Origin of the sequence: Mycobacterium aquaticum, assembly GCF_002086485.1 — a bacterium.
GTDB classification, from domain to species: domain Bacteria; phylum Actinomycetota; class Actinomycetes; order Mycobacteriales; family Mycobacteriaceae; genus Mycobacterium; species Mycobacterium aquaticum.
This window is the reverse complement of sequence record NZ_MVHF01000017.1, coordinates 1-115343: the sequence shown is the minus strand read 5'-3', so window position 1 is coordinate 115343 and position 115343 is coordinate 1. Positions and strand designations below refer to the sequence as shown.

The window sequence follows — 115343 nt, the reverse complement described above, 5'->3', positions numbered from 1 at the left end:
CCGGTGGCGGTGGACATGCGGGTGTCGATCGGCAGCACGTCGTGGTTGACGACGCGCTCGGGAGCGTCGGCTTTGATGTGCTCGGCGCGCACGAGATGAGGTGCGTGGTGGAGCAGCAGCGAGGTTTCGATCACGGCGGCATGCTCGAGCGCCAGGCCCGGGAAGCCGTCGGGCCAGATGGCCTGCTGGCGGTCCGGTGTGAAATCGGGGTTGGCGTCCTCCATCACGAGGATCTTCAGTTCGGGGTGCTTCTCGGAGATCAGGAACGCGGGCTCGTAGATGAATCCGCTGTTCTCGTAATGCCAGTTGTACAGCACGATGTTGCGGAATCCGGCGCGTTTGAGCTCACTGAGGATGTCCTCGAGCAGGGCGATGTAGGTGGTGGCCCGCAGTGAGAGGGTGCCCGGAATGTGCTGCCCGCCACCGCTTCCCGGCCTGCTGCGGTAGCCGAACGGGACGAACTGCCCGACGACCAGGTCGGTACGGCGGCTGGCTTCCTCCAACAGCTTCTCGGGGATGAGCCAGTCGGTGCAGACGGGCAGGTGGTGACCGTGCTGCTCGGTCGAACCGATCGGGATGGCGACCGGGATGTCGGCCCGTGCCGCCTCGGCGATCTCCGGCCAGGTCATCTCCCGGTACAGTCGCGGCTTTTGTTCAGTCATGTCGTAACTCCTTGCTGGTCAATGAGAGACGCCGATGTTGCCGGCGGGTATGCAGGTGGACCGGCCACCGTCGACCACGAGATGCGTGCCCACGGCATAGCTGGCCCGGTCGGACAGCAGGAACACCACGGCCTCGGCGATCTCCTGCGGCTCGCCGAAACGTCCGGCGGCGACGCTGGCCGAGATCTCGGCGATCTCGGCCTCGGGATCGGCGCTGTCCTCGAATTCCACCATGAGCAGCGGTGTGCGGGTGGTGCCCGGGCACACCGAGTTGACCCGGATACCCCAGGTGACCAATTCCGCTGCGGCACTGCGGGTCATCGCGACGATGGCACCCTTGGTGGCGGTGTAGGCGACGAAGCCCGGTTGGCCCATGAGGGCGAGCTCGGAGCCGGTGTTGACGATCGAGCCGCGGCGGCGGGGCTGCATGACGCGGGCCGCCTCGCGCAGCACGTAAAACGATCCGGCCAGGTTGATCGACACCAGATCGTCGAAGTCTTTGTCGGTGGTTTCGACAAGCGGTGCGACGCGGGAGATTCCGGCGTTGTTGAGCACGGCGTCGATGGGGCCGAGCTCCGCTTCGGCTCGCTCGAACGCTGCCCGCACCGCGGCGGAGTCCCTGACGTCGACACTGATCGGCAGGGCGCGCCTGCCGTGCTCGCTCACCAGCCGCACGGCCTCGGACAGGTCGTCCTCGGGTCGGGCCAGCACGGCCACGTCGGCACCTTCGCGGGCCAGCGTCGCGGCGGTGGCCAGCCCGATTCCCGAGGAGGCCCCGGTCACCAGTGCAGTACGGTTCGTCATCTCACCCATGTGCGGCAATCCCTTCAGAGGTTCTCGGTGGCCCGGATCCACTCGATCTGCTTCTCCAGACCCTTCTCCAGCGCCCACTGCGGCACGTAGCCGAGGTCGCGTTCGGAGCGGCTGAGGTCGAACCGGGCTTGGCGGTCCCAGTCGGGTAGGTAGCCGGGGCCGATGTCGAACTTGGCTTCCGGCAACATTTTCGTGAGCAGTTCGGCGGTCTCGAACACGGTCATCCGGTCCCCACCTGATACGAAATACGCCTGCTGGGTGAGGTTTTCGGTGGTGGAGGCGAGCCGGGCGGCGGTCGCGACGTCGTCGACGTAGACGAACTGGAACCCGTGGTCACCGCCGGATTCCAGGCGGAAGGGCTCGCCACGCAGGCCGGCGCGGATCATGTCGCCGAGCAGGCTGGGCATCCACAGCCCGGGGCCGTACACCTCGGTGATGCGCAGTGACACGATCTCCATGCCGTAGAGCGAGTTGTACGCGCTGCCGAGCAATTCGCCCGCGACCTTGGTCACGCCGTAGACGGTGGTGGGGGCCGGCTTGACGTCCTCGGTGACGGGCCCCGGCTCGGTTATGTTGCCGAGTGCGCATTCCGACGAGAAGAACACGATGCGACGCACGTCGGTCATGCGGGCCGCTTCGTAAACCGCAAGCGTCCCATCGGCATTGGCGGCGAACGTGGTGACCGGCAATTCGATCGACAGCGCCGGATGGCTCTGCCCGGCCGTGTGAATGATTCGGTCGACGCCATAGGTGGTCAGCGTGTCGGTCAGGCGGGGAATGTCGAACAGTTCGCCGAGGACCGCGACGACTCCGTCGCGAGGGTCGACGGAGTAGTCGCGGTTGTACATGATGACGCGCTCGCCGTCGGCAAGCAGTTGGTCCACCAGGTGGCGACCGACGAAACCGCGGCCGCCGGTGACGAGTGTGGTCATGAATGCTCCTCGCTGTTGTGTGGACCAGAATGCCCTGCGGGTCGGTCGGCGACAACGGACGTAACGTCATACGTTCAGCCGGGCTTGTGGGTCATACTGTCGTATGACCTTGACCGTCGGTGATGTGCTTGCCCACCCGTCGCTGCGGTCGGCGAAACCGGCGGTGCTCAGCGGCCGGGACAACCTCGACCACACCGTCCGGTGGGTGCACTCGACCGATCTGTACGACATCGCGGATCTGCTGCGCGGCGACGAGGTGCTGCTGACCAACGGTGTCGGTCTCGTCGGCGTCGATGAGAGCGGCCGCAGGCTGTACATCCGGCGGCTGGCCGAGCGGGGAGTGGCCGGCTTGTTCTTCGAGGTCGGCAGGACGTTCGCGCAAGTGCCGCCGGAAATGGTCGACGAGGCGCAGCCGCTCGGATTCCTGGTGGTCGAGTTGGCTCCGACGTTGCGGTTCACCGAGGTCGCCGAGGCGGTGAACAGTGAGCTCATCGATCGGTCGGTGTCGCGATTGCGCTACGCCGACGAGACCTCCCGGGCCTTGTCCGAAGCGTTGGCTCGCGGCGCGACCCTGCACGAACTGATCGACCAGGTTGCCGGCATGCTCGGGACGTCGGCGCGGCTCAGTGATTACGCGGGGCGGGTGATGGTCACCGCCGGTGCCGTCGACGGTGACGACGCGACGCGCGCTGAGGTGCCCGTCATGGTCGACGGTACGGCGTGGGGGCGGTTGTCGGTGGACCCGTCCGGTGCACCCGAATTGCTGTGTGCCGCAGTGCTCGAGCGCGCACCCACCGTGCTGGGGCTGTGTCTGATGCGGGAACAGACCGGTATAGCGGGCACCCTGCGGGCCCAACAACTGGTGCTCGATCAACTGGTGGCCAATCAGGCGGGTGACCACGGCGCGCTCGAAACCCGCCTGCGGGCCGCGGGTATCGCAACGTCGGGGCAGCGCTATGCATGTGTGGCCGTCGACCCGCAGCGCGTCGACTCCGTCGCGATGGTCGCCGACGCCCTGATGCATCACGTGGGACACGGCATCTTCGGACTCGTCGACGGCTTGTTGTGTGGCGTGCTCGCGGTTGCGGCAACCGAGCCGCGTGCCGACGTCGCCACGGCGGTGCAGGGTGCGGCCCGTGCTCTGCGGTTGTCGCGAAACCGGCTGTGCATCACCGTGAGTCGCATGGTCGACGACATCGACACACTGCCGCGGGCGATGACAGAGGCGCGCGAGACCCTGCGGCTCGGGCAGGATCTGGACGTGGCGGGCCCGGCGATCGGGGTGCGGGCGTTGGCACTCGAACGGCTGCTGGCCGGCCACGGCGACGGCGATGCTCTGCGCGCGTTCGTCGATGACCAGATCGGCGCGCTGGAGCGCAGCGATGCGGCCAAGGGCGGGCAGTTGATGCGGACGCTCGAAGTGCTGATCGAGTGCGGAGGAGCCAAGGCCGAGGCGGCCAAACTGCTGCACATCCGCAGGCAGTCGCTGTACTACCGGCTGGACCAGATAGCCCGTCTGCTCGACGTGAACCTCGATCGACCCGGCCAGTTGACGACACTCGCGGTCGCCGTGGCGGCCCGCCGGATGCGCACCGTGGTGCGATAGCCCTTGGCGAGCAGACACCCGGGTACGCCAAGCGCGGCGTGTCGCGAACTTTTACGTCTGCTCGGCGGGGAGTTCGGGCGGATCTGGCAGGACGTTGACAGACTTTGTGCGCATGCACAAGGCAGGTTTACCGTTTTGTGCGGATCACTTCTCGCGCCGCCAGTGTGACGCACGCATCATTAGTCGCACAGCAGCCATCTGACCTGGAGTGCGACTGGTGAATACCCGAGAAATCGACGAGCAACCTGATGTCCTCATCATCGGCGCGGGTGCGTCCGGCGGGGTGGCGGCCCTGGAACTGGCCCGCCACGGCCTCAAGGTCGTCTGCCTTGAGCAGGGCGATTGGAACCTGCCCGACGACTTCACCGCCGGCAAGCCCGAATGGGAACTGACCCGGCTCAAGCAGTGGAACGCCAGCCCCAACGTGCGGCAGAACCCGGCCGACTATCCCATCGACAGCACTGAGAGCCCGGTCGAGCCGTTGATGTTCAGCGGCGTCGGTGGCAGCACCATCATGTTCTCCGGCCATTGGGTGCGCCCCATGCCGTCGGACTTCCGGGTCAAGACCCTCGACGGGGTGGCCGAGGACTGGCCGTTCACCTATGAGGACCTGCGGCCGTTCCTGGACGAGGTCACCCACCACATCGGGGCATCCGGCCTCGAAGGCGATCCGGCCTACCCCGACGCGCACACGTTCCCGCTGCCGCCGCTGCCCATCGGCAAGTACGGCCTCATCGCGGCCAAGGGCATGGACAAGCTGGGCTGGCACTGGTGGCCCGCGCCCAACGCCATCGCCTCGCGCAAGTACAAGAACCAGGAAGCCTGCATGCGCTACGGCGCCTGCGAATCCGGCTGCCCCGTCGGCGCCAAGGCCAGCACCGACATCACCCACTGGCGCGACGCGATCAAACTCGGCGTGCAACTGGTCACCGGGGCCCGGGTCAGTCGGATCACCGTCAACGACCGCGGGCTGGCGACCGGCGCCGAGTACATCGACCGCGACGGCACGCTTCATCATCAGGCAGCACGCGTTACGGTGTTGGCGGCCAACGGAATCGGCACGCCGCGGCTGCTGCTGAACTCGGCGCCTGACGGCCTCGCCAACTCCTCGGGCCTGGTCGGCAAGCGACTGATGACCCACCCGTACGCCTCGGTCTACGGCGCTTACGACGAGGACATGGAGACCTGGCTCGGCCCGGCCGGGCAGGCACTGCAATCCCTGCAGTTCTACGAGACCGATACCGACCGCGGATTCGTCCGGGGCGCGAAGTGGAACCTCATGCCGACGGGTGGCCCACTGGCACAGACCCTCTGGGAGCCGGGCGACGATTGGCGCGACAGCTTCGGCGCCAGCTTCCATCCGCGCCTGCAGCGCACCTTCGGCCGCTACACCGAATGGGGCATCACCACCGAGGACCTTCCGGACGAATCCAACACCGTGACACTGGATCCCGACGTCACCGACTCCGACGGGATTCCCGCCGCCAAGATCCACTACACGATCGGCGAGAACTGCCGGCGGATGTTGGACTTCAACGTCGCACGGGCCGTCGAGGCCCACGAGGCCGCCGGAGCAATTGAGGTACACCCGATTCCGGTGGTCCGGCACAGCGCCTGGCATCTGCTCGGCACCACCAAGATGGGGACCGACCCGGCCAACTCCGTGGTCGACGAATGGTGCCGCACCCACGACGTCCCCAACCTGTTCATCGTCGACGGCAGCACCATGGTCACCTCGACCGGCATGAATCCCACCGCCACCATCATGGCCGTCGCGTTGCGATCCATGCGACACCTGGCCGAAACCCGCTCAAGCATCCCCACTCCGTTCTGAGGTTCCTCATGCTCACTCCCGAACAGCGTCAGGTGTTCGCCACTCTGGCCGAAACCCTCATCCCGGCAAGCGACACCATGCCGTCGGCCACCACCGCAGAGGTGTCCGGCGCCCTGCTCGACCAGGTTCTGGGTTACCGGCCCGACCTCGTCGACGCGCTCACCGCGGCGCTGGATTCCAGTGCGGGCAAGGACCCCGAAGCCGCGTTGGACAGCCTCGCCACCGAGCAGCCGGGCCAGTTCGAGGCGCTCACAGTACTGGCCGCGGGGGCTTACTTCCTCAGCCCCGCAGTGAAAGCCGCCATGCCCTATGACCCGGCACCGCGCCCCGCGCGCGACGACATGGACAGCTACGTCGACATGCTTGAGCACGTCGTCGACCGCGGCTTCGTCATCCGCTGATCCGCCATCACCCGAAAGAACCCATCATGAGTGAAACCCGCAGTAAATCAGCGGAATCCATCTCCTCCATCGAGGAGAACACCATTCAGCAGGTGCCGCTGGATCAGCGGCACGGCCGCAACCGAGACATGTTCACCATCTGGTTCGGCACCAACATCATGATCCTGGCGATCGTCACCGGTGCGCTGGCGACGACGGTGTTCGGCCAGCCGGCATGGTCGGCCGTGTTGGCCATCGTCCTCGGCAACCTGTTCGGTGCGATTTTCATGGCGCTGCACTCGGCCCAGGGCCCCACGCTGGGCGTGCCCCAGATGGTGCAGACCAAAGGCCAATTCGGTTCGCTGGGTGCGGTACTCATCGTCGCCGTCGTGGTGTGTATGTACACCGGGTTCTTCATCTCGATCCTGGTGTTCGGCGGTGAGTCACTGGCTTCGGTCCTCCCGTTCCTCGGCGTCAAGGGCGGCATCCTCATCCTGGCGTGCGTCAGCATCGCGGCGACGATCTGGGGTTACACGCTGATCCACGCCTACGCGCGGATCATGACGTGGGCGTCGGGTATAACGCTGGTGCTTGCCTTCGTCTGGGCGTTCGGTGTGCACCCGATGCCTGCCGACTTCTTCCACAGCACCGGCGCCACCGTGGCAGGGTTCCTCGGTACCTTCGCCGCCGCGGCGGTGTGGCAGATCGCCTATGCCCCTTACGTTTCCGACTACTCGCGATACCTGCCGAAGGCCACCGGCGCCAAACCGGCCTTCTGGATGAGCTACTGGGGCACCACCACGGGATCGATCCTGCCGATGCTGCTGGGCGCGGGCGTCGGTCTGCTGGCCCTCGACGACGATCCGGCCATCGCGCTGACGAAGGCCACCGCCGGTATCAGTGTGCTGGTGGTCGCGGTGTTCAGTGTCGGGGTGGCGGCGACCAACGCGATGAACCTCTACTGCGGAACCTTGTGCACCATCACCATCCTGCAGACCTTCTTCCCGAAGTTCACCGCACGGGCCCGCGAGCGCGCCATCATCGCCGCCTGCATCTGCGCCTTCGCGGTGTTCGTCGCCCTTGCGGCCGGTGACGACTTCGTCGCCAAGTACAACAACCTGCTGATCCTGCTGCTGGGCGCGTTGGTCCCGTGGACCGCGGTCAACCTCGTCGACTTCTACCTGGTGCGCCACGGCGACTACGTCGTCGAGGACTTCTTCAAGGCCGACGGTGGCCGCTATGGCCGGGTCAACTGGCCTGCGGTCATCTGTTACCTGATCGGTGTCGCGGTGCAGCTGCCGTTCATGATCATCGGCACCGCCTACACCGGCCCCATGGCCAAACTTCTTGGCAATACCGATATCTCGTTCATCGTCGGCCTGGTTGTGGTCTCGCCGCTGTACTATTTCACGATGACCTCGCTGGCGCGTCGGCAGAAGAGCGTTCCCTCCGTCGTCAGAACCCACGCCGAGTAGAACCGAGCTACCACCGTGACGAGCGCCGAGCCCGACATCCACCAGTTCGAAGAAGTTCTGCAGCCGATCCCCGAATCAGTTCGCACCAAACGAGTTTCGGGCCAGTTCTGGATCTGGGCCGGCGCCAACATCGCACCGATCAACTGGGTGCTCGGTGCGCTCGGCATCGAGTTGGGGCTCGGCCTGAGGGATACGCTGATCGTCCTGATCGCCGGAAACATCGTCGGCATGGGGTTGTTCGGCATCTTCGTGGTGATGGGCCAGCAGACCGGGGTCACCGCCATGGTGCTCTCCCGGGCCGCCTTCGGACGCCGCGGCGCCTACGTGCCCGCCGCGATCCAGGCGGCCCTGGCCGTCGGCTGGTGCGCTGTGAACACCTGGATAATCCTCGACCTCGTGATGGCGCTGCTGGGCAAGTTGGGCCTGGTCGATCCGGATGCGCCCAACATTGTGCCGAAAATCCTTGTGGCCGCGACCATCATGGGAATCCAGGTGACGATTGCCTGGTTCGGGTACCGGACCATCGCCGCGTTCGAACGCTGGACTGTCCCGCCCACCCTGGCCGTGCTTGTCCTCATGACGCTCGTCGCGTGGTTCCACCTGGACATCGACTGGTCCTACGCCGGGCCCGCCGGTCACGTGCTGCAGGGCGGCGAACGCATCGTTGCCATGTCGACGGTGATGACTGTGATCGGAATCGGATGGGGCATAACGTGGTTCACCTACGCCTGTGACTACTCGAGGTTCGTCAGCACCACGGTGCCCCGACGCAGGCTGTACCTGGCCAGTGCTCTCGGCCAGATCATCCCGGTGGTCTGGCTCGGTGCCCTGGGAGCCAGCTTGGCGACGACCAACGGATCGGTCGATCCCGGCCGGTTGATCGTGGACAACTACGGCGCGCTTGCCCTGCCGGTGCTGTTGTTGGTGATTCACGGTCCGATCGCGACGAACATCCTCAACATCTACACGTTCTCGGTGGCCGCCCAAGCCCTCGACATCAAGGTGCACCGGCGCAAGCTGAATGTGCTTGTCGGCGTCCTGGCGCTGGCCGCCATCGTCTTCTTCATCTACCAGTCCAGCCTGGCCACGGTGCTCGACACCTGGCTCGCGGCCATCGTGGCCTGGGTCGCAAGCTGGGCCGGCATCATGCTGGTGCATTACTACGTGGTCGAGAACGGCCGCGTCGACGCGCAGCGGCTTTTCGACCCGGTCGGAACTCGGCGGCTGCCGGATGTGAACTGGGCGACCATGTTCAGCTTCGCAGCGGGAATCGTCGCCACCTGGATGTTCATGTACGGGGCGACGGGTGCCATGCAGGGTTTCGGGTCCCGCGCCCTCGGCGGACTCGATCTGTCCTGGCTCGCCGGTGGTCTGGTGGCCGCGGCGCTGTATGCGGTGCTCGGCCCGCGGGTGCACCGGCCGGAGAGTCGTGCCGAGGTTGTCGCCAAACCCGTTCCGTGACCCGATCCAGCGATACGGTTGACCGGTGAGCATCACGGTGCGCGAGCTGCTGGACATGCCGCACCTGCAGCTGCGACTGCACTCCGGCAAGGCCGGATTGGACCGCCAGGTGTCCTGGACACACACGTCGGACCTGCCCGAGCCGTGGCAGTGGGTCAGCGCCGGGGAGCTCTTGATGACCAACGGCATGTCGTTCCCGGCGGGGGCGGCCGAGCAGGAGCATCTGCTCGACGAGCTGCAGCGGGTCGGCGCCAGCGGTTTGGCCATCGGGGAAGAGATGTACTGCCCCCGGCTGACCCAGCGCTTCACGCGCGCCAGCGAACGCCTCGGCCTGCCGGTGCTGTGGATCCGCTATCCCATGCCGTTCGTGGCGATTTCGCGGGCCATCGCCGAGGCCACGCTGCTCGAACAGTCGCAGCGGCTCATGCGCACGGCCCGCATCTACGATGCGCTGCGCCGCACCACGGCAGGAGATGTGGCACGGTCCCGCATTGCCGACGCCCTCACCAAGGAATTGCGGTGTTCGGTGTTCGTCTGCGACCGCGTCACCGGCGACGCGTATCACCCCGACGGCCCGCATCCCGGCGATGAGGTCAAGGAGACCGTGCGCGCGGCATCGCAGGGCACGCTCGCGGCCGGGGCGCGGTCCATCCTGACGCCCAGCGGTGTCGAGGTTCTGGTCGGTGAGGTACCGACGCACGAGCACGCGGTGCTGGCCGTCATCCGGGAAGGCGGAGTGGCCCTCGACGGCGTGCTGATCCAGCACGCGGCGACGGTCGTCGCGCTCGAACTCTCTCAGACCCACCTGGCGCTGGAACACACCCGCCGCTCGGGCGCCGAACTCACCGCGCAGCTCATCGACGGCCGTATCGATCAGCGGGTCGGGCGCAGGCAACTGCAGTCAGCGGGTCTGGATCCGGCGACATCGATGTTCGTCTCGGTCACCTGTGCCGACGACCGGAGGCTGCGCGATTTGCATGTGGCCTTGTGGCGGCGGCGGATTCCGCATGTGACGGCATTCCGGTCCGGCGTCGCACACGCTGTGGTGCCGGGTACCGACGCGGCGGTCGACGGCATCGCCGCCTCGCTCGGGCAGACCGCCAGGATCGGGGCCAGCCGCGTGATGAAGACCGTGGGCCGCTCGGCGGAAGCCGCCCGCGAAGCCACCTGGGCGCTGGGCACCGCGCAACGGACCGGCGATGCCATCGTGCGGTACGGCACCGCCACGTCGTGGGTCGGGATGGGCGGTGTCGAGGACGCCCAGGCCATGGTCGAACGGTGGCTGGGCCCGCTCATCGAGCACGATACCCAGCACCGCACCGGATTGGTCGAGACATTGGAAGCCTTTCTCACCAACCAGCGGTCGTGGCAGCGCACCGCCGCCGCCATGAACGTGCACCGCCAGACCGTGCTCTACCGCGTGCACAAGGTCGAAGAGCTCACCGGCGCACGGCTTTCCGACACGGCCGACATCGCGCAGCTGTGGCTGGCGTTGCGGTCCAGGGATCTGCTCGACGGGCGCTGACCGCCAGTTACGCCGCCGGTTTCGGCAGGAACCGGTTGTCGAGGAACTGTGCGTAATCGGGCAAGGCGGCCGTGGCGTCGATCGACTTCTGGGTCTTGGCCCACTCGCCGAGTTCGGTGAGCTTGGCAGCGAGATCCGGATTGAGCTGCAGCGTGAAGTCGAACTCTTTGAGCACCGGGCGCAGTAGGCCCGCGTCGAGCTGTGTGGCCTTGGCCACGGCGTCGATCGCGGCGTTGTCCTGGTGCGACAGTGCGGATCCGGCGTCGGACAGTGCGGCGAAGAAGCTCGTGAGCGCCGGGCCTTTGTCGGCGATCGCATGCTGGGTGGCGAGGAACAGGCTGTGCTGGTGATACGTGCCGCCGTTGAGCTCGACTGCATCGGTGGCCAGCGCCTGGATGGTCTGCGCCTGGTACGGCTGGAAGATCGACACCGCGTCGACGTTGCGCTGGGTGGCCGCGGTGACGACGGCCGACGGCGCCACCTGGACCAGCTGAGCGCTGATATTGTTGTGCGCCAGTGCATTCGATATGTAGTAGGCGGCGCTGGTACCCAGCGGCGTGCCGATCGACTTGCCTGCCAGATCGGCGATGGTGGTGATGCCCGCGCTACGCCGGGCCACGATGCGCGAACCTTCCCACCTCGAGCCGTCGCCGACGACCCTCAGGGTCGGTGTGCGGGTGAGCGCGGCCGACGTGGGAACGTCTGCGGCAGTGGTGATGTCGACCTGGCCCGCCGCGGCGGCCTGCAGGGCCTCGACGCCGGAGGAGAAGTTCACCACCTTGACCTTGACGCCATGCTTGTCGAACAAGCCGGTCGAAGCCGCCACCGGGACCTGTGCCCAGGACGGGTCGACGACGAAGCCGACGGTCAGCTCATCGGCGTTCGCACTGCCCGAGCTGGTGCAGGCGGTGACCGACACGGCCAGCGCTGAGGCGGTCAGGGCAGCGGCGAACATCCGCCGGAGAATCGATTTCACGTTCGGGCATCCTCGAGTTGATGGTGCAGGGTTTTACGAATCTCGCTGTAGCCGGGCTGATCTGCCAGTGCATCGGCGGGCCGGGGCCGGCTCAGCGGATTGACGATGTGGTCGGCGATCCGGCCGTCGCGCAACACGCTGACGGTGTCGCCGAGCCGGATGGCTTCGTCGATGTCGTGCGTGACGAAGACGATGGTGCGGTTCAGGCGGGTCCACAGGTCGATCAGCAGATCCTGCATCCGCAGCCGGGTGAGCGCGTCGAGCGCCGCGAACGGCTCGTCCATGAGCATCACCGACGGTTCGCCTGCCAGTACCCGGGCGATGCTGACGCGTTGCCGCATGCCGCCGGACAGTTCGGTGGGGCGTTGGCGTGCCACGTCCTCGCGCAGACCGACGAGGTCGAGCAGGATGCTGATCTGTTCCTGCCGTTGACCTTTGGCGAGATTCCTGGCTGCCAGGGCGAAGTCGATGTTGTCGGCGACCGTCATCCACGGGAACAGCACGTCGCGCTGGAATGCCACGCCACGGCGGGGCTGCGGTTCGGTGACGGGCGCGCCGTTGTCGGTGACCGTGCCCGAGGTCGGGGTGATGAGGCCGGCCAGGCAATGCAGCAGGGTGGATTTGCCGCTGCCCGAGGCGCCGACGAGTACCGCGAACGACCCGTCGGGAACCGTCAGCGAGATGTTCTTCAGGGCCGGTTCGCGTTGGCCGGGGAACTGGACGACAAGGTCGTGTGTCTGGATGGCCACGTCAGTGTTCCTCCTGCGCCCAGCGGGTGAACGGGGTGGTGACCGCGTTGACGACCAGGTCGCACAGGGCACCGAGGATGCCAAGGATGATCAGGCAGAAGATGAGCCGGTCGGCCTGGGAGAACAACTGAGCTTGATAGATCCGGTACCCGATACCCGCTGTGGTGCCGGTCATCTCGGCCACCACGATCAACACGAACGCCATCGCGGCACCCACCCGCAGACCCGCGGCGATGTCCGGTGCGGCCTCGGGCAACACGACCCTGCGCAGGGTCTGCCACCGGCCCGCCCCCAGGCAGCGGGCGGCCTTCAGATAATCGGCAGGCGTGCTCGCGAGCCCCGAATGGCTGTTGATCCACACCGGGACGAACACGCCCAGCGCGATGACCAGGGTCTTGCTGTTCTCGCCCAATCCGAACCAGAGAATGGCCAGTGGCACCAGGCCTATCGTCGGGATCGGCGCGAACACCCGCAGCACGGGTTGCAGGAGGTTGCGTCCGGCCGCGGTGGTCGCCGTGAGCACCGCGACGACGACGCCGATGGCCGCGCCGATCGCGAAACCCAGTGCGGCCCTGCCCAAGCTGGCACTGATGTCGGCCATCAGCAGCCCGTCGGCCCAGAGGGCGTGGCCCGCGGAGAGGATCTGCGGGACGCTCGGGAAGAGCTGACGGGGGAATCGGCCGGTCGCTACCACCAGTGACCACACGGTCGATGCGAGCACCAGGCCCGCGACGGTCCAGCCGAGCGCGGAGAACCTGGCCAACACCGAGCGCAGCCGGGCCGGCGCCGCTCGTTTCGCCGTGCCTACCGCCGGTGTCCGGACTGCCACTCCTGCGGTCATGAGTGCCCACCGGGAAGCGGAGTCCACTCGAACGGTACGGCCTGGGCGCGATAGACCAGGGCGGTCAGGGTGAGCCGATCGACTCCCGGGACCCGGGGCTGTTTGACCTCGGGTTCACCGGCGACGCCATACCCCTCGTAGGGGCTGTGGTACTCCCATGCGACGTCGCCGTCGGCCGTCACCTGGAACAGCCGCCCGTGCATGCCCTCGGTGATCAGGGTGTTGCCGTTGGGCAGGCGCTGGGCGTTGCTCACGAAGGAACTGAAGAACGTCCACGACGGGCGACCCGAATCTTCTGCGGTGTACTGCCATACGATTTCCTGTGTGACCGGGTCGATTTCGAGAACCCGCGAGCCGGCGTAGATACCAAGCGGTGCGGGTGGGTAACCCGCCCCGCCCTGGTTGTCGAACACCAGGATGTTGCCCGCGCCCGGCAGACCCGCGGCGATCATGTGCGGATTGTGTTGTCCGGAGGTCTGATCCAGCGGGCGCGGGACTTTATGGGCGTTGATCCGCTGGTGCTGGGCTCCGGCTTGCGCGGCGTAGTACGGTCCGAGTCGCCAGGCGACGGCTCCGGACGACTTGTCGATGAGTGCGATGATGTTGGCCTTGCGGAAGCTCACCAGGATGTTGTCGGGGTTGAACACGGTGTCGGGCTGCACGTCGTACCAGCGGTTGGGGCCAAGGGATTTGGCACTGTTCATCTCCAGGTAGCCCCACGGGTCCTCGGGGTCGCGGGCCACCGTCTCACGCAGCGCGGCCCAACCGGTCTCGGAAAAGCCGAACTCGTCGAGATGGTCGCCGGCCAGCCAGCTCCAGACGATCTCCCCGTCCGGCGCCACCTCATAGAGGCCCTGGTCGCCGACGACGCGGTCACCCAGGGCTGGTACCACGCGTGGTGCCGTGACCAGGATCAGCCGGTTGCCGCTGGGCAGCAGCTCCCAGTCGTGGTTCTGCCTGGCCGCTCCACCTGGCGCCTGCAGACCCCATTCCCAAACCCGGTCACCGTTCCAATCGAGTTGCCCCACAGTTCCGTTGGCGTAAATGCCACCGCGCGCATCGCCGCTGTCGGACAGCTGCACCCCGACGTCGCCGATGCGGCCACCGTTGAGCGCGGGATCCAGGATGCGGGGCGGCACGCCCGCGTAGGGCCACTCGTGCACGACCGTGCCGTCGAGGGCAATGAGGCGCGTGACCGAATCTGCGCCCGTGAACAGCACGTAGCTGTCGTAGGCGAGTTCGGGGTCGAAATGTGTGACGCCGGACTGTCGTACGAATGCCATGTCAGCTACTCCACCAATGTCGTGTTACGTCCACGGGTCCTCCCCGTAACAGTTCTAATCGATTAGCGTAGTAAGCGAAGATGCTGGCGTAACCGTCATAATCGGCGTGATCGAAAGTCTGGCGAAGCGTCGTCAGGGGACGGGGAATCCAAGGGTGAGCGGAAAACGTCCGACCCTGGCAGACGTGGCAAGCCGGGCCGGTACATCGACGGCAGTGGTGAGCTACGTGCTCAACAACGGGCCGCGTCCGGTGTCAGAGTCGTTGCGGGCCAAGGTTATCGACGCCATCGACGAGCTGGACTACCGGCCCGATCGACGCGCCAGGGCGCTGCGGCGGCCGCGACGGTGGCGTCAGATCGGCCTGCTGGTCCCCGACCTCGGGTTGCCGCTGTTCGGTGAGTTCGTCGGGCGTATCGAGGTCGAAGCCAGGGCCCGCGACCACCTGACCATGATCGGCAACACCGGCTACGACCCGGAACGTGAGCTGGAATTCGCTACCGCGTTCACCGAGGTGGGCGTCGACGGTCTGGTGGTGATCGGCGCCGCCAACGCGCCCGAAACGGCCAAGCTGTGCCGCCAGGAACGCATCCCCGTGGTGTGGCTGCACAATGTGCGTGGCGACGTCGCCGACGACATCGTCGCCGTGGACCACGCGCAGGCGGGCGCGCTGGCCGCCCGGCACCTGCTCGACGAACATGCGTGTCACGACACGGTATTCGTGGGTGGTTTCACCGAATCAGATGTGCGGCACGGCGACCGGGAAACCGTCGAGCAGCGGTTCGAGGGTGTCGCGTCCGTCGTCGGCGCGGGACTCCGTCACATCCGGACCGATCTCACGCCCGCGGGTGCCTACGCCGCGGTCGGTGAGTTCCTGCGTACGCAGCGCTCGCCCCGGGCATTCGTGGTCGGCACGTTCGGCCAGGCGGCTGCCACCATCCGGGCCATCGCCGATGCGGGCCTGCAGATCCCGGAGCGCATACGCGTCATCGGATTCGACGGCGGTGCAACGGATTACGGTCAGTTGCGGCTCACCGCGGTGCAACAACCGGTCGACGAGTTGGCGCGCCGAGCATTGGGGCAGCTGCTGGGGGAGGGCGGCGTCGGCGCGGAGCTCAGGGCGTCGCTGCGGATCGGGGAGACGTGCGGCTGCTCGGCCCCGTGATCCGGCTCAGCCGAACGCGGCGACCGCGGCCTCGGCACACGCGACGTCGTCGGCCGCGCTGGCGCCGCTGACCCCGACACCGCCGACGATCACACCGCCGGCCCGAAGCGGGATGCCGCCACCGAAGATCACGAATCGCCCGCCGCCGTTGGCCTGCAGTCCGAAAAGCTCACCGCCAGGCGCGGCCAAAACACCCAGCTCCGCGGTCGCAGTGCTGTTGGCCACGGCGGTGTAGGCCTTGTCGACGGCGAGGACGGGGCCGGCGATCTCGGCCCCGTCCATCCGCCCGAACGCCACCAGGTGTCCACCCGAATCGACCACGGCGGCAGATACGGTCACCGCCCGCCGCTGTGCTTCGGCATGAGCGGCCGCCACCAGGCGCTGCGCTGTGGTCAGGTCGACACTCGAAGACGTCATGCGCGCCAACCTACTGCGGATCAGTGCGCCAGCGTCGACGCGGTCTCGGCCAGGGTTCTGCCCTTGGTTTCCGGGGCAAGCCACTGGGACAGCGCGGCTCCCACCAGCGCGACGCCGGCCGCGACCAGCATGCTGACGGACATCCCGAGGTGCGCGATCGACCAGGGCAGCAGGAACGTGCCCATACCCGCGCCGATCCGGCTGAACGCGGCGGCGAAGCCGGTGCCGATGCCACGGACTTCGGTCGGGAACACCTCGCCGGGGTAGACCTGGGTCAGCGTCGTGTAGCCGGCGTTGAAGAACGAGAACGCCAGGAACATGGTCAGCACCGCGATGGACGGTGCCCCGGTCCACAACCCGATCACGGCCAGCAGCACGACGCACACCCATTGCGTGGGGACAGACAGCACGCGTCGGCCGAGCTTGTCGAGCAGCAGCGCGGTGCCGAGGACGCCGAGGCATGCCAGCGCCGACAGGCCGACACCGCTGGCCAGGCCCTCACCCATGCCGTACTGCTTGAGCACCTTGTCGGCGAAGGTCGCGATGGCGAAGTACGGGGTCACAGCGCAGAACCAGAAGCCGGCCGTGAACAGGGTGGCGCGCCAGTTGTGCTTGTTGAACAGCATGCTGAACGTGCCGCTGACGACGGGTTTCTTGTCGCAGCCCTCGCTCTCGCGGGTCACGGCGGCGGCTTCGAGCACGTCCATGTACTTGTTGGCGATGGACAGCGCTTCGTCGCGTCTGCCCTTCTGGATCAGCCAGCGTGGCGATTCGGGGAGGCCCAACCGGGCCAGGAACAACCCCGCGGCGATCACGGTGCTGGAGCCGATGATGATGCGCCAGTTCAGCCCTGCGTCCATCAGTGCGTGCGCCACGATGAACGCGACCATGAAGCCGACGTACCAGGCCACCAGGGCGGCGCCGAGCAGGCGGCCGCGCAGCCGGGCCGGCGAGAACTCGGTCATCAGCGGCATGCCGATCGAATACTCGCCGCCGATCGCGATGCCCATCAGGAAACGGATGATGAGCAGCTGGATTGCCGAGGTGATGAAGAACTGGCCCAGAGCCACGAAGAACTGCAGGAATGACGCGAGCACGAACAGGCCCATGTCGATGAGGAACATGGGTTTGCGGCCGTATTTGTCGGTCAGCCAGCCGCCCACGGGGGCGCCGACGAAGATGCCGAACAGCGTGCCTGCCGCGATCAGGCCGATCATGAGGTCGTTGACCTGCAGGTCGTCCTGGATCAGGCCGGTGACGGGACCGATGATCCCCAGGATGTAGCCGTCGAGAAACATCCCGCCGACCAGAACTGCGGTGAGCCGGAACAGGAATCGGCGCCGGAATGCCGGGGTACTTACGGGTAACCCAGCGGCGTCCTTACCCGCGGTGCTCTGTGGCGAAGACATGGCTGTACTCCTCGTGTGGGTGGGCTGTGGAGGGTTTGCGGTGGCTGTTCAGATGGCCAGGCAGAGGCGGTAGGCATCGAGGATCGCGGCGTGGATGTTGCGGCTCGCGACGGCATCGCCGACCCGATAAAGGGCGTAGCGACCGTCGGGATTCGCCGTCGCAGGCTGCGGCGAGCGGGCCAGCAGTTCGCGGATCGCGATCTGGCCGAGGTTGACCGAACCGGGCAGCAGCGCCTCGTAGAGGTCGTTGTCCGGTTCGGTGCCGTGTTCGACCACGACCGCGTCGACAATGCGCTCGGTGGCGGCCTTGGCGCCTTCGACCTGCAGCCGGGCCAGCAGGCGACCGTCGTGCTTCTCGATCGACACCAGCCGGTGCAGCACCCCGGTGCTCACCTCATGGTCGGCGAACAGCGCGAAGTACTGGCCCGCCGGGGATGCGCCGACATCGACGGCGACGCTGCGCTCGGGGGTCGCGTATTCGACGGTGCCTGCCGTGCGGATCAGTGCCTCGACCGCATCCATGGCCTGGTGGCCGCCAAGGTCGTCGTAGACCAGCACGTCGCCACCCACCTTGCGGGCACCCGAGATGATGTCCCAGGTGTCGACGGCCAGCTCACCGCCGGGAATGCCGAGGTCGGGGTTGGGCAGGCCGCCGGTGGCCAGGATGACCACGTCCACCGACTCGGTGAAGGAGTCGAGTTCCGATGGGTCGACGTAGTGGTTGCGCTTGAGCTCGACGCCGAGCCGCTTGCACTCGTCGTACCGCCAATCGACGATGCCGATCAGATCGCGCCTGCGCTCGGAGACCGCGGCCAGCGCCACCTGCCCGCCGAAGCGGTCACCCGCCTCGTACAGGGTGACGGAATGGCCGCGCTCGGCGAGCACACGCGCCGCCTCAAGTCCGGCGGGTCCGCCGCCGATCACCACGCAGCGCTTGTGCTGCTCGGCCGGGGCCGGGGTGACGCGCTGCGGCAGTTGGGTTTCCCGGCCGGTGGCGGGGTTGTGGATGCACATCGCCGAGCCGTGGGTGTAGATGCCGTCGATGCACACGCTCGCGCCGACGCACGGCCGGATCCGGTCGGCGTGGCCCTCCTGCGTCTTGTTCGGCAGGTCCGGGTCGGCCATCAGCGCGCGGACCATGCCGACCATGTCGAGCAGTCCCTCGCTGATCGCATAGCGGGCCGTGGCCACGTCCGCGATGCGCGACGAGTGCATGACCGGGACCGACAGCTGCTTTTTGATCCAGCCGGCGAACTCCAGGTGCGGATTGGCCGGGGTGAACATAGGCGGGATGACCTTGGCCAGTTCCCAGTCGGTGTCGGCGTTGCCGCGGTTGACGCTGAAGAAGTCGATCCCGGCGTCCTGCATCGCGGCCGCGATCTGCAGCGCGTCGGCAGGGACCATGCCGGAGTTGTCCGGCAGCATCTCGTCGAAAGACATGCGCACGCCGACGATGAAGTCGTCGCCGACGGCTTCGCGCACGGCGTTGATGACCTGCAACGGGAACCGCATCCGGTTCTCCAGCGAGCCGCCGTACTCGTCGGTGCGGTGGTTGTGCCGGGGGGACAGGAAGCTGTCGAGCAGGTGACCGGTGTAGGCGGAGATCTCCACGCCGTCCAGGCCGCCGGCCTTGCACCGGGCCGCGGTGTCGGCGAAGTCGCGGGCGATGCGCTCCAGATCGCGGACATCGGCGACTCGGGAGAACGATCGGTGTGCCGGCTCGCGGGTGCCCGACGCCGAGAGCGCCGGAATCCAGTCGTGCGTGTAGTTGTCGGTGCGGTGGCCCATGTGCGTCAGCTGGGTCATCACCGCGGCGCCCTGCTCGTGTACATCGTCGGCGAGCGCGCGCAGCAGCGGCTCGGCCTCGTCGCGCCAGAGCTGCAGATTGCCGAACGGCGGCATGGAGTCCGGGCTGACCAGTGCGCTGCCGCCGATCATCGTCAGCGCCACGCCGCCGCGGGCCTTCTCCCGGTGGTACATGCGGTAGCGGTCTTTCGGAAGACCGTCCTCGCTGTAGGCCGGTTCGTGTGACGTGCTGACGATCCGGTTGCGCAGCACCAGATTCTTCAGCTTGAACGGCGTGAACAGCGGGTCACTCATGTTTTCGAACTCCCTTCGCCGCGGTACTCGCGGAACCACTGGAAGTACGATGCGTGATGCAAATCACCACGGACTAGTCTGTGTGATGGATCCGATCCGGAGTGATTCACAGGAAAGTTATGGTTGCGGCATGGCGGACAACGCGCATCGCCTTCCCCTCGAGGACCGGGCGGAGCTGCTGCGGATCACCCGATCGCGCCAGGTTTCCCATGGTCAGGGGGTACGGGCCCGGGTGGTGCTCGACTGCGCGGACATGGGCGTGGCCGAGGCGGCGCGGCGCGCATCGGTGAGCACCACGTCGGTGAGTCGGTGGTGGCGCACCTACCGGCACGGCGGAGTCGATGCGCTGCTGGCCGTGACCCCGCCGCAGGGCCGTCCGACGGTCACCGACGACATGCTGCGTGCCGTACTCGGTTGCTCGCTCACCGCGCCGCCGGATGGTCGCGACCGCTGGACCACCCGCGCCGTGGCCGAGGCCACCGGGGTCAGCCAGGCGACGGTGAGCCGGATCCGCCGCCAGCACTTCCCGCCCGTGACCGGCCTGGATGTCGGCGAGAAGACGCTGGTCCTGAGCTACGTCGACGTCGGCCCACTCGGCTGCACGCTCGGATTCGAACGCGAGGGTGCCGAGTCGACGGTCGCTGAACCATCGGCGATTCTGACCGACGCCGTCGAGACGGTGTTGTGTGCGGCGCTGCTTCGTCGCCCGCCCGCCGACGACGCGACCGCGTCCGACGGTGAGGCGTTCGCCCTGCTCCGGCGCGCCGAACGTGAGTGGTTGCCCGAGGCGCCGGTGACCCTCGTGGTGGACCAGCCACTGGATTCGGCTGCCCGGCGCTGGCTCACCCGGCATCCGACGGTGACGGTACTGAGCCGGCCCGGTCCGGAGTGGCCGGCGCAGCTGCACCACCTCGCCGCGCGTATCGCGCCCACCCAGCTGCGAGAGTTGCGGGCGCTGCAGGCCCGCATCCGCGATGCCGCGACGACGGCGAGGGGCGAGGAGCCGTGGACGTTCACCTGGAGCCGCGGGTTGCCCCGCGCCACGCCGCCGCCCGAACCGGTGCCCGCCGCGCCTGCCTCGGTCCAAGACATCTCCGACACCGTGGCCGCGCTGTGCTCGGCAATCGCCGAGGGCGGTCTAAGCCCCGGCGAGGCCATCTCGGTGCGCCTGATCTCGGGCCTCTCGGGGTTGTCCCGCCCGCGGACCACCGAGGTGCTGAACTATCTGGCCGAACAGGCGATCCTCGACCGTCGCGCAGGCCACCTGCGCCTGCCGACCCCCACACCGCGCGACGTGATCGAGACCTACACGGCGCGCGGTCTGCTGGGCACGGCGCTGGTGCGAACCATGGCCGCGCAACGGATCTCGCCACCGGCGTACGTGGACACCACGTTGGCCCGGATCGCGGTATGCGCCGAGCACCGGCTCGATGCCGAGACGTACGCCCTGGACATGGATCTGCAGGACCAGCTGGCGCTGGCCGCCGGGATGCCGCGAATCAGCTGGATGTTCGTGCAGCTCACCGCGCAGGTGCGGCTGTTCATCGCGATCCTGGGCCTGGACTACCGGTATCCGACCGCCGAGATCATCGCCGACGACCAGCGAATCATCGACGAGCTCCGCAGCCAGGACCCGGCGCGGGCAGTGGAGGCCTGGCGGACCAAGGTGGACAACTGCGTGCGGTACATGCTCGGCCAACTCTCCGTGGAGGATCGCCGCGCGTGACCTGCGCGCGCCGCGCGTGTACCCGAACGCTGTCGCCGATCACGAGCACCCGCGAAGAATCTGCCCCGCAGGGCAAAGGGTGTGCCCGCGAGACCGCCCTGTCCGAAGGGTTTTCGCGGGTACGCTGTGGCTGCCAACCAAGGGCAAATGCCCTCTCCGTCGAGGCGATTGACGGCCCCCGCTGTCGGATCGCTGCGAGGTCTAAGGAGCGCCAACCGTGGGATTCATTCAGGCTTTCGCAGGCGCGTTCGGCGGGACGCTCGCTGACCAGTGGAAAGACTTCATCGTTCCGCCACAGGTCGCCCCGACGGCAGCGATCTTCCCCGGCGTTCCGGTCGGGCAGAACGCCGGCCGCGGCTCCAACACCCGGGGGTCGCAGAACATCATCAGCAACGGATCGAAGATCGTCGTCCCCGAGGGCACCGGCCTTTTGACGTTCCAGGACGGCAAGATCACCGGTTTCATCGCGCAGCCCGGTGGCTACGAGTGGCGTTCCGACGACATCAACTCGCAGTCCATCTTCGCCGGCAACGGCATCGTGAGCCCGCTCGTCACGCAATCGTTCGAGCGCTTCAAGTTCGGCGGCCGGCCGGGCAGCCAGCAGCTCGTGTTCTATGTGAACCTCCGTGAGCTGCCCAACAACCGCTTCGGCACGCAGTCGGAGATCTATTGGGACGACGCGTATCTCGGCGCTCAGGTGGGTGCCATCACCCGCGGCACGTACACCATGCGGATCATCGACCCGGTCCTGTTCGCCACCCAGTTCGTGCCGTTGACGTATCTGCAGGCCAACGGCCAGGTGTTCGATTTCACCGATTTCGACAATGACGCGGCCACCCAGCTCTTCAACGAGGTGGTGTCATCGCTCGCGCCTGCGTTCTCGCACTATACGAACGACCCCAGCAAGGGCAATCGGATGGCGCGCATCCAGGGTGACTCGATCGGTTTCGCGCAGTCGCTCTCGGCTGCCGTCGACAGTGCCTACCGGTGGACCAGCGGGCGCGGCATCACGATCGTCAACGTCGCGATCGCGTCGATCGAGTACGACGAAGACACCCGCCGGCTGCTGTCCGACGTCAAGAAGGCCGACGCCCTGAGCGGTTCGCGCGGCAACTCGTTCCTGCAGCAGTCGGTCGCCCGCGGTATGCAGGCCGCAGGCGAAAACGGTGGTGGCGCAGCCGGAATCGCGATGATGGGCATGGGGATGAACGCCGCGGGCGGCGCCATGGGCGGCCTGCAACAGCCGCCGGGGCCTGCGCCGTATCAGCAGGTGCCCCCGCCGCAGCAGGGCTACGGCCAGCAGGGATACCAGCAGCAGGGCTATCCGCAGCAGGGCCAGCAGGGCTACCAACAGCAGGGGCCGCCTCCGCAGAACCCACCGCAGCAGCAGGCTCCGGCAGGCGAGGATCCGGTCGCGAAGCTTGCCCAGTACAAGAGCATGCTCGATCAGGGCCTCATCACGCAGGCCGATTACGACGCCGCCAAGGCCAGAGCGCTCGGACTGTAAGGCCATGTCCGACCCTTACGACCGCCGGTCCGGCGGGTATCCGCCAGACAACGGCGGCCAGCCCCCGCCTCCGCAGAATCAATGGCCGCAGCAAGCTCCGCCGTCGCAGCCATACGGATACGCGCAGCCCGGCGGGGTTATCCCGCGTGACCGGGCCGTCGAGGTGACCCCGCCCGGCGAATTCGCCAATGCCACATGGGATGACGTGAACCGGGCGCGCGAGGCCGAGCGCAACGCGGGCTACGGCCCAGGGGAAGCGCCTGTGGTGACCTACGACCAGCACGACGGCCCACAGGTCATCCAGACCGCGACGGACCGAGCGGACGGCCTCAACAAGTGCCCGCGCTGCGGGGCCACCGACATCGGCTTCGACATCAAGGGCAGCCAACTGGTGTGCCGATTCTGCCGATTCGCGTGGAGCGAGAAGAACGCTGCGGAGCTGTTCAACCTCAACTCGCCGATCCGGGAACTGCGCGGCCGCCAGGTCGGCTCGGCGTCCGGCAACATCATCCCGGGTGTCGATCAGGTTGTCAGCTTCAAATGCAGTGCGTGCGGCGCCGAGGTGTCGATCGACACGGCCCACGCCGTGCAGGCGCGCTGTCACTGGTGCCGCAACAAGCTCTCGGTCAACGAGCAGATCCAAAACGGCGCGGTCCCCGACGTCGTGCTGCCGTTCTCGCTGCCCAAAGCCGAGGCCGTCGCCCGCATCTCCGAATTCGTCTCGGCCCGAAAGTTTTTCGCGAACCGGCGGTTCACCGCGGAGTTCGCCCCCGAGAACGTCATGGGTGTCTACCTGCCCTACCTGATCATCGACTTCAACAGCTCGGTCGAGTTCGTGGGCTTCGGCGAGCACACCACCCGCAGCTACACCGTGCGGATTGACGACGACCGGTCCGAGACCCGATACGACTTCGACGCGTATCGCGTGGCCCGCAAGTTCGATCTCTACGTCGACGACCTCACGATCGAATCGGCCGCGGACAAGCGCGACTTCCACACCGATCGCAACACCAACAACATCATCAACTCGATCATGCCGTTCGACACCAAGAACGCCGTGCGCTACGACCCCAACTACCTCTCCGGATTCACCTCGCAGCGGCGGGATCTCGACATCGATGCCATGTTCGCACCAGCACGCCTGCAGGCCCAGGACATCGGTAGGTACCGCGCGGCCGAGACTCTGGACTTCTACGACCGCGGCGTGCGGTGGGACCAGCAGCGCATCGATGTCCACGGCGAGCGGTGGGTGTCGGCGTACCTGCCGGTGTGGCTCTACAGCTACTACGAGCGCAAGAGCAGCGGGAAAGAGCTGTTGCACTACATCGCGGTGAACGGCCGCACCGGCGAGACGATGGGCTCGGTGCCCATCAACACCACGCGCCTGTGGGTCGCCTCCGGCGTCGCCGAATTGTTCGGGCTCGCAGGGACATTCCTCTCGGCCCTGGTGTTCTGGCGGTAGGGGGCGCAGGTGGACATCTCAATGTTGTCGATGGCGCTCGACATCGTCGCGTCGAGCCATCATCACTCGTCGTCCTCGTCGTCGGGTGGCAGTGAGTGGATTCCCTTCCTCTTCCTGCTCACCGGACCGGCGTTCTTCATGTACCAGTACTCGCGCTACCGGAACAAGAACAAGAGGCACCACCACGAGCGGGAGACGCTCTCGGAGATCGCCAACATGCAGTCGATGGACCAGTTTGCGCAGAGCGTGACCAACTCGCGCGACTCCCGCATGTCGGGCGCCAACGAGCGGGAAGTCCTCGGCTAGCAGCCTGCCGTGCCGCGGTAGCGAGCCTCTGAGCAGCAAGTTCGGCATTCTCCGAAAAAATTCTCGCGGTGGGGAACAAATCCGGGAAAACCCCCGTTGACCTCATCGACAACAAGTTGAGTGAGTCAGACTCAAGTTTGGGTTGACAACCGATGGTCGGCCAGAGCAAGCTTGAGCGCAGTCCGCTCAGACCCCTATATGTCTAACAGGAGGCAACACTATGGCTCGTGCGGTCGGTATCGACCTCGGGACCACCAACTCCGTCGTCGCGGTTCTGGAAGGTGGCGACCCCGTCGTCGTCGCCAACTCCGAGGGCTCCCGTACCACCCCGTCGGTCGTCGCGTTCGCGCGCAACGGCGAGGTGTTGGTCGGCCAGCCCGCCAAGAACCAGGCGGTGACCAACGTCGACCGGACCATCCGTTCGGTCAAGCGCCACATGGGCAGCGACTGGTCCGTGGAGATCGACGGCAAGAAATACACCGCGCAGGAGATCAGCGCGCGTGTGCTCATGAAGCTCAAGCGGGACGCCGAGGCCTACCTCGGTGAAGACATCACCGACGCGGTGATCACCGTGCCCGCGTACTTCAACGACGCCCAGCGTCAGGCCACCAAGGAAGCCGGTCAGATCGCAGGCATGAATGTTCTGCGCATCGTCAACGAGCCGACCGCGGCCGCCCTGGCCTACGGCCTGGACAAGGGCGAGAAGGAACAGACCATCCTGGTCTTCGACCTCGGTGGCGGCACCTTCGACGTCTCGCTGCTGGAAATCGGCGACGGCGTCGTCGAGGTCCGTGCCACCTCCGGTGACAATCACCTCGGTGGTGACGACTGGGACGACCGCATCGTGGAATGGCTGGTCGACAAGTTCAAGGGCACGTCGGGCATCGACCTGACCAAGGACAAGATGGCCATGCAGCGGCTGCGTGAGGCCGCCGAGAAGGCCAAGATCGAACTCTCGAGCTCGCAGAGCACCTCGATCAACCTGCCCTACATCACCGTGGACGCGGACAAGAACCCGCTGTTCCTCGACGAGCAGCTGACCCGTGCCGAGTTCCAGCGCATCACCCAGGATCTGCTGGACCGCACCCGCAAGCCGTTCCAGCAGGTGATCAAGGACGCAGGCATCGCCGTTGGCGACATCGACCACGTCGTGCTGGTGGGTGGTTCCACCCGTATGCCCGCAGTTACCGACCTGGTCAAGGAGATGACCGGCGGCAAGGAGCCCAACAAGGGCGTGAACCCCGACGAGGTCGTCGCCGTGGGTGCCGCGCTGCAGGCCGGCGTGCTCAAGGGCGAGGTGAAAGACGTTCTGCTGCTTGACGTCACCCCGCTGTCCCTCGGTATCGAGACCAAGGGTGGCGTGATGACCAAGCTCATCGAGCGCAACACCACCATCCCCACCAAGCGGTCGGAGACCTTCACCACCGCCGACGACAACCAGCCGTCGGTGCAGATCCAGGTCTTCCAGGGTGAGCGCGAAATCGCTGCGCACAACAAGCTGCTCGGCTCCTTCGAGCTGACCGGCATCCCGCCGGCCCCGCGTGGCGTGCCGCAGATCGAGGTCACCTTCGACATCGACGCCAACGGCATCGTGCACGTGACCGCCAAGGACAAGGGCACCGGCAAGGAAAACACGATCAAGATCCAGGAAGGCTCTGGCCTGTCCAAGGAAGAGATCGACCGGATGATCAAGGACGCCGAGGCGCACGCCGAGGAGGACCGCAAGCGTCGCGAAGAGGCCGACGTCCGCAACCAGGCCGAGTCGCTGGTCTACCAGACGGAGAAGTTCGTGAAGGAGCAGCGTGAGGCCGAGGGCGGTTCGAAGGTGCCCGAGGAGACGCTGAGCAAGGTCGACGCCGCCATCGCCGACGCCAAGAAGGCGCTGGAAGGCACCGACATCTCCGCGATCAAGTCCGCGATGGAGAAGCTGGGCGAGGAGAGCCAGGGGCTGGGTCAGGCCATCTACGAGGCCACTCAGGCCGAGCAGGCCGCAGGCGCCAGTGCCGGAGGCTCGACGAGTTCCGATGACGACGTGGTTGACGCCGAGGTCGTCGACGATGACAGGGAGACCAAGTGAGCGAGAACGATTCGCACGAGCCGGTGACCGTCACCGACAAACGGCGCATCGATCCGACCACCGGTGAAGTACGTGAGCCGGCGCCGACCCCGGAAGGGGCGGCGCCGGCCGCGGCCGCAGCACCGGCGCCGGCCGGCGATAGCGACGAGGTCGCCGAGCTCAAGAGCACGCTGCAACGTGTGAAGGCCGAGTACGACAACTACCGCAAGCGCGCCCTGCGAGATCAGCAGCTCATCGCTGAGCGGAGCAAAGCCGGTGTCGTCACCCAGCTGCTGGGTGTGCTCGACGACCTCGACCGCGCCCGCAACCACGGCGACCTGGAATCCGGTCCGCTGAAGTCCGTCGCCGACAAGCTCGTCGGCGCCCTTGAAGGACTTGGGCTTTCCGCGTTCGGCCAGGAGGGCGACGAGTTCGACCCGTCGTTGCACGAGGCCGTGCAGCACGAGGGCGACGGCACGCATCCGGTGGTCGGCACAGTGATGCGCCGCGGCTACAAGGTCGGTGACCAGGTGGTGCGGCACGCGCTGGTCGGTGTCGTCGACACCGTGCCAGACGCCGCGTCCGGGGCCGGCACCGCCGATAACCCGGACGCCGCCGGTCCGCAGGCCGCAGAATCAGACAAATAAGACCAACTAGAGAGACGAGGTAAGGAGGTGGCGCAGTATGGCCCAGCGCGAATGGGTCGAGAAGGACTTCTATAAGGAGCTTGGCGTCTCCTCTGACGCCAGCGCCGACGAGATCAAGAAGGCCTACCGGAAACTGGCCTCCGAACTGCATCCCGACCGGAATCCCGATGCGGGAGCCGCGGAGCGGTTCAAGGCGGTATCCGAAGCCAACAGCGTCCTGTCGGACCCCGCGAAGCGCAAGGAGTATGACGAAACCCGGCGGCTGTTCGCCGGGGGCGGCTTCGGCCGCCGGTTCAACGACGGCGGCGGTGGCGGCTTCAGCGGCGGATTCGGTTCCGACGGAGCCGAATTCAACCTCGGCGACCTGTTCGACGCGGCCGGTCAGAGCGGTGGCGCGAACATCGGTGACCTCTTCGGCGGGCTGTTCGGGCGCGGTGCGCAACCGCGCCCGAGCCGTCCACGGCGGGGCAACGACCTGGAGACCGAGACCGAACTGTCGTTCCTGGAGGCCACCAAAGGCGTGGCCATGCCACTGCGGCTGACCAGCCCGGCACCCTGCACCAACTGCCACGGCAGCGGTGCGCGACCGGGCACCAGCCCGAAGGTGTGCCCGAACTGCAACGGTTCTGGTGTGGTCAACCGCAACCAGGGGGCGTTCGGGTTTTCCGAGCCGTGCACCGAATGCCGGGGCAGCGGCTCGATCATCGAGCACCCGTGTGACGAGTGCAAGGGCACCGGCGTCACCACCCGCACCCGCACCATCAACGTCCGGATCCCTCCGGGCGTCGAGGACGGGCAGCGGATCCGGCTTGCCGGGCAGGGTGAAGCCGGGTTGCGGGGCGCACCGTCCGGTGACCTCTACGTCACCGTGCATGTGCGCCCGGACAAGGTGTTCGGCCGTGACGGCGACGACCTGACCGTCGCGGTCCCGGTGAGTTTCCACGAATTGGCGCTCGGCACAACACTTTCCGTGCCGACGCTGGACGGCAAGGTCGGCGTCCGCGTGCCAAAGGGCACGTCCGACGGCCGGATCCTGCGGGTCCGTGGACGCGGAGTGCCCAAGCGCTCCGGTGGTCATGGCGACCTGCTGGTCACCGTGAAGGTCGCGGTACCGCCGCACCTCGAAGGTGAAGCGGCCGAGGCGCTGGAGGCATACGCGAAAGCCGAGCGGGCCAGCGGATTTGATCCGCGGGCCGGATGGGCAGGGAACGTATGAGTAAGCGTAAAGAGGAAGCACGCACGTTTCTGATCTCGGTGGCAGCCGAGCTGGCCGGTATGCACGCGCAGACCCTGCGCACGTACGACCGGCTCGGCCTGGTCACCCCGCAACGCACTTCCGGTGGGGGACGGCGGTATTCGGAGCGTGATGTCGATCTGCTGCGCGAGGTGCAGCGCCTGTCGCAGGACGAAGGCGTCAACCTCGCCGGCATCAAGCGCATCATCGAGCTGACCAATCAGGTCGATGCCCTGCGCGCCCGGGTCTCTGAGCTGACCCAGCAGGTTGAACAGCTCAGCGCAGGCTCCCGCCACGATGTCGGGATGACCTCCAAGGCCGTGGTGGTCTGGCAGCCCCGACGGGGTGCCCGCTAGCGATCAGGGTGCAGCGCCGACGGCTTTCGCGCCGTTGCGCGCCGCCAGGCCAACCGCCAGCCGGTACACCAGTGTCGAAGGTGGCATGTGGAAGCCTGTGCTGCTGTGCGGATAATACCGTGCTGTACAAGGTGATTCGACCTCAAGCCAGCCCGTGTGCAGGCGCTGGTGGTCTCCGTGGCGGCCATGGCCGTGATGGGTGAACTGGTGAGCGGTCAGTCCGGCCCGCCGCTCTCCGGCGGGCAAGATCGGTGCTGCCGTGCTGAGCCGCAGACAGTCGTCGCCTCGCTCGAGCGATACCGGCACCACCACCGGATAGCCATCGGCGCCGACCCACCCGAGCAACAAATGTGACAGCCGCCGCGAAATGCGCGCTGCGCGAGCACAATTGGTCCGCGCAGTGGTGCCGCCGGCTGGGGGTGACTGCGAGGCGGGCACTCCCGGCAACCGTGCGCCGTAGATCTGCGGCGAACCCGTCGCGTCAAGTGCGGGCCAGACGACGACGCGGGTGACGCTGATCGTGATCGGTACCCGGGCGTAGTAGTCGCGCAACCACCATCCCCAGAGTCCGCCGGCAGGTGCACCGTCCTTCTCGTCCCATCGGGTGCCGATGGTCGACGGAAAGTCCCGGATGGGTGCGGACACCGTGGCGTCGCCATGTACGAGTACGTACTGCGATCCGTCGGCCGAGCTGTGACGGCGGCTGTGAAATGCAACCGCCACGTGCGGGTTCCGCCGCATTCGCTCGGTCTTCTTCGCGGCTCCGAGCGAGCTGTTGACCGCGATCGTACCGGCGTGCGGACGGTGGACGGCGAAGTTCGTCATCGGCGAGATCACCACGCCCCCTGCGGGTGTCACTGTCGCGACACCGACGACCTGGTCGCCGTCGAGAATCTTGTCGATGGCTGTCGGCCACTGGACCACCATTCATATCACCTCAATTGACAAGACAGTGTGTCTCGACAAATCATTGTCGAGACACACTGTCTTGTCAAAGGGTAGATTCGCTCCGTGACCGATTCACGCTCACGGGCGCACACCGGTAGGAAGAGGAACGCGGAGGCACGGCAGGCCATCATCGACGCCGCCATCGCCGCACTCGAGGAGTCGGGTGAGGTGACCGTGCAGGGCACCGCGGCCGCAGCCGGCGTCGGCCGTCAGACGATCTACCGCTGGTGGAACGGAAAAGGACCGCTGATCGCCGAGGCCCTGGCCGAGCGGGCCGCTACGACGGTGCCCGTACCCGACACCGGAAACTTCCGCGACGATCTGGTCGAGCTATTGATCGCATCGTTCGCCGACGCGACCGCGAATCAGCGAATTCTCCGTCAGTTCATGGCACTTGCCCAACAGGATGCGGATATCGCGGCAATCGCCCCGGATTACGCGGTCATGCGCCAGGAGCCGCTGCGCAGCCTCTTCGAACGCGGCCGCGACCGCGGCGACATCTGCGTCGACGCCGATATCAACGTGCTGACCGATCTCGCCTACGGCTTTCTGTGGTACCGCTTGCTTCTCGGACATGCAGCCCTCGACGACTACGCGGCCCGGCAGCTCGCAGCCACCTTGCTCGACGGAAGCGGCCCGGCTAGCTGACCTTGATCGCGAAGGTGCTGGTCTCCGGTTGTCCCGGAACCGCCATCGGGTAGTTGCCGCGGCGCAGCGAGTCGGTTGGTGCCGCCATCGGTTCGATGCCGATCACGTCATCGTTGGCCGGGGCGAACAACTGCGCGGCCGGGTAGCCGCGGGCGAACGTCACCTCGACGCGACGGTCGCCGCCCGAGATGGCGAACACCGAACCTTCGGGAACCTGGTCGAAGCCGTGGTCCAGTTCGGTGGTCTTGAGCGGCTCGGTGCCGCCCGGCCACTCCTCGGTTTCTCCGGTCGGGATGCCCCAGTTGTCCACTGGCAGATGACGCATCGTCGGCGTCTGCAGCTGCCATTCCTCCCGCGGTACATCCGGGATCTTGAGATACGGGTGGTAGCCGTAACACAACGGCACCGACGCCGCTGTCGACGGCATCACCGTGGTGGCCACGGTGAGCGTGCGGTCCGCGAGCGTCACCGTCATGGTCAGGATGTGCGGGAACGGGAACGTCGTCAGCAGGCGCGGCTTGCCACCCCAGTCGAGGATCGCGACCAGCTTGTTGTCGGTCTGTTCGATCACCAGCCAGCCGGGATTGGCGGCGAGCACGCCGTGGATGGGCACGCCGTGCTGGTCGCTACGCACCCCCGCCACCCCGGGCGTCAGCGTCACGACCGCACCATTGATGGCATATTTACTGGCGCTCAACCGATTTGCCCACGGGTACAGGATCGGGATGCCCATCGTCTTGCCGGTGGTGATGTAGGCCTCCAGGCCGCGCCGCTGGCCGAGGAACTCCACACCGTCATCGGCCAGCGACGTGCACACCATGCCCGCGACCGGTACGTACGTCGCGGTCAGCGATGACGACGGATCACGCAGGATGACAGGTTGGTAGTCGGCCATGGCGCCAGTCTGTCATGTGCCGGTTGCGGTCACACCAATACGGTCAGTCTGTGAGTGGGTCGTGCTGGATGTGTTCAGGCGGTGCACCTCTGGCGATCAGAGCGGCTTTCGTCGCCTCCACCATGCCGGGACTGCCGCAGATCAGGATCTGGCGGTCGCCCCAGTTGCCGTAGCGGGTCACCACGTCGGGAAGCCGACCGGTCTGGCGGACATGTAGGCCGCGGGGCGGCTGCGGATCGGGATAGTCGGTGGCCCATGGCGGGTCGGTGCTGTACTCGGAGACCGGGGTCACCGAAAGCCACGGATTCGACGAGGCGATCTGCCACAGCGCTTTCAGGTCGTAGAGATCGCACGGATAGCGCCCACCGAAGAACAGGTGCACCCGGGGATTCACCCCGTGCTGGGTCATGTCCATGATCAGCGTGCGCAGCGGTGCCAGGCCGGTGCTACCTGCGACCATCAGTACGTCTTCGCCGTCGCGGTCGACCTGCATGGCGCCGTGCGGGCTGGATATCCGCCACCGGTCGCCGACGCGCGTCTCGGCGACGATCGCGGTGCTGACCATGCCGCCGGTGACCGAGCGGACGTGGAATTCGACGGCGCCCGACCGGTCTGCCGGGATGGCCGGACTGAGGTACCGCCACCGCCGCGGCCATTGCGGCACCTGCACCGTCACGTACTGGCCGGGGTGATAGAACAGCGGCTGATCGAGTTGCAGCCGAATCACCGAGACGTCGCGGGTGACGCGGAGGTGCTCGATGACGGTGCCGTCGCAGTAGGCCGGGGTCTGCTCGGCGTCGGCGGCCCCACGCATCACCCCCACGAACAACCCGACCGCCTCATGCGCGGCGTCGGCGATCCGGTCGGTGTACCCGGCGCCGAGATGCGTGCGCATGGTGGCCAGTAGCGCTTCTCGCATCGAGTCGTAATGCTGTTGCGTCACACCGTATTTGCGGTGGTCTCGGCCCAGCTGGGCCAGGAACGCCACCGGCTCTTCCGCGCGTTGGTCGATCAGTTCGCCGAACAGCCAGGTCATCGCCCGGGCGAACACCGTGCGCTGCTGGGTCATGTCGGGCGGAAACAGATCGCGCGCGGTCAGATCGGTGGCGAACCAGTGGGTGTAGAAGTCGCGGATCAGCGCGTCGGACCCGTGCTCAGGGTCGACCGCATCGCGGAGGAGCTGCAGCGCGTCACGGTCATCGAGGCCCACGCGGTCGCATTCTAAACGTGCCGCCCAGCGGGCTGCCGCAAAGCGGCCGTCACCACCAGGGCCGCACCGACGAGCACCCAACAACTCAGCACCAAGATCGCGGTGCTCGCACCCGCGCCGTCGAAAAACGCGGTGGACCGCAACAGCGTGGCGTTGGCGCCCTGGGGGAGCAGTTGCCCCGCGAAACCCCAGCCGCTGGGCAGCATCTCGGGCGCCGAGGTGAGCCCCGACAGCGGGTTGCCGATCAGGAGCGCCAGCGCTGCGCCCAGTCCCAACCCGACCTTGCCGAACAGCGAGCCCAGGCCCAGCGTGAATAGCCCGGCCGCGCCGATGCCGAGGCTCAGGCCCGCGGCCACGCCCCACAGGTTCGTCTCGATCGAGCCGAAGACGTAGTACAGCAGCGCGGCGATGGTGATACCGGCTACTCCGGAGAACACGACGGTCGCGACGAGTCGGGTCCACACCTCACGCTTGAGCGCGAGCACCAGGGCGATCGCCGGCAGCATGCCCGCCAGGGTGATGGGGAGTGCGGATGCGGCCAGGCCTGCGCCGCGGGGGTCCTTGGCCGGTGGCGGGGCCACGTCCTCGGTACGCAGTGCGACGCCCGAGTGCTGCGCGATGCCGGTGCCGACCTGGCTGAGCAGCTGCGCAACGGTGGGGCTGGCCCCAGTGGCGATCAGCATCAGCGGCCCATGTGGGCCGAAGGCTATGCCGCCGTACACGTTTCGATTGCGGATGGCGTCCCGAAGCTCGGCTTCGCCCGGGTAGTAGGTGACCGCGAAGGCGTTCGGGGCCTGCTGCTCGAGGCGCTCGGCGACCTGGCTGCTCGCCGCCTGTGGCCCTGCGGCGCCGATGGGGACGTTGTGAGGTTTGGACCGTGCCGCGGGCAGGGCGAACGCGATGGCGACGAGTGCGATCGCGGCGGTCAACAGGGCGATGATGCCGGCGGCGCGCAGCGCGGCGGGCGCACGGTGCTCGGGGGCTGCGTGGTGTGCGGGGGCGGGATAAGCGGTTGTTGTCACGGGATCAGCCTTTTCATCCAATGTTGAATTAATGAGCTGCGCCGAGCGTAACGCCGCATTGGCAACATTTCAACAGGCATTGAAATGATAGTGTTCGCGTATGGCTTCACCTGCGCAAACCCGGCGCCGCGGCCGCAGGCAGGGCGATCCGGTCTCTCGGGATGCGGTGCTGGCGGCCGCGAAAGCCCGATTCGCCGCCGACGGATATGAGAAGACCACGCTGCGGGCCATCGCCCGCGATGCCCACGTCGACCCGTCGATGGTGCTCTACCTGTTCGGCTCCAAGGCCGACCTGTTCCGCGAATCCCTGCAGCTGATCATCGACCCGGCCAACCTGGTGGCGGCCCTGGAAGGGCCCGGCGACGATGTGGGCACCCGGATGGTGCGCGCCTACCTCGACATCTGGACCGGACCGGACACCGCGGCGAGCATGCGGGTCATGCTGCAGTCCGCGACATCGAATTCCGATGCGCACGAAGCGTTTCGAGGCTTCATGCAGAACTACGTGCTGACCGCGGTGTCAGGGGTGTTCGGCGGCGGCGAACAGGCGCGGCTGCGGGCCATGCTGGCCGCGTCGAGCCTCGTGGGCGTTGCGTTGCTGCGGTACGTGATGGAGATTCCGCCACTGGCGACGGTGTCCGAGGACGAGTTGGTGCGTTTGGTGGCGCCGACGGTGACGCGCTATCTCACCGCCGACGCCGACGAACTCGGGCTGCCCGCCGCGGGCTGACCTCACTCCCGTCGATACTGCGCTATGAAGTCGGCTTCGGCCTCCTTGGCCTGCTCGATGTTCGGCAGGTGCATGCCGAACTCCACGAAATTGCGCGCCGACGAGTGGTCCATGCCCTGCTTGACCAGGGTGCTGTACACGAAGTAGTTCAGGCCCGCCTGTGCCTTCTTGATGGCGACGGCAGCGGTCCGCTGGATCTCGTGGCCCAGTTCGGACTCGGTCAGCTTGCTCGCCTGCGGGGAGAGCTGAATCTGCTGCAACTGACCACTGATCGCGGCGGTGACGCTGACCGTGCCGGGGGGATTGGTGACGACGAACAGCGGGAACAGCGTTTCCTGTTCTTCGTCGCCGGGCAGCTCGGCGTCATGGAACGCGGTGAGGTCACTGTCGGTGTCGTCCTCGGTGGCCGGTGCGTCCACGTACAGGACGTCGAAGTCGTCGTCCTCGCCGCTGGCGTCGCGCTGAGCGCCGGAATCGTGCGATGCGTCGAACGAGTCCAGGCCCGATTCGTCGTCGGCCGCTGAGTCGGGGGTGGAGAAGTCGAACGCACCCAGCCCGTCGTCGTGCGAGCCGCCCCACTCGTCGGTGTCGTCGTCGAACCGGTCGTGGTCAGCCATTGCTCAACCCCCTGAAGGCGCGGATGGGACTGTGCGGCGCGCGGCGTCGCAGCATCACGTGTACATCGTGGTGTCGAGTTCGGAGGCCTGCGCGGAATCGGTCTGGTCGTATTGCGAGGCGGCCGTGTCGAGCATCTCCGACAGGGTCGACGAGACCTTGGCAGCGGCGGTGCACGCGGCCCCTCGCGCGCCGTCGGCCGCCATCACCGCCATGTTCGTCGCGGAGCAGACGATGCCGTGCGAGCTCCACATGTTCATGGCGGTGCCCTGCGTGGCGGCGGCGGCTTCGGTGATGGCGCTCGCGGCTTCGCTTTGCTGGCTTGCCAATTCGCGCAGGTGGGCCGTGGTGACGTTCAAATTTCCCATGGGAATCTCCCTTTGATCGGAGCTCGGTTAGACCTGCTGGGTGGGCGGACGGGAGACGACGGGTGCAGCGTTGGGGTGATCAGGATCCAGTGTCACGTTGACCGGCCCGTGCGCCTGCTCGCGGTCCATGTCGAACTCGAAGTGAATCGGGGCCCGCTCGCCGGGAGCACCCGGTCCCGCCTGGGCGCCGGCCAGTTGGGCGTCCTCGGGCGTGGCGTCGCCCTCGGCCTTGTCGCCGTCTTCGTCCTTGGCGTCTTTGTCCGGGTCCTTGCCGTCTTTGTCCTTGGCCCTGTCTTTTTCGTCGGCGCCGGGCTCTTGGGCCTTCTGGTTCTGGGCGTTCTGCGCGGCCTGCGCACCCTGCTGGGCAGCCTGGCCGATCAACGAACCGAGCGCGCTGCCGAGGCCGCTGAGCAGGCCACTCGGCGAGCCGCCGCCGGACGCACCGCCGCCAGGCAGGCCACCCGGTACTCCGCCGGACGATCCGGTGGACATGCCGGCCGGCGTCGCGGCCCCGGACCCCTGGCTGACCGGGGCACCGCCACCGCTCCCGCCGCCGCTGCCGGTGCCTGCGCCCGGGTTTCCCCCGCCGCCACCTCCGCCGGTCCCGCCGCCGCTGCCGGTCCCGCCGCCGCTGCCGCTGCCCGCGCCATAACCGCCGCCCGGATACATGCTCTCGCCGCTGCCCGGTGTCGCGTTGTCACCGAGCGGGGTCTGGTTGAGCCACGGGGGTGTCTGGGACTCGGGCTTGCCGTTGGGGTCCTTTTGATGCGGTCGGCGGTTACCGCGGGTCGACGGCGAGAACGACGGCGAGCCATCGAGTTTGGCGTTGGACGCAACGTCGCGGTAGGAATTGGCGGCCTGCTGGATGGCCTGCGCGTTCTGCATCGAGTTGCTCACCATGTTGGCCATCGCCGGTGTCGCGATGGCCATGCCGCCGGCCACCGCGGCGATCTGAATGGCGACCGAAATCGCCTCGCCGCCAAGTGGATCGGCCATCGCGATGGAGGCAGGCAGAATGGCGAGCTGGAGAATGGTTGCGGCACTGTTGAGTTGCTGCACCGTGACACCCAGCTGCTCGGCTTCCTGGGCCAGGACCTGTGCGACGTTGCTGTCCGTCTCGGCCAGGGTCTGCATCCGGCCCTGTTGCTTGACGTTCTGCTTGGAGTAGGCGCTCGCGCCGCCACCCTCCCAGCTGTCGTCGGGCGCTGCCGAATCGAGGGACTGACCGACGTTGTCGAACTGGTCGGCGCCGTCGGCGAAGCCATCGCCCGTGTCGGGGCTGCCGTTGCCGCACATCTCGCTCATGCCGTTGATGACTTGCAGGCCCGCGTCGATGATCGGCGTCTCCGGTGCCTTGGAGAAGAACTGCCTGCCGATGTCGATGAGGTTGCCGAGGCCGCCGGCCAGCCCGCCGAACGTGCCGCTGAACATGTCCTTTACGTCGCTGACGACGTCGGAGACGGTGTCGGTGATGTCCTTGACGTCCGAGACGATGTCTTTGATGTCGGAGACGATGTCCTTGGCGTCGTTGAACGCGTCTTTGATCTTGCCGAAGATGCCGCCGCCGTGGCCGCCCTCGTTGCTGGGGTGGTGGCCGCCGGGATTGTGGGGATGGTGTCCACCGGGGTTCGGGTGGTGGCCGCCGGGATTGTGGGGATGGTGCCCGCCGGGGTTGGGGTGATGTTCGCCTGGATTCGGCTGGTGCCCACCGGGATTGCGCGGATGGTGCCCGCCGGGATTGGGGTGGTGCCCACCCGGATTCGGGTGATTTCCCGGCCTGTGTGGAATCCTCGGCGCCATGTGGCAACGCCCCCTCTCGTCGAAAACGAGGCTAACAGCGCATCGGTGGGCACAAACGCACCAATTCGCCGCGACGGGAGAGGCCTACGGTGAACGCTACCAGTGAATTTCCAGGTAATTCACAGGAACCCATACCGTTCGACCGGCCTGCTAGAGCGCGTGAATCCCCTTGTACAGCACCAGAAGTCCGATCACCACGAGGATTCCCGCCACGAGCACCGCATGTTGACGCTCCATCCAATCCTTGACGCGGGCCAGTAGTGGGTCCAGGCGCTCGCCCGATACCGCGTAGCCCAGGATCGGCAGTGCCACTGTCGAACTGGCGATCACCACGTAATAGATGACGGCCGGCCACGCCCGGTGCTGCCCCAGCCCGGCGCTACCGATCGCCAAACCCGCTGCGGCACAGATGAAGAGCACCTTGGGATTGACCGCCGTCAGCGCCGCGGCCGTGACTGCCGCACGAGGCGGGCTCAACTTGCTCATGCTGCTCAGCCAGGCCGGCGTGTGTTCGGACTTGGCCCGGGTGAGCCAGCGGTAGACGCCGAAAACGACGAGGGCGACGCCGATCACGATGCGGAGCCACGACGCCCATCTCGGCGCCTTGTCGAGTCCGCCGAGCAGGTTGGACACCTCGACGAACACCGCCGTCAGGACGAAGAGCCCGACGAGCCAGCCGGCGAGGAACGCCAGTCCGGTCGGCCGGGGCCGTGGGGTGTGTAGCACCAGCACCGCGGGAATGATCGACAGCGGTGACAACGCCACCACCAGTGCCAGCGGGATGAGTTCGGTGAGCACCGACCCCCAGCTTTCGGACATGGCGCACTCTTTCGGTGTTCGCAGGATTCGTCGGGGACGCTAGCCACGATGTGGCGGCGGGTTTTCAGTGTCGGTCAGGTGCCTTCGAATTGGTTTCGCCCCAGGGTGTCGACGAACGTCGGGCCGCGGGCGTCGAGTTCACGTCGGTATTCGTCGGCCCAGCCGCCGAACGGGTGGTGCGCCAGATATTCGTTGCGGAACCGGTCATCCTCGGACACCTCGGTCACGCAGAACGCGGGGATCGCGAGGTCGACAACCGGGCCGCCGCGTTCCACCTCGGACAGCACGAGCGGGGTGTTGGCACCGAGAAACCGGTCGATGATCCAGCCGTCTTCGCCCAGCCATGCCGAATACCGGACCTTGGCCACCACATGCTCGGCCCGCCGCACGATCTGTCCCGCGACCATCGGATCGAGTTCGCGTTCGGCCTCATAGCGGGTACCGCCCACGGCGGGGCCTTTGGCGGTCATGGTCCCTATCGACTCCTCGCCGAGTGCCTCGACGAGCTCGCCGGGCGTGGTTTGCAGGTCGGTGGGCGCGGGGCCCTGCACCCGGACCCGGACCGCGTATCCGTCGGCCGAAAACAAGTAGGCCTGCACGATCAGGGCAGGTGTGGGATCCGACGCCGCCACGGCGGGCAATTCGCGGACGAAGAACTTCCGCTCGTATTCGAAGTCACCGAAGCCGGATTCGGACATGCGTAGACGGTAGCCCGGTACTGCCGGAACGGCGTGGACCTTGGTCGATTACCGGCGTCGGTCACTGCGGGCGCGTCGATCGGAAATTGACCGAAAAATTTTCAGACTTGAGCGGAACAGACTCAACCTTGACTACGTTGTACATCGCGACAAGCATTTTCTGTATCCGAAAAGGGAGGTGTCGTGGACTCGTTCAACCCGACGACCAAGACTCAGGCGGCGCTGACCTCAGCGCTGCAGGCGGCCAGCTCTGCCGGCAACCCGGAGATCCGGCCCGCCCACCTATTGATGGCACTGCTCACTCAGAATGATGGCATTGCCGCACCCCTGCTGGAGGCCGTCGGTGTCGATCCCGCGACGATCCGGGCCGGAGCGCAACGGCTGCTCGACCAGCTGCCCAGCGCCAGCGGCGCCAGCTCGCAACCGCAGCTCAGCCGGGAATCGCTGGCTGCGATCACCACAGCCCAACAGCTCGCGACGGAGATGGACGACGAATACGTCTCCACCGAACACCTGATGGTCGGCCTGGCCACCGGTGACTCCGAGGTCGCCAAGCTGCTGAGCAACAACGGCGCGTCGCCGCAAGCCCTGCGGGAGGCGTTCACCAAGGTCCGCGGCAGCGCCCGCGTCACCAGCCCCGATCCCGAAGGCAGCTACCAGGCGCTGGAGAAGTACTCCACCGACCTGACCGCCCGCGCCCGGGAAGGCAAGCTCGATCCGGTCATCGGACGCGACAACGAGATTCGTCGCGTCGTTCAGGTGTTGAGCCGGCGTACCAAGAACAACCCCGTGCTCATCGGCGAACCCGGCGTCGGCAAGACCGCGATCGTCGAGGGTCTCGCCCAGCGCATCGTCGAAGGCGATGTGCCGGAAAGCCTGCGGGACAAGACCGTCATCGCGCTCGATCTCGGATCCATGGTGGCCGGTGCCAAGTACCGCGGTGAGTTCGAGGAACGCCTCAAGGCCGTCCTCGACGACATCAAGAACTCGGCGGGCCAGGTCATCACGTTCATCGACGAGCTGCACACCATCGTCGGCGCCGGTGCCACCGGCGAATCCGCGATGGACGCAGGCAACATGATCAAGCCCATGCTGGCCCGCGGTGAGCTGCGGCTGGTCGGTGCCACCACGCTCGAGGAGTACCGCAAGTACATCGAGAAGGACGCCGCCCTGGAGCGTCGCTTCCAGCAGGTGCTGGTCGGTGAACCGTCCGTCGAGGACACCGTCGGCATCCTGCGTGGCCTCAAGGACCGCTACGAGGTGCACCACGGCGTGCGCATCACCGACTCCGCGCTGGTCGCCGCGGCGACCCTGTCGGACCGCTACATCACCAGCCGGTTCCTGCCGGACAAGGCCATCGACCTGGTCGACGAGGCCGCGTCGCGGCTGCGCATGGAGATCGACTCCCGGCCTGTCGAGATCGACGAGGTCGAGCGGCTGGTCCGTCGTCTCGAGATCGAGGAGATGGCGCTGTCGAAAGAAGAGGACGAGGCCTCCAAGGAGCGGCTGGAGAAGCTGCGCGGCGAGCTGGCCGACTACAAGGAGAAGCTCGCCGAGCTCACCACCCGGTGGCAGAACGAGAAGGGCGCCATCGACGTGGTCCGCGAGCTCAAGGAGCAGCTGGACACGTTGCGCGGCGCGGCCGATCGCGCCGAGCGTGACGGCGACCTGGCCAAGGCCGCCGAGCTGCGGTACGGACGGATCCCCGAGGTCGAGAAGAAGCTCGACGCGGCGCTGCCCGTGGCCGAAGCCCGCGAGAACGTGATGCTCAAGGAAGAGGTCGGCCCCGACGACATCGCCGAGGTGGTCGAGGCCTGGACCGGTATCCCGGCAGGCCGGATGCTCGAAGGCGAGACCGCCAAGCTGCTGCGCATGGAGCAGGAGCTGGGCAAGCGCGTCATCGGACAGGCCGAGGCGGTCGTCGCGGTGTCGGACGCGGTGCGCCGCAGCCGGGCCGGCGTGGCCGATCCCAACCGGCCGACGGGCTCGTTCATGTTCCTGGGCCCGACCGGTGTCGGCAAGACCGAGCTGGCCAAGGCGCTGGCAGAATTTCTGTTCGACGACGAGCGGGCGATGGTCCGCATCGACATGAGCGAGTACGGCGAGAAGCACTCGGTGGCTCGGTTGGTCGGTGCGCCTCCCGGATACGTCGGCTACGACCAGGGTGGTCAGCTGACCGAGGCGGTGCGGCGGCGTCCGTACACCGTGGTGCTGTTCGACGAGATCGAGAAGGCCCACCCGGATGTGTTCGACGTGCTGCTGCAGGTGCTCGACGAGGGCAGGTTGACCGACGGTCAGGGCCGTACGGTCGACTTCCGCAACACCATCCTCATCCTGACCTCCAACCTGGGCGCCGGTGGCACCCCGGAGCAGGTCATGGCAGCGGTGCGGGCGGCGTTCAAGCCGGAGTTCATCAACCGGCTCGACGACGTGCTGATCTTCGACGCACTCAAGCCCGACGAGTTGGTCTCCATCGTCGACATCCAGCTCCAGCAGCTCGACAAGCGGCTGGCGCAGCGCAGGCTGTCGCTCGACGTGTCGCTGGACGCCAAGAAGTGGCTGGGTGACCGTGGTTTCGACCCGCTCTACGGCGCGCGGCCGCTGCGCAGGCTGGTGCAGCAGGCCATCGGCGATCAGCTCGCCAAGAAACTGCTGGCCGGTGAGGTGCACGACGGCGATGTGGTGCCCGTGAACGTCAGCGAGGACGGCGAGAGCCTGGTCCTGGGCTGAGTTCACTGCCGAGCAGACGCAGACTCGCACTTTTCATCAAGGAAATGTGCGAGTTTGCGTCTGCTGGCGGGAAGAGAAACCGCACGTAACCGGGTTGTGACCTTAGTTAGTTCGAGCAACCGGCCTACCAACAAGTAGGCTAGGTCCGATGGTCCCGCTCTGGTTCACGCTGTCCGCACTCTGTTTCGTGGGTGCGGCAGTGCTGCTGTACGTCGACATCGACCGTCGACGTGGGTTGGGGCGACGCCGCAAGTCGTGGGCGAAGTCGCATGGCTTCGACTACGAGCATGAGTCCGACGAGATCCTCAAGCGCTGGAAGCGCGGGGTGATGTCGACTGTCGGCGACGTCACGGCCAAGAATGTCGTGCTCGGCCAGATTCGTGGCGAGGCGGTATTCATTTTCGACATCGACGAAGTCGCCACGGTGATCGCGTTGCACCGCAAGGTCGGCACCAACGTCGTCGTCGACCTCCGACTCAAAGGCATCAAGGAGCCCCGGGAGAGCGACATCTGGCTGCTCGGCGCGATCGGACCGCGGATGGTGTACTCCACCAACCTCGACGCCGCCCGTCGCGCGTGTGACCGCCGGATGGTGACGTTCGCCCACACCGCTCCGGACTGCGCCGAGATCATGTGGAACGAGCAGCACTGGACGCTGGTGAGCATGCCCGTCACCAGCACCCGGGCCCAATGGGACGAGGGGCTGCGCACCGTGCGGCAGTTCAACGACTTGCTGCGGGTGCTGCCGCCGGTTCCGCAGAACGGCGCATCGGCACCGGCCAGCCAGGCCGCGCTGGTGCGTCGCGCCGGGTCGCCGAGTCGTCCGCTGCAGCCCACCTCGGCCGGTCGGCGCGAACTGCCGCCGGGCCGGGCCGACGCGCCTCCCGGCCGCGGTGACGTGAGCCGCTACACGCAGCCCCGTCAGGAACCCGCCCGCTCGGACACGATCCGCAGGCCCGCGCCCCCGCAGGCGCGCAATGGGCGCCACGCACCGCACTACCAGCGCTAGAAACTCAAAAAAGATCACCCCGTGAGCCCAGGCCCACGGGGTGATCTTTTTCGTGTACTACTTCTTCTTGACGTCGAACCGGTCGTTGTCGGTCACCTTGACCCACGCCGCGACGAAGTCGTCGACGAACCGTTGCGCACCGTCGGCCTGGGCGTACACCTCTGAGATCGCGCGCAGCACCGAATGCGAGCCGAAGACCAGGTCGTTGGCCGTCGCGGTCCACTTGAGGTCACCCGACGCCCGGTCGCGTCCCTCGTAGACGTTCTCCTGCGACTCCGCAGGCTTCCACTCGGTGCGACCGTCCAGCAGGTTGACGAAGAAGTCGTTGCTCAAGGTGCCGGGGCGATCGGTGAACACGCCGTGCTTGCTGCCGCCATGGTTGGCGCCCAAGGCCCGCAACCCGCCGATGAGCACTGTGAGCTCAGGCCCGGTGACTCCCAGCAGGGCGGCCCGCTCCAGCAGCAGCTGCTCCAGCGGCGTCTTCTCGCCGGCACGGACGTAGTTGCGGAAACCGTCGGCCCGCGGCTCCAGCACCGCGAACGACTCCACGTCCGTGTTCTCCTGGGTGGCGTCGGTGCGGCCCGGGGTGAACGGCACCGTCACCGAGACACCGCCGTCCTTGGCGGCCTTCTCGATCGCGGCGTTGCCGGCGAGCACGATGACGTCGGCCAGCGATACCTGCTTCGAACCTGCCGCGTTGAAGTCGGTCTGAATTTTCTCCAGCACCGGCAGCACCTTGTCGAGCTCGGACGGCTCGTTGACCTCCCAGCTGCGCTGCGGCTGCAGCCGCAGCCGGGCGCCGTTGGCGCCACCGCGCTTGTCGGTGCGGCGGAAGCTCGACGCGGACGCCCATGCGGTCTTGACCAGCTGCGGGATCGAGAGCCCGGAATCGAGGATCTTGGCTTTCAGCGTCGCCGCGTCGGCGTCGTCGATCAGCTCTCCCTCGACCGGCGGCACCGGGTCCTGCCACAGCTGCGGCTCGGCGACCCACGGCCCGAGATAGCGCGAGATCGGGCCCAGGTCACGGTGCAGCAGCTTGTACCAGGCCTTGGCGAACGCCTCGTTGAGTTCCTCGGGATGGTCCAGCCAGCGCCGGGTGATCTCGCCGAACTCCGGGTCCACCCGCAGCGCCACGTCGGTGACGAGCATCGTCGGTTTGCGGTTCGGCGCGCCGGGGAACGGCGGCGGGATGATGGCCTCTGCATCCTTGGCCTCGAACTGCCATGCCCCGGCGGGGCTCTTGGTCAGCTCCCACTCGTAGCCGTACAGGATCTCCAGGAAGGAGTTGCTCCACTTGGTCGGCGTGGGGGTCCACACCACTTCGAGGCCGGAGGTGATGGTGTCGCCGGCGTTCCCGGAGCCGAACGGGCACTTCCAGCCCAGACCCTGCTGTTCGATCGGGGCGGCCTCGGGCTCCGGGCCGACCAGGTCGGCGTCGCCCGCACCGTGGGTCTTGCCCAGCGTGTGACCGCCGACGATCAGCGCCGCGGTCTCCTCGACGTTCATCGCCATGCGGCCGAACGTCTCCTTGATGTCGACGGCTGCCTTCAGCGGATCTGGATTGCCTTCTGGGCCTTCGGGATTCACATAGATCAGACCCATGGTGGTGGCGCCGTATGGCTGCGCCAGCTCGCGCTCGCCGGAGTAACGCTTGTCGGTGCCCAGCCAGGTGTCCTCCTCGCCGAACAGCACCTCTTCGGGCTCCCACACGTCCTCGCGACCGAAGCCGAAACCGAACGTCTTGAATCCGGCCGATTCGAGGGCGACGTCGCCGGCGAAGATGATCAGATCCGCCCAGGAGATCTTGTTGCCGTACTTTTGCTTCACCGGCCACAGCAACCGCCGCGCCTTGTCGAGGTTGGCGTTGTCGGGCCAGCTGTTGAGCGGGGCGAACCGCTGCAGGCCCTGCCCGCCGCCGCCGCGTCCGTCGAAGATGCGGTAGGTGCCCGCGGCGTGCCAGCTCATCCGGATGAACAGGCCGGCGTAGCTGCCGTAGTCGGCCGGCCACCAGTCCTGCGAGGTGGTGATCACGTCGAGGACGTCGGCCTTGAGGGCATCGACGTCGAGTTTGGCGAATTCCGTTGCGTAGTCGAAGCTTTCACCTAGCGGGTTGGATGCCGGGGCATGCGGATGCAGCCGCGACACGTCGATCTGCTCCGGCCACCAGTCCTGGTTGGTCAGCGGCGCGTGCGACTGGGGCTTGGGCGAGGCGATGGCCGGGTTCTCGCTCTCGCTGCGGCTTGCGGTGTCGGCGTCGGGGTGGGGTGGGCGGCTGTGGGACGTATCGGATGACACAACATTTCCTTCCGGGTTTTCGATAGGGCTGTGATCAGGGGTGTGATCGGGAAGCCGAGGCGGAGCAGTCGGGACACAGGCCCCAATAGATGACCTCGGCCTCATCGACCACGAAACCGTCGATGGCCTCGTCGAGGTCGGACGGTGTCAGGCAGGGCGCAGCGCCGACCGCGCAGTCGATGTCGGCGATGGTGCCGCAGCTGCGGCACACGACGTGGTGGTGGTTGTCGCCGACGCGGGTCTCGTAGCGGGCCACCGAACCGAGAGGCTGGATCCGGCGCAGCAGCCCGACCGAGGTGAGGGCGTTGAGTACGTCGTAGACGGTCTGGCGGGAGACCTCGGGGAGCACCGTGCGCACCGCGCCGAAGATCGTCTCGGTGTCGGCGTGCGGATGGGTGCGCACTTCCTCCAGGACGGCGATACGCGGCCGGGTGACGCGCAGCCGGGCGGCACGGAGTTGGTCCGCATATTCCGCCGTCGACGTCACGGCCTCACTATTGCCCGTTATCTGGAATGGATAAACGTTTAGTTGCGGTCGTGCGTTTAAAAGCCCGAATGCGCCGTTCAGTAGTGTGGCGGGCATGTCCCGTCCCGTCGCGCTGATCACCGGACCGACGTCGGGGCTCGGAGCGGGATTCGCCCGCCGATATGCCCGTGACGGGTACGACCTGGTGCTCGTCGCCCGCGACACCGCCCGCCTGGAACAACTGGCCGCCGAACTGCACGACGAGGCGGGTGTCGAGGTCGAGGTGCTGCCTGCCGACCTGGCGGTGGCCGCCGACCGGGCCAGGGTCGCCGACCGGCTGCGGTCCGGCGTGCAGGTTCTGGTCAACAACGCCGCGTTCGGTACCTCCGGGGAGTTCTGGACCGCTGACTTCGCCCGGCTGCAGGCCCAATTGGATGTCAATGTCACCGCCGTGATGGAGCTGACGCACGCGGCGCTGCCGACGATGGTCGAGGCCGGCACCGGCACCGTGATCAACGTGGCCAGTGTCGCGGGCCTGATCCCGGGCCGGGGGTCGACGTATTCGGCGTCCAAGGCGTGGGTGGTCTCGTTCAGCGAAGGATTGGCAAACGGCCTGGCCGGCACCGGGGTGGGGGTGCACGCGCTGTGCCCGGGTTTCGTCCGCACCGAGTTCCATGCGCGGGCAGGTATCGATATGGCGGATACGCCGTCGTACATGTGGCTCGAGGTCGACGACGTGGTGCGCGAATGCCTGGCCGAGGTGGCCAAGGGCAGGGTTGTCATCGTGCCGGGGCTGCAGTACAAGCTGCTCACCACCGGCAGCCGGCTGGTGCCGCGCGATTTTGTGCGTGCCATGACAAGGGTGGTAGGCAAGGGCCGTGGCAGAACCTGAGACACGGTGCGGGCACTGATCGCGGCGGTGACGGCGGTACTCCTCGTCGTCGCCACGGCCTGCTCATCTGACGGTGCGCCGCACCGCACGTACGAGGCACTCACGGCGTCGTTCGGTGCTTCACTGGCCGTGCTGGGCTGGAACTTCAAGTTGGACAACCTGCGGTTCGACAACCAGCACGTCCTCGTCGACGTCGACGCCTCGGCCGCAGGCGACCAGCGCGCCAAGCCAGAGGATCTCCGGTTCGGCCTCTACGGCGCACTCGCGCACCCACTCGAAGTCAACGGATTGGCAGGCTGTGCCGGGGTGAACAGCCTGGGCATCCGGCCGCTGGCCGCCTCCGGTCCCGACAAACTCAGTGGCACAGTGTGTTTCGGGCCGTTGCGGGACCAGAGTCAGGTCCGCGGGGTGTACGTGTATTCGCCGCGCGAGCGCATCCCGAAGACCACGGTGGCCTACCCGGCTGCCTTCCCGGTCGGGATGCTGCCCACCGACGCAGGCGATACCGGTATCGCGATCAAGACGACGAGCGTCGACGCGTTCACTGCCGACGGTGCTCAACTGGCCCCGACCGCGATGGGCGCACCCGACGCTTTCAAGGGCAACGGCTACATGCTGCTCGGTCTCGAGATCGACGGCCTGGCAAAGCGTTACCGGGACGACTCGGCGCAGCGCGGCGGGCCGCTGATGGTCGTGGCGGCCCCGACGCTGCCGCCGCCGGGGCTCAGCTACGCCTGTTCGGCGTACGGGGCTTCGGTGCTGTTGCTGCCGGACGCGTCGCGCGAAGCGGTCAACACGCGGACTTCGCTGTGCACGCAGGGCGAGATCAACGCCGCGCTTCTGTACGCCACGGTGTCGGTGATCGGCACGCACGCCGCGCTGTGGACCAAGCCATGAGTGAGCCACTGGGGCCGACGGAATGGGGACAGTCACCGGGGGTCGGGCCGTGGCTCGGGCCGCTGCCCACGGGAGATGATGCCGCGCGCTACGACCCGGAACTCCTGCGCGACGGCGACACCCGCAACGTTGTCGACGCCTACCGATATTGGACCCGCGAGGCGATCGTGGCCGATATCGACCGGCGCAGACACGCGTTGCACATCGCGATCGAGAACTTCGGCAACGATGCGAACATCGGCGCGGTGGTGCGTACCGCCAACGCGTTCGCCGTCCATACCGTCCACATTGTCGGCCGGCGGCGGTGGAACCGCCGTGGCGCCATGGTCACCGATCGCTATCAGCGGTTGCGCCACCACGACACCACCGCCGAACTGCTGGCCTACGCCGCCGAGGCAGGACTGACCGTCGTCGCCGTGGACAACGTGCCGGGCGCGACCCGGCTCGAACAGACCGAATTGCCCCGAGACTGTCTGATGGTGTTCGGCCAAGAAGGCCCCGGTATCACGCCGGAGGCGCAGGCCGGCGCGGAACTGACGGTGTCCATCGCGCAGTTCGGATCGACCCGCAGCATCAACGCCGGGGTTGCTGCCGGAATCGCGATGCACGCTTGGATCACTCGACACGCCGACATTTCGGCGGCCTGGTAGGGCAGGATCGGGGTCATGGATCAGCTATGGGCCAACCGCGCGGGCAGCGCCGAAGCTGCGATCATCCAACGACATCTGAGCAAACTCTGGTACCTGCCGGGTACTCAACTCGGTGTGGTGGCCTGGCCGTCGACGCCGAAGTACCGGCATTTCGGCACCTGGCACTACTGGTGGCAGGCCCATCTGCTCGACTGCCTCGTCGACGCGCAGGTGCGGGATCCGCAACCGGACCGCAAGCTGCGGATCGAACGGCAGATCCGGTCGCATCATCTGCGCAACACCGGGTGGACCAACGACTATTACGACGACATGGCTTGGCTCGCACTGGCTTTGGAACGTGCGGGACGGCTTGCGGGGGTCGAGAAACCCGGTGCGCTCAAGAAGCTGTGTGAGCAGTTCGTCAACGCCTGGGTGCCCGAGGACGGCGGCGGAATCCCGTGGCGCAAGCAGGACCAGTTCTTCAATGCCCCGGCCAACGGCCCGGCAGGCATCTTCCTGGCCCGCTACGACGATCGGTTGCGCCGCGCCCAGCAGATGGCCGACTGGATCGACGAAACCCTGATCGACCCGGAAACCCACCTGGTGTTCGACGGCATCAAGGCCGGTTCGATGGTGCGGGCGCAGTACACCTACTGCCAGGGTGTGGTGCTCGGCCTCGAGGTGGAGCTTGCGGTGCGCACTCAGGACCCGAGGCATTCCGAACGGGTGCGCCGACTCGTCGCGGCGGTCGCCAAAGAGATGACCGAGGACGGCGTCATCAAAGGCGCCGGTGGCGGCGACGGTGGCCTGTTCAACGGGATCCTGGCGCGGTATCTCGCGCTGGTGGCGACGACGCTGCCGGGGGATACCGCCGAGGACGCCGCTGCGCGCGACACCGCGCGGTCGCTCGTTCTGAAATCCGCGGAGTCGGCATGGGATTACCGCCAGACGGTCGACGGCCTGCCGTTGTTCGGCCCGTTCTGGAATCGCAACGCCGAGGTGCCCACGTCGGCGGGGCAGGAAGCCGAATTCGTCGAGGGCGCGGTCAACGCGTCGGCGATCCCGGAACGGGACATGTCGGTGCAGGTGTCGGGGTGGATGCTGATGGAGGCCGCCCACACCCTGGCCGACGAAACCGAGGCGTGACCACGCTCAGGCTGTCTTGATTGCGTGCACGGTTTGGGCTTGCAGCTGATCGAGGCTGCTGGTGGGCAGTGCCGGATCGCCGAGGGTGCCCTTGACCACGGCCGCGTCGGCGCTGCTGATGACGATGAGTCCGCGCACGTGGGTGATGCGTAACGCATCGGTGCCTTCAGCGCATCGGTCGTAGCCCTGGACATTTTCGACGCGCAGCCAGCGCTGGGTGATGCGGATGGTCTCTTCACCATCGGCTACTGCCGAATCGGTGTCGAGCGTTTGGTGCATGTCGTGGCCGGAGCACAATGCCGGAATGTCGGTGAGATGTGCTGTGCAGGTTGCGATTTCACGGCGCACCTCAGCCAGGGCGGCAGTGCCGGGTAGTGCCCGGGAGATCGCGACCGCAGGAGGCAGAGTCTTGTCCGTGACCGCCGGGTTGGTCGGTCGGTGCCAGCTCGCCTGCGGATCGTACAGCGGGGCGTGTTCAGCCTGAGGGCATAGCAGCCACCGGCCGTCGGATCGACTTGCCTGGGCGTCGATGCTGACGCCGACGTCCAAGGGCGGCAGCAGAGACGAGATCTGGGCCCGGCTCCAGTCAGTGAGCGAAGGCGGCAACGCCGAGCGCGGCCGGGGCCGGCCCGCGCTACGCAGGATCTCGGAGAACACGTCGTTGGGTGACGTCGCGGACAGATCGGTTGTGCGGTAGAACGCCTGCACCATGACACCGTTGGGCAACTCGGTGGCAGCCATATGGGTGACGAAAGGCCATTGGTCGACGTCGCCCGCCTGGAATTTCTGGAGTACGTCTGCCGACTCGGCGATGAGCCAGGCCTGGATTCCGTTGTCGTTCATGGTCGCAGCGATGCCCCACATGCGGCAGTGGTCGGCCCACTCGTTCATCTGGGCCGTCATGTCAGCGCCGGTGCCCGCGACCATGAATCGAACGTGAAAGTCATCCCCGTTGTTGGCCGGGAACCGATTGCCTGAAGCCGGCGCAGGCCGGTAGGCGACATCGAGCTCCGAGTCTGGCCGGGCGCCCAGATTGGGCAGGCTCCGGCACTCCGGCGGTGCGTCTTCCCGTGCCGATGACGGCGGCAGGACCGCAAAATCCGATATCGGGCCGTACACGGTGACCATGTCGAACAGATCCGGCTCGATATCGGCCAGGCGGGGAACGCAACGCGCCAACTGGTCGGGGCCGCACTCTGCGAGTTGCGTTGGCGCCGGTTTCAGCGTCACCGGGCCGTCTTGGGTCGGCGGGGTAGGTGTTGCGCATCCACCGGCTACGACGCCAGCCGTGACCGCTGCCGCAATGGTTCTGCCCAATCCGCGCATGGTGGTATTTTCCCGGCTGTCCTGCCTGGGAGGAGGCAGCGATTTTCGGTCGGGCCGGAGTGAGTGGTCGTAGCTACGACGCAGGCAGCACCTTGGCCAGACTCTCGAGCGACGGCACCCGACCGTGCTCGATGTGGGCCAGCGCGAGCGCCCCGGCCAAATCCGGATTGCCTGCGTAGATCGCGTCGCACAGTGCGCGATGCTCCGCGTATTCCACTTCGGGATCACGGTCGGCGGTCAACGCGAACACCCAGCGCATACGGCCCAGCAGCGGCGCCATCGTGGTGGCCAACAGCGAATTGCCCGTCATCGCCACGATCTCGGCGTGGATCTCGGTGTTGGTCTGGCGGATCGCGACGATGTCGCCGGAGCGGGTGACGCGCAGGGCGGCGGCGACGATCTGCCGCAACGTGTCCCCGGCGCGGCCCGAGGCGACCGCGAGAGCCGCTTGCCGTGCGGCCAGAACCTCCAGCGACAACCTCAGATCGAACAGTTCGACCACGTCGCGGACCGTCAGCTGCGTGACGACCGCACCGCGGTTCGGGCTGGTGGTGACGAAACCTTCGACCTCGAGCTGGCGCAGGGCTTCGCGTACCGGTATCCGGGACATCTGCAGGTTTTCCGAGAGGTCGCGCTCGCGCAGCCGGCTACCCGGCGGGTACCGCCCCTCGATGATGCCCTCGCGTATGGCGTGTGCCGCCACCTGGGACATGGAGGTGGTGCCCTCGCCTCCGATCGCCTGCTCTGTCGACATGCTTCGCCCTCCCCGCCGGGCGGCATGCCCATGGTCAGGAAGCCCGGCTGATCAAGGCTAGTCAGCCGGTTGTTCCGCTCACCGGAATGGGTCCCCGCCACTCGCACAGCGCGGCTGGACGCGTGCTACACCCGGGTGAACGCGGGCTGCTGCAGGCCTGCGACCGTGATGTGGCGGCCGAGCAACGCCACCTCGCGGAACTGCAGCAGGATGGCGCCGGTCGGGGCGTGAACGACCATGTTGCTCCGCAGCGGCATCTGCAACAGCGGACCTTCCGGGGTCGGGGCCCACCGGGGCAGATCGTCACTGACCAGACGGTCCAGCGGGATCCGGTGCAGTGACTGCACCTCGGCCGGATTGCGTTGCAGTCTGGGAGATCCCGTCACCACGGCCACGATCGGGGTGATCACGAAGCCGGAGTCGGTGACGAAGTCGTCGAGCGCACCGACGATGTGATCCTCGGTCAGCTGCAGACCGACTTCTTCATACAGTTCGCGCAGGGCCGCTTCGGTAGCGGTCTCGCCGGGGTCGATGCGGCCGCCGGGCAGCGCCCACTGGCCGCTGTTGAGACCGCGCGGAGCGCGTTTGATCATCAGCACATGGGCATCGCGATCGGCGTCGAGCACACTCACCGTGACGGCTGCGGTGCGGCCGCGCACGGGGGTGGTTACGCACTTCTCATCCGTCGCACGGGTGAAGGTGGCAATGTTGCGCCGGATGGTGCCCGACCATGCGGCAGCTGACAGCTCAGCCACGGACCGGTGCCGGTTCCGGTGTCAGGCCCGAGACCTCTTCCAGGGTCTTGCCTTTGGTTTCGGGGGCCATGAACAGACACACCACGAAGGCCGCGGCAGTCAGGATCGCACCGAAGAGCATGGTGGTCCCGGTGCCGAGTGACGACATGCTGATCGGTAACAGGTAGGTACCCGTCGCGGCGCCGAATCGGCTGATTCCGGTGGCGAAACCGACTGCGGTGGCCCGTAATTCGGTGGGGAACAACTCGTTGGGGTAGATCCACACCAGGATGCTGGGGCCGCCCGAGATGAATGCGTACGCGCAGAAGCATCCGACGATGAACCACAGTGGGCCACCTGCCCACAGCCACAGGCCGGCCAGCGGCAGAACCATCAGCCCGAGCGGCACCACCGCGATGGGACGCCGGCCCAAGCGCTCGACGAGGTAGAGGGCCGGGATCGACCCGGCGACGATCAGGCCGATGATGACCGTCTCGACCATCAGTCCCATGGGACCCTCACCGGAGATCTTGAAGCCCTGCAGGATTGAGGGCAGGAAGGTCAACAGCGCGTAGAGCGGGGTGACCACCGCCAGATACAGCGCCGAGCACATGATGAGCCGCCGCCCGTATTGACCTTTGAGGATCGCCGACAGGCTGACCTTCGGCTTGGTCTGGACATCGTCGCCCGGCACCTGGCTCAGGTCGAGTTTGACGCCGTAGATCCGTTCCACCACAGCTTCGGCGTCGGCGACCCGGCCGTTGTTCATCAGCCATCGCGGAGATTCCGGAATGCCCCGCCGGATGAGGATGACGATCACTCCGAGCACCGCGCTCGACGCCAGCAGCCAGCGCCAGTTCTGGTTGCCGCCGGAGACGGCCACGACGACGGCACCGACGACGTAGGCGGCGACGGCGCCCGCCGACCAGGCCACCGCGGACATGCCGACCATGGCACCGCGCTTCTTCGACGGGGTGAACTCGGTCAACAGCGAGGTCGCGATCGGATAGTCAGCGCCGATGGCAGCGCCGATGACGAACCGAAGCACGATCAATTGCCAAGGGGCGGTGACGAATACCGACAGTGCGCAGCCCGCGACGAGGACCAGCAGGTCGAGCGCGTACATCTTTTCGCGGCCGACCCGGTCGGTGATCACACCGAAGACCGTGGCGCCGAAGAAGATACCGATCAACGATGCGGCACCGATCAGTCCGGATTCGGTGGTGCTGGGATTCATGTCCTCGCCCACACCGATCAGGGCCACGCCGATTATGCTCATCACGTACCCGTCGAGGAACGGGCCGCCGCAGCAGGCGATGAGCAGTTTGGTCAGAAACCCACGGTTGGTGGGCCGGTCCAAGACGTCGAGCGGGTTCATCGGGGTTCTCCAGAAGCTGGTGCGGTGTTGTTGAGCAGGGCGTAGGCGATTTGTTCCAGCACCAGCGAGGCAGATTGGGATGCGTTGATGCTGGCGTCGAGTACCTGTTTGGTGACCGACATGGTCATCGGCTGGTACTCGGCGAGTTCGTTGGCGACGGTCAGCGCGGTCGCCAGATGCTCTCCGGCAGAAGCGATCTCGGTGATCAGACCCCACGCTTCGGCGATTGCGGTGCCGATGCGGCGCCCGCGCAGGACGAGGTCACGGGTGCGGCCGGGCCCGAGGATCCGGGTGGCGCGGGTGACACCTCCGGACGACGGCAGGATGCCGATGCCCACCTCGGGAAATCCGAATACCGCTGCGGGATCGGCGATGCGGATGTCGGCGGCCAACGCCAGTTCGAGTCCGCCGCCCAGGCAGTAGCCGGTGATGGCCGCGACGGTGGGTTGCGGCAGAGCGGCGAAGACTTCGTACACCGATCCGGATTCACGGTAGTAGTTGGCGATGGCGGCCGGAGTCATGTCCCGCAGCTCCGTGATGTCGGCACCCGCCGAAAACACCGTATCCCCACCGGTGATCACGACTGCCCGGCTGGAGGTCAGCTCAGGCGTATGCAGGGCCCGGAGCAGTTCGGCCTCCATGTAGGTGGACAGCGCATTGCGTTTGCGTTCGCGGCGCAGTGTCACGACGGCGACGTTGCCCTCGCGACGTACTTCCACGCTGCCTTTGTGCTCCGAGCTGGTGTGTGCCCCGGCCGCCATCTGGCTACTCCCCGTCCGTGGCGTAGGGGAAGGACAGCAGCTTCTCGAGACCGCGCTTCTTGGTCTCGTTCGCGATGACCAGGCGCTGGATCTCGGAGGTGCCCTCCCAGATCCGGTCGACGCGCAGTTCGCGCCACAGCCGCTCCACCGGGTAGTCGCGGATGTAGCCGCGGCCGCCGAAGATCTGCACCGCCCGGTCCGCGACGCGGTTGGACGCCTCGGAGGCAGCGAGCTTCACGGTTGCTGCCTTGGCGTGCAAGGTCTTTCGCTGCTCGGCGTCATTGGGGTCGGCCTGGTCGAACTCCCACGCCACCTGGTGGGTCAGGGCGCGGTTGGTGGCGATGTCGCAGACCGAGTCGGCGATCATGCCCTGGATCAGCTGGCGGTTGATCAGCGTGTCGCCGCCCTGGACCCGCTCGCGCGCCCAGTCCACGGCCAGCGTCAGCGCACGCTCGGCCGCCCCGATGGTGCGGGCGCCGATCATCAGGCGCTCCTCGGTGAACCAGTCGCGGGTGAGCTCAAGCCCCTCGCCGATGCCGCCGAGCACGGCCTCGGGGCCCACTTTGACGTCCTTGAAGGTGAATTCGGGATGCTCGTAGACGAAGGTGTGGGTGAAGCGCGGCACGTTGGTGATGCTTACGCCGGGGCTGGGCACGTCGATCAGGAACATGGTCGGGGCGTTGTCGGGCTGCACATAGGCCAGCACGATCAGGTAGTCGGCGACGTCACCGACGGTGACGAACCACTTCTCGCCGTTGATGATGTAGCCGCCGTTGCCATCTGGCGTCGCCGTGGTCTTGGCCGCGGAGAAGTCGGAGCCCGCGTCGGCCTCGGAGATGGCCACCGCGTCGCGGCGGTCGCCCCGCGCACCCGGGATCAGGTAGCGCTCACGCTGTTCGGGGGTGGCGTGGGCCAGCGGGTTGGCCGGGCGCCACACGGCGTCCCACAGCGCGTTGGTCAACTTGCCCAGCTCGTCCTGAACGACGACCTGTTCCAGCACGCTCAGCCCGGCCCCGCCGAATTCGACGGGGGTGTTGATGGCCTGCAGGCCGGCCTCCAGCACGGCGGCCTTGATGACGGCGTGCGACTCGGCCGAGAGGCCGTTGTTCTGCTCGCACTCGAGCTCGAACGGGATGATCTTCTCGGTCAGTGCGCGGGCGCGGTCCTTCAGCTCGGCGAGCCGTGGCGTGTATGCGAATTCCATTGGGGGAGATTTCCTTTCGTGGGTATTGAGTGATGTCGGTCAGGGGGCGAGAACGATGCGGGCGTCGAGGCCGAGCGCGCCGGCCGGGGTGCCCAGCAGCGGATTCACCTCGAGCTCGGTGATCTCGGGATGGTGGGCGGCTACCGAGGTGACCGCCGCGATGGCGGCCGCGGCGGCGCCGAGGTCGACCGGCGGACGCCCGCGGACCCCGCGCAGCAGCGCCGCGGCGCGCAGGCCGTCGAGCATGTCGCGCGCGGTCGCGTGGTCGACAGGGGCCAAGGCGAACGCGACGTCCTTGAGCACCTCGGTGAAGATGCCGCCGAGGCCGACCATGGCGACCGGGCCGAACCGGGGATCGCTCTGCACGCCGACGATCAGTTCGACGCCGTCGCGCAGATCGGCCATCGCCTCGACGCAGAACCCGGGCGGATTCAGGCGTTGCTGCATGTCCTGCACCGCCGCGCGCAGCTGATCCTCGTCCGCCAGGCCGAGTGCGACGCCGCCGGAGTCCGACTTGTGCAGCAGGCCCATGGCTTTCAGCACGACGGGGTAGCCGATGTCTTCCGCGGCCGCGGCTGCGGCGTCGGCCGATTCGATCAGCGCTGCTCCCGGGAAGCTCAGGCCCGCAGCGCGGAACAGTTCACGCGCCTCCCAGTAGCTGTCGGATGCTGCTGCGTGCTCGGCGGTTTCGGCCAACGTGGGCAGTGCCGGCGGGGTCTTGCCGTCACCGAATATGGCCAGGGTCCGGGCGGCGTCCTCGACCGCGGCGAACACCGGCAGGCCGGATTCGGCCAGCACGCGGGCGCCCTCGCTGCTGTGGTGCATGGTGTGCACCACGACGGGCTTGCCGTGCTCCCTGGCGATACGGGCCATCTCGTGCGCGGTCTCGATCTCGCGGGCGGCCAGCGCGTCGCCGTAACCGCCGTAGCCACCGAAGTACCCGGTGATCAGCACGGCGTCGAGGTGCTCGTTGGACAGCGTGGTCTCCAGCACCCTGGCGAACGATGTGATGTCCTGCTCGCCGGCCCCGGCCAGGTCGACCGGGTTGGTCACCGCGGCCGACGGAGGCAGCAGGGCACGCAACGCGTCGCTCACCGAGGCGTCGAACTCCGGCACGCTCAGGCCGGCCGCCTCGACGATGTCCGATCCGACGCCGGCGTGACCACCACCGTCGGCGACCACGCCGACGCGCCTGACCCCGGTGGAGCCGAAGCTCAGCAGTGCCGCTGCGGCGTCGGCGAGTTCGCGCGGCGAGTGCACCCGGCGGATTCCGGCGGCGCGGCACGCGGCCGCGATCACGGCACTGTCGGAAGTCAGTGCGCCGGTGTGGGATTGGGCGCCGCGGATCGATGCCTCGCTGCCTCCGACGGTCAGCAGCAGCACCGGCTTGCCCGCGGCAGCGGCCTCGGCGGCGGCTGCCACGAACGCTCGGCCATCGCCGAAATCCTCGCAGTACACCGTGATCACGTCGGTGCCCTGATGTCGCGTGCAGGAGCGGATGACGTCGGCGACGCCCAGGTCGGCCTGGTTGCCCAGGGAGACGAATCGGGAGAACCCGTGGCCCCGCGCGGCCAGGAAGCCCGACAGCTCAAGGGCCATGTTGCCGCTCTGGGACAGCAGCGCGACGCGGCCCGTCGGCATCGGATTCGACGCGAGGTAGAGCTCGGTGGTGGAATCCAGCACCCCCAGGCAGTTCGGGCCGAGCAGCAGCGCTCCCGCGTCGCGCACCCGCTTGACGATGCGTTCCTGCAGGGCCCGGCCCTCGGCGCCGAGCTCGGCGAATCCCGCGGTGACACCGACGATGGCCTTCGCGCCTGCGGCGAGGGCGTCCTTGACGGCCTCCTCGAATCCCGCGGCGGGTACTGCGACGGCCACCAGGTCGACCGGCTCGGCCACATCGGTGAGCGCTTTCACGGTCTGCCGGCCCAGCACTGGTTCACCGCGCCGGTTCACCAGGTGCAGGGTGCGGGTGCCAGGCATGCGGAGGGCCTGCACGCTCAGCCAGTTGCCGTACTTGGTCTCGTCGTTGCTGGCACCGATGATCGCGACAGAGCGCGGGTCGAACAGGGCGGTGAGGTCACGGGGCGCGCAAGCGGTCATGCGTTGTCCTCCAATTGCGGTGCGGGATGAGAGTTGCCCCAGGCGTCGGCACCGCCGTCGATGACGACGGTGGTGCCGGTGATGTAGCCGGCGGCCGGTGAAGCGAGGAAGGCGATCGTGGGCGCAACGTCCTGGGCGGTGCCGAGGCGTCCGAGCGGGACAGCGGCCGCCCATTGGGCTCGGGCGTCTTCGGTGTAGTTGGCGTCCATGCCCTCGGTGGCGATGGTTCCCGGGGCGATGCAGATGCTGCGGATCCGATACTTGCTCCACTCCAGCGACAGCCCGCTGGCCAGGTTCTCCAGGGCCGCGCGGGCGCTGGTGGCGTGGACGAACGAGGCGATGCCGCGCCGCGGCGAGAACGCCATGAAGAAGATCACGCCGCTGCGCTGCGGGATCATGGCGCGTGTCGCCACCTCGCGGGTGACCGCCCAGGTGCCGTCGACGGCCAGTCGGTGTACGGCCCGCCAGCCCTTGAGGCTGATGTCCTCGGCGGGTGCGGAGAACTGTCCGCCGGCGTTGTTGACGAGGACGTCGATGCGGCCGAACCGGTCGAGCGTTCGGGTGACCATCTCTGCGACCTGTTCCTCCTCCCGGATGTCCGTCGGCACCGCCAGCGCGCGTGCGCCGAGTGCCTCGATCTCGGCGACGGTGTCCTTGAGCCGTTCGGCCCGGCGCCCGCTGATGACGACGTCGGCGCCACAGCGCGCGAACTCCAGCGCGGTCGCGCGGCCGATGCCGGTGCCGCCACCGGTGATCAGTACGACCTTGTCGCGGTGCAGCGTCGGGCTCAGGGCGTTCGAAGCTGGACTCGACGGTTCTCCCACGATCACTCCTCGCGTCTGACTGATGCATCAGTTATAGCGTGACCACGCGCACGTAAGTCAACTGTATGTGACATACATCACAGCCGATTGCTCAGGCATTTACCCAGGTGAGGTGCGCTTTTCTGCAGGTGGGCGCATGCGCGGGGCGGCGGCTTCCCGCATCTGACGCACGAGTCGAATCTGACTGACGCGTCAACTCGCAGAATGTGGTTTGATTGCTGAGTCAGGTAGCTACGGGAAGAAAAGACCGACGTGACTGCTGAGAATGTCGACGATTCCAGGAAAGCCGCGATCCTCGACGCCGCGGCACAGCTCATCGCCGAGCGGGGTTATCACGCGGTCCGCATATCGGACATCGCGCAGGTCGTCGGTACCAGCACCGGCACGGTGCACTACTACTTCCCGGGCAAGAACGACGTGCTGACTGCTGCGCTCAAGCATTCGATCGACCACGCCTTCGGCAGGCAGAGCGCTGAACTGAAGGCCATCGATGACGCCCATCAGAGGTTGCTCAAGCTCATCGACATGCAGCTGCCCCGGGTGGGCGCCGTCCGTGACGAGTGGTCGGTGTGGATCCAGTTCTGGGCCGAGGCGCTGATCCGTCCCGAGCTTCGGCCCATCCACGGCGCGTACTACGAGCGCTGGCGCGAGACGATCCGGCGCATCGTCGAACGCGGTCAACGCCAGCAGGTGTTTCGCACCGACGTCGACCCCGAGACCATCGCCCACCGGCTCTCGGCGCTGACCGACGGCATGGCCATCCAGGTGCTCACCGGCACGCCGAACATGACGGTCAGCGCGATGAAAGAAGTGCTGGTCGAGTTCATTCAGGATGCGCTGATTCCACGGGCAGCGGCGGTTCGCCGGGGTGAAAGCGCCTGAGCGGGGAGCTCAACTCCACAGGGTCACATGCACTTTCGGCCGGAACCGGGCGACCCCCACGCCCGTCCCGCGGATCATCGCCTGGGTGCAGCGCGGTGTGGTGATGAATCGCACCAACTCCGAGACGGCGGGCTGACGGGCCGCGGCGGGCAGGGTGGACGCTGACCACTCGCCCGAGATCTGCAGGCCCGGGCCCTTGACGTGGACAAGCCGTCCGCTCGTCAGATCCTTCGCGACGGCAAAGCCGATCGTCGGCGTCACCCCGCCGACGCGCTGCACCTCGTCGAGGGCGGCGGCATCGCTCTGGAAGATGCGCTGGTGTGCTTCGGGAATCGCGAGATCGCGCAGCATGGAGGCGATTTCGCCGTCCACGCTGCCACCCGACGGGCCCAGTAGCCAGTGCTGCTCGCGGAGCAGGGCGGGCGTGGGGGTGCGAGTGGCCAACGGGCCGTCGGGTGAGGTGACCGTGATGATCTGGTACTTCAGGAATGGCCGGACGGCGAGCTCCTGACCGGCGCCGTCGGGGGCCGGGCCGAGCGCGATGTCGACGGCGCGCGAAGTGATCAGATGCGCGAACTGGCCGGCCGGATGCACGCTGAGTTCGACCGAAAGGTCGTCGGCGCGTAATGAGAACAGTTCGATCAGACCCGGCGCCGCGTGCTCGGCGAAGGCGCTCGACGCCGCGATGCGCAGCAGCCGCCGGCCGTGTGCGGCTTCGGTCACTTCGATCGCGGTCTGCCGTTGCAAGCCGAGGATCTCGATGGCACGGCTGGCCAGCCGCAGCCCGCCCGGGGTGAACGCCAGCCCGGCCGCGGTCCTGGTGAACAGGGGATCGTCGAGTTCCTTGCGCAGCTGGGCGACGTGCATCGACACCCCGGCATCGGACACCCCCAGCTCCTCGGCGGCCGCGCGCACCGAGCCGAGCCGGACCACCGCCGAAAATGCACGCAACTGCGCAGGTGTCACGTCTGAAGCCTAGATTGATTGTCGTGAGAGAGGTGCTGAGCACTCTGTTAGCAGTGTGGCGCGCGGGTGGCACCGCAGGGCTCGGGACGGTGGTGCGCACATTCCGGTCCGCCCCACGCCCGCCCGGTGCTTCGATGGTGGTGACCGCCGACGGCACGGTGAGCGGCTCGGTGTCGGGTGGTTGTGTGGAGAGCGCGGTCTACGAGTTGGCGTCCGAGGTGCTGGCCACGGGCATCCCTGTCCTGCAGCGCTACGGGGTCAGCGACGACGATGCCTTCGAGGTCGGGCTGACCTGCGGCGGAATCCTCGACGTCTTCGTAGAACCGGTGTCGCAGAGCACTTTTGGTCAACTCGATGCCATCGCCGCCGATATCGACGCGCACCGCCCGGTCGCCGTCGCGACGGTCATCACGCATCCCGACGTCGCATGGATCGGCAGGCGGCTGGTGGTGCGCAGCGACCCGGGGGACGGTCCGGTCGACGGCTCACTCGGGTCTTCACGGGCCGACGCCGCGGTGACCGACGATGCGCGCGGTCTCCTCGCGGCGGGGCGCAGTGAGGTGCTGACCTACGGCCCGGACGGTCAACGGCGCGGCGAGGGCATGGAGGTGTTCGTCGCGAGTCATGCGCCCCGCCCCCGCATGCTCGTGTTCGGAGCCATCGACTTCGCCGCCGCGGTCGCGCAGCAGGGCGCGTTCCTGGGCTACCGCGTCACCGTGTGCGATGCCCGCCCGATATTCGCCACCTCGGCGCGGTTCCCGACGGCCGACGAGGTCGTTGTCGATTGGCCGCACCGTTACCTGGCTGCGCAGGCCGCCGCCGGCGCCATCGACGCCCGCACGGTGATCTGTGTGCTGACCCACGATCCGAAGTTCGACGTGCCGCTGCTCGAGGTGGCGCTGCGGTTACCCGAGAACGCCCGAGCCGCCTACATCGGTGCGATGGGATCGCGGCGCACCCACGAGGATCGGCTGGATCGGCTGCGCGAGGCGGGGCTGACCGACGCCGAGCTGGCCGGCTTGTCCAGTCCGATCGGTTTGGACCTCGGCGGGCGGACGCCCGAAGAGACCGCGGTATCGATCGCGGCGGAGATCGTGGCTCGGCGATGGGGCGGAGGCGGCCGCCCACTGGCCGAGACCGGCGGCCGGATCCACCATGAGCTGGGCCAACGGGAGGCGCAAACAGCGAGTTAAGTGATCGCTTAACTCGCTATTGACGCTGACGTCGGATAGGCGTGAGCTGGGTCACATGCAAGTTCCCGGCCCCTTCGAGTACGAACGCGCCACCAGCGTCGACCACGCCGTCGGTCTGCTGGACAGGTTGGGCGAGGACGCCAGGATCGTCGCCGGCGGGCACAGCCTGCTGCCGATGATGAAGCTGCGGATCGCCAACCCCGAATACCTCGTCGACATCAACGACCTCGCCGCCGAGCTCGGCTATATCGTCACCGACCCGACCCTCGTGCGCATCGGCGCCATGGCCCGGCACTGCCAAGTGTTGGAGTCCGATCCGCTGGCCGCCGTGTGCCCCATCTTCCGCGACGCCGAACGGGTGATCGCCGACCCTGTCGTGCGAAACCGGGGCACCCTCGGCGGATCGCTGTGCCAGGCCGACCCGGCCGAGGACCTGACCACCGTGTGTGCGGTCGTCGGGGCAGTGTGCCTGGTACACGGTCCGGCGGGGGATCGGGAGATCCCGGTCGACGACTTCCTCGTCGGCCCGTACGAGACCGCGCTGGCCCACAACGAGATGCTCATCGAGGTGCGCGTTCCGATACGTCATCGAACCTCCAGTGCGTACGCGAAAGTGGAACGCCGAGTAGGAGATTGGGCGGTGACGGCGGCCGGTGCGCAGGTGACTCTCGACGGGGATTCGATCGCCGCCGCGCGCGTCGGGCTCACCGCAGTCAACGCCGACGCCCAGGCGCTGCGTGCGCTCGCGGATTCCCTGGCGAGTCAACCGGCGACCGAACAGACCTTCGTCGCGGCGGGAGCGGCCGCCGCGCAGGCCTGTGAGCCGGTCAGCGACATGCGCGGCAGCGCCGCCTACAAGCGCCACCTCGCATCCGAGCTGACCATCCGCACGCTGCGTACTTCGGTCGAGCGTGTGCGTAACGCCCCTGCACCGGAAGGGAATTAGCTCATGCAGGTCAACATGACAGTCAACGGCGAGGCCGTGAGCGCCGAGATCGAACCGCGGATGCTCCTGGTGCACTTCCTGCGTGACGAGCTGGGACTGACCGGAACCCATTGGGGCTGCGACACATCCAACTGCGGCACGTGTGTGGTGGATGTCGACGGGCAACCGGTCAAGTCGTGCACGATGCTGGCTGCGATGGCCTCCGGTCACGCGGTACGCACAGTCGAGGGTATGGAGGTCGACGGACGGCTGGACCCGGTGCAGGAGGGATTCATGCAGTGTCACGGCCTGCAGTGCGGGTTCTGTACCCCAGGCATGATGATCACCGCGCGAGCCCTGCTGGACCGTAACCCGGACCCGACCGAAGACGAGATCCGCGAAGCCATTTCGGGCCAGATCTGTCGATGCACCGGTTACACCACGATCGTGCGCTCCGTGCAGTGGGCGGCGCGGCATGCCCGGGAGGAGGCGAAGGCATGACCACCTTGGAAAACCCGGTCGACCGGCCCGAGGACACCGCAGTCAACGACGAGAAGCCGTGCGGCCACGGCAGGATGCTGCGCAAGGAGGATCCCAGGTTCATCCGGGGCCGCGGCACCTACGTCGACGACGTCAAGCTGCCCGGCATGCTGCACCTGGCCATTCTCCGCTCGCCGTATGCGCACGCCCGCATCGTCAGCATCGACGTCAGTGCGGCGCAGGCACATCCGAAGGTCAAGGCCGTGGTGACCGGCGCCGACCTGGCGGGCAAGGGCCTGGCCTGGATGCCGACCTTGTCCAATGACGTACAGGCTGTGCTGGCCACCGACAAGGTGCGATTCCAGGGCCAGGAGGTGGCCTTCGTCGTCGCCGACGACCGCTACTCGGCACGAGATGCGTTGGAGCTCATCGACGTCGAGTACGACCCGTTGGACCCGGTGATCGACGCCAGGCACGCGCTGGACGCCGACGCCCCGGTGATCCGCACCGATCTCGACGGCAAGACCGACAACCACTGCTTCGACTGGGAGACCGGCGATGCCGCGGCCACCGAGGCGGTGTTCGCGACGGCCGACGTAGTGGTCAAGCAGGAGATCGTCTATCCGCGGGTCCATCCCGCACCGATGGAGACCTGCGGTGCGGTGGCGGATCTCGACCCGGTGTCCGGCAAGCTGACACTGTGGTGCACCTCGCAGGCCCCGCACGCGCACCGCACGCTCTACGCACTGGTCGCGGGCCTGCCCGAGCACAAGATCCGGGTGATCTCCCCGGACATCGGCGGTGGATTCGGCAACAAGGTGCCGATCTATCCCGGCTATGTCTGCGCGGTCGTCGGCTCGCTGCTGCTCGGTAAGCCCGTCAAGTGGATGGAGGACCGCAGCGAAAACCTCACCAGCACAGGGTTTGCCCGCGACTACATCATGGTCGGGGAGATCGCCGCGAGCCGTGACGGCAAGATCCTCGCGATCCGGTCCAATGTGCTCGCCGACCACGGCGCGTTCAACGGCACGGCGGCGCCGGTGAAATACCCCGCCGGTTTCTTCGGCGTGTTCACCGGCAGCTACGACATCGAGGCCGCCTACTGTCACATGACCGCGGTGTACACCAACAAAGCGCCCGGCGGCGTGGCGTACGCGTGCTCGTTCCGCATCACCGAGGCCGTGTACTTCGTCGAGCGCCTGGTGGATTGCCTGGCGTTCGAGCTCAAGATGGATCCCGCCGAGCTGCGGTTGCGAAACCTGTTGAAACCCGGGCAGTTCCCATACACATCGAAGACCGGCTGGGTCTACGACTCGGGCGACTACGAGAAGACCATGCGCCTGGCGATGGAGATGATCGACTACGACGGCTTGCGTGCCGAACAGCTGCAGAGGCGTGAGCGCGGTGAACTCATGGGCATCGGCATGTCGTTCTTCACCGAGGCCGTGGGCGCCGGGCCGCGCAAGGATATGGACATCCTGGGGTTGGGCATGGCCGACGGCTGCGAGTTGCGGGTGCATCCGACCGGAAAAGCCGTGGTGCGGTTGAGTGTTCAGACCCAAGGGCAGGGGCATGAGACGACGTTCGCGCAGATCGTCGCCGAGGAGCTCGGCATCCCACCCGAGGACATCGACGTCGTGCACGGTGACACTGACCAGACGCCGTTCGGCCTGGGCACCTATGGCAGCCGGTCCACGCCGGTGTCGGGTGCGGCCGCCGCGTTGGTCGCCCGCAAGGTTCGGGACAAGGCCAAGATCATCGCCTCGGGCATGCTCGAAGCCTCCGTCGCCGACCTCGAGTGGGACAAGGGCAGCTTCCACGTCAAGGGCGACCCCACCGCCTCGGTGACCATCCAGGACATCGCGATGCGCGCGCACGGTGCGGGAGATCTACCGGAGTGGATCGAAGGCGGGCTCGACGCCCAGATCTGTTATAACCCAGAGAATCTCACCTATCCCTACGGGGCGTACTTCTGCGTCGTCGACATTGATCCCGGGACCGCCGTGGTGAAGGTGCGCCGCTTCCTCGCGGTCGACGACTGCGGCACCCGGATCAATCCGATGATCATCGAAGGGCAGGTGCACGGCGGGCTCGTCGACGGCATCGGCATGGCATTGATGGAGATGATCGCGTTCGACGCCGACGGCAACTGCCTGGGCGGGTCGTTGATGGACTACCTGATTCCGACCGCGATGGAAGTGCCGCACTTCGAGACCGGCCACACGGTGACCCCCTCGCCGCATCACCCCATCGGCGCGAAGGGCATCGGTGAGTCGGCCACGGTCGGTTCGCCGCCCGCCGTGGTGAACGCCGTCGTAGATGCGCTGGCGCCGTTCGGTGTTCGGCACGCAGACATGCCGCTGACGCCGTCACGGGTGTGGGAAGCCATGCAGGGCCGGGCCAGGCCGCCAATCTAGAGGGAGTCCGGATGACGCTGACCGAACGGGTTGCGCAACTGCGACAGGCCCGGACACCGTTCGTGCACGCCACGGTGGTGCGCGCACAGCCTCCTGCGTCGGCGCATGCCGGCGACGAGGCAATCCTGCTGGCCGACGGCACCATCGAGGGGTTCGTCGGTGGTCAGTGCGCACAGAACTCCGTACGCAAGGCCGCGTTGGGGGCTCTGCAGGTCGGCCAGAGCGTGCTTCTGCGGGTGCTGCCCGACGGCGACGTCCATTTCCCGGAGGCGCCGGGCGCATGCGTCGTGGTCAACCCGTGCCTGTCCGGAGGTGCGCTGGAGATCTTCCTGGCACCCGAGGTGCCCGCACCGCTGGTACAGGTCGTCGGTGCGACACCGGTGGGCGAGCGGGTGGTGGACGTGTGCGCGGTGCTCGGCTACGACGTGCGCCGCCCGGCAGACCCCGACGACGCCGATTTCGGGGACACCACCGCGGTCGTCATCGCGAGCCTCGGTGGCCCCGAGGACGAGATCATCAGGGCCGCACTGGATGCCGGAGTGCGCCACATCGGTCTGGTGGCCAGCCGGGTGCGGGGCGCCTCGATCCTCGACGGCATGCGGCTGTCGCAGGCCGAGCGCGCCCGCGTGCACACTCCGGTCGGACTGCCCATCGGTGCGAAGACTCCTGCCGAGATCGCGGTGTCCATCATGGCCGAGGTGGTCCAGGGCATCCGGGTCGGCGGCCTCGCGGAGCGTTCTTTCGCCATCCATGCCGGGCCGTCGGATCCCACCGAACACCACTGCGGCGCGCATGGCCACTGAAGCATTCGGTGACGTCGCCGACGTGGTGCGACGCTTTGACGGCCACGACTACCTGCTCGGTGAGGGCACCGCGACGGCGATCTACCTCGCGGTGACCATGGGCCGGCCGCTGCTGTTGGAGGGCGAACCCGGCGTCGGCAAGACGACCGCCGCCAAAACCCTTGCCGCTGTGCTCGATACGCCGTTGATCCGGTTGCAGTGCTACGAAGGGCTGACGGCAGGAGAGGCCCTCTACGACTGGAACTACCAGCGCCAGCTCTTGTCGATCCGGTTGGCGGAGGCTCACGGTGGACAGGCAGTCGGCGAATCCGACCTCTACACCGAGGCGTATCTCGTCGACCGGCCGATCCTGCAGAGTGTTCGGCACCGCGGGCCGAGCCCGCCGGTGCTGCTCGTCGACGAGATCGACCGCGCCGATGACGAATTCGAGGCACTTCTGCTCGAATTTCTCGGCGAAGCCGCGGTCACCGTGCCCGAGCTCGGAACCTTCGTCGCCGAGCGGCCGCCGATCGTGGTGCTGACCTCCAACCGCAGCCGCGACCTGCACGACGCCCTGCGCCGGCGCTGCCTCTATCACTGGATCGAATACCCCGACCGGGTCACGGCTGTCGCGATCGTGCGGCGTACCGTGCCCGGTGCGACCGATGCGCTGATCGAGCGTGCTGCCCAATTCGTCGGTGCCGCACGCGATCTCGACTTGGACAAGCCGCCGGGTATCGCTGAAACCATCGATTGGGTGGCCGCGCTGGTGGCACTCGGGGTCGGGGACCTGGTCGATCCTGCCGCGCTCGGCACGCTCGGCGCCCTGGCCAAAACGCCTGATGACAGCCGAATCCTGCACGACGCGATGCTCGAACTGAGAGGGAGCGCACTATGAAGATCGCAAACGAGTTCACAGTCAGTGTCCCGATCGAGGACGCGTGGGATCTGCTCACCGATCTCGACCAGGTGGTGCCGCTGATGCCTGGCGCTCAGTTGACCGGACAGGACGGCGAAGACGTCCTGGGCAAGGTCAAGGTGAAGGTGGGCCCGGTGACCAGTGAGTTCAGCGGCAAGGTGCGCTTCGTCGAGCAGAACCGCGCGGAGCATCGGGCAGTCATCGACGCCAAGGGTAAGGAAGCGCGTGGCACCGGCAACGCCGCCGCCACGGTCACCGCGCGATTGCACGACGCGGGACGGACCACGCGGGTCACCGTCGACACCGATCTGAAGATCGTGGGAAAGCTCGCGCAGTTCGGCAGCGGCATGTTGCAGCAGGTGTCCGAGAAGCTGCTGGGCCAGTTCGTCGACTCGTTGGAAGCCAAACTCGCCGCCGACCAACCCGCCGCCGCTGCGCCCGCGGTTGCGTCCGTCGCCCCGGCGCCACCGGCAGCTGAGCCCCAGCCCATCGACCTGCTCGACCTGGCCGGTGGCAGCGTGTTGAAGAAGTACGGTCCGCGCGTCGCGGCGGCATTCCTGGTCGCTGTCGTGGTGTTCACGCTCGGGCGCATCCGGATGGCCCGCGCCCGTCGATGACGAGCCCGCACCTGCTGCGTGGGGTCGACCTCGCCGCGTTCGCGGTTGCACTGGTCGACCGGCTGCGCGGCGCCGGGGTCGCGGTGTCGGCAGTCGGATCCGCAGGCCTGGTCGAAGCGATGCACATCCTGGCTCCCCGGCACCGGTCGCTGCTGTACTGGGCAGCGCGACTGACCTTGGTCAACCGGGTCGATGATCTTGTCGCCTTCGACGTGGTATTCGATGCGGTGTTCGGTGACGCCGTGCTCGGCCTTGATCCGGTGAGCTCGAAACGCCCGCTGCCTCCGGCAGTGACTCCAGCCGGGCGGGCCACCGCCGACTCGGCGCCGGTCGATCAGTGTGACGGGCTGCCGTGGACCACGCGGCCGGTCTCCGTCAGCGTTGCGACCCATCCGCCCGCGGGCAGCGCGGTGCCGGAACTGTTACCGAGCCGGCACGTCGCTCCCGCCGATACGTCCTTCGAACAATTCGACACCGACGAGTTGCGGCGCATCGGAGCCTGGCTTGAAAGCGCGCAAACCCGCTGGCCGAGGCGGCGCACGCTGCGTCGTCAGCGCCACCCGGCCGGTCGGCAGGTCGACCTGCGCGCAACCATCGAGGCATCTCGCACGACCGGCTGGGAGCCACTGCGGGTGGCCCGCACCCGCAGCCGGGCGCGGCCGCGCCGGGTGGTCCTGGTCTGCGATGTCAGCGGTTCGATGCAGCCGTACGCAATGGTCTACCTGCACCTGATGCGGGCGACGGCGCTACGTTCCGCGGGGCTGCGTCCCGAGGTGTTCGCGTTTGCGACCACGTTGACGAGACTGACCGCGGCGCTGTCGCACCGCAGCGCCGAGACGGCGCTCGCCCGGGCCAACGACAAGGTGACCGACCGCTACGGCGGCACTCATCTGGGCCGCTCGATCGGCACCCTGCTGGCACTGCCGCACGGCAACGCCCTGCGCGGCGCGGTCGTCGTGATCGCCTCGGACGGCTGGGATGCCGACGAGCCGGACCTGCTGCGCCACGCCATGAGCCGGCTCCGGCGTCGCGCACACCTGGTGATCTGGCTCAACCCTCGCGCAGCGGCCCCCGGTTTCGCCCCGCTCGCCGGATCGATGGCCGCGGCGCTGCCGTTCTGCGACCATGTCCTGCCCGCGGACAGCCTGGTCGGGCTGCGGGAACTGTTCGACGTGCTGGGCTAAGGGGTCTCGGACGCGTCCTTCGCCGCGCGGCGACGCTTGAGCCACTCGATGAACATCGGGGCGACCGAGGCCAGCACGATGACGATGAAGATGGGTTCCAGCAGCTTCTGGATGATCGTGAACTGCCCCAGCCAGTAGCCCAGCAGGATCAGACCGACGCCCCAGACCACCGCGCCCAGGATGTTGAAGGTCGTGAACACCGAGTAGCGCATCTTCGCAGCACCCGCGGTCAGTGGGGCCAGGGTTCGCACGATCGGCACGAAGCGCGCGATCACGATGGCGAACGGCCCGCGCTGCTCGAAGAAGGCATGTGCCTCGTCGAGGTAGCGCTGTTTGAGCACCTTCGCGTCGGGCTTGAACATCGACGTGCCGATGGTGCGCCCGATGAAATAGCCGACCTGCCCGCCGAGGATCGCCGCCAGCGGGATGAACACCAGCAGCTGCCACAGCTGGAAGTTGGCCTGGGCGTCGATTCCGCGGGCCGCCGTACCCGCCGCGAGCATGCCCGCCACGAACAACAGCGAGTCGCCGGGCAGGATAGGGAACAGCACTCCGGACTCGACGAACACCACGACCAGGATGCCCACCAGCGCCCACGCGCCGAAGTATCCGATGAGGTTGAGCGGATCCATGAAACTCGGCATCAGCGCCAGATTGGTCGTAACCTCTGGGATGGCGGTGGCGATCACGAGTCCCAAGGGTACCTGCGCCCTGTCACCGGCCCGCACCTGCGAGAACTTGCGCCGCGACAATCCGCAATGGGACAGGAAAGGACGTCGTCATGCCCATCGCCACTCCCGAGGTCTACGCCGAGATGCTGGGCCGGGCCAAGGAGCATTCGTTCGCGTTCCCGGCGATCAACTGCGTCGGGTCGGAGAGCATCAATGCGGCGATCAAGGGCTTCGCCGACGCGGGCAGTGACGGCATCATCCAGTTCTCCACCGGTGGCGCGGAGTTCGGCTCGGGCCTCGGGGTCAAGGACATGGTCACCGGCGCCGTCGCGCTGGCCGAGTTCGCCCACGTGATCGCCGACAAGTACCCGATCACCGTCGCGCTGCACACCGACCACTGTCCGAAGGACAAGCTGGACACCTATGTCCGGCCGCTGCTCGCCATCTCCGCCGAGCGGGTGGCCGCCGGGCGCAATCCGCTGTTCCAGTCGCACATGTGGGACGGCTCGGCGATACCGATCGACGAGAACCTGGCCATCGCGCAAGATCTACTCAAGGCCGCGGCGGCCGCCAAGATCATCCTCGAAGTGGAGATCGGCGTGGTCGGCGGCGAGGAGGACGGCGTCGAAGCCGAGATCAACGAGAAGCTCTACACCAGCCCGGAGGACTTCGAGAAGACCATCGACGCCCTGGGCGCCGGTGAGAAGGGCCGCTACCTGCTGGCGGCGACGTTCGGCAACGTGCACGGCGTGTACAAGCCCGGCAATGTCGTGCTCAAGCCCGAGGTGCTGGCCGAGGGGCAGCGCGTCGCCGCGCAGAAGCTCGGATTGTCCGGCGACGCAAAGCCTTTCGACTTCGTCTTCCACGGCGGCTCGGGTTCGCTGAAGTCCGAGATCGAGGATTCGCTCAAGTACGGCGTGGTCAAGATGAACGTCGACACCGATACCCAGTACGCCTTCACCCGCCCGATCGCCGGGCACATGTTCACCAACTACGACGGGGTGCTGAAGGTCGACGGCGAGGTCGGCAACAAGAAGACCTACGACCCGCGCACCTACCTCAAGAAGGCCGAGGCCTCCATGACCGAGCGGGTGACCGAGGCCTGCAACGACCTGCACAGCGCGGGCCGCAGCGTGACCGCGGGGTAGTCACGGCAGGCTAGCCCGTGGGGGCCTGGCAGATCTTCCACTGATCGTCGCGGAACTGCAGGTCGAAGCTGCGAGTCGACCGCGTCTGGGGCGCGAACGCCATGAAGGTGGTGACGTTGGCCTCGGCGTGGTCGTCGTGGACCACCACCTGGTCGACGCTGGACACCACGGGGTACTGCTTGGCCGCCGCCACGCGGGCATGGGTTTCGTCCCAGGCCTGCTGGTCGTAGTTGACGTAGTTGTCGCGCGTGCTGCCGCAGGTGATGGAGCGCAGCGTGGCCAGATCGCCGCTCTGGACCGCGGCGTCGAAGTTCTCGATGGTGGCGCGCACCTTGTCTTCCTGCGACGACGCCGTCGAGTTCCGCGTGAGCAGCACGGTGCCCAGGATCGCGATGGCCACCAGCGCGGCGATCACCAGCAGGACCGCGATCACCCAGCCCCAACTGCGCCGGGACGGCGCCTCGGGAGCGGGCGGCGAAGGCGCCCCTTCCCGCGGCGGAATCATCTGGGGGGCCGCGGCCTTTGCCGTCGGCGGGGCGAACACCTCGGTTTCGGGGTCCGGCGGGGTGTCGATCTTCTGGGTCGCACCGTCAAAGCCCGACGGCGCGGTGAACCGTCGCTCGTCGTGCTGCTGCGCCGCTTCTGTCATGGCGGTCGCTGAACCGATGATCTCGGTGGTGGCCTCGGACTCGGCGTCCACCCTCATCTGCTCGGTCTGGTCGTCTGCTCGCCCCGGCCTACCGGCGTCGTCCGGCTCCGATGGATTCGACATCCCTGTTGCGGTCCTCCCGTACGTCGCTACCGGTGGAGCTTATAGGCCGGTGCACAATAGGCCCATGACGCGGATGGGTGATCTGCTAGGACCGGATCCAGTGTTGCTCCCGGGCGACCCCGAGGCCGAGGACGAACTCGCTGCGGGGGAGAAGCCCGCCGTGGTGGCCGCGGCGCATCCGTCGGCGTCGATCGCATGGGCCGTGCTGGCCGAGGCCGCGCTCGACGACGACAAGGCGGTGACCGCCTACGCGTATGCCCGCACGGGCTATCACCGTGGGTTGGACCAGCTGCGCCGCAACGGGTGGAAGGGCTTCGGCCCGGTGCCGTTCGGCCATGAACCCAACCAGGGGTTCCTGCGGTGTGTCGCGGCGCTGGCCCGCGCCGCCGACGACATCGGCGAGACCGACGAGTTCCAGCGGTGCCTGGACCTGCTCGACGACTGCGATCCGTCGGCCCGCGCCGAACTCGGACTGGGCTGACTGGCCCTAGGGCGTGTACCCCAGGGCGGCCTTGACCTCCAGATACTCGTCGAAGCCGAAGTTGCCCCACTCGCGTCCGTTGCCGCTGCGCTTGTAACCGCCGAACGGAGCCGCGATGTCGAACGCGTGGTTGATGGCGACCGAGCCGGCCCGGATCCTGCGTGCGACCGCACGCGCCTGGTCGAGGTCTGCGGCCGAAACATAGCCGGCCAGACCGTAATCCGTGTCGTTGGCGATCGCGACGGCGTGGTCCACGTCGTCGTAGCCCAGGATGCACAGCACCGGTCCGAAGATCTCCTCACGCGCGATCGTCATGTCGTTGGTGACGTTCGCGAAGACGGTGGGTTTGACGAAGTACCCCGTGTCCAAACCCTCGGGGCGGCCGACGCCGCCGACGACCAGCGTGGCGCCTTCCGCGATACCCGCGCCGATCAGCCGCTGGATCTTGTCGAACTGGGCGCGCGACGCTACGGGCCCGATGGCCGTCTTGACCTCCGGATCGCCGACGGCGACGCCTGAGCCGACTTGGCGGGCGATCTCGATGGCCTCGGCCATGCGCGAGTGCGGAACCAGCATGCGCGATGGCGCATTACAGCTCTGCCCGCTGTTGAGCATCATCGTCGTGACGCCCGCGGTGACACTCTTGGCGAAAGCCTCGTCGTCCAGCACGATGTTGGGACTCTTGCCGCCCAGCTCCTGGCTGACCCGCTTGACGGTGGGCGCGGCGGCGCGGGCGATCTCGACGCCGGCGCGGGTCGATCCGGTGAACGACACCATGTCGATGTCGGGGTGGGCGGAGATGGCGGCGCCGACACCCTGGCCGTCGCCGAACACCATGTTGAACACCCCGGCCGGAACGCCTGCGGCAGCGAGGACCTCAGTGAAGATCTGCGCGGAGTAGGGCGCCACCTCGGAAGGTTTGAGCACCATGGTGCAGCCGGTGGCCAGCGCGGGATACACCTTGACCGCGATCTGGTTCAGCGGCCAGTTCCACGGCGTGATCAGCCCGCAGACGCCGATGGGCTCCTTGATCAGCATGGTGGAGCCACGTTGCTCGTCGAACTCGAATTTCGTGAGCACGTCGATGGCGGCGGCGAGATGGCCCAGGCCCAGATTGACCTGCGGGCCCGCCGCCAGCCGCGGCGGGGCGCCCATCTCCTCGCTGACGGCGGCGGCCAGATCGCCTGCACGCGTTTGATATTCGGCCAGGATCGCCTGCAGCAGCGCGAGGCGATCTTCCTTGGTGCTCTGCGACCAGGAGGGGAATGCCCGGCGTGCGGCCGCCACCGCGCGGTCGACGTCAGCCGCCGAACCGTTGGCGATGCGGCCCGACACCTGCTCGGTGCGCGGGTCTTCGACGTCGAGGGTGGCGGGGTTTACCGGGTCGACCCACTGGCCGTCGATGTAGAACTGCTGGTATTCACGCACGTGGGCAACTGTGCCTCAGTCGGCGTCAGTGTGGCGGGGTTTCGCGCACGGTCACCACGTCGATTCGCAGGGGCAATCTCCGTCGGCGCCGGGTGCCTCCACCTGCACCGTGGCGTGTTCCAGACCGCGTGCGGTGAGCACCGCGCGGGCGCCGTCGAGCACTGTCGCCGCGTCGGCGGTGCTGGTCAGGTGCGCGGTGACCATGTCTTTGCCGGGCACGAGCGTCCACACGTGCAGGTCGTGGACGCCGGTGACGCCGGTGACCCCGCCGAGCGCGCTGCGCAGCTCCTCGACGTCGATGTGGCGGGGCGACGACTCGCTCAGGATGCGCAGGGCGGCGCGGGCCAGGGAGATCGCGCGGGGCAGCACCCACAGGGCCACCAGCACCGCGACCACCACGTCGGCGTACGGCCATCCGGTGGTGACCGTGACGATGCCGGCGATCAGCACCCCGATGCTGCCGACGGTGTCGGCCACCACCTCCATGTAGGCGCCCTTGACCGCGAGGCTGGTTTCGGAGTGCGAGCGCAGCATCAGCACCACGACGGCGTTGGCCAGCAGCCCGACGAGCGCGACGACGATCATCGGCACACCGGGGATCTGGGGTGCGTCGCCGAGCCGTTCGAACGCCTCATAGAGGATGAATCCCGCGACGCCGAGCAGCAGTACGGCGTTGGCGACGGCGGTGAACACCTCGGCGCGGTGCCAGCCGTACGTGCGGGCAGGCGATGAGCTGCCCTTGCGGGCCAAAAGCACCGCGGTCAGACCCATGAACATCGCCACCAGGTCGGTCAGCATGTGTCCGGCGTCTGCCAGCAGCGCGATGGAGTTGATGGTCAGTGCGGTGACGAGTTCGACGACGAAGAAGATCGACAGGATGGCGGCAGCCATGACCATCCGGCTGACGCGCGTGTCCATCGAATGACTGTGATCGTGGCCGGCACCCATAGACGCAATATATGCGCATAATCGCATATGTCGCAAGTGTCACGTTCGCCACGGTTCGGCGAGCGTGTCACCTTCGGCGCATTTTCGGAATTGCGCAGCGAGCAGGCCCGTTGTGCCGTTCGAGATGAGTTACGACAACGCCTTCGATGGGTCCGCGCTGGTCCGAGTGGCCGCGCGGTTGTTTGCGTGGCACTACGACCAGCAGCTGGTCGACGGTGCGACCATCGAACCGGGTAGCGCGCTGGCCATGCACGTCGCCCGGCTGACCTCCGACCGGTACCGCCACGAGCTGGCCGAGACACTGGAGCTGGTGGTGCAGCGCGCAGAGGTCGACCCGGTGTTCTACTCGTCGCGGATCCCGACGCATCTGGGCGCGGTGATGTCTGCCGTCGACCAGATCGAGGAGATCCGGTTGCGGTTGAAGGGCCCGCGGCCTGTGCGCGCACATGGTGTCGCCCGTCTGCGGATACTGCTGGCCGACGGCGTGGGTCCGTTCTACATACCGGGCCGTCGCGGTCTCGCCGACGCGTTGCGGGCCGTGCTCGCCGACCTCTAGACCGGCTACATCCAGGCTGACCAGAACCGCGTCAGCTGCCCGCCGATCTGCATCAGGAATCTCGGCACGCCGGACAGTTCGCACGCCCAGTAGACCAGCCCGAAGAACCATCGGTTCAGCGTCGGCGTGATCAGCAGGATCAACAGGATGAAGAAACTCCACTGCTTGGCCGGCTCGAGCGCGCGCTGCGTCTCGGGGCTCAGGTGCGGTTCCAGCGCGTTGTAGCCATCCAGCCCCGGGATCGGCAGCAGGTTCAGCACCAGTGCGGTGACCTGCAGAAAACCCAGGAACGCCAGCCCGGACCAGAACACGCCGTGCGCCGGGTCGTAGAAGAGCCGAGTTGCCGCGAGCAGCAGGATCGCCAGCACCAGGTTGGCCGCCGGCCCCGCCAGGCTGACGATCGTTCGCTGGCGCGCCGTCATCCATGAGGTCCGCACGTACACCGCGCCGCCGGGAAACCCGATGCCGCCGAGCGCGATGAACAACACCGGCAACCCCAGCGACAGCATGGGGTGCGAGTACTTGAGCGGGTTGAGGGTCAGGTAGCCGCGCACCGCGACGTCGTGGTCGCCGAACCGCCACGCCGTGAAGGCGTGCCCGAATTCATGCAGGCACAGCGACACCAACCAGCCCGCCACCACCAGCACGAACACACCCGCGTAGGACAGCGGCCGCACGGTGTCACCGGCCAGCCACGCGGCCACGCCGCCCGCGGCGGTGATGGCGACGACGGCCAGGAAGACCGGGCTCGGGCGCACCGATTGATGCAGTGGGCGGATGTTCACGATTCGACGCTACCGGTTGCTGCGCTGCTCAGCCGACCCTCAGCCAGCCCTCGGTGTGCCGGTAGAACGTCGAACGGCGCACCTTGCGCGGTACCGCCACGCCGTCCCGCGTGACCTGGGCGCCTGTGGTGCCCAGCTGCGCGGCCCGCCCCGTCACCCAGGTACGCGGCCGACCGCGTTCGGTGAGCACCGCCGCCCGCAGCCCCGGCATGGCGAGCGTGGGTTCCACCCGCACACCCGGGACATCGCCGTCGAACAGCAGATGATCGTCGACCACCGCCTCGCCGTGCAGCGGCCCGCCGTCGACGCCCCGCCACTGGGCAGCGGAGACGATGACCGCTCCGGTCTCGTCGCGGATCAGCGGCACGCGGCGGGCCGGGGCACGCAGAGCGCGCCGTGCGGAGAGGTAGCCGGTGGCTCGGGCAACCTCGACATCGAGCCGGTCGGCCCGCAACAACGCGGTCAGCACCGCGGCCAGATCGGCCGCCCCACCTGCGACGATGACCCGGCGCTGGGCGGCGACACCGTCGAGCTCGACGGTCGGCAGGCCGCGCAGCGGGCCCGGCACGGCGGTGCCGAAGACCGCGACACCAGGCGCAACGGGCGTCTGGTTGGGCAAAATGTGTGCTCCTCGCGTGCGCTGGGATAAGGTGACCTACCGGCTGCGCCAGTTCAAGACGCGGAGATAGGCGGGAGATTACGCCATGCCGGCAATCGTGCTCATCGGCGCCCAATGGGGCGACGAGGGCAAAGGTAAAGCCACCGATCTACTCGGTGGCCGGGTGCAATGGGTCGTTCGCTACCAGGGCGGCAACAACGCCGGACACACCGTCGTGTTGCCCACCGGGGAGAACTTCGCCCTGCACCTCATCCCCTCGGGCATCCTCACGCCCGGTGTCACCAACGTCATCGGCAACGGTGTGGTCGTTGACCCCGGTGTGCTGCTGACCGAGCTCAGCGGCCTCGAAGAGCGCGGCGTGGACACCTCGGGGCTGCTGATCTCCGCTGACGCGCATCTGCTGATGCCGTACCACGTCGCCATGGACAAGGTGGTCGAGCGGTACGCGGGCACCAAGAAGATCGGCACCACCGGCCGCGGCATCGGTCCCTGCTACCAGGACAAGATCGCCCGGATCGGCATCCGCGTCTCCGATGTGCTCGACGAGCAGTTGCTCGCCGAAAAGATCGGGGCCGCACTGGAATTCAAGAACCAGGTGCTGGTCAAGATCTACAATCGCAAGGCGTTGGAGCCGGCTGAGGTGGTGGAGAACCTGCTGACGGCGGCCGAAGGGTTCAAGCATCGCATCGCCGATACCCGGCTGTTGCTCAACAAGGCCCTGGAAAGCGGCGAGACCGTGCTGCTCGAAGGATCGCAGGGCACGCTGCTCGACGTCGACCACGGCACCTACCCGTTCGTCACCTCGTCGAACCCGACGGCGGGCGGCGCATCGGTCGGATCCGGCATCGGCCCCACCCGCATCACCACGGTGCTGGGCATCCTCAAGGCCTACACGACCCGTGTCGGTTCAGGACCGTTCCCGACCGAACTGTTCGACGAGCACGGTGCGTACCTGGCCAAGACCGGCGGCGAGGTCGGCGTGACGACGGGGCGTCCGCGGCGCTGCGGCTGGTTCGACGCCGTGATCGCGCGGTACGCCACCCGGGTCAACGGCATCACCGACTACTTCCTGACCAAGCTCGACGTGCTGTCGAGCCTGGAGACCGTGCCGGTCTGCGTCGGGTACACGGTCGACGGCAAGCGCACCGACGAGATGCCGATGACCCAGTCCGACATTCACCGCGCCGAGCCGATCTACGAGGAACTGCCCGGCTGGTGGGAGGACATCTCCGGCGCCCGCGAATTCAGTGACCTGCCCGCCAAGGCGCAGGACTACGTGCTTCGCCTCGAAGAGCTTGCCGGCGCGCATATTTCGTGCATCGGTGTGGGTCCGGGCCGGGACCAGACCATTGTGCGGCGCGACATCCTGGCTCCTTCGTGAGTGAGGAAGCGGCGGACTCCGTTTCGGTTTTCGAACAGCACGGCGGTTTCCCGGTTTTCGAGGCTGCCGATCCGGGACCCGGTTTCGGTCGGTTCGTGACAGCGATGCGCCGTGCGCAAGACCTTGCGGTGTCGGCGAACCCGGACGCTGACGTCTGGGACGCCGCCGCCGACCGCGTCGAGGAACTGGTCAAACTGCTCGCCCCGTACGAGGCGCCCGAGGGCGTCGGCCCGGCCAACCGGGTGCCGTCCCTGCCCGGTGCGGGAAGCCTGCTGATGCCGCCCTGGACCGTCGCCAAGTTCGACGCCGATGGCGTCGAATTGCAGGTGGACTTCAGCCGTTACTACGTGGGCGGCAACTACGCCGTGCACGGCGGGGTGCTGCCGCTGCTGTTCGACTCGGTGTTCGGCATGGTGATCCACGCCGCCGGGCGGCCCATCAGCCGTACCGCGTTCCTGCATGTGGATTATCGCAAGGTGACGCCCATCGACACGACGCTGACCGCGCGCGGCTGGGTCCGGGAAGCCGAGGGGCGCAAGGCCTTCGTCAATGCCGAATTGCGTGACGCGGACGGGAATCTGCTCGCCGAGGCCAACGGCCTCATGGTCAGATTGTTGGCCGGCCAGCCCTGAGCCGTGCGAACATGACGCGGTGGCTCAACAGCATCTGCGTCGGCTCTCCACGCCCCGCGCGGCGGCGCTCGCCGGCGTCCTGTTCGCCCTGCTGTGCGGGACGGCGCTGGTCCTGATCCGCACGGCGCTGCCCGAAGGCGCCGAACCGGGGTCGCAGTGGCTGGTCACCGGCAGCACCAATCTTCAAGTGGCGGCGACGATCATGCCGTTCGCAGGCATCAGCTTCCTGTGGTTCATGGGGGTGATGCGCGATGGCCTCGGGCGCTACGAGGACAAGTTCTTCTCGACCGTGTTCGTCGGCAGCGGCACGCTGTTCTTGGCCATGCTCTTCGTGGCCGCCGGGGTGGGTGCCGGCCTGGAACACAGTGGCGGCGCGATGGATCCGAGTGTGGCGACGTTCGGCCAGTTCGTTCTCCTGACGATCTCGAAGACCTACGCGCTGCGGATGGCCGCGGTCTTCATGATCTCGCTGGCCACCATCTGGCTCAAGACGGGTCTCATGCCGCACTGGCTCGTGATCACCAGCTACGTCCTGGCGGTCGGGCTGCTGGTGGCAGGCGACGTGTCGATGTGGCTGACGTTGGCATTCCCGGCGTGGGTGCTGGTGGTCAGTGTGCTGGTGCTGATCCGGGCCGGCGTGATCGACCTGCCGGGGGAGTCAGCCCACCAGACGTAACGCGCTTGCGGGGCACAGCTTGACGGCTTCGCGGGCATGGTCGAGCTCGGCGTCGGGAACCTCTTCGACCAGTGGCTGCACCACGCCGTCGTCGTCCTGGTCGAAGACCGCCCCGGCGACCATCACGCAGTTGCCCGATGCGATGCACGCGTCCCGGTCCGCTTCAATCCTCATGGCGCTCACCACGTTACCGCCAGCGATCGCAGCCCGTAGATGAAGTGGAAGGAACGGTACTGCACGTCGTCGAACGGTTCGGCGAGGGCCAGGCTGGGAAAGCGCCGCAGCAGCGCGGGGAACGCGATCCGCATCTCCATGCGGGCCAGCGGAGCGCCGAGGCAGTGGTGCACGCCGTGGCCGAAGGCCAGGTGCCCGGGTGCGCCGCGGCGGATGTCGAGGGTGTCTGGGGAGTCGATGAAATCCGGATCCCGGTTGCTCGACGGCAACGATGCGAACACCAGCTCGCCTGCCGGTATCCGCACTCCGGCGATCTCGACGGCGGTGGTGGTGATGCGGGGGATCGCGTTCTGCACGATCGACAACCAGCGCAGTAGTTCCTCGACGGCCGGGCCAACGGCCGCCGGATCGTCGCGTACCGCGGCGAGCTGGTCGGGGTGGCGCAGCAGCGCAAGTACGCCCAGTCCCAACATGTTCGACGTCGTCTCGTGGCCGGCGAGCAGCAGCAGCCCGGCGATGCCGATCAGTTCGTCATCGCTGAGCTCGTCGCCGTGTTGGCGCACCAGCATGCCGAGGATGTCCTCACCCGGATCGCGGCGCGCGCGCTCGACCAGGCGGCGCATGTAGTTGCGGCCCTGGCGCTGCAATTCGAGGCGTTCGGGGATCGGTGCGGACAGATCGAGTTGCCGGGTGGAGCGCTGCTGGAAATCGTCGCGGTCCGCGTAGGGAACGCCGAGCAGTTCGCAGATCACCAGTGACGGTATGGGCAGGGCGAACTCGGCCACCAGATCGGCCGGTGGCCCCGCGGCGGCCATGGCGTCCAGTTGCGTCTCGACGATCTCGACGACCCGTGGCTCCAGCCGGTTCATCCGGCGGATGGTGAACTCCGCGGTGAGCATGCGGCGTAGCCGTTGATGCTCCGGCGGGTCGAGACCCAGCAGGTTGCCTGCCCGGGCGCTGGCCTGCTCGTCGGCGGACATCTCCGGGGCACCCGGCAGCGCGAAGCCCGGTGGCCTGCTGTTGGAGAACCGCTCGTGATCGGCCAGCACCATCTTGACGTCCTCGTGACGAGTGACCAGGTGCACCGACATGCCGAGCGCGTTGACGACGGTGCGCACGCCGTCGGTCTCCCGGACCTCCCGCAGATACGGTGTCGGGTCGAAGGCGTTGCGCCGCATGTGCAGTGGCGGCAGGACCTCGGGCGCAGTCATGAATTCGACGGTACGCCGCCCTCACGTGCGCAGCCCGGGCCACCAGATCCGCGGGCCGATCAACGTGAACAGGGCCGGGACGATCACCGTGCGGACGACGAACGTGTCCAGCAGGATCCCGAGCCCCACGATGATGCCCAGCTGCGTCAAGACGATCAGCGGCAGGACACCGAGGACACAGAACACCGCCGCGAGCACGATGCCTGCGCTGGTGATGACGGCGCCGGTGGCCGACACCGCGCGCACGATGCCCGCTCGGGTGCCGTACTGCGGGGTTTCCTCCCGTGCCCGTGTCACCAGGAAGATCGTGTAGTCGACGCCGAGCGCCACCAGGAAGAGGAACGCGAACAGCGGGGTGCTGTTGTCCAGGGCCGGGAAGCCGAAGATGTGCACGCTGGTCCAGCCGCCGAGCCCGATGGCGGCCAACGCGCTGAGCACCGTGACGGCGACCAGCACCAGCGGCGCGAGCGCCGAGCGCAGCAGGATATAGAGCACGGCGAGCACCACGGCCAGGATCGCGGGGATCACCACGAGCCGGTCCCGGTGCGCGGCCGCGGCGGCGTCCCTGGCCTGCGCGTCCGAACCGCCCACCACCGCGGTGTCGTCCACCGCGTGCACCGAGTTGCGCAGCGCATCAACGGTTTTGAAGGCGTCGTCCGACGCGGGGGCGGCCCGCAGGACCACCGACCACTGGCTCAGCCCGCTGGGTGACTCCCCGGCCGGGCCGACGCTCACCGTACCCGGCGTTTCGATGATGGCGCGTTGTACGGCGTCGGCCTTGGTGGTCGCGGCGATGACCCGGGTCGGGTCGGTGAGGCCGCTGGGAAAGTGGGCGGCCAGTGTCTCGTACCCGGTGACCGATTCCGCCTGGACCCGGAACTGCTCGGTCTGTGACAACCCGATCGGTGTGCCCAGCAGCCCGATGCACAACACGGCCAACCCCGCGGTGGCCACCACGACGACCTGGCCGGGCCGCTTGGCCACCGCGTCGGCTATCCGGTGCCAGATACCGCTTTCGGTAACGGCTTTCGTGCCGGGCTTCGGGATGAATGGCCAGAACAGCCTGGTGCCGCACAACGCCAACAGGGGCGGCAGCACCACGAGCACGAAGATCGCGGCGACCACCAGACCCGCGGCGGCCTGGACGCCCAGGCTGCGGTTACTGGGTGCCGACGCGAGCAGCAGGGTGAGCAGCGCCAGCACCACCGTGGCGTTGCTGGCCATGATCGCGGGGCTCGCGGCCCGGGCGGCCACCCGCAGTGCCTCACGGTGGTCGGTGTGCGTGTTGAGCTCTTCGCGGTACCGCGAAATCAGCAGCAGCGCATAGTTGGTGCCTGCGCCGAACACCAGCACGCTGGTGATCCCACCAGTCGACCCGTCGGGGTGCAGGCCCAGCCCGGACGCGACGGCGGTGCCGAGCACGCCACCGACTCGGTCGGCGAATGCGATCACCAGCAGCGGGACCAGCCACAGCACCGGTGAGCGGTAGGTGACGATGAGCAGCAGCGCCACCACCGTGGCGGTCACGGCGAGCAGCGTGATATTCGCTCCGGCAAAGGAATTCGCGATGTCGGCGCCGAAGGCCGGTCCGCCGGTGACCTGTGCCTGCAGCTCCGCGGGCAAGCCCGAACCGGCCTTGTCGCGCAGCTCGCGCACGGCGTCGTTGAGAGCAAAGCCCGACAGGCCCGCGTCCAACGGGACCGTCGCCACGGCCGCTTTGCCATCGTCGGAGACAAGCACGGGCGGGCCGGGCGCATCCGTCATGCGTTGGCGCGCAACGGCTGTCGCGTCGATGTCGTCGGCGCTGAGCTCGGCTCCGTCGGTGCGCGTGACCACGAGGATCGCGGGAACCTCACCGCCGCCGGGGAATTGGGCACGCAGCGCGTCGGTCCGCGCGGATTCGGCGTTGGCGGGAACGGCGACCGGGGACTGTGACGCCGACTGGTCCCCGCTGAGCAGGCCCAGCAGCGCGCCGGAGAGCAGCACGACCAGCACCGCAAGCCAGGACAGTCGGCTAATCACGGTTCAGCGTCGCTTCTTCCAGGTCCAGCCCACGCAGTACGGTGCGGAGCACCTCGTCGTCGATGTGTCCGGCATCACGCTCGGCGATGAACGTCTTGCGTTCGGCGGCAAGCATTTCCAGTCGCAACCGGCGGAACGCCGAGGTGGGGCTCTCACCGATGTCGGCGTCGTCGCGGCCCAGCCGTTCCCAGGCGGCGTTGCGGCGCCGGGTGTTCCACGCCCGCAGGATCTCGGCGGCGCGTTCCGGCACGTCGGTGCCGGCGTGCTGCTCGGCCAGCAGTTCGTCGAGCCGGTCGGCGGCGGCCCTGGCCGCGCGGTCCTGTGCGGCCGCGGTGGCGATCGCGTCGGCTTGCTCCTCGTTGCCCTGTACCCCGAGCACTTTGATGAACCACGGCAGCGTCAGACCGTGCAGCAGTAGCGTTCCGACCACCACGACGAAGGTGAGGAACACCAGCTGTGGCCGGCCCGGGAAGGGCGCTCCTGACAACGTCGTGGCGGGCACACCGAACGCCGCGGCCAGCGAGACCACACCGCGCATGCCGGCCCAGGCCAGGATGAACACCTGTCCCGGCGTCGGCGCAGGCTCACGGGCCCGCAGCTTCTTCGACAGCAGCCGCGGCAGATAGGCGAAGCAGTACACCCAGATGATGCGTACCACGATCACCGCGGTGAGCACTGCCGCCGAGGAGATCGCCAAAGCGGCCGCCGAGATGCCGGTGAGCTCGCCGATCACCTTGGGCAGCTGCAGCCCGATCAGAAAGAACGCGAACGACTCAAGCACCAGTTGCAGCGCCTTCCACACCGCGGTGTCCTGCAGCCGGGTCGCGTAGCCGGCGTCGGTCTCACGCTGTCCCAGCAGCAGGGCCGCGACCACCACCGCGATCACGCCGGAACCGTGCACCTCCTCGGCGACGAGGTAGATCGTGAACGGCGCCACGAGCCCGATCGCGCTTTCCACCAGCGGATCGTCCAGCCGCGTGCGGATGAAGTGCACCACCATGCCCAGGGTTACGCCCACCACGATGCCGCCGACCGCAGCCATGGCGAAGGTGCTCAGGCCGCGCTGCCAGGTGGCGGCCGCACCTATCGCGGCTGCCAAAGCGACCTTGTAAGCGGTCAGCGCGGTCGCATCGTTGAGCAGGCTCTCCCCGCCGAGCAGCGTCATGATGCGGCGCGGCAACCCGAGCCTGCGACCGATGGCGGTCGCCGACACGGCGTCGGGCGGTGCGACGATCGCGCCGAGGGTGAGTGCGGCGGGGATGGTCAGCTCGGGCACGGTGTGGAACGCCACGATCCCCACGACCAGCGTCGTCGCCAGCGGCAGCCCGACCGCCAGCAGCCCGATGGTCCGGATGTGCTTGCGCATTGCCAGATAGCTGCTCTCCAGCCCGGCAGACCACAGCAGCGGCGGCAGGATGACGTACAACACCAGCTCAGGGTCGAGGTGGACGTCGTGGAGCACGGGGATCGCGCTGGCGGCCAGCCCGGCCACCACGAGCGCCAGCGGCGCCGAAACGTCGCAGCGGCGGGCCACGGCGGCCAGCAGCACCGAGACCACGAGAGCTGCCAAGAGTGAGACACCCACGTCGTCGATCCTCCTTCGCGTCCGGTCCTATCCTTGATCAACATGTTGAGGAGATCACGCCGGCGGGAGCCGACCGCGGTGCCCAGGACCTGTGAGCACCTCGCCGCCGTCGTGGATGAACCCAAACCGATCACACCCGGGCGGTGTCAGGAGTGCGCGGAGGACGGCGAGAACAGCTGGGCCCATCTGCGGATGTGCATGACATGTGGGCACGTCGGCTGCTGTGACTCCAGCCCGCACCAGCACGCCACCGCACACTTCAAGCAGAGCGGTCATGCCGTCATGCGGTCGGCCGAACCGGGCGAGAGCTGGCGTTGGTGCTACATCGACCATCGCGTCGGATGACGATCTGGCAGTCTTGGTGGCGCGATGAGTGACTCGATTGACGCAGCCCTCGAAGAGGCCGGCGAGAAGACCGAAGAAGCCGCATCGGCGCAGGAATCGTCTGCGTCGGAGGCGGTGCAGCCCGAGACCCCGCCGGAGGCGGAGCCGACGGCAGAGGCCGAGCCCGATGCCGCGCAGGCCGAGCCCGACGCCGCGCAGGCCGAACCGGAGCCGGTGCCGTTGCCGGAGGAACCGGCGCCGCCCGCGCCACGGCGGACCACCGCGCTCATGCTGGGCGCCGGTGAATCCAGCCGTGAGCTGGCGCTGGCGTTCGAGCGGCTGGGCGTTGCCGTCGTCGCGGTGGACCGCGGGGACGACACCGAGGAACTCGCCGCGCTGATCGAACGTGAGCGTCCGCACTACGTGGTGACCGAGTCCGGCGCAGTCGCGGCAGACGCCTTGATCGCGGTGGCCGAGCAAGGCGACACCGAGGTGCTGCCGACACCGCGCAGCATCCGGCTCAGCCAGGACCGGGAGGGGCTGCGCCGGTTGGCTTCCGACGAGCTGGGGTTGCCGACCGTCCCGTTCTGGTTTGCCGGGTCGGTCGACGAGCTGACGGCCGTCGCGGAACACGCCGGATATCCGTTGCTGGTCAAGCCCGTCGCGGGTTCGCTGGACGACGGCCAGTCGGTGTTGCTGCGTCCCGATGACATCGAGCCGGCCTGGGAGCGGGCGACCTCTGCGGGCGGAGTCATGCGGGTGCTCGCCGAATCGGTGGTCGAGGTCGAACACGCGATCACCCTGCTCGTCATCCGCACCACCGGTCCCGCCGGTCCTGCTGTGCACTTCTGTGAGCCGATCGGCCACCGCGACGACGACGCTGACGTGTTGGAGGCGTGGCAGCCGCAGCGGCTCACGCCTGCGGCGATGGACGGCGCGAAATCCATCGCTGCGCGCATCGTCAACTCGCTGGGCGGGCGCGGCGTCTTCGCCGTCGAGTTGCTGGTGCAGGGTGACGACGTGTACTTCGCCGATGTCCGCGTCGGCCCGGGGGACAGCGGCCTGGTCACGGTGCGTTCGCAGCGGCTGTCCCAGTTCGAGCTGCACGCCAGGGCCATCCTCGGCCTTGCGGTCGACACCATCATGATTTCGCCTGCCGCCGCCGAGGTCAGCTACGGCAAGCCCGAATCCGTCGACGCGAACATTGTCACCGCGGTGCTCGCCGACGCGTTGGCCACCTCGGAGAGCGACGTGCGGCTGTTCGGCCGTGGCGACGAGTCCGACGGCAGGCAGCGGCTCGGGATTGCCCTGGCCACGGCACCGGATGTGATCGTTGCGCGCGACCGGGCCCGTCGGGTGGGTACCGCCCTGCGCAAGCTCTTCGCGTGATGGCCGACGAGCCGGTCGACCGGCCGACCATGGCGCCGTTTCTGGGAGCGTTGGCCATCATTGTGCTCGTCGTGATCGCCATTGCGGTGGCCAACGTGTTCTCCAGCGGGGACGGGCTGTCCGAGGAGCAGCGGGTGGGTCGCGCCGCAGTCGGGCAGAACGATGCCATGCAGCGGGAGAACTGGAACTCGTTCGGCGACTACACCTGTCGTGACCAACGCGGCACCGAGGCTGATTTCCTTGCCCGACAGCGCGATTCGGTCGCCAAGCACGGCGCCCGGTTCGTCGACGACGTGACGGGTGTGCGGATCGACGGTGACCGGGCCACCGGCACCGTGGTCTATCACTTCGACAAGGCACCCGACACCAAGCTCGACACCGAGACGACGTTCGTGCGTGAGGACGGCGCATGGCGAGTCTGCGGTGGTGTGAAAGACTCACGGCCGTGAGCTATGCAGGGGACATCACGCCGCAGCAGGCTTGGAAACTGCTGAGCGAGGACCCTCGCGCCGTGCTGGTGGATTGCCGTACCGACGCCGAGTGGCGCTTCGTCGGCGTTCCCGATCTGAGCCAGCTCGGCCGCGATGTGGTCTACATCGAGTGGAACCGCATCGACGGCAGCCACAACGATGCGTTCGTCGACGATCTCCGGAGCAAGGTCGACGCCGGTGACCGCCCGGTGGTCTTCCTGTGTCGATCCGGAAACCGCTCGATCGGTGCCGCCGAGGCTGCGACCGCTGCGGGCTTCAGCCCGTCCTACAACGTGCTCGACGGCTTCGAGGGCAACCTCGACGAGAACCGCCACCGCGGCAGCACTGGCTGGAAGGCCGTGGGTTTGCCCTGGAAGCAGAGTTGAGGACGGCATGACTGATAACGCGCCGCGCACGCGAGGAGCAGAGACGGCATCTGTGCGGATCCCCGCACCGCTGCCCGACGGCGTCAGCCAGGCCACCATCGGGGTGCGTGGTGGCCTGCTCCGGTCGCAGTTCGAGGAGACCGCCGAGGGCCTGTTCCTCACCTCGGGTTACGTCTACGAGAATGCGGCGGCCGCCGAAAAGGCCTTCACCGGTGAGATCGACCGGTTCGTGTACTCCCGCTACGGCAACCCGACCATCTCGATGTTCGAGGAGCGGCTGCGGCTGATCGAGGACGCTCCGGCGTGCTTCGCCACCGCCACCGGGATGGCCGCGGTGTTCACCGCACTGGGCGCGTTGCTCGCCGCAGGCGATCGCCTGGTGGCCGCCCGCAGCCTGTTCGGTTCGTGCTTCGTGGTGTGTAACGAGATCCTGCCGCGCTGGGGCGTGGAGGCGGTGTTCGTCGACGGTGACGACCTCTCCCAGTGGGAGCAGGCCCTGTCGGTGCCGACGCAGGCGGTGTTCTTCGAGACGCCGTCAAACCCCATGCAGTCGCTGGTCGACATCGCCGCGGTGTCCGAACTGGCCCACGCCGCCGGCGCAAAGGTGGTGCTGGACAACGTTTTTGCCACCCCGCTGCTGCAGCAGGGCATACCGCTGGGTGCCGACGTCGTGGTGTACTCGGGCACCAAGCACATCGACGGTCAGGGCCGTGTGCTCGGTGGAGCCATTCTCGGCGACAAGGAGTACATCGACGGCCCGGTGCAGAAGCTCATGCGCCACACGGGCCCGGCGATCAGTGCGTTCAACGCCTGGACGTTGCTCAAAGGCCTTGAGACCATGGCTGTTCGGGTCGACTACTCCAACCGGTCGGCGCTGCAGGTGGCCGAGTTCCTGGAGGGCAAGCCGGGGGTGAACTGGGTGAAATACCCGTTCCTGCAGTCACATCCGCAGTACGACCTGGCCAAGCGGCAGATGCGCGGCGGCGGCACCGTGGTCACCTTCGAGCTCGATGGCGGCAAGGACCGGGCCTTCGAGGTGCTCGACAAGCTCCGCGTCATCGACATCTCCAACAACCTCGGCGACGCCAAAACCCTCATCACCCACCCCGCCACCACCACTCACCGTGCCATGGGGCCGGAGGGGCGCGCGGCGATCGGGCTCGGCGACGGCGTGGTGCGCATCTCGGTCGGTCTTGAAGGCACCGAAGACCTGATCGCCGACCTCGACCAGGCCCTGGGCTGAGGCGTGTCGCGGGCGTCGGACGGTAAGAAGGCTCGTCGCAAGAAGCGGCAGGCGACCCAGAATTCGCGCTGGGTTCCGCAGGAGGTGGTCGAGCAGCTGTCGGCCATCCAGGATGCCGTCGTGGCGGATCTGGCCGAGTTCGATGAGCGAATCACCGAGCGCGGCTGGACTTTTGACGAGGAAACCTCCAGCGACGAGGTCGCGGCGTGGTTCTACGAACCGTCCGGTGCCGAGGTCGACGACGGCCTGCCGGTGACGTCGCTGTGGCTCGACGCGGCCGAGGACGGCGCGATCGTGCGCGTGGTGTTCGTCGGCAGCACCGACAGTCACGAGTTCGGGCATGACGCGTTCGTCGAGCACCTCGATGCCATCGAGGCCTACCGCGCCGGCGATCCGGTCCCGCAGTTCTAAGCCGAGCAGTCACAGAATCGCACGTTTTCACGCAAGAACGTGCGATTCTGCGGCTGCTCGGCACAGTTGTCCGGCCGGATAGCCTTGCCGCATGACCGACGTCACCCTGCGTCAGCTGCGGTACTTCGCGGTGCTGGGTGAAGAGCTGAACTACCGGCGCGCGGCCGAGCGGCTGTTCATCACACAGCCCGCGTTGTCGACGGCCATCAAGCAGCTGGAGCAGGCGTTCGGGGTGGTGCTGCTCAACCGCAACACCCGTGAGGTCGCGTTGACCGATCTCGGTGCGGCCTGGTTGCCGCAGGTACAGCAAGCCCTGGCCGGTGTCGACGCGGTGGTGGACAACCTCGTCACGCTCTCGGGTACCCGGCAGGGCCGGCTGCGGCTCGGGTATCTGATCGGCACCGGTGCGGATCTGTTGTTCCGCATCGTGCGGCATTTCGAGGCGGCCTTCCCTGACGTCAAGGTCGAGCCGACCGAATTCGACTTCGCCGACCCGACTGCCGGGCTGGCCGACGGCACCACCGAGGTCGCGATCATCCGCCCGCCGGTGGATCTGCCCGAGCACCGCATGCTGATCCTGGACTCGGAGGACTGGGTGGCCTGCCTGCCCCGCGATCATCGGCTGGCCGGCCGACACGAGGTCCAGATCGCCGAACTGCTCGACGATCCCATCGTCTGCGCGCCACTGACCGCGGGGATCTGGCGTGACTACTGGCTGGCGATGGACGCGCGCGGCAACCGGCCGCCGACGATCGCCGCCGTCGCGGCGACCTACGAGGCGGAGACGACGTCGATTGCGCGCGGCCTGGGTATCAGCTTCACGTCGTCGTCGGTGGCGCGATTCTACGACCGGCCGGGCATCGTCTACGTGCCGATAGCGGACCGGCCGCCGAGCCTGACCGCGCTCGCGTGGCGGCCCTCCACCCTGTCGCCGCAGGCCGATGCTCTGGTGCGGTATGTCGAGGCGAATTGGAACTCGGAGACGTCGCGAGACTGATAAACGCAGTTGATCGGTAGATCAAAACAAAGAACTTCCGGTGTCGGCCAGATGGCGATTTCCTGTTCTCAGGTGTTTCCCCCTACGCCCCCACCTGGAGTGATCATGACCGACGCGCTCGCACCACCCACTCATTCATCCGGACCCGACCCGGTGACTTCCGAGGATGCCAAGCTCGCCGAATTCGGCTACACCCAGAAGTTGGACCGGTCGGTCGGCAGGCTGGCATCCTTCGCGCTCGGCTTCGCCACCATCAGTGCCACGACGGCTGTGTTCACCGGCTTCGGTGCCGGCTACTTCACGGCGGGCGGACCGTTTGTCTGGACCCTGCTGCTGGCCGCGGCCGTATTCCTGATCTGGACCTTCATCGCCGCCGATCTGACCGCCAAGCTCCCGCTCGCCGGGTACGCCTACCAGTGGACCAGCCGGATGCACGGGTCGATGCTGGCCTGGTTCACCGGTGTGCTGGCGCTGGCCGGCTGGGTGTGCGGTATGACCGGTGTCGGCTTCATCCTGTCCGGTTATCTCGGCAGCCTGTTCGGCTGGAACATGAGCCAGACCGCGCAGATTCTGGTGGCCATCGGTGTCATGGCGGTCTGCATGCTGGTCAACCTCTACGGCGTGCGCTTCGCCACGATGGTCAACAACATCGGCGTGAGCCTGGAGTTGGTCATCACCGTGGGTGCCACCCTGCTGGTCGCCGTCGTCGCCTTCTCGTCGCCGGAGAACCATCAGCCGCTCTCGGTGCTGTTCACCGGTGGCTCGTCGGGCGATCACAGCGCCTATGTCCTGGCGTGGCTGGCCGCCTCGTTGGGGCCGTTCTTCGGACTGATCGGCGTCGAGGCCAGCGCGGACATCGCCGAGGAGACCGTCAACGCGCGAAAGGTCATCCCGCGCACCATGTTCTACGCGCTCACCGCATCGATCGTGATCGAATTCGGGATGTACGTGGTCTACGTGCTGGCGATCAAGGACGCCGGGGCGGTGGAAGCGGCCTCGGCCGCCCCGATCGAGGCGATCATCACCCAGCAGGTCGGGCCCGTCGTCACCAAGGTCGTCGTCGCGGTCGCCCTGACCAACGTGATGGCCTGCATCCTGGCCAACATCCTCGTTGCCACCCGGCTGACCTACTCGATGGCCCGGGACAACATGCTTCCGTGCTCGCACGTGTGGCGTCACGTGTCGTCGTCGAACCGCACACCCACCTACGCCGTCCTTGGCCTCTTCGGGCTGTCCACAGTGCTGTTGCTGTCGGCGCTCGTCAGCGAGAAGGCCTTTTTCCTCATCATCGGCCTGTCCTCGCTGGCGGTGTGCGCGATGTACCTGCTGCAGACGGTGGCGGTGCTGATCGCCCACCGCCGCGGCACCATCCCGGCTGCCGCGCCGGGCACCTTCGACCTGGGCCGCGCACGCGTCCCCGTGGCCATCCTGGCCCTGATCGCCTTCGCCGCGGTGTGTGCCGCACTGATCGTCCTGCCGCAGTTCGCGGGCAACGGATACGTCTTCGCAGGCCTGCTCGTGCTGGCCGGCCTGTGGGCAGGCACCGGACTGCGCAGGCGCCTGCAGACCGGCGAGGCCGGACCGGACTATGCCAAGACCCACCCCTGAGCCACGCTCCACCCCCCTGAAAGGAATCGAGATATGACCATCACAGACGCCGGCACGTCCAACCTCGTCGCCGTTGAACCCGGCGCCATCCGCGAGGACACCCCCGCGGGTTCGGTAATCCAGTACAGCGACTACGAACTCGACGAGTCGAGCCCCTTCGCGGGCGGCGCCGCGTGGATCGAGGGCGAGTTCATTCCCGCCGAGGACGCCAAGATCTCGATCTTCGACACCGGGTTCGGCCATTCCGACCTGACCTACACCGTCGCACATGTCTGGCACGGCAACATCTTTCGACTCGGCGACCATCTCGACCGGCTGCTCGACGGGGCGGCCAAGCTGCGCCTGGACGCCGGCTACGCCAAGGACGAGCTGGCCGAGATCACCAAGAAGTGTGTGTCGCTGTCGCAGCTGCGCGAGTCGTTCGTGAACCTGACCGTCACCCGCGGCTACGGAAAACGCAAGGGCGAGAAGGACTTGACCAAGCTCACCAACCAGGTCTACATCTACGCCATCCCGTACCTGTGGGCCTTCCCGCCTGCCGAGCAGATCTTCGGCACCACGGCCGTCGTGCCGCGACACGTGCGTCGGGCCGGGCGCAACACCGTGGACCCGACCATCAAGAACTACCAGTGGGGTGATCTCACCGCGGCCAGCTTCGAGGCCAAGGACCGCGGCGCCCGCACCGCCATCCTGATGGACGCCGACAACTGCGTGGCCGAGGGGCCGGGCTTCAACGTCGTCATCGTCAAGGACGGCAAGCTCGCGTCGCCGTCACGAAATGCGTTGCCGGGCATCACCCGTAAGACCGTGTTCGAGATCGCCGATCAGATGGGCATCGAGGCCACGCTGCGGGACGTGACCAGTCACGAGCTCTACGAGGCCGACGAGCTCATGGCCGTCACGACCGCGGGCGGCGTCACCCCGATCAACACCCTCGACGGCGAGCCCATCGGTAACGGCGAGCCGGGCCCGCTGACCGTGGCGATCCGAGATCGCTTCTGGGCGTTGATGGATGAGCCCTCACCCCTGATCGAGCCCATCACCTACTAGCGCGAGCAGACGCTGAGGTCCGCGACACGCCGCCTGTCGCGGACCTCACTGTCTGTTCGGCGGAGAAATCAGCTCTCGATGACACCCTGAGCGGCCTGCGCGCGGTCTTCATAGCTCTTGCGCTTGGCGGCGTCGTACTCGAGGAATACGGTGTCGAGGCCCAGCGCCTTGTTGAGCCTGCGGCGCCCGCGCGGCGGCAGCAGCTGGGCGGCCTGGGCGGTGAACCGCAGAGGTGGGGGCACCGACACGTGGGTCTTGGGCTTGTTGAGCGTCTTGATGATCGCCGCGGCGATGTCCTCGGGCTCGACCGGTTTGATGGGCCCACTGGATTTGGTGCCTGCGATGAGGTCGGTGTTGGTGAACGGCGGCATCACCACCGACACGTTGACGCCGTGCGGGGCCATTTCGTCGGCCAATGCCGTGGACAGTCCGACGACCGCGTACTTCGCGCCGACGTACACCACCTGGCCGGGCAGCGGGATCAGCCCCGACAGCGACGCGATGTTGATGACGTGGCCGCTGCGACGCTTGACCATCTCCGGCAGCGCCAGCTGGCAGCCGGTGAGCACGCCGTACACGTTGACCTCGATGGACGACCGGATCGACTGCTCGGTCTGCTCCAGGAACGGGCCGATGGGCATGACGCCCGCATTGTTGATGAGCACGTCGATGTGACCGCCGCCGTCGGTGCGGGCCTTGTCGAGGAAGGTGGCGAAGGATTCCCGGTCGGTGACGTCGAGCGGATAGCCCGAGACCGGGCCCAGTTTGGTCAACTCGACGACCGCGGATTCCTGCAGTGCGACATCCCGGTCGCCGATCACGACCCGGGCTCCGTGGGCCAGCAGGGCCTTGGCGGTGGCATAACCAATACCGCGGGCGGCGCCGGTGATCGCGATGGTCTTGCCCCTGATGTTGTCCATGGCGGCGAACTTTACACGTGTCAAGTTTTGGAGGGAAGGGGCCGGTTTTGTCCTCGGCGGCTGATGCCGACGCCGGATCCTGTCGTCCGCGGCCAGTGTCTCCGAGCGGCCCGGGCATTACCTTTCATGCAATGACCCCGATGCGCCCGATGAGCGGTTCTGCTGTTCACGACCTGGTCGCGCGGGCTCGAGAGGACCTTCCGCAGCTGGTCGACGAGGCCTACCCGGCCATTCGCGAGCAAGTCGACTTCTACCGGCACGGCGACGTGGTCTCGGTCGACGAGCTGCGGCAATCCATCGCGCACAACCTCGGTGGCCTGCTCGACGCGCTCGTCGAGCCCGCCGGCTCCGCACACCTCAGCGTCGCCGGGGAGACCGGGCGGGCGCGGGGGCGCCAGCGCGCCCCGCTGCCCGAGGTGCTCCACGCCTTCCGGATCGCCAACACGATGCTGTGGGACCACATGGCCTGCCGGGTCCGTGGCACCGTCGACCTACGTTCGCTCGGCGCGTTCGCCGAGGTCGCGACCCTGTTGTGGCATCTGTGCGACGCGCAGGCCCAGGCACTCACCGACGCGTACCGCGACTCGACCGCCGAGCTCGTGGCAGCCCAGGAACGACGCCGCGCGGCCCTGGTCGACGCGCTGTTCAGCGGGCAGATCGTGCTCAACTCCGGCCCGTGGGAGGTGGGCAAGATGCTCGGGCTGTCGCTGGACGGCAGCCTCGTCGTGGTCGTCGTCGAGACGGCGGGCCCGCCGCAGGACGGTCGCGCCGCCGTCGAGAAGCAGCTCGCCGAGCACGGCATGATCTCGGCCTGGCACGTGAACTCGTCGCTCTACGCCGGTGTCATCTCACTGCGCGACGACCAGTACGCATTGATGCTGCGGGTGCTCCGGCAGGCCGGCGCCACGCGGGCCGGGCTCAGCCCGGTGTACCGATCGCTCGCCGACACGCCGCGGGCGTTGCACCTCGCCCGCACCGCTCTGGCGGAGATCCCGCCGGGGGAGGCGGCCCTTCGTGAATTCAGTCCCAGCCCTTTGGCGGGGCTTGTCGCGCGCGACCCGGACGAGGGCCGCCGGATGGCGCAGGACGTGCTGGGTGCGGTGCTCGATCTGCCTGCCGAAGACCGGCAGGGCCTGTTGGAGACGTTGCGGGCGTTCTTCGACGAGGGCGGGTCGACCGAGCGGACGGCGCGGGCACTGCACTGCCATCCCAACACTGTGAGATACCGGTTGCATCGCATCGCCGAGCTCACCGGTCGGTCACTGAGTGAACCGCGTGCCCTCGCCGAGCTCGTGACGGCGACCTACGCGCTGGGTCAACACGACGACGCCCGACGCGGAGGAACGTTGCCCCGGCGGCCGACGGGCTAGCCGGTGTTCCCGAAAATGGTGGTTCACCAGACGCTTTCGCCCCGGTGTCCTAGGGTGGAGGTCGGACATCTGCCACCTGATCGGAAATCCCATGGCGCATAAGGGAAAGAAGAAGGACAAGCGGCCGGAGCCGACCGATGGTCAGCCACTGGGCCTCATCAACGCGCTGGGCGAGATCGCCTTGGGCGCAACGAAGAATGTCGATCCTCGGGCATCCGGGGGCAGGCACAGTGCGGACGGCAGGCACAGTGTCGACCGGTCCGACGATGCGCTCGGTGTGGTGACCAACGCGCTGACCGACGTAGCACGTGCGCTGCGCGGCGAACCGGCTCCGCGCGACGAGGGCGAGCATTCCGGCAAAGCTGCGAGCGACGACGTTGACGCGTCCGTAAAACCCCTTGGTGCGCTTGGCATTCTCGGCAATGTCATGGGGCTCCCGAACAACCCGGTCACCGACGCCATGGACACGGTTGCCAACGTGGCGATGGGGCCCGTGCTGGGCGCCGGGCAGCTTGCGGCAGCGCCGCTGACGGGTGTCACCGAAGCGCTCGGCCGCGTGCTCGGCACCCAGGGGTCGGCGGAATCGGCTGCGGCGCTGCGCAAACGCGGTAGCGCGCTGATCCGCATCTCGTACCAGCCGGACTGCCAGCGGCGCGACATGCATCCGTCGTTCCTGCGCATCATCGACGAACTCCTGCCCGACGAGGCACGCATCCTGCGGTTCATGGCCGTCGCAGGCACCCAGCCCGTCATCGATGTGCGGACCAAGACGCTGTTCCAGATCGGTTCGGTGCTGCTGGCCAGCGGCATCACGATGGTCGCCCAGATGGCGGGCTGTCACTGGCCCGACCGCGATCACCACTACTTCGCCAACCTGCACCGGCTCGGGCTGCTGAACTTCTCCCGGGAACCCGTCGACGACTATCGCCGCTACGCGCTTCTGGAGGTGCAGCCGGCCGCGGTGCATGCCATCGAGAGTGTGCCGAAAGCCGTGACCATCTACCGCAGCCTGCGGCTGACGCCGTTCGGGGAGCAGTTCATCGAGGTCTGTTTCGACACCGAGGGTTATCACGCGGGCGGCTGGGACACCGACGGCCGGCAGGACAAGATCATCGGCAAAGGCCCGCCGGCGTTGCGCCACAAGGATTGACGCGTCACCAGCCGAACAGCAACAGGTGGACCGCGCCCACCAGAACGCCGAGCAGGCCGCCGTGCACGTAGAGCAGCCACGCGTCCTGTTCGATGGCCGCATAGAGCATTTCGCTGAACTCCGCGGGAGGTAATTCACGGAACTTCGTGGTGGCGAAGTCCGCGATCTTCTTGGCCTTCTCGTCGTTGAATTCCTCGGAGTAGAAGACCTCGGGAGCCAGGTCGACGATCTCCTGGCTCACCTTGCGTTCCAGATCGTCCCAGTCCACCACGCGCAACGTCCGCCCGACGCTCACCGCCAGCGGGGTGAAGATCTGGTCCACTTCCTCGGCCACCACTTCGGCGAGGTAGGACGCGGTCTTGTCGCCGCTCGCGCCGAACAGCAGCTCGCGGGTGAAATTCGTTACGGTGAGCACCTTCTCGGACATCATGGTCGCCACCTGCGCAGCGGCCTCGTACTGGCGCTTCGGGAAGATGCCCTGCTTCCAGAGGTACTTGTAGCGGGGCTGCGGGTCACCCGGCTCGAACACGATCTTGATGGCCAGAATATTGACCACCACGCCGATGATGGCCGCACCGGCGAGCACCACCAACCACGACGGGATGGCGCTGAGAATCGGCGGGTGGGCTTCGTGAACCCAGTTGAGATACAACGCGAGTGGGATCCCGAAGAGGAATCCGAGCGCCCCGATCTTGACCATGAAGCGCAATTCCGGGGCGCCCATACCCTTGAAGATGTCGCTCAGCACAGCCGGATTGCGGCGCAGATGGTTGACCGTCATGAGCTTGACGTTGAGCAGATCGTCGATGTGATCGCCGACGCGGGCGAAGGCCCGCTGCGATATCGCCGGAACCCGGGCGTCGATCGTGGCGATCACACTGTCCTGCGCGGGTGCGGGCAATGCGTCCCACAGCCACCGGTGATTGCTGTTGATGACATCACCGGCGATGCGGCGGATGTGTGGCCGGGCTTCGCGGGCCATCTGCTCGGCCATCTTGTCCGGCTCGAGCTGCTGATAGAAGTCGGCGATGCCGCCGATGCGGGCGATCGACATGTCGACGATCAGGCTAGCCATCTTCTCCGCCCGGCACGGGATGAAGCCCTGGAATCCGAGAATGCCGTTCGGCGCGAAGATGGGCAGAATCTGCACCTTGCGGGGGAGCAGTGGGAAGAGCGTCTTGAGACCGGGCACGTAAAACCCGGTGAACTGCGTGGGCGCGAACAACATGAGGACGCCGGTCCAGTTGGTGATCAAGCCGGCGATCGCGCTGAAGATGGGAATGCTGACCATGTCGATGACAAACTTCGACTGGCCGGTGAGCCCCTCCCAGTCGATGAAAGACGTCGTCGCCAGACCGACAGTGGTCATATCGGGCCCATCCCTCGTCTTCGGGTCGATGCCAGTTGAAACTAGCGACGCGGCCCACCGCCCCATCCGGAGTTGCGCGTGGCGTTGTCGCAATCCACGGGAGTTGTTGTGCGTGCCCACAATCCGGAGCCGTCAGAAAAATAACGCCAGCGCCAATCCCGCCGTACGCCGCGGACCTCGATGAAGTTTCAATCATCGCGATCAAATATCCCCAGTCGGAATGCGGACCGGGCGCACACGTTAGACATTGAAGTGATGCCCGGATCAACGTTGGAGCGGTTGCGCTTCCAGGCCGTGGGACAAGACGACCCGCTGGCCCAGCCGCTGCTGGCCGAGCTGGCCGTCGAATACTCGGGCCGCTACGGCGGCACCGCCGAACGCGTGATGGAGTGGTTGCGAGGCCACCCCGCTGCTGACTTCGCGCCACCCGATGGCGGTCTGCTGATCGGGCTGCTCGACGGCGAACCGGTCACCGGTGGCGCGTTCCAACGGTTCGACGCCGATACCGCGGAGCTCAAGCGCATCTGGACTGCCAGCGGGCACCGCCAACGCGGGTATGCGAGCAGGTTGCTCACCGAGCTCGAAGCCGAGATCGCCACCCGCGGTTATCGGCGCATCTTTCTGACCACCGGGCACCGTCAGCCCGAGGCCGAGGCGCTGTATCACTCGTCGGGCTACCGGCGGATGCAACTCGAGATGCAGGCCGAAGGGGACGGGACCGTGTTTCCGATCGCGTTCGAGAAGGCACTGACGTGACCATTCCGCTCTCTGTCCTCGACCTTGCACCGATCGCTGCGGGCAGCGACGCCGCCACTGCCCTGCAGAACACCGTCGACCTGGCCCGCCACGCCGAACAGTGGGGCTACAAGCGGTACTGGGTGGCCGAGCATCACTTCGTGGCGGTGGCCAGCTCGTCACCCGCTGTGTTGGTCGGGCAGATCGCGGCCGCCACCGAGAAGATCCGCGTCGGTACCGCGGCAGTGCAACTCGGCCACACCACCGCGGTCGCGGTGGCGGAGAGCTTCGGCACATTGGCCGCGTTTCATCCCGGGCGTATCGATCTCGGGGTGGGCCGGTCTGGGCAGAAGCGGGCCGAGGCCGTCAAGGCCGCGCCCGGCGCGCCGCGAACCCCTAGGGAGTGGCACGAGACCGACGGGGTGGTGATCCCGGCGCCGTTCGATATCGTTGCGCTGCTGCGTAATCCGCGATTGCAGGCGCAGGCGGCGGCGCTTCAGCAGCCCGAGGCAGTGGCGCCGGATTTCGCCGATCAGGTCGACGACATCCTGGCGCTGGTGGACGGCAGGTATGCCGTCGGGACCGCGGTTCCGGGTGCCGGTACGGGGTTGACGCCATGGGTCTTCGGCAGCAGCAAGGGCCAGAGCGCGCGGGTCGCGGCGGCCAGAGGGCTGCCGTTCGTTGCCAGCTACCACATCACCCCGGCCACCGCACTCGAGGCGATCGAGGTGTACCGCAACGGATTCACGCCGTCGGACCGCCTGGCCGAACCGTACGTCGTGGTGTCGGCCGATGTGGTGGTCGCAGACGACGAGGCGACCGCGCGCCATCTCGCGTCGACGTATGGGCACTGGGTCTATTCGATCCGAGCCGGCGGTGGCGCGGCGCCCTATCCCGATCCCGATGCCGCCGCTCCGCTCACCGCGGAGCAGCAGGAGTTGGTACGCGACCGCACCGCAACACAATTCGTCGGCGATCCCGATCAGGTGGCAGACAGGTTGGCGGCGCTGCAGCGGCTGAGCGGTGCCGATGAGCTGGTGATCACGTCGGTGACCCACCGGCACGAGGACCGCCTGCGGTCGCATCGGCTGATCGCCGAGCGCTGGGGGTTATAAGCTCGGGAGTTGTGCCGAGTTCGCAGGTGCTGGTGGGGACGCTGCTGCTCGCGGGGGCAGCGGCGGTGTTCGCGCTTGGCATAGGCCTGCGGATCTTCATCGGTCGGCGCACCGACTCGTCCGGGATGCGCCGCCGCATGCACAAGTTCCGTCAGACCAGGATGGCCCGGGTGCTGTTCGGCCCGGTGTACGACGACGAGGAGCTCGATCCCGACGAACTCGACCAGATCATCCTGATGCCCGCCATCGTGCTGGCCTGCGGATTGTGCCTCACCGGGTTCTTCCTGCTCGGCTACAAGGTGATCCACTGACTTCCGTCGCCTAGCCGTGCCGGACGATGGCCTCCTGCGCTGCCTCGGAGATGGGGCCGCGCCACACCGGGCCGTGTCCCGGCAGCAGCACATCGGTGTCGAGCCGCGCCAACGCTTCCAGGCTGCGCAGGCAGCCGGCCTCGTCGTGGTTGAACAGCGCGGGCAGCAGCTGCGGCCCCGGCCGCGGTATCAACGGATGTCCGGTCACCAGAGCGTCACCACCGACCAGGACCCCGTCGACGATGTACGAGCAGTGCCCGCCGGTATGGCCCGGCGTGGGGACCGCCACCGGCGCGCCGGGCAGCCCTGAGGCGACGTCGGGCGTCAGCGCCGCTGCGGTGGGTATGCCCGAGTGGTCCAGCCCGCCGTTGGCGATGAGCGTCGCGGTCCATTTGAGCCAGCGTGGCTGCCAGATGTGCTTGACGACGTCTGCCGGGGAGGCCTGCTCCAGGTACTCACGTTTGGTGTGGCCGACCTCGTCGGCGTGGCAGAACACCGGTATCCCATGGGTTTTCGCGAACCAGATGGCCGACCCCAGGTGGTCGATGTGAGCGTGGGTCAGCAGGATCGCGGCGACGTCGTCGACGCCGAAGCCGAGCTGCCGTACCGAATCCACTACGTCGTCGCGCTGGCCGGGGTATCCGGCGTCGATCAGCATCACGCCGTCGCCGTCGGTCACGACAGCCCAGTTGACCAGGTCCGTTTGTGCGATGTGCACGTGTTCGGTGATCGCGTTCAGGACTGCTGCCATGCCGCGAGTCTATGGACTGGAGTAGAAACAAAGCGTGGCTGAACTCAAACTTGGTTATAAGGCTTCTGCAGAGCAATTCGCGCCCCGGGAACTGGTCGAGCTCGCGGTGCTGGCCGAATCGTCGGGAATGGACAGTGCGACGGTCAGCGACCATTTCCAGCCGTGGCGTCACGAAGGTGGGCATGCGCCGTTCTCGCTGGCCTGGATGACGGCCGTGGGCGAGCGCACCGAGCGCTTGGTGCTGGGCACGTCGGTGCTGACGCCGACGTTCCGGTACAACCCCGCGGTGATCGCTCAGGCGTTCGCGACGATGGCGTGCCTCTACCCGGATCGCGTCTTCCTGGGCGTGGGCACGGGTGAGGCGCTCAACGAGATCGCCACCGGCTACACCGGCGAGTGGCCCGAGTTCAAGGAGCGCTTCGCGCGGCTGCGGGAATCGGTCAAGCTCATGCGCGAACTGTGGGTGGGTGACCGCGTCGATTTCGACGGCGAGTACTACCGGCTCAAGGGCGCCTCGATCTACGACGTGCCCGAAGGCGGCGTGCCGGTTTACATCGCTGCCGGCGGTCCGGTGGTGGCCAAGTACGCGGGCCGCGCCGGCGACGGGTTCATCTGCACCTCCGGCAAGGGTGAAGAGCTGTACAAGGACAAGCTCATCCCCGCGGTCAAGGAGGGCGCGCAGGCCGCCGGGCGCAACGCCGAGGACATCGACCGGATGATCGAGATCAAGATCTCCTACGATCCCGACCCCAAGCTCGCGCTGGAGAACACCCGGTTCTGGGCACCGCTGTCGCTGACGGCCGAGCAGAAGCACTCCATCGACGACCCGATCGAGATGGAGAAGGCTGCCGACGCGCTGCCCATCGAGCAGGTCGCCAAGCGTTGGATCGTGGCCTCGGATCCCGATGAGGCCGTCGCGAAGGTCAAGGACTACGTCGACTGGGGTCTGAATCACCTGGTGTTCCATGACCCGCGCCCGGATCAGCGTCGCTTCCTCGAGTTGTTCAAGACCGATCTCGAACCCCGCCTGCGCAAGCTCGGCTGAGCTTTTGCACCGCGCGCGTGCGCTAAATGCCGGCGATCATCGGTGTGTCGACCAGCAGACGTGCACGCTCGCGGTGTGAGGTGAGCCGGACCCGGTCGGCTCGGAACAGGTCGTAGGCGTACTCGAACGGCCGGTCGCCGGCGTCGCGGGTGATCCGGGTGATGGCCAACAGCGGCTTGCGGTGCGCGATGTCGAGCCATTCTGCTTCCCGCGGGCTGGCGCTGACCACCTCGATGGTTTCCGTCGTGGTGGCCGGAGTCAGCCCGTAGCGCACCCGCAGCAATTCGTAGAGTGAACCGCCGAGCGGCTGTTCCAGCAGATCCTCCATGTGCGCGGTGACGAAGCACGCCAGGTCCACCGAAAGCGGCACACCGTCGGCGAAACGCAGCCGCCTGATCGTGAATATGTGTGCGCCCTCCGCGATTTCGAGGGCCCGGGCTTCGACGGGTGTGGCCGGCCTACGGTCGGTCGCCAACACCCGCGTGGCGCTGGTGTGGCCGCCGCTGCGTAACCGGGCCGGGAGCCCGACGAGTTCACCGGCATTGCGTTCCACCACGTCCGCGCGCACGAAGGTGCCGCCACCGCGGCCCGTGCGCCGCTCCAACACACCGGCCTGGCTCAACGGCAACAGCGCGCTGCGCAGCGTCGACCGAGACACCGAAAAGTTGTCGGCCATCTCCCGTTCGGTCCCCAGCCGGGAGCCCGGCCGCAGCGTGCCCTGGGCCAGCATGGACAGGATGCGTCGACGTACGTCCTCGGCGACAGGACCGCCGGATGTCGCAGGCATGCCCCGAGTGTGTACCAAACAACTCGGCACAGCAGACCAAAAAAGGCGGTGTAACCTCCCCGTTTCACGATTCCCAGGTTCGAAACATGACGGAAACAAACTACTTGGGCCACAACGAATTTCGAGTTGACTGCAGTATTGGGCGGCGATAACAATGTGCTGCGTCGCACCACAGCGTTGTCTGCGACGCCAAGGAAAACAGACCAAATGGCGGGACCCTGTAATGAGCGAGATCATCGATCCGGCACCGGTTGGTGCTGATATCCAGCGCCTCAAACCAAATGCTGTGGGACTGGTCGGCGTGCTGTTCATGGCGGTGGCCACCGCCGCGCCCATCACCGCCATGGTCGGCAACGTGCCGATATCGGTCGGCTTCGGCAACGGTGCCTACGCACCCGCCGGCTACTTCGTCGCGACCATCGTGCTGACCCTGTTCGCGATCGGCTACGCCGCGATGAGCAAGCACATCACCGCCACCGGCGCTTTCTACGGGTACATCTCGCACGGTCTGGGGCGCATTGTCGGGTTGGGTGCGGGATTCTTGACGGCCTTGGCGTACATGGTGTTCGAGGCGTCACTGATAGGCATCTTCTCGTTCTTCGGCAACGACCTGTTCAAATCCTTCTTCGGTATCGACGTGCCGTGGATCGTGTTCGCTCTCGTGATGCTGGCGGTCAATGCCGTGCTCACCTACTTCGACATCAACCTGGCTGCCAAGGTGCTCGGGGTGTTCCTGATCACCGAGATCGTGATGCTGGCGTTGATGGCGCTGTCGGTGGTGTTCACCGGTGGTGGTCCGCAGGGGTGGTCATTGGGTTCGCTCAACCCGCTCAACGGTTTTCACAGCCTGTCGGGGTCGGTGGCCGGTGCCGACGGCAACATGATCGCCGTCGCCGGCTCCGCGGGTGTCGGCCTGTTCTTCGCGTTCTGGTCGTGGGTCGGCTTCGAGAGCAGCGCCATGTACGGCGAGGAGTCGCGAAACCCCAAGAAGATCATCCCCATCGCAGTGATCAGCTCGGTGATCGGTATCGGGGTGTTCTATGTGCTGGTGTCGTGGCTGGCGATCGTCGGCACCGGGCCGGACAATGCCGTTGCGCTGGCACAGGATTCGGCCACCGCGGGCAACATCTTCTTCAACCCGGTGCACCAGCATCTCGGCCAATGGGCGGTCGACTTGTTCAAGATCCTGCTGATGACCGGATCGTTCGCGTGTGGCATGGCCTTCCACAACTGCGCCGCCCGCTACCTGTATGCCCTCGGACGGGAGAACGTCGTCCCGGGTATGCGCAAGACCATCGGTGCGACCCACCCGGCGCACGGCTCCCCGCACATCGCCGGATTCGTCCAGACCGGTTTCGCAACCGCCGTTGTTTTGTTCTTCGACATGACGGGGCGTGATCCCTACACCGGGTTGTACGGCCTGATGGCGCTGCTCGGCACCACGGCGATCATGATCGTGCAGGCGCTGGCGGCGTTCTCGGTCATCGCCTACTTCCACGTGCAGAAGCAGCATCCGGAGACCGCGAACTGGTTCACCACGTTCCTGGCCCCACTGCTCGGCGGGGCCGGCATGCTCTACGTCATCTACCTGCTGGCCAAGAATGCGTCGTTCGCCGCGGGTACGGCCGCGTCGGATTGGATATTCGCCGCGATCCCGTATGTTGTAGGCATCGTTGGTATCGGCGGTGTCGTGCTGGCCCTGTTCTTGAAATACCAGGACCCGCAACGGTATTCCGATCTAGGTCGGACGGTGCTCGAGGAGGCGCACGAACGCTGAACGCGCAGGGTTTCTCCAACATCATGGATTCCAACAGCTACTCCGGCGGTCTGGCGACCGATCCGGAGACGGAATCCCTGATCGCGGACCGTACCCGGATGCTGGGACCGGCGTACCGGCTGTTCTATGAACGGCCGGTACATCTGGTTCGTGGTCAGGGCAGCCACCTGTTCGACGCCGGCGGGGCCCGATATCTGGATGCCTACAACAACGTCGTCAGTGTCGGGCATTGTCACCCGCACGTGGTCGATGCGGTGACGCGCCAGATGCAGACGCTGAACACCCACACCCGTTATCTGCACGAAGGCATCGTCGACTACTCGCGCCGCCTGCTCGCCACCATGCCGGCAGACGTCGACCAGGTGATGTACGCCTGCACCGGCTCGGAGGCCAACGATCTGGCCTTGCGGGTGGCCCAGATGTACACCGGGGCCCGGGGAATCATCGTCACCAACGACGCGTATCACGGCAATACGGAAGCCGTCACGGCGATTTCGCCATCGCTGGGCGGAGCCACCGTCGTCGGGCCGCACGTGCGCACGGTATCGGCTCAGCCCCTCGACGTCGCGGCCGCGATCGAAGATCTGCAGAACTCCGGCCACGGCGTGAGCTGCCTGATCGTCGACACGATCTTCGCCTCCGATGGCATCTTCCCGGATCCGACTGTGCTGGCCCCGGCGGTGGAGGCGGTGCGCGCGGCAGGCGGTGTCTTCATCGCCGACGAGGTGCAGCCCGGGTTCGGCCGCACGGGTGAGGGCATGTGGGGCTTCGCCCGCCACGGCGTGGTGCCCGATCTGGTCACCATGGGCAAGCCGATGGCCAACGGGCTGCCGGTCGCCGCGATGGCGGCGCGCAGTCACGTGTTGGAGACCTTTGCCCGGGGCGTGCCGTACTTCAACACGTTCGGCGGAAATCCGGTGTCCATGGCCGCCGCGGGCGCCGTGCTCGACGTGATCGAGGACGAGAACCTGATCGACAACGCAGCCCGGGTCGGTACCGCGCTGCGAGACGAGATCGCCCGCATCGGCGCTGACCATCCACGCATCGGTGAGGTCCGCGGATGCGGGCTCTATGTGGGCGTCGAGGTCGTCACTCCCGAGGGTGCCGCTGATGCGAGGAGCACAAGAAATACCCCGGACCGTACCGGCGCCCACGACCTCGTCAACGCGATGCGGGACCGGCGCGTGCTGATCTCGGTGTGCGGCAGCGACGGCAATGTGCTCAAGGTGCGCCCGCCGCTGGTGTTCACCATGTCCGACGTGGACTGGTTCTGCACGGAGTTCGCAGGCGCGCTGGCGGAACTGTCGTGATCTAGGGAATGCTGGAGCGGTGCCGGATGGGAACATCGCGACCGCGATCTACGTAGCCTCGCCCGAGGGGGATACCGGTAAGTCGACCATTGCGCTGGGGATCCTGCACCGGCTTGCGGCGACCGTGCCCCGGGTCGGCGTGTTCCGGCCCATCACGCGTCTCGTCGGAGGGCACGAACGAAGCGACCCGGGAAATGGATCCGAGGACCGCGACTACATTCTCGAGCTGCTATTGGCCGGTGCCACGGCCGGTCTGCCGTACGAGGACTGCGTCGGGGTCGGCTACCAGCAGGTGCACGAGGATCCCGACGCCGCGATCGCCGAGATCGTCGACCGGTTCCACCGCGTGGCCGATCGGTGCGACGCGGTCCTGATCGTCGGCAGCGACTACACCGACGTCGCCACCCCGAGCGAGCTCAGCATGAACGCGCGCATCGCGGTGAACCTGGGCGCGCCCGTCGTGCTCGCGGTCAAGGCCGCCGATCGCACGCCTGATGAGGTCGCGCACGTCGTCGAGGTGTGCCTGGCTGAACTGAACCACCAGCACGCGCACGCCGCGGCCGTGGTCGCCAACCGGTGCGATCCGGCGCAACTGACGGCGGTGGCCGATGCCCTCAAACCGCTGGGCCCGCCGGCCTACGTGTTGCCTGAGGAGCCGCTGTTGGTCGCGCCGTCGGTGGCCGAACTGCAAGTGGCAGTCGACGGCACGGTGATCGCCGGGGACCCTGCGCTGCTGTCCCGTGAGGCGATGGGCGTGCTCGTGGCGGGGATGACCGCCGAGCACGTGTTGGAGCGGCTGACCGAGGGTGTCGCGGTGGTGACGCCGGGTGACCGGTCCGATGTGGTACTGGCCGTGGTGAGCGCCCATGCCGCGGAAGGCTTTCCGTCGCTATCGTGCATAATCCTCAACGGCGGGCTCGACCTGCATCCCTCGATCGCGGCTCTGGTCGAGGGGCTCGGGCTGCGGTTGCCCATCGTGGCCACCAAGTACGGCACGTTCGAGACCGCGAGCCGGGTCGCCGGTGCCCGCGGCCGCGTGACGGCGAAGTCGCAGCGCAAGATCGATACCGCGCTGGCGCTGATGGACAAGTACGTCGACGTCAACGATCTGCTGGCGCAACTGAGCATCCCGATCCCCGCGGTGACCACGCCGCAGATGTTCACCTATCAGCTGCTCGACCGGGCCCGCTCCGACCGCAGACGCATCGTGCTGCCCGAGGGCACCGACGACCGCATTCTCAAGGCCGCGGGCCGGCTGTTGCGGCGCAGCGTGGCCGATCTGACCATTCTCGGTGAGGAAAACCAGGTCCGTTCCCGCGCAGCGGAACTCGGTGTGAACATCGATGCGGCCATCGTCCTCGATCCGCGCACCAGCGAGCTGTGCGACCAGTTCGCCGAGCAGTATGCCGAACTGCGCCGCAAGAAGGGCATCACGGTCGAGCAGGCCCGCGAGATCATCCACGACGTGTCGTATTTCGGCACCATGCTGGTGCACAACAACATGGTCGACGGCATGGTGTCCGGTGCGGCCCACACCACCGCGCACACCGTGCGGCCGGCGTTCGAGATCATCCGCACCGCACCCGGTATCTCGACGGTGTCGAGCATCTTCCTGATGTGCCTGGCCGACAAGGTGCTGGCCTACGGTGACTGCGCGATCGTGCCGGATCCCACCTCCGAGCAGCTGGCCGACATCGCGATCTCCTCGGCACGGACCGCCGCGCAGTTCGGCATCGAGCCGCGGGTGGCGATGCTGTCCTACTCGACGGGCACTTCGGGAACCGGCGTCGACGTCGACAAGGTCAGGGCAGCAACGGAATTGGTGCGCCAACGAGAACCGGATCTGCTGGTCGAGGGTCCCATCCAGTACGACGCCGCCGTGGAGCCATCGGTCGCGATCACCAAGATGCCGGATTCCCCGGTGGCCGGTCGGGCCACGGTACTGATCTTCCCGGATCTCAACACCGGCAACAACACCTACAAGGCCGTGCAGCGGTCGGCGGGTGCCATCGCGATCGGCCCGGTGCTGCAGGGCCTCAACAAGCCCGTCAACGATCTGTCGCGCGGTGCGTTGGTCGAGGACATCGTCAACACGGTCGCGATCACGGCGATCCAGGCGCAAGGGGTGTCATGACGCGGGGAATCGACACCGTGCTGGTGATCAACTCAGGCTCCTCATCGGTGAAATTTCAGCTCATTCAGCCTGATTCGGCGCAGCAGCTCGCGAGCGGCATGGTGGAGCGCATCGGCGAGGACTCGTCGACCGCCACATTGAAGGTCGGCGAGCGCACGCTGCGCCGGGAGGGCCGGGTCGCCGATCACGACGCGGCGCTGCGGCTGGCCTTCGAACTGTCCGCCGAGGCAGGCCTGCATCTCGACGACCTCGACCTCGTTGCGGTCGGTCACCGCGTGGTGCATGGCGGCAAGACGTTCTACCGGCCGGCCGTGATCGACGACGCGATGATGTCCAAGCTCGAAGAGCTGGCTCCGCTTGCGCCGCTGCACAATCCGCCCGCGATGATCGGTATCGATGTGTCCCGGCGCATCCTGCCCGGCGTCCCGCACATCGCGGTGTTCGACACCGCGTTCTTCCACGATCTGCCTGCCGCCGCGGCCACCTACGCCATCGACCACGACGTCGCGCAAAAATGGCACATCCGGCGCTACGGGTTCCACGGCACCTCGCACGAGTACGTCAGCAGGCAAGCGGCGGATTTCGTTGGGCGTCCCTATGATTCGGTGAATCAGATCGTGCTGCATCTGGGTAACGGCGCGTCGGCGTCGGCCGTCGCCTGCGGCCGCGCGGTCGACACCTCGATGGGGCTCACCCCGCTGGAGGGGCTGGTGATGGGCACCCGCAGCGGCGACATCGATCCCGGCATCGTCGGCTACCTGTGCCGCACGGCGGACATGACCATCGAGGACATCGACACCATGCTCAACCGCCGATCCGGGCTGTTGGGCCTCGGCGGCGAAAACGACTTCCGCAAACTGCACCAGTTGATCGAAAACGGCGATACAGCAGCACAATTGGCCTACGACGTCTACATACACCGGTTGCGCAAGTATATCGGCGCCTACCTTGCGGTACTCGGGACGACCGACATCATCAGCTTCACGGCGGGGGTGGGGGAGAACGACGCCGCTGTGCGCCGCGATGCCCTGAGCGGATTGGCCGCGCTGGGTATCGAGCTGGACCCCGAACTCAACGAGGCCCCGTCGCGGCAGGCCCGGCGCATCTCCGCCGAATCGTCCCCGGTCACGGTGCTGGTGATTCCGACCGACGAGGAGCTGGCCATCGCACGCGCCTGTGTGCAGCTGGTCCGAACCGCCTAGGCATCGACGGTTCTCTACCCGAGTCACATCAGTCACAGCTGTCCCGGCCGCTTCCGAAACGGGGACTGGTGTGGCAGATGTGACTGCGTTAGAGGAATCCCAGGTGCATCCTGTGGCCGGCATCGGTACCGGCACTCGCGTGGGCACCGGGACATGGACCGACATCTACACCCGCACCGACACCATCGCGTGCGGTCAGAACGTGCTCATGGGCCGCACACTGTTGGCCAGGTCCACCAGGGCATACCGATGCGACTGGGTAGGGGCCACGCGGGCCAGCGCCCGCAGTGAGGCCTCGACACCGAGCTTGAGGCCGTGCTCGGTGAACGGGAACCCCAGGATGTGGTTGCTGCTGGCCGTGTTGTCGGCCAGCCAGTCCATCGCGGTGCCCAACACCAGTGCGCGGATCTGCAGCACGCGCGGCTCGGTGTCGGGCAGTGCCTCCACACGCCGCGCGGCGTCGCGGATGTTCTGCTCGGTGATCTCATTGGCCGTCCGTCCGGACAGCAGCGTGACCGCGCTCGTCAGCCGCGCAGCGGTGAAATGCCGTGAGGTAGGCGGAACTTCGTCGAGCGTACGCACCGCGCCGTCGCGGTCTCCGCTGACGGACTGAGCCCTGGCCAATCCGAATCCCGCGGAGATGACGCCGTTGTCGGTGCCCCAGACGGTCTTGTAGAACGTCAGCTCGTCGGCGGTGCCTGCCAGCTCTGCGGTCGCGGCCAGGGCCAGCTTCGGTGCCAACTCACCGGGCAGGGTGTCCAGTACTTCGGTGAAATGCTTTGTGGCCGAGTCATAGTCGGCGGAGAGCATCTCGGCGACCGCGCGGAACCAGATCAACCGCCAGTTCCAGCCCACCCGGGTGGACAGATCGTCGAGCTTACGGGTGGCCTTCGCCACGTCACCCAGGTCGAGCAACGCGCGGGCCTCCATGAGCGGCAGCTCGACCGATTCGGACAGGTCGATGCCCTCGGCGTCGAGCGCCCCGTGCCGCGCCGCGCGCAGCTGATCGAGGGTGTGCACGGGCTGGCTCAGCACGCTGGCGACCAGCATGGGCGCCCCGACGTCGGTACGGTCCACCAACGGCACCGGCAGAGCGCGGACGATCTCCTGGGCCGTCAGCTTTTCCGAGTGCACCTGGCCGTCGACGTAGACGTCGGTATGTGCGACAAGCAGATCCACGCCGAACGTCGACCGCGACGGGCTGAACACCGTCGACAGGCCGGGACGCGGCACCCCGCTGTCGGCGGCCACCACCTCGCGCAGCACACCGAGCAGCTGGGACGACATCTCCTCGGCGGTGGCGAATCGCCGCCGAGGGTCGGGGTCGATGGCCCGGCGCAGCAGCCGCCCGAACGAGTCGTACTTGGTGAGCACCGGGTCGTCGGACGGCAGCCCGTCGACGTAGCGCCCCTTGCGGGTGCGCAGGTTCAGCGTCAGGGCGGCCAGCGTCCGGCCGACGGTGTAGATGTCGGTGGCCACGGTCGGGCCGGTCCGCACGATCTCGGGCGCCTGGTAACCCGGTGTGCCGTACAGGTATCCGTAGGAGTTGAGTCGCGACACCGCACCGAGGTCGATCAGCTTGAGCTGTTCCTCGGTGATCATGATGTTCTCGGGTTTGAGGTCGTTGTAGGCCAGCCCGATCGAGTGCAGGTAGCCGAGCGCAGGCAAGATCTCCATCATGTAGCCGATGGCCTCGGCGACCGGCAGCTTGGTGCCCTTGGCCTGCTTGAGCGATGTTCCGCCGACGTACTCCATGACGATGTAGCCGACCGGATTGCCGTGCTTGTCGTCGTGTTCGACGAAGTTGTAGATCTTGACGATCCCCGGATGGGTCACCTCTGCCAGGAACTGACGTTCGGCCATCGCGATGGCCTGTGCCTCGGCGTCGCCTGAATGGACCAGGCCTTTGAGCACGACCGGCCGCTCGTTGACGTTGTGGTCGAACGCCAGGTACACCCAGCCCAGCCCGCCGTGGGCGATGCAACCTTTGATCTCGTACTGGTCGGCGACGATCTCGCCGGGGGACAGCTGCGGCAAGAACGAGTACGAGCTGCCGCAGTTCGGGCACCAGCCCTCCGACAGAGCCTGCCCATCGGGCGACGACCGGCCGACCGGTTTGCCGCAGTTCCAGCAGAACCGCTTCGATTCGGCCACCACCGGGTTGATCATCAAGGCCGTCAACGGATCCCGCTCGGGCACCCGCGGAATTTCCACCAGCCCGCCACCCAGCCGGCGGACCGGCGAGAGGACGCGGGTCATCATCGTGCCGTGGTCGTGTGCCTCGGTGTCCCCGAACAGGGCAGACTGGCTCTGTTCTTCGTCATCGTCGAACTCCGGCCGGAACACCGCTTGCGTGGCCATCGGACGGGCCGTCGACCGCGAATCCATGTCGAGGTCTTCGAAGCTCGCCGGCTGTGTGCCGGGGCCCTCGTCGGGTTCCTCTGGGATTTCGGGTGGCTGTGTCATCAGTCGATGTACCTCGCGACGGGAGGGGATGGCGCCGGACCGAGCACCGTCAACCATTTGCGGTACAACGTGTTCCACGTGCCGTCCCGCCGGATGCGTTCCAGCGTGCCGTTGACGAACCGCACCAGTCCGGTGTTGTCGAGGTTCACCCCGATGCCATACGGCTCCTGGTTCATGCTCGGTCCGACGATGTGCAGATACGGGTCCTGCGCCACCAGGCCGGCGAGGATCGAGTCGTCGGTGCTGACCGCGTCGGCCTGCCGCTGTTGCAGCGCCACCAGGCAGTCGGCCCACGTCACCACCGAGACGATGATGGGCGCCGGGCTGATCTCCTGGATGCGTTTGAGCGACGTGGTGCCGTCGACCACGCACACCCGCTTGCCGGACAAGTCGGAGGCCTGCGAGATGGTCGAGTCGCGCGGAGCCAGGATTCGCTGATTGGCCATCAGGTAGACCGTCGAGAAGTTCACCTGCTTGCGACGCTCACAGGTGATGGTCATGGTCTTGACGACGATGTCGACCTTCTTGTTCTGCAGAGCCGTGATCCGGTCGGCCGAGGACAGGATCCGGTACTCGACCTGTGCCGGCGTACCGAAGATGTCGCGGGACACCTCGCCGGCGATGTCGACGTCGAATCCGGTGATCTCGCCGGTGATCGGGTCGCGGAACGAGAACAGGTTGCTGCCGATGTCCAGTCCGACGATGAGCCGGCCCCGGTTGCGGATCTCGGCGACCGCGGCGTCGGCCTCGGCCTTGTCGCTGAACGGGCGCAAGCTGGCCGTGCGGTCGCAATCGTCGGACTCGGCCGACGGCACCTGCACCGGTTGCGGCGTCAGCTCCTGCATGCCGGCCGGCGTCGGCGGGGACAGCGTGAGCGCCGGGACGGTCAGGGCGGGCGCGGTCTGGGCGCAGCCGGCCACCGCCAACACCGTCGCGAGCAGAACCAGAACTTTTCTCATCGCTCTACCGGTACTCACTGAGTCGCGGCCACAACCCCAGCGCCACCGCCACCGCGGCGGCCACGCTCAACACCGCGGCGCCGACCGTCGCGCCCGAGAGCACGCGGCGCGCATTGACGATGTCGTTGCGCAACTGGTTGCGGCTTTGTTGGATGCCTTTGGACAGCGCGTCGTCGAGCTTGTCGAACGCCGGGGTCGAATCGTCCTCGCTGGTGCCCAGCGCCACCTGGGTCGCGGCCTGGTAATTGCCGACGGCGATGTAGGCGTTGATCCGGTCGTCGGCCGCACGCCACCGGGTCAGCAACTGATCGGCGTCGGCCAGATCGGTTTTGTCCATACCGTTGTCACGAGCCAGGTAGGCCGCCAGTTGCTCCTGCATCATGTCGATGCGTTGGTAGTAGGACTGCTTGCGCAGGTTCTCGTCGCCCCGGCGGATCAATGCCAGGGTCTCGTCGGCCCGGGCCTGCTGGGCGGTGATGGCCAGATTGGTCACGGTCTTGAGGGAATCGGCGGCCGTGACCTTGGCACTGCGACTGTCCGACGTGGAGATGACCAGCGCCGTCATCACCCAGATCAGCATGATCAGAACGGCCAGCCCGCCCGCGACGAAGCCGATGTTGACCCGGCGTCGGGTCCGCCGCGCGAGCCAGCGGTTGGCGAACGCCCCGAACATCAACGTCGCCAACACCGCCAGCACCACCGGTGCCGGGATCCGGGTGGAGGCTGTGGTCTCGGCGTCGACGCGGGCCGAGGTCTGCTCGTAGAGTCGCTGCGCGTCCGGCAGGATCAGCGTCTGCATCAGCGACGAGGCCTCCGACAGATACGACGACCCGACCGGGTTGCCTGCCCGGTTGTTGGTACGCGCGGTTTCCACCAGTCCGGTGTACACGGCGAGCCGGGCGTTGATGCGGCCCAGCAGCTGGACCAGCGGTTCGTCGGTGAGGCCGCTCGAGGCCCGGGTGACCGCGACGGACGCTTCGGTGATCGCCTGTTCGTAGCGCTGCCGGACGTCACGCGGCTCGGCACCCGAGATGAACGCGGTGGCCGCGGCGGCGTCGGCCACCGACAGCGTGGTGTACAGCTGCCCGGCGGCGAACGACAGCGGTTCGGTGTGGTCCAGCACGGTGGTCAGCGCCTGCTGGCGATGGTTGATGGTGGTGGACGTCGCGAAGGCACTGACGACCACGAGCGCCGACAGCACGAGGCCGATGGTCAGGATGCGCCCCGGCGTCGTCCACAGAAACCACCAGCGCGGATGGGCAGGAGTCGTCGGCGACCGGGACGCGAGCGGCTCGGTCGACGGATGTGCCAACTCCACAGTCACCTGCGCGCGGACCTTTCCGGCTGTCGTACGGCTGTCCCAACTCTATAAAAGAAGTCTAAGAGTTCGCGGGATGGCTCGCCCAGAATCAGGAACCCCCTAAACCGGGCATGTTCCCTATCCTGTACGAGTGCGTGGCGACGGTGACGGATGGGTGGTGTCCGACAGCGGTGCCCGGTTCTGGGGTCGGCACGGCGCGGCCGGCTTACTGCTGCGAGCGCCTTGGCCCGACGGGTCGGCCGCGGTGTTGTTGCAGCACAGGGCCCCATGGAGTCATCAAGGTGGAACGTGGGCGCTGCCAGGCGGAGCCCGCGACAGCCACGAGACCGCCGAGCAGGCCGCCGTGCGCGAAGCGAACGAGGAGGCCGGGCTGTCCGGCACGCAGCTGACCGTCCGGACCACGGTCGTCACCGCCGAGGTGGTCGGCTCGGGTGGCACCCAGTGGACGTACACCACCGTGATCGCCGACGCGCCGGAACCGTTGGACACCATCCCCAACCGCGAGAGTTCCGAGCTGCGCTGGGTGGCCGAGGATCAGGTGGCCGAGCTGCCGCTGCACCCCGGTTTCGCGGCCAGCTGGCAGCGGCTGCGGGAGGTCACGGCCACCATCCCGCTGCTGGTCATCGATTCTCAGTAAGAGCTGACTTCAGTTCTTCGGCGGCGGCCCGTGGGTCCTCGGCCGCGGTGATGGCGCGGACCACGACGACGCGGCGGGCGCCGGCGGCCAGCACCTCGGGCAGCCGCTGGGCGTCGATACCGCCGATCGCGAACCACGGCTTGTCGGGGTTGAGCGCGGCGGTGGCCCGCACCAGTTCGAGTCCGGGTGCCGAGCGTCCCGGCTTGGTGGGTGTGGGCCAGCACGGGCCGACGCAGAAGTAGTCGACGGGCTCTGCGATGGCTGCGGCCACCTGGTCGGCGTCGTGAGTCGAGCGGCCGATCACCGGACGTGTCCCGATGATGCCGCGGGCGATCGGCAGCGGCAGATCGTCCTGACCCAGATGCAGCACGTCGGCCCCCGCCGCGAGCGCGATGTCGGCGCGGTCGTTGACGGCCAGCAGGGCGCCGTGCCTGCGGGCGGCATCGGCGAGCACCTCGAGTGCCTCGAGTTCCTGGCGTGCCTCCAACGGCCCGAACTGTCGTTCGCCCGCGGAGCCCTTGTCGCGCAGCTGGATCAGATCCACCCCGCCCGCCAGTGCGGCGTCGGCGAATTCGGCCAGGTCACCGCGCTCACGGCGGGCATCGGTGCACAGGTACAGCGCGGATTGGGCGAGTCGGTCGGCAGGTTGTTGCACACCGCGACGGTAGTGCCTGCGCTCCGAGTATGGTGAACAGGCAACACGGGAGTCCCGGGACCGGGGGCTGAGAGTGGGCGTACGTACCAGCCCTTACCGTCACACCTGATCCGGGTCATGCCGGCGAAGGGAGGAGATGAAATGGCCCCACCACTATCCGTCATCGGCGGCGGCGTCATCGGGCTGTCCGTCGCCCGGCGGGCGGCACTGGCAGGCTGGGCGGTGACGCTGCACGCCTCCGTCGAGCGCGGCGCCTCCTGGGTGGCCGGCGGCATGATCGCTCCGCACAGCGAGGGCTGGCCCGGTGAAGAGCGGCTGCTGCAGATCGGTCTGGAATCGCTGCGGCTGTGGCACACGGACTTCCTCGACGGGTTGCCACCGGAGGTTGTCACCGCACGCGAGTCGCTCGTGGTCGCCGTCGACCGGGCCGACGTCGCCGATTTGCGGACCGTCGCCGACTGGCTGGCCGCGCAGGGGCATCCGGTCGAGCCGACGACCGCCGCCCGCGACGTGGAACCGTTGCTGGCTCAGGGCATCCGGCACGGCTTCCTGGCGACCACCGAACTTGCGGTGGACAACCGTGCGGTCGTCGAGGGCTTGACCGCACACTGCCGGCAGTTGGGTGTGCGGTGGGCACCCGCGGTGGATTCGCTCGACGAGGTCGATGCCGAGCAGCGTGTCATCGCCAACGGCATCGACGCCCCCAAGCTGTGGCCCGGCCTTCCGGTGCGCCCGGTCAAGGGCGAGGTACTGCGGCTGCGGTGGCGCAAGGGCTGCATGCCGGTGCCGACCCGCGTGGTCCGGGCCCGCGTGCACGGCCGTCCGGTCTACCTGGTGCCGCGTGCCGACGGTGTCGTCGTCGGCGCCACCCAGTACGAGCACGGCCGCGACACCGCGCCGGTGGTCACCGGGGTACGTGACCTGCTCGACGACGCGTGTGCGGTGATGCCTGCCCTCGGCGAGTACGAGCTGGCCGAGATCGCGGCCGGGCTGCGGCCGATGACACCCGATGGACTGCCGGTCATCGAACGCCTCGATGACCGCACGTTGGTGGCGGCCGGGCACGGCCGCAACGGATTTTTGTTGGCGCCGTGGACCGCTGAGCGGATCGCGGCCGAGCTCGAGGTGAGTGTGGGAGCGAAATGATCACCATCACTGTCAACGACGAAACCGTCGAGGTGGCCGAACAGACCACCGTCGCCGGGTTGCTGGAAACCCGGGGCTTTCCGGACAAGGGCATCGCAGTGGCGTTGGACTGGTCGGTGATACCGCGCTCGGAATGGGATCGCACACTGGCCGACGGTGCCCGGATCGAGGTTGTGACGGCGGTGCAAGGTGGCTGATTCGGTACTGAAGATCGGCGGCCGGGAGTTCGGTTCGCGGCTCATCATGGGCACCGGCGGGGCACCCAATCTCGCTGTGCTGGAAGAAGCGCTGGTCGCCTCGGGCACTGAGCTGACGACGGTCGCGATGCGCCGGGTCGACGCGTCGGGCGGGACGGGCGTGCTGGATCTGCTCAACCGGCTGGGTATCGCTGCGCTGCCGAACACCGCGGGCTGTCGCGGTGCGGCCGAGGCGGTGCTGACCGCCCAGCTGGCCCGCGAGGCGCTCGGCACCGACCTGGTCAAGCTCGAGGTCATCGCCGACGAGCGCACTCTGCTGCCCGATGCCATCGAATTGGTCAAGGCCGCAGAACAATTGGTCGACGACGGGTTCACCGTGCTGCCGTACACCAACGACGATCCGGTGCTGGCTCGGCGGTTGGAGGACACCGGGTGCGCCGCGGTGATGCCTCTGGGCTCGCCGATCGGCACCGGGCTGGGTATCTCCAACCCGCACAGCATCGAGATGATCGTCGCGCAGGCCGGTGTCCCGGTGATCCTGGACGCCGGTATCGGTACCGCGTCCGATGCCGCCCTGGCGATGGAATTGGGTTGCGACGCAGTGCTGTTGGCCACCGCCGTCACCCGGGCATCCGATCCACCGACCATGGCCGCGGCCATGTCAGCGGCCGTCACCGCCGGGTATCTCGCCCGGCAGGCAGGCCGTATCCCCAAGCGGTTCTGGGCTCAGGCGTCGAGTCCGTCGCTGTAGTCGGCTGGGGGGCGCGCTCTTTCGCCCAGTTTTCACGCACCCCGGTCCCCGCGCCCGCCCCGGCTTTCGCGTCCCGGTCTCGGTCC

At 67.4% G+C, this 115343-nt stretch carries 109 protein-coding genes and 1 riboswitch (1 of these 110 running past the window's edge); of the genes, 61 read left to right on the top strand and 48 right to left on the bottom strand.

The genetic code is table 11. The features are described 5' to 3' along the window. The 3 genes in view from BST13_RS18010 to BST13_RS18000 are tightly spaced (at most 18 nt apart) and all read right to left on the bottom strand, a layout consistent with a single transcriptional unit that may run on beyond the window. A protein-coding gene (locus BST13_RS18010; RefSeq protein ID WP_083165386.1) for a creatininase crosses the window boundary here: on the bottom strand, nt 1–662 show its 5' portion. 121 nt of this gene lie to the left of the window's left edge; the window shows 662 of its 783 coding nt (coding positions 1–662); its start codon is at nt 660–662; the stop codon falls past the left edge of the window. Between the two features lie 18 nt (nt 663–680). Further along, complete coding sequence (locus BST13_RS18005; RefSeq protein ID WP_245839714.1) at nt 681–1475, bottom strand: SDR family NAD(P)-dependent oxidoreductase; 795 nt, start codon at nt 1473–1475, stop codon at nt 681–683. 14 nt (nt 1476–1489) lie between these two features. Then, a complete protein-coding gene (locus BST13_RS18000) occupies nt 1490–2407 on the bottom strand; it encodes an NAD-dependent epimerase/dehydratase family protein (RefSeq protein WP_083165385.1) in 918 nt (305 codons plus the stop codon). 103 nt (nt 2408–2510) lie between these two features. On the opposite strand from BST13_RS18000, the gene BST13_RS17995 reads away from it, so the two are divergent. The 6 genes from BST13_RS17995 to BST13_RS17970 all read left to right on the top strand — a co-directional run bounded on the left by BST13_RS17995 (nt 2511) and on the right by BST13_RS17970 (nt 10688). After that, nucleotides 2511–4013, top strand: a complete 1503-nt coding sequence (locus BST13_RS17995; RefSeq protein WP_083165384.1) for a PucR family transcriptional regulator — start codon at nt 2511–2513, stop codon at nt 4011–4013. Between the two features lie 208 nt (nt 4014–4221). Further along, nucleotides 4222–5847: a GMC family oxidoreductase gene (locus BST13_RS17990; protein WP_083165383.1), complete on the top strand. Its 1626-nt coding sequence runs from the start codon at nt 4222–4224 to the stop codon at nt 5845–5847. Nucleotides 5848–5855: 8 nt separating this feature from the next. Continuing rightward, on the top strand, nt 5856–6248 hold the full coding sequence (locus tag BST13_RS17985; protein WP_083165382.1) for a hypothetical protein: 393 nt from the start codon (nt 5856–5858) through the stop codon (nt 6246–6248). A gap of 26 nt (nt 6249–6274) precedes the next feature. Then, complete coding sequence (locus tag BST13_RS17980; RefSeq protein WP_083165381.1) at nt 6275–7702, top strand: purine-cytosine permease family protein; 1428 nt, start codon at nt 6275–6277, stop codon at nt 7700–7702. A gap of 15 nt (nt 7703–7717) precedes the next feature. Further along, nucleotides 7718–9163 carry a purine-cytosine permease family protein gene (locus tag BST13_RS17975; RefSeq protein WP_083165380.1) on the top strand — a complete coding sequence of 482 codons (1446 nt, stop codon included), beginning with the start codon at nt 7718–7720 and terminating at the stop codon, nt 9161–9163. Between the two features lie 25 nt (nt 9164–9188). Continuing rightward, nucleotides 9189–10688: a PucR family transcriptional regulator gene (locus BST13_RS17970; RefSeq protein WP_083165379.1), complete on the top strand. Its 1500-nt coding sequence runs from the start codon at nt 9189–9191 to the stop codon at nt 10686–10688. Nucleotides 10689–10695: 7 nt separating this feature from the next. Here BST13_RS17970 and BST13_RS17965 read toward each other — a convergent pair whose 3' ends face one another. From BST13_RS17965 to BST13_RS17950, 4 genes are read right to left on the bottom strand one after another with little or no spacing between them, the layout of a single operon-like run. Then, nucleotides 10696–11664 carry an ABC transporter substrate-binding protein gene (locus tag BST13_RS17965; RefSeq protein WP_083165378.1) on the bottom strand — a complete coding sequence of 323 codons (969 nt, stop codon included), beginning with the start codon at nt 11662–11664 and terminating at the stop codon, nt 10696–10698. Further along, nucleotides 11661–12413: an ABC transporter ATP-binding protein gene (locus BST13_RS17960; RefSeq protein ID WP_083165377.1), complete on the bottom strand. Its 753-nt coding sequence runs from the start codon at nt 12411–12413 to the stop codon at nt 11661–11663. The genes BST13_RS17965 and BST13_RS17960 overlap by 4 nt, the downstream gene beginning before the upstream one ends. Before the next feature lies 1 nt (nt 12414). Continuing rightward, nucleotides 12415–13254: an ABC transporter permease gene (locus BST13_RS17955; RefSeq protein ID WP_083165376.1), complete on the bottom strand. Its 840-nt coding sequence runs from the start codon at nt 13252–13254 to the stop codon at nt 12415–12417. After that, nucleotides 13251–14537 carry an aryl-sulfate sulfotransferase gene (locus BST13_RS17950; protein WP_083165375.1) on the bottom strand — a complete coding sequence of 429 codons (1287 nt, stop codon included), beginning with the start codon at nt 14535–14537 and terminating at the stop codon, nt 13251–13253. Before BST13_RS17950 ends, BST13_RS17955 begins: the two co-directional genes overlap by 4 nt. A 184-nt stretch (nt 14538–14721) precedes the next feature. On the opposite strand from BST13_RS17950, the gene BST13_RS17945 reads away from it, so the two are divergent. Beyond that, on the top strand, nt 14722–15699 hold the full coding sequence (locus BST13_RS17945; RefSeq protein ID WP_083165415.1) for a LacI family DNA-binding transcriptional regulator: 978 nt from the start codon (nt 14722–14724) through the stop codon (nt 15697–15699). A 6-nt stretch (nt 15700–15705) separates the two neighbouring features. Here BST13_RS17945 and BST13_RS17940 read toward each other — a convergent pair whose 3' ends face one another. The 3 genes from BST13_RS17940 to BST13_RS17930 are packed head-to-tail and all read right to left on the bottom strand — an operon-like array spanning nt 15706 to nt 19625. After that, nucleotides 15706–16116 (bottom strand): GlcG/HbpS family heme-binding protein, encoded by a 411-nt coding sequence (locus BST13_RS17940; RefSeq protein WP_083165374.1) that lies wholly within the window; start codon nt 16114–16116, stop codon nt 15706–15708. 20 nt (nt 16117–16136) lie between these two features. After that, nucleotides 16137–17525, bottom strand: coding sequence for an MFS transporter (locus BST13_RS17935; protein ID WP_083165373.1), 1389 nt, complete (start codon nt 17523–17525; stop codon nt 16137–16139). A gap of 48 nt (nt 17526–17573) precedes the next feature. Continuing rightward, nucleotides 17574–19625, bottom strand: a complete 2052-nt coding sequence (locus BST13_RS17930) for an NADH:flavin oxidoreductase (RefSeq protein WP_083165372.1) — start codon at nt 19623–19625, stop codon at nt 17574–17576. A 130-nt stretch (nt 19626–19755) separates the two neighbouring features. Here BST13_RS17930 and BST13_RS17925 point away from each other — a divergent pair, with 130 nt between their 5' ends. From BST13_RS17925 to BST13_RS17890, 8 genes are all read left to right on the top strand, one after another. After that, nucleotides 19756–21351, top strand: coding sequence for an FCD domain-containing protein (locus BST13_RS17925; protein ID WP_083165371.1), 1596 nt, complete (start codon nt 19756–19758; stop codon nt 21349–21351). Between the two features lie 217 nt (nt 21352–21568). Next, nucleotides 21569–22858, top strand: a complete 1290-nt coding sequence (locus tag BST13_RS17920) for an SPFH domain-containing protein (protein WP_083165370.1) — start codon at nt 21569–21571, stop codon at nt 22856–22858. Nucleotides 22859–22862: 4 nt separating this feature from the next. Further along, nucleotides 22863–24320, top strand: coding sequence for a TFIIB-type zinc ribbon-containing protein (locus tag BST13_RS17915; protein ID WP_245839712.1), 1458 nt, complete (start codon nt 22863–22865; stop codon nt 24318–24320). Nucleotides 24321–24329: 9 nt separating this feature from the next. Continuing rightward, nucleotides 24330–24626, top strand: coding sequence for a growth/differentiation factor (locus tag BST13_RS17910; RefSeq protein WP_083165369.1), 297 nt, complete (start codon nt 24330–24332; stop codon nt 24624–24626). A gap of 220 nt (nt 24627–24846) precedes the next feature. Further along, a complete protein-coding gene (gene dnaK, locus BST13_RS17905) occupies nt 24847–26703 on the top strand; it encodes a molecular chaperone DnaK (RefSeq protein ID WP_083165368.1) in 1857 nt (618 codons plus the stop codon). Then, nucleotides 26700–27329: a nucleotide exchange factor GrpE gene (grpE, locus tag BST13_RS17900; protein ID WP_083165367.1), complete on the top strand. Its 630-nt coding sequence runs from the start codon at nt 26700–26702 to the stop codon at nt 27327–27329. Before dnaK ends, grpE begins: the two co-directional genes overlap by 4 nt. Nucleotides 27330–27366: 37 nt before the next feature. Then, nucleotides 27367–28545: a molecular chaperone DnaJ gene (gene dnaJ / locus BST13_RS17895; RefSeq protein WP_083165366.1), complete on the top strand. Its 1179-nt coding sequence runs from the start codon at nt 27367–27369 to the stop codon at nt 28543–28545. Beyond that, nucleotides 28542–28919, top strand: coding sequence for a heat shock protein transcriptional repressor HspR (locus BST13_RS17890; protein WP_029373903.1), 378 nt, complete (start codon nt 28542–28544; stop codon nt 28917–28919). Before dnaJ ends, BST13_RS17890 begins: the two co-directional genes overlap by 4 nt. A 3-nt stretch (nt 28920–28922) precedes the next feature. Here BST13_RS17890 and BST13_RS17885 read toward each other — a convergent pair whose 3' ends face one another. After that, complete coding sequence (locus tag BST13_RS17885) at nt 28923–29846, bottom strand: pyridoxamine 5'-phosphate oxidase family protein (protein WP_083165365.1); 924 nt, start codon at nt 29844–29846, stop codon at nt 28923–28925. An 84-nt stretch (nt 29847–29930) separates the two neighbouring features. Between BST13_RS17885 and BST13_RS17880 the strand changes: the two genes are divergently transcribed. Next, a complete protein-coding gene (locus BST13_RS17880; RefSeq protein WP_158087161.1) occupies nt 29931–30515 on the top strand; it encodes a TetR-like C-terminal domain-containing protein in 585 nt (194 codons plus the stop codon). Here BST13_RS17880 and BST13_RS17875 read toward each other — a convergent pair. Genes BST13_RS17875 through BST13_RS17865 form a run of 3 tightly spaced genes read right to left on the bottom strand, consistent with a single transcriptional unit; the run spans nt 30508 to nt 33642 of the window. After that, nucleotides 30508–31410, bottom strand: coding sequence for an aldose 1-epimerase (locus tag BST13_RS17875; protein ID WP_083165363.1), 903 nt, complete (start codon nt 31408–31410; stop codon nt 30508–30510). The genes BST13_RS17880 and BST13_RS17875 overlap by 8 nt on opposite strands. Nucleotides 31411–31453: 43 nt before the next feature. Next, nucleotides 31454–32620, bottom strand: coding sequence for an FAD-binding oxidoreductase (locus BST13_RS17870; protein ID WP_083165362.1), 1167 nt, complete (start codon nt 32618–32620; stop codon nt 31454–31456). Between the two features lie 11 nt (nt 32621–32631). Further along, a complete protein-coding gene (locus BST13_RS17865; protein ID WP_083165361.1) occupies nt 32632–33642 on the bottom strand; it encodes a hypothetical protein in 1011 nt (336 codons plus the stop codon). Between the two features lie 100 nt (nt 33643–33742). Between BST13_RS17865 and BST13_RS17860 the strand changes: the two genes are divergently transcribed. Beyond that, nucleotides 33743–34372 (top strand): TetR/AcrR family transcriptional regulator, encoded by a 630-nt coding sequence (locus BST13_RS17860; RefSeq protein WP_083165360.1) that lies wholly within the window; start codon nt 33743–33745, stop codon nt 34370–34372. Nucleotides 34373–34374: 2 nt separating this feature from the next. On the opposite strand, the gene BST13_RS17855 is transcribed toward BST13_RS17860, so the two are convergent. The 5 genes from BST13_RS17855 to BST13_RS17835 all read right to left on the bottom strand — a co-directional run bounded on the left by BST13_RS17855 (nt 34375) and on the right by BST13_RS17835 (nt 38672). Continuing rightward, nucleotides 34375–34989 (bottom strand): hypothetical protein, encoded by a 615-nt coding sequence (locus tag BST13_RS17855; protein ID WP_083165359.1) that lies wholly within the window; start codon nt 34987–34989, stop codon nt 34375–34377. 54 nt (nt 34990–35043) lie between these two features. Beyond that, the gene (locus BST13_RS17850) at nt 35044–35355 is read right to left on the bottom strand and encodes a type VII secretion target (protein ID WP_083165358.1); all 312 of its coding nucleotides are present in this window, start codon (nt 35353–35355) and stop codon (nt 35044–35046) included. 27 nt (nt 35356–35382) lie between these two features. Beyond that, complete coding sequence (locus BST13_RS40205) at nt 35383–37155, bottom strand: EspA/EspE family type VII secretion system effector (protein ID WP_142282802.1); 1773 nt, start codon at nt 37153–37155, stop codon at nt 35383–35385. Between the two features lie 150 nt (nt 37156–37305). Next, a complete protein-coding gene (locus tag BST13_RS17840) occupies nt 37306–37974 on the bottom strand; it encodes a GAP family protein (RefSeq protein WP_083165357.1) in 669 nt (222 codons plus the stop codon). Between the two features lie 74 nt (nt 37975–38048). Then, the gene (locus BST13_RS17835; protein WP_083165356.1) at nt 38049–38672 is read right to left on the bottom strand and encodes a CYTH domain-containing protein; all 624 of its coding nucleotides are present in this window, start codon (nt 38670–38672) and stop codon (nt 38049–38051) included. A 183-nt stretch (nt 38673–38855) separates the two neighbouring features. Here BST13_RS17835 and clpB point away from each other — a divergent pair, with 183 nt between their 5' ends. Next, nucleotides 38856–41402: an ATP-dependent chaperone ClpB gene (gene clpB, locus BST13_RS17830; protein WP_083165355.1), complete on the top strand. Its 2547-nt coding sequence runs from the start codon at nt 38856–38858 to the stop codon at nt 41400–41402. Between the two features lie 148 nt (nt 41403–41550). After that, entirely contained in the window at nt 41551–42411 is an 861-nt protein-coding gene (gene ttfA / locus BST13_RS17825) for a trehalose monomycolate transport factor TtfA (protein WP_083165354.1), read from the top strand. Nucleotides 42412–42468: 57 nt separating this feature from the next. Here ttfA and katG read toward each other — a convergent pair whose 3' ends face one another. Both katG and BST13_RS17815 read right to left on the bottom strand, forming a co-directional pair. Continuing rightward, nucleotides 42469–44706: a catalase/peroxidase HPI gene (katG, locus tag BST13_RS17820; RefSeq protein WP_083165353.1), complete on the bottom strand. Its 2238-nt coding sequence runs from the start codon at nt 44704–44706 to the stop codon at nt 42469–42471. Nucleotides 44707–44740: 34 nt separating this feature from the next. Further along, complete coding sequence (locus BST13_RS17815) at nt 44741–45193, bottom strand: Fur family transcriptional regulator (protein ID WP_083165352.1); 453 nt, start codon at nt 45191–45193, stop codon at nt 44741–44743. Nucleotides 45194–45287: 94 nt separating this feature from the next. Here BST13_RS17815 and BST13_RS17810 point away from each other — a divergent pair, with 94 nt between their 5' ends. The 4 genes from BST13_RS17810 to BST13_RS17795 are packed head-to-tail and all read left to right on the top strand — an operon-like array spanning nt 45288 to nt 48736. Beyond that, complete coding sequence (locus tag BST13_RS17810) at nt 45288–46064, top strand: SDR family NAD(P)-dependent oxidoreductase (RefSeq protein ID WP_083165351.1); 777 nt, start codon at nt 45288–45290, stop codon at nt 46062–46064. A gap of 6 nt (nt 46065–46070) precedes the next feature. Beyond that, nucleotides 46071–46961, top strand: a complete 891-nt coding sequence (locus BST13_RS17805) for a hypothetical protein (RefSeq protein WP_083165350.1) — start codon at nt 46071–46073, stop codon at nt 46959–46961. After that, a complete protein-coding gene (locus tag BST13_RS17800; RefSeq protein WP_083165349.1) occupies nt 46958–47611 on the top strand; it encodes a TrmH family RNA methyltransferase in 654 nt (217 codons plus the stop codon). The genes BST13_RS17805 and BST13_RS17800 overlap by 4 nt, the downstream gene beginning before the upstream one ends. 15 nt (nt 47612–47626) lie before the next feature. Next, on the top strand, nt 47627–48736 hold the full coding sequence (locus tag BST13_RS17795) for a glycoside hydrolase family 76 protein (protein WP_083165348.1): 1110 nt from the start codon (nt 47627–47629) through the stop codon (nt 48734–48736). Between the two features lie 6 nt (nt 48737–48742). Here the strand turns inward: BST13_RS17795 and BST13_RS17790 are convergent, their stop codons facing one another. The 8 genes from BST13_RS17790 to BST13_RS17755 form a co-directional block, all read right to left on the bottom strand. After that, a complete protein-coding gene (locus BST13_RS17790; protein ID WP_245839710.1) occupies nt 48743–49966 on the bottom strand; it encodes a hypothetical protein in 1224 nt (407 codons plus the stop codon). Between the two features lie 169 nt (nt 49967–50135). Continuing rightward, the gene (locus BST13_RS17785) at nt 50136–50816 is read right to left on the bottom strand and encodes a GntR family transcriptional regulator (protein ID WP_083165347.1); all 681 of its coding nucleotides are present in this window, start codon (nt 50814–50816) and stop codon (nt 50136–50138) included. A 125-nt stretch (nt 50817–50941) separates the two neighbouring features. Then, nucleotides 50942–51571, bottom strand: coding sequence for an NUDIX hydrolase (locus BST13_RS17780; RefSeq protein ID WP_245839709.1), 630 nt, complete (start codon nt 51569–51571; stop codon nt 50942–50944). Then, entirely contained in the window at nt 51564–52928 is a 1365-nt protein-coding gene (locus BST13_RS17775) for an MFS transporter (protein WP_083165346.1), read from the bottom strand. Before BST13_RS17775 ends, BST13_RS17780 begins: the two co-directional genes overlap by 8 nt. Next, nucleotides 52925–53689: an enoyl-CoA hydratase/isomerase family protein gene (locus tag BST13_RS17770; protein ID WP_083165345.1), complete on the bottom strand. Its 765-nt coding sequence runs from the start codon at nt 53687–53689 to the stop codon at nt 52925–52927. The genes BST13_RS17775 and BST13_RS17770 overlap by 4 nt, the downstream gene beginning before the upstream one ends. Nucleotides 53690–53693: 4 nt before the next feature. After that, the gene (locus BST13_RS17765) at nt 53694–54893 is read right to left on the bottom strand and encodes an acyl-CoA dehydrogenase family protein (protein WP_083165344.1); all 1200 of its coding nucleotides are present in this window, start codon (nt 54891–54893) and stop codon (nt 53694–53696) included. A 39-nt stretch (nt 54894–54932) separates the two neighbouring features. Further along, on the bottom strand, nt 54933–56993 hold the full coding sequence (locus BST13_RS17760) for an acetate--CoA ligase family protein (RefSeq protein WP_083165343.1): 2061 nt from the start codon (nt 56991–56993) through the stop codon (nt 54933–54935). Next, complete coding sequence (locus BST13_RS17755; RefSeq protein ID WP_245839708.1) at nt 56990–57817, bottom strand: SDR family NAD(P)-dependent oxidoreductase; 828 nt, start codon at nt 57815–57817, stop codon at nt 56990–56992. The genes BST13_RS17760 and BST13_RS17755 overlap by 4 nt, the downstream gene beginning before the upstream one ends. Before the next feature lie 252 nt (nt 57818–58069). On the opposite strand from BST13_RS17755, the gene BST13_RS17750 reads away from it, so the two are divergent. Then, the gene (locus tag BST13_RS17750) at nt 58070–58699 is read left to right on the top strand and encodes a TetR/AcrR family transcriptional regulator (RefSeq protein WP_083165342.1); all 630 of its coding nucleotides are present in this window, start codon (nt 58070–58072) and stop codon (nt 58697–58699) included. Between the two features lie 9 nt (nt 58700–58708). On the opposite strand, the gene BST13_RS17745 is transcribed toward BST13_RS17750, so the two are convergent. Continuing rightward, the gene (locus BST13_RS17745; RefSeq protein WP_083165341.1) at nt 58709–59665 is read right to left on the bottom strand and encodes a LysR family transcriptional regulator; all 957 of its coding nucleotides are present in this window, start codon (nt 59663–59665) and stop codon (nt 58709–58711) included. 23 nt (nt 59666–59688) lie between these two features. On the opposite strand from BST13_RS17745, the gene BST13_RS17740 reads away from it, so the two are divergent. The 8 genes from BST13_RS17740 to BST13_RS17705 are packed head-to-tail and all read left to right on the top strand — an operon-like array spanning nt 59689 to nt 68182. Next, the gene (locus BST13_RS17740; RefSeq protein ID WP_083165340.1) at nt 59689–60858 is read left to right on the top strand and encodes an XdhC family protein; all 1170 of its coding nucleotides are present in this window, start codon (nt 59689–59691) and stop codon (nt 60856–60858) included. Between the two features lie 55 nt (nt 60859–60913). Beyond that, complete coding sequence (locus BST13_RS17735; RefSeq protein WP_083165339.1) at nt 60914–61804, top strand: FAD binding domain-containing protein; 891 nt, start codon at nt 60914–60916, stop codon at nt 61802–61804. A 3-nt stretch (nt 61805–61807) separates the two neighbouring features. Continuing rightward, nucleotides 61808–62284: a (2Fe-2S)-binding protein gene (locus BST13_RS17730; RefSeq protein ID WP_083165338.1), complete on the top strand. Its 477-nt coding sequence runs from the start codon at nt 61808–61810 to the stop codon at nt 62282–62284. Then, nucleotides 62281–64680 (top strand): aerobic carbon-monoxide dehydrogenase large subunit, encoded by a 2400-nt coding sequence (locus BST13_RS17725; protein WP_083165410.1) that lies wholly within the window; start codon nt 62281–62283, stop codon nt 64678–64680. The genes BST13_RS17730 and BST13_RS17725 overlap by 4 nt, the downstream gene beginning before the upstream one ends. An 11-nt stretch (nt 64681–64691) precedes the next feature. Beyond that, nucleotides 64692–65483, top strand: a complete 792-nt coding sequence (locus BST13_RS17720) for an XdhC family protein (RefSeq protein WP_083165337.1) — start codon at nt 64692–64694, stop codon at nt 65481–65483. Then, nucleotides 65473–66360, top strand: coding sequence for an AAA family ATPase (locus BST13_RS17715; protein WP_083165336.1), 888 nt, complete (start codon nt 65473–65475; stop codon nt 66358–66360). Before BST13_RS17720 ends, BST13_RS17715 begins: the two co-directional genes overlap by 11 nt. Next, nucleotides 66357–66998 (top strand): SRPBCC family protein, encoded by a 642-nt coding sequence (locus BST13_RS17710; RefSeq protein WP_083165335.1) that lies wholly within the window; start codon nt 66357–66359, stop codon nt 66996–66998. Before BST13_RS17715 ends, BST13_RS17710 begins: the two co-directional genes overlap by 4 nt. Beyond that, on the top strand, nt 66995–68182 hold the full coding sequence (locus tag BST13_RS17705; RefSeq protein WP_083165334.1) for a vWA domain-containing protein: 1188 nt from the start codon (nt 66995–66997) through the stop codon (nt 68180–68182). Before BST13_RS17710 ends, BST13_RS17705 begins: the two co-directional genes overlap by 4 nt. On the opposite strand, the gene BST13_RS17700 is transcribed toward BST13_RS17705, so the two are convergent. Next, nucleotides 68179–68826 carry a DedA family protein gene (locus BST13_RS17700; RefSeq protein WP_083165409.1) on the bottom strand — a complete coding sequence of 216 codons (648 nt, stop codon included), beginning with the start codon at nt 68824–68826 and terminating at the stop codon, nt 68179–68181. The genes BST13_RS17705 and BST13_RS17700 overlap by 4 nt on opposite strands. Nucleotides 68827–68963: 137 nt before the next feature. Here BST13_RS17700 and fbaA point away from each other — a divergent pair, with 137 nt between their 5' ends. Then, nucleotides 68964–70001 (top strand): class II fructose-bisphosphate aldolase, encoded by a 1038-nt coding sequence (fbaA, locus tag BST13_RS17695; RefSeq protein ID WP_083165333.1) that lies wholly within the window; start codon nt 68964–68966, stop codon nt 69999–70001. 10 nt (nt 70002–70011) lie between these two features. Here the strand turns inward: fbaA and BST13_RS17690 are convergent, their stop codons facing one another. Beyond that, on the bottom strand, nt 70012–70773 hold the full coding sequence (locus BST13_RS17690) for an Rv0361 family membrane protein (protein WP_083165332.1): 762 nt from the start codon (nt 70771–70773) through the stop codon (nt 70012–70014). A 64-nt stretch (nt 70774–70837) separates the two neighbouring features. On the opposite strand from BST13_RS17690, the gene BST13_RS17685 reads away from it, so the two are divergent. Further along, nucleotides 70838–71254: a DUF3151 domain-containing protein gene (locus BST13_RS17685; RefSeq protein ID WP_083165331.1), complete on the top strand. Its 417-nt coding sequence runs from the start codon at nt 70838–70840 to the stop codon at nt 71252–71254. 6 nt (nt 71255–71260) lie between these two features. On the opposite strand, the gene BST13_RS17680 is transcribed toward BST13_RS17685, so the two are convergent. After that, entirely contained in the window at nt 71261–72682 is a 1422-nt protein-coding gene (locus BST13_RS17680; protein ID WP_083165330.1) for an aldehyde dehydrogenase family protein, read from the bottom strand. Between the two features lie 51 nt (nt 72683–72733). After that, nucleotides 72734–73630, bottom strand: a complete 897-nt coding sequence (locus BST13_RS17675) for a cation diffusion facilitator family transporter (RefSeq protein WP_083165329.1) — start codon at nt 73628–73630, stop codon at nt 72734–72736. Between the two features lie 112 nt (nt 73631–73742). Between BST13_RS17675 and BST13_RS17670 the strand changes: the two genes are divergently transcribed. Beyond that, entirely contained in the window at nt 73743–74186 is a 444-nt protein-coding gene (locus BST13_RS17670) for a hypothetical protein (protein WP_245839706.1), read from the top strand. A 5-nt stretch (nt 74187–74191) separates the two neighbouring features. On the opposite strand, the gene BST13_RS17665 is transcribed toward BST13_RS17670, so the two are convergent. Continuing rightward, nucleotides 74192–74971, bottom strand: coding sequence for a site-2 protease family protein (locus BST13_RS17665; RefSeq protein WP_083165328.1), 780 nt, complete (start codon nt 74969–74971; stop codon nt 74192–74194). Between the two features lie 28 nt (nt 74972–74999). Further along, nucleotides 75000–75590, bottom strand: a complete 591-nt coding sequence (locus tag BST13_RS17660; RefSeq protein WP_083165327.1) for a hypothetical protein — start codon at nt 75588–75590, stop codon at nt 75000–75002. Nucleotides 75591–75675: 85 nt separating this feature from the next. On the opposite strand from BST13_RS17660, the gene BST13_RS17655 reads away from it, so the two are divergent. The 3 genes from BST13_RS17655 to BST13_RS17645 are packed head-to-tail and all read left to right on the top strand — an operon-like array spanning nt 75676 to nt 78279. Continuing rightward, complete coding sequence (locus BST13_RS17655; protein WP_083165326.1) at nt 75676–76971, top strand: adenylosuccinate synthase; 1296 nt, start codon at nt 75676–75678, stop codon at nt 76969–76971. Next, nucleotides 76968–77603 carry a PaaI family thioesterase gene (locus tag BST13_RS17650; RefSeq protein WP_083165325.1) on the top strand — a complete coding sequence of 212 codons (636 nt, stop codon included), beginning with the start codon at nt 76968–76970 and terminating at the stop codon, nt 77601–77603. Before BST13_RS17655 ends, BST13_RS17650 begins: the two co-directional genes overlap by 4 nt. Before the next feature lie 19 nt (nt 77604–77622). Next, entirely contained in the window at nt 77623–78279 is a 657-nt protein-coding gene (locus BST13_RS17645) for a hypothetical protein (RefSeq protein WP_083165324.1), read from the top strand. Here BST13_RS17645 and BST13_RS17640 read toward each other — a convergent pair. From BST13_RS17640 to BST13_RS17625, 4 genes are read right to left on the bottom strand one after another with little or no spacing between them, the layout of a single operon-like run. Next, nucleotides 78262–78453, bottom strand: a complete 192-nt coding sequence (locus BST13_RS17640) for a ferredoxin (RefSeq protein ID WP_083165323.1) — start codon at nt 78451–78453, stop codon at nt 78262–78264. The two genes, BST13_RS17645 and BST13_RS17640, sit on opposite strands and share 18 nt — an antisense overlap. A 5-nt stretch (nt 78454–78458) precedes the next feature. Continuing rightward, nucleotides 78459–79664 (bottom strand): cytochrome P450, encoded by a 1206-nt coding sequence (locus BST13_RS17635; RefSeq protein ID WP_083165322.1) that lies wholly within the window; start codon nt 79662–79664, stop codon nt 78459–78461. Between the two features lie 21 nt (nt 79665–79685). Further along, complete coding sequence (locus BST13_RS17630; protein ID WP_170064299.1) at nt 79686–81686, bottom strand: MMPL family transporter; 2001 nt, start codon at nt 81684–81686, stop codon at nt 79686–79688. Then, nucleotides 81679–83271: a Na+/H+ antiporter gene (locus BST13_RS17625; protein WP_083165321.1), complete on the bottom strand. Its 1593-nt coding sequence runs from the start codon at nt 83269–83271 to the stop codon at nt 81679–81681. The genes BST13_RS17630 and BST13_RS17625 overlap by 8 nt, the downstream gene beginning before the upstream one ends. Nucleotides 83272–83313: 42 nt before the next feature. On the opposite strand from BST13_RS17625, the gene BST13_RS17620 reads away from it, so the two are divergent. From BST13_RS17620 to BST13_RS17580, 9 genes are all read left to right on the top strand, one after another. After that, nucleotides 83314–83616, top strand: a complete 303-nt coding sequence (locus BST13_RS17620) for a UBP-type zinc finger domain-containing protein (RefSeq protein ID WP_083165320.1) — start codon at nt 83314–83316, stop codon at nt 83614–83616. Nucleotides 83617–83640: 24 nt separating this feature from the next. After that, a complete protein-coding gene (purT, locus tag BST13_RS17615; RefSeq protein WP_083165319.1) occupies nt 83641–84984 on the top strand; it encodes a formate-dependent phosphoribosylglycinamide formyltransferase in 1344 nt (447 codons plus the stop codon). Further along, on the top strand, nt 84984–85433 hold the full coding sequence (locus BST13_RS17610; RefSeq protein ID WP_083165318.1) for an Rv0361 family membrane protein: 450 nt from the start codon (nt 84984–84986) through the stop codon (nt 85431–85433). The genes purT and BST13_RS17610 overlap by 1 nt, the downstream gene beginning before the upstream one ends. Further along, complete coding sequence (locus BST13_RS17605) at nt 85430–85840, top strand: rhodanese-like domain-containing protein (RefSeq protein ID WP_083165317.1); 411 nt, start codon at nt 85430–85432, stop codon at nt 85838–85840. The genes BST13_RS17610 and BST13_RS17605 overlap by 4 nt, the downstream gene beginning before the upstream one ends. 7 nt (nt 85841–85847) lie before the next feature. Next, nucleotides 85848–87083: an O-succinylhomoserine sulfhydrylase gene (locus BST13_RS17600; protein ID WP_083165316.1), complete on the top strand. Its 1236-nt coding sequence runs from the start codon at nt 85848–85850 to the stop codon at nt 87081–87083. A 3-nt stretch (nt 87084–87086) separates the two neighbouring features. Beyond that, nucleotides 87087–87494, top strand: coding sequence for a hypothetical protein (locus tag BST13_RS17595; protein ID WP_083165315.1), 408 nt, complete (start codon nt 87087–87089; stop codon nt 87492–87494). 91 nt (nt 87495–87585) lie between these two features. Beyond that, entirely contained in the window at nt 87586–88491 is a 906-nt protein-coding gene (locus BST13_RS17590) for a LysR family transcriptional regulator (RefSeq protein WP_083165314.1), read from the top strand. A gap of 105 nt (nt 88492–88596) precedes the next feature. Beyond that, on the top strand, nt 88597–90099 hold the full coding sequence (locus BST13_RS17585; protein ID WP_083165406.1) for an APC family permease: 1503 nt from the start codon (nt 88597–88599) through the stop codon (nt 90097–90099). A 33-nt stretch (nt 90100–90132) separates the two neighbouring features. Further along, the gene (locus BST13_RS17580) at nt 90133–91149 is read left to right on the top strand and encodes an aminotransferase class IV (protein ID WP_083165313.1); all 1017 of its coding nucleotides are present in this window, start codon (nt 90133–90135) and stop codon (nt 91147–91149) included. A 68-nt stretch (nt 91150–91217) separates the two neighbouring features. Here BST13_RS17580 and BST13_RS17575 read toward each other — a convergent pair whose 3' ends face one another. Continuing rightward, nucleotides 91218–92069 carry an SDR family oxidoreductase gene (locus tag BST13_RS17575; protein WP_083165312.1) on the bottom strand — a complete coding sequence of 284 codons (852 nt, stop codon included), beginning with the start codon at nt 92067–92069 and terminating at the stop codon, nt 91218–91220. Nucleotides 92070–92200: 131 nt separating this feature from the next. Between BST13_RS17575 and BST13_RS17570 the strand changes: the two genes are divergently transcribed. Together BST13_RS17570 and BST13_RS17565 are read left to right on the top strand one after the other, a co-directional pair. Further along, nucleotides 92201–93439 carry a PucR family transcriptional regulator gene (locus tag BST13_RS17570; RefSeq protein WP_245839704.1) on the top strand — a complete coding sequence of 413 codons (1239 nt, stop codon included), beginning with the start codon at nt 92201–92203 and terminating at the stop codon, nt 93437–93439. 91 nt (nt 93440–93530) lie between these two features. Next, a complete protein-coding gene (locus BST13_RS17565; RefSeq protein ID WP_083165310.1) occupies nt 93531–94589 on the top strand; it encodes an Abi-alpha family protein in 1059 nt (352 codons plus the stop codon). A gap of 4 nt (nt 94590–94593) precedes the next feature. Here BST13_RS17565 and BST13_RS17560 read toward each other — a convergent pair whose 3' ends face one another. Next, nucleotides 94594–95958 carry a DUF445 domain-containing protein gene (locus BST13_RS17560; protein WP_083165309.1) on the bottom strand — a complete coding sequence of 455 codons (1365 nt, stop codon included), beginning with the start codon at nt 95956–95958 and terminating at the stop codon, nt 94594–94596. A gap of 255 nt (nt 95959–96213) precedes the next feature. Between BST13_RS17560 and BST13_RS17555 the strand changes: the two genes are divergently transcribed. From BST13_RS17555 to BST13_RS17545, 3 genes are read left to right on the top strand one after another with little or no spacing between them, the layout of a single operon-like run. Beyond that, a complete protein-coding gene (locus BST13_RS17555; RefSeq protein WP_083165308.1) occupies nt 96214–96714 on the top strand; it encodes a GNAT family N-acetyltransferase in 501 nt (166 codons plus the stop codon). Beyond that, nucleotides 96711–97808, top strand: coding sequence for an LLM class flavin-dependent oxidoreductase (locus tag BST13_RS17550; RefSeq protein ID WP_083165307.1), 1098 nt, complete (start codon nt 96711–96713; stop codon nt 97806–97808). The genes BST13_RS17555 and BST13_RS17550 overlap by 4 nt, the downstream gene beginning before the upstream one ends. An 11-nt stretch (nt 97809–97819) precedes the next feature. Further along, nucleotides 97820–98119, top strand: coding sequence for a hypothetical protein (locus BST13_RS17545; RefSeq protein ID WP_245839702.1), 300 nt, complete (start codon nt 97820–97822; stop codon nt 98117–98119). A 10-nt stretch (nt 98120–98129) separates the two neighbouring features. Here the strand turns inward: BST13_RS17545 and BST13_RS17540 are convergent, their stop codons facing one another. Beyond that, a complete protein-coding gene (locus BST13_RS17540) occupies nt 98130–98870 on the bottom strand; it encodes an MBL fold metallo-hydrolase (RefSeq protein WP_083165305.1) in 741 nt (246 codons plus the stop codon). A gap of 34 nt (nt 98871–98904) precedes the next feature. On the opposite strand from BST13_RS17540, the gene fgd reads away from it, so the two are divergent. Next, complete coding sequence (gene fgd / locus BST13_RS17535) at nt 98905–99915, top strand: glucose-6-phosphate dehydrogenase (coenzyme-F420) (RefSeq protein WP_083165304.1); 1011 nt, start codon at nt 98905–98907, stop codon at nt 99913–99915. A gap of 22 nt (nt 99916–99937) precedes the next feature. On the opposite strand, the gene BST13_RS17530 is transcribed toward fgd, so the two are convergent. Continuing rightward, nucleotides 99938–100702 carry a GntR family transcriptional regulator gene (locus tag BST13_RS17530; protein ID WP_083165303.1) on the bottom strand — a complete coding sequence of 255 codons (765 nt, stop codon included), beginning with the start codon at nt 100700–100702 and terminating at the stop codon, nt 99938–99940. 223 nt (nt 100703–100925) lie between these two features. On the opposite strand from BST13_RS17530, the gene BST13_RS17525 reads away from it, so the two are divergent. Genes BST13_RS17525 through BST13_RS17510 form a run of 4 tightly spaced genes read left to right on the top strand, consistent with a single transcriptional unit; the run spans nt 100926 to nt 107125 of the window. Beyond that, nucleotides 100926–102479: an APC family permease gene (locus BST13_RS17525; protein WP_083165302.1), complete on the top strand. Its 1554-nt coding sequence runs from the start codon at nt 100926–100928 to the stop codon at nt 102477–102479. Between the two features lie 23 nt (nt 102480–102502). After that, nucleotides 102503–103789 (top strand): aspartate aminotransferase family protein, encoded by a 1287-nt coding sequence (locus BST13_RS17520; RefSeq protein WP_083165301.1) that lies wholly within the window; start codon nt 102503–102505, stop codon nt 103787–103789. Nucleotides 103790–103808: 19 nt separating this feature from the next. Further along, the gene (gene pta, locus BST13_RS17515) at nt 103809–105923 is read left to right on the top strand and encodes a phosphate acetyltransferase (RefSeq protein WP_083165300.1); all 2115 of its coding nucleotides are present in this window, start codon (nt 103809–103811) and stop codon (nt 105921–105923) included. Next, nucleotides 105920–107125: an acetate kinase gene (locus tag BST13_RS17510; RefSeq protein WP_083165299.1), complete on the top strand. Its 1206-nt coding sequence runs from the start codon at nt 105920–105922 to the stop codon at nt 107123–107125. Before pta ends, BST13_RS17510 begins: the two co-directional genes overlap by 4 nt. A 195-nt stretch (nt 107126–107320) precedes the next feature. Here BST13_RS17510 and BST13_RS17505 read toward each other — a convergent pair whose 3' ends face one another. The 3 genes from BST13_RS17505 to glnX are packed head-to-tail and all read right to left on the bottom strand — an operon-like array spanning nt 107321 to nt 111874. Then, complete coding sequence (locus BST13_RS17505) at nt 107321–109591, bottom strand: serine/threonine-protein kinase PknG (RefSeq protein ID WP_083165298.1); 2271 nt, start codon at nt 109589–109591, stop codon at nt 107321–107323. Beyond that, the gene (locus BST13_RS17500; protein WP_083165297.1) at nt 109591–110550 is read right to left on the bottom strand and encodes a glutamate ABC transporter substrate-binding protein; all 960 of its coding nucleotides are present in this window, start codon (nt 110548–110550) and stop codon (nt 109591–109593) included. Before BST13_RS17500 ends, BST13_RS17505 begins: the two co-directional genes overlap by 1 nt. A gap of 4 nt (nt 110551–110554) precedes the next feature. Continuing rightward, the gene (gene glnX / locus BST13_RS17495) at nt 110555–111874 is read right to left on the bottom strand and encodes a protein kinase G-activating protein GlnX (RefSeq protein ID WP_083165296.1); all 1320 of its coding nucleotides are present in this window, start codon (nt 111872–111874) and stop codon (nt 110555–110557) included. Between the two features lie 127 nt (nt 111875–112001). On the opposite strand from glnX, the gene BST13_RS17490 reads away from it, so the two are divergent. Continuing rightward, a complete protein-coding gene (locus tag BST13_RS17490; RefSeq protein ID WP_083165295.1) occupies nt 112002–112508 on the top strand; it encodes an NUDIX hydrolase in 507 nt (168 codons plus the stop codon). Here BST13_RS17490 and thiE read toward each other — a convergent pair. Further along, nucleotides 112492–113163, bottom strand: coding sequence for a thiamine phosphate synthase (gene thiE, locus BST13_RS17485; protein ID WP_083165294.1), 672 nt, complete (start codon nt 113161–113163; stop codon nt 112492–112494). The genes BST13_RS17490 and thiE overlap by 17 nt on opposite strands. A 35-nt stretch (nt 113164–113198) precedes the next feature. Then, nucleotides 113199–113312, top strand: a riboswitch (TPP riboswitch). Here thiE and thiO point away from each other — a divergent pair. From thiO to thiG, 3 genes are all read left to right on the top strand, one after another. After that, on the top strand, nt 113305–114309 hold the full coding sequence (thiO, locus tag BST13_RS17480; RefSeq protein WP_083165293.1) for a glycine oxidase ThiO: 1005 nt from the start codon (nt 113305–113307) through the stop codon (nt 114307–114309). (Overlaps the previous riboswitch by 8 nt.) After that, the gene (gene thiS, locus BST13_RS17475) at nt 114306–114506 is read left to right on the top strand and encodes a sulfur carrier protein ThiS (RefSeq protein WP_083165292.1); all 201 of its coding nucleotides are present in this window, start codon (nt 114306–114308) and stop codon (nt 114504–114506) included. Before thiO ends, thiS begins: the two co-directional genes overlap by 4 nt. Continuing rightward, nucleotides 114499–115257 (top strand): thiazole synthase, encoded by a 759-nt coding sequence (gene thiG / locus BST13_RS17470; RefSeq protein WP_083165291.1) that lies wholly within the window; start codon nt 114499–114501, stop codon nt 115255–115257. The genes thiS and thiG overlap by 8 nt, the downstream gene beginning before the upstream one ends. Nucleotides 115258–115343: the final 86 nt, after the last annotated feature.

What these genes read in the sequence shown, in the direction of transcription:
- BST13_RS17840 (WP_083165357.1), bottom strand. Translation starts at nt 37,974, where the DNA reads ATGTCCGAAAGCTGGGGGTCGGTGCTCACCGAACTCATCCCGCTGGCA.
- BST13_RS17855 (WP_083165359.1), bottom strand. Translation starts at nt 34,989, where the DNA reads ATGGCTGACCACGACCGGTTCGACGACGACACCGACGAGTGGGGCGGC.
- thiO (WP_083165293.1), top strand. Translation starts at nt 113,305, where the DNA reads ATGGCCCCACCACTATCCGTCATCGGCGGCGGCGTCATCGGGCTGTCC.
- BST13_RS17950 (WP_083165375.1), bottom strand. Translation starts at nt 14,537, where the DNA reads ATGGCATTCGTACGACAGTCCGGCGTCACACATTTCGACCCCGAACTC.
- BST13_RS40205 (WP_142282802.1), bottom strand. Translation starts at nt 37,155, where the DNA reads ATGGCGCCGAGGATTCCACACAGGCCGGGAAATCACCCGAATCCGGGT.
- BST13_RS17585 (WP_083165406.1), top strand. Translation starts at nt 88,597, where the DNA reads ATGACCGACGCGCTCGCACCACCCACTCATTCATCCGGACCCGACCCG.
- BST13_RS17705 (WP_083165334.1), top strand. Translation starts at nt 66,995, where the DNA reads ATGACGAGCCCGCACCTGCTGCGTGGGGTCGACCTCGCCGCGTTCGCG.
- BST13_RS17620 (WP_083165320.1), top strand. Translation starts at nt 83,314, where the DNA reads ATGTTGAGGAGATCACGCCGGCGGGAGCCGACCGCGGTGCCCAGGACC.
- BST13_RS17995 (WP_083165384.1), top strand. Translation starts at nt 2,511, where the DNA reads ATGACCTTGACCGTCGGTGATGTGCTTGCCCACCCGTCGCTGCGGTCG.
- BST13_RS17590 (WP_083165314.1), top strand. Translation starts at nt 87,586, where the DNA reads ATGACCGACGTCACCCTGCGTCAGCTGCGGTACTTCGCGGTGCTGGGT.
- BST13_RS17795 (WP_083165348.1), top strand. Translation starts at nt 47,627, where the DNA reads ATGGATCAGCTATGGGCCAACCGCGCGGGCAGCGCCGAAGCTGCGATC.
- BST13_RS17735 (WP_083165339.1), top strand. Translation starts at nt 60,914, where the DNA reads ATGCAAGTTCCCGGCCCCTTCGAGTACGAACGCGCCACCAGCGTCGAC.
- BST13_RS17575 (WP_083165312.1), bottom strand. Translation starts at nt 92,069, where the DNA reads ATGGACAACATCAGGGGCAAGACCATCGCGATCACCGGCGCCGCCCGC.
- BST13_RS17540 (WP_083165305.1), bottom strand. Translation starts at nt 98,870, where the DNA reads ATGGCAGCAGTCCTGAACGCGATCACCGAACACGTGCACATCGCACAA.
- BST13_RS18005 (WP_245839714.1), bottom strand. Translation starts at nt 1,475, where the DNA reads ATGGGTGAGATGACGAACCGTACTGCACTGGTGACCGGGGCCTCCTCG.
- BST13_RS17980 (WP_083165381.1), top strand. Translation starts at nt 6,275, where the DNA reads ATGAGTGAAACCCGCAGTAAATCAGCGGAATCCATCTCCTCCATCGAG.
- BST13_RS17940 (WP_083165374.1), bottom strand. Translation starts at nt 16,116, where the DNA reads ATGACGTCTTCGAGTGTCGACCTGACCACAGCGCAGCGCCTGGTGGCG.
- BST13_RS17640 (WP_083165323.1), bottom strand. Translation starts at nt 78,453, where the DNA reads ATGAGGATTGAAGCGGACCGGGACGCGTGCATCGCATCGGGCAACTGC.
- BST13_RS17635 (WP_083165322.1), bottom strand. Translation starts at nt 79,664, where the DNA reads ATGACTGCGCCCGAGGTCCTGCCGCCACTGCACATGCGGCGCAACGCC.
- BST13_RS17765 (WP_083165344.1), bottom strand. Translation starts at nt 54,893, where the DNA reads ATGGAATTCGCATACACGCCACGGCTCGCCGAGCTGAAGGACCGCGCC.
- BST13_RS17510 (WP_083165299.1), top strand. Translation starts at nt 105,920, where the DNA reads ATGACGCGGGGAATCGACACCGTGCTGGTGATCAACTCAGGCTCCTCA.
- BST13_RS17500 (WP_083165297.1), bottom strand. Translation starts at nt 110,550, where the DNA reads ATGAGAAAAGTTCTGGTTCTGCTCGCGACGGTGTTGGCGGTGGCCGGC.
- BST13_RS17525 (WP_083165302.1), top strand. Translation starts at nt 100,926, where the DNA reads ATGAGCGAGATCATCGATCCGGCACCGGTTGGTGCTGATATCCAGCGC.
- BST13_RS17800 (WP_083165349.1), top strand. Translation starts at nt 46,958, where the DNA reads ATGAGTGAGCCACTGGGGCCGACGGAATGGGGACAGTCACCGGGGGTC.
- BST13_RS17930 (WP_083165372.1), bottom strand. Translation starts at nt 19,625, where the DNA reads ATGAGTGACCCGCTGTTCACGCCGTTCAAGCTGAAGAATCTGGTGCTG.
- BST13_RS17715 (WP_083165336.1), top strand. Translation starts at nt 65,473, where the DNA reads ATGGCCACTGAAGCATTCGGTGACGTCGCCGACGTGGTGCGACGCTTT.
- dnaJ (WP_083165366.1), top strand. Translation starts at nt 27,367, where the DNA reads ATGGCCCAGCGCGAATGGGTCGAGAAGGACTTCTATAAGGAGCTTGGC.
- BST13_RS17555 (WP_083165308.1), top strand. Translation starts at nt 96,214, where the DNA reads ATGCCCGGATCAACGTTGGAGCGGTTGCGCTTCCAGGCCGTGGGACAA.
- BST13_RS17850 (WP_083165358.1), bottom strand. Translation starts at nt 35,355, where the DNA reads ATGGGAAATTTGAACGTCACCACGGCCCACCTGCGCGAATTGGCAAGC.
- BST13_RS17570 (WP_245839704.1), top strand. Translation starts at nt 92,201, where the DNA reads ATGACCCCGATGCGCCCGATGAGCGGTTCTGCTGTTCACGACCTGGTC.
- BST13_RS17785 (WP_083165347.1), bottom strand. Translation starts at nt 50,816, where the DNA reads ATGTCGACAGAGCAGGCGATCGGAGGCGAGGGCACCACCTCCATGTCC.
- BST13_RS17890 (WP_029373903.1), top strand. Translation starts at nt 28,542, where the DNA reads ATGAGTAAGCGTAAAGAGGAAGCACGCACGTTTCTGATCTCGGTGGCA.
- BST13_RS17520 (WP_083165301.1), top strand. Translation starts at nt 102,503, where the DNA reads ATGGATTCCAACAGCTACTCCGGCGGTCTGGCGACCGATCCGGAGACG.
- BST13_RS17935 (WP_083165373.1), bottom strand. Translation starts at nt 17,525, where the DNA reads ATGTCTTCGCCACAGAGCACCGCGGGTAAGGACGCCGCTGGGTTACCC.
- BST13_RS17530 (WP_083165303.1), bottom strand. Translation starts at nt 100,702, where the DNA reads ATGCCTGCGACATCCGGCGGTCCTGTCGCCGAGGACGTACGTCGACGC.
- BST13_RS17565 (WP_083165310.1), top strand. Translation starts at nt 93,531, where the DNA reads ATGGCGCATAAGGGAAAGAAGAAGGACAAGCGGCCGGAGCCGACCGAT.
- BST13_RS17955 (WP_083165376.1), bottom strand. Translation starts at nt 13,254, where the DNA reads ATGACCGCAGGAGTGGCAGTCCGGACACCGGCGGTAGGCACGGCGAAA.
- dnaK (WP_083165368.1), top strand. Translation starts at nt 24,847, where the DNA reads ATGGCTCGTGCGGTCGGTATCGACCTCGGGACCACCAACTCCGTCGTC.
- BST13_RS17700 (WP_083165409.1), bottom strand. Translation starts at nt 68,826, where the DNA reads ATGCCGAGTTTCATGGATCCGCTCAACCTCATCGGATACTTCGGCGCG.
- BST13_RS17710 (WP_083165335.1), top strand. Translation starts at nt 66,357, where the DNA reads ATGAAGATCGCAAACGAGTTCACAGTCAGTGTCCCGATCGAGGACGCG.
- thiS (WP_083165292.1), top strand. Translation starts at nt 114,306, where the DNA reads ATGATCACCATCACTGTCAACGACGAAACCGTCGAGGTGGCCGAACAG.
- BST13_RS17505 (WP_083165298.1), bottom strand. Translation starts at nt 109,591, where the DNA reads ATGACACAGCCACCCGAAATCCCAGAGGAACCCGACGAGGGCCCCGGC.
- BST13_RS17770 (WP_083165345.1), bottom strand. Translation starts at nt 53,689, where the DNA reads ATGGCGGCCGGGGCACACACCAGCTCGGAGCACAAAGGCAGCGTGGAA.
- BST13_RS17580 (WP_083165313.1), top strand. Translation starts at nt 90,133, where the DNA reads ATGACCATCACAGACGCCGGCACGTCCAACCTCGTCGCCGTTGAACCC.
- BST13_RS17725 (WP_083165410.1), top strand. Translation starts at nt 62,281, where the DNA reads ATGACCACCTTGGAAAACCCGGTCGACCGGCCCGAGGACACCGCAGTC.
- BST13_RS17730 (WP_083165338.1), top strand. Translation starts at nt 61,808, where the DNA reads ATGCAGGTCAACATGACAGTCAACGGCGAGGCCGTGAGCGCCGAGATC.
- BST13_RS17720 (WP_083165337.1), top strand. Translation starts at nt 64,692, where the DNA reads ATGACGCTGACCGAACGGGTTGCGCAACTGCGACAGGCCCGGACACCG.
- BST13_RS17560 (WP_083165309.1), bottom strand. Translation starts at nt 95,958, where the DNA reads ATGACCACTGTCGGTCTGGCGACGACGTCTTTCATCGACTGGGAGGGG.
- BST13_RS17925 (WP_083165371.1), top strand. Translation starts at nt 19,756, where the DNA reads ATGGCGGACAACGCGCATCGCCTTCCCCTCGAGGACCGGGCGGAGCTG.
- BST13_RS17915 (WP_245839712.1), top strand. Translation starts at nt 22,863, where the DNA reads ATGTCCGACCCTTACGACCGCCGGTCCGGCGGGTATCCGCCAGACAAC.
- BST13_RS17655 (WP_083165326.1), top strand. Translation starts at nt 75,676, where the DNA reads ATGCCGGCAATCGTGCTCATCGGCGCCCAATGGGGCGACGAGGGCAAA.
- BST13_RS17835 (WP_083165356.1), bottom strand. Translation starts at nt 38,672, where the DNA reads ATGTCCGAATCCGGCTTCGGTGACTTCGAATACGAGCGGAAGTTCTTC.
- BST13_RS17860 (WP_083165360.1), top strand. Translation starts at nt 33,743, where the DNA reads ATGGCTTCACCTGCGCAAACCCGGCGCCGCGGCCGCAGGCAGGGCGAT.
- BST13_RS18000 (WP_083165385.1), bottom strand. Translation starts at nt 2,407, where the DNA reads ATGACCACACTCGTCACCGGCGGCCGCGGTTTCGTCGGTCGCCACCTG.
- BST13_RS17810 (WP_083165351.1), top strand. Translation starts at nt 45,288, where the DNA reads ATGTCCCGTCCCGTCGCGCTGATCACCGGACCGACGTCGGGGCTCGGA.
- BST13_RS17675 (WP_083165329.1), bottom strand. Translation starts at nt 73,630, where the DNA reads ATGGGTGCCGGCCACGATCACAGTCATTCGATGGACACGCGCGTCAGC.
- purT (WP_083165319.1), top strand. Translation starts at nt 83,641, where the DNA reads ATGAGTGACTCGATTGACGCAGCCCTCGAAGAGGCCGGCGAGAAGACC.
- BST13_RS17885 (WP_083165365.1), bottom strand. Translation starts at nt 29,846, where the DNA reads ATGGTGGTCCAGTGGCCGACAGCCATCGACAAGATTCTCGACGGCGAC.
- BST13_RS17690 (WP_083165332.1), bottom strand. Translation starts at nt 70,773, where the DNA reads ATGTCGAATCCATCGGAGCCGGACGACGCCGGTAGGCCGGGGCGAGCA.
- fbaA (WP_083165333.1), top strand. Translation starts at nt 68,964, where the DNA reads ATGCCCATCGCCACTCCCGAGGTCTACGCCGAGATGCTGGGCCGGGCC.
- BST13_RS17985 (WP_083165382.1), top strand. Translation starts at nt 5,856, where the DNA reads ATGCTCACTCCCGAACAGCGTCAGGTGTTCGCCACTCTGGCCGAAACC.
- BST13_RS17600 (WP_083165316.1), top strand. Translation starts at nt 85,848, where the DNA reads ATGACTGATAACGCGCCGCGCACGCGAGGAGCAGAGACGGCATCTGTG.
- ttfA (WP_083165354.1), top strand. Translation starts at nt 41,551, where the DNA reads ATGGTCCCGCTCTGGTTCACGCTGTCCGCACTCTGTTTCGTGGGTGCG.
- BST13_RS17875 (WP_083165363.1), bottom strand. Translation starts at nt 31,410, where the DNA reads ATGGCCGACTACCAACCTGTCATCCTGCGTGATCCGTCGTCATCGCTG.
- BST13_RS17760 (WP_083165343.1), bottom strand. Translation starts at nt 56,993, where the DNA reads ATGACCGCTTGCGCGCCCCGTGACCTCACCGCCCTGTTCGACCCGCGC.
- BST13_RS17685 (WP_083165331.1), top strand. Translation starts at nt 70,838, where the DNA reads ATGACGCGGATGGGTGATCTGCTAGGACCGGATCCAGTGTTGCTCCCG.
- BST13_RS17775 (WP_083165346.1), bottom strand. Translation starts at nt 52,928, where the DNA reads ATGAACCCGCTCGACGTCTTGGACCGGCCCACCAACCGTGGGTTTCTG.
- BST13_RS17610 (WP_083165318.1), top strand. Translation starts at nt 84,984, where the DNA reads ATGGCCGACGAGCCGGTCGACCGGCCGACCATGGCGCCGTTTCTGGGA.